The following is a 106,636-nucleotide window of genomic DNA, read 5'->3' as shown; positions in this document are numbered from 1 at the left end:
TCGCACTGCTCGGCGAGGATCTCGTACGCGCGCACCATGACCACCGGGTCGTTGTGCTTCACGGAGATCTTGACGTCGTAGAAGTCGTGCTCGGCGAACAGCGACGCCTCCCACAGCGCGGACTCGGCCAGCGCCTCCGGGGTCGCCTTGCCGTACTTGTCCATGATCCGCTTGTCCAGCGAACCCGCGTTGACGCCGATCCGGATCGGGGTGCCGTGGTCCTTCGCGGCCTTCGCGATCTCCTTGACCTGGTCGTCGAACTTGCGGATGTTGCCCGGGTTCACCCGGACCGCCGCGCAGCCCGCCTCGATCGCGGCGAAGACGTACTTCGGCTGGAAATGGATGTCGGCGATCACCGGGATCTGCGACTTCCTCGCGATCGCGGGCAGGGCCTCGGCGTCGTCCGCCGACGGGCACGCGACGCGCACGATGTCACAGCCCGCAGCGGTCAGCTCGGCGATCTGCTGCAGGGTCGCGTTGACGTCCGAGGTGAGCGTGGTGGTCATCGACTGCACCGAGATCGGGTGCTCGCTGCCGACGCCGACCGGCCCGACCTGCAGCTGTCGGGTCTTGCGACGCTCGGAGAGGACGGGAGGAGGAAGCGCTGGCATACCTAGAGCGACAGTCACGCCGTCAAGCGTACCTACCCCGATCGGCGGACATCCACGACGTCAGCCGTCACGGTGAGCAGCATTACCTGGGCAGCCCAACAGCGCTGACAGTGCGCTCCGTAACCGCGCTTCCCCGTCACTGGAACAGCTTGACCGGATTCACGATGTCGGCGGTGACGGTGAGGAGAGTGACCGCGCCACCGATGAAGACGAGCACCATGGTGACCGCGGACAGCTTCGTGTAGTCGACCGGACCACCCGCCGCCTTGCCCCGCAGCTTCCGGAACCAGTCCCGGACCCGCTCGTACCAGACGACCGCGATGTGCCCGCCGTCGAGCGGGAGCAGCGGCAGCAGGTTGAACACGCCGATGAAGAAGTTCAGGCTCGCCAGCAGGAGGACGAAGATCTCCCACAGCCCGCGCTCGGCGGCCTCGCCACCGATCCGGCTGGCGCCGACGACGCTGACCGGGGTGTTCGGGTCGCGCTCGCCGCCGAAGATGGACTCCACCACCGCGGGGATCCGCGACGGGAACTCGATCAGCCGCTTGGCGGTCTCCGAGAACATCGTGCCGGTGAAGCTGAGCGTCCCGCCGATCGCGTCGACCGGACCGTAGGTCAGCAGCGGCGGCGCGGTGTTCTGGACCGGCGAGGCGCCGATCATGCCGACGTCCTTGACCGTGGTGTTGTTGGACCCGTCGGCGACCAGCCGCTGCACGCGCGGCACGTCGACGGTCAGGTTCACCTGCTGTCCGTTCCGTTCGACCACGAAGGGCGTCGGCCCGCTGGCGACCTGGACGGCCGCGAGCATCTCGCGCCAGGTCTTGATCGGCTTGCCCGCGACGGACACGACCTTGTCGCCCGCCTGGAGGCCGGCGGTCTTCGCGGGCGTCGGGGCGCCGGGCGGGCAGGCCGTGTCGTTCAGCTGCTCCACGGTGGTGGCCGCGCGGGCACAAGACGTGGCGCTGATCACGGCTTCGGTGGGGGCCGCCTGCGCGGCCGGGTTCGGCAGGCCCATGGTGACGGCCATCAGGTAGAGGATGACGAAACCGAGGATGAAGTGCATGGCCGAGCCCGCCGACATGACGACGGTGCGCTTCCAGGTCTTGAAGCGCCACATCGCGCGCTTCGACTCCTCCGGGGTGACCTCGTCGAGCGCGGTCATGCCGGCGATGTCACAGAACCCGCCGAGCGGAATCCACTTGAGGCCGTACTCGGTCTCGCCGCGACGGAAGGAGAAGATCGTCGGCCCGAAGCCGACGAAGTAGCGCCGGACCTTCATGCCGAAGGCCTTCGCCGCCCACATGTGACCGGCTTCGTGCAGCGCGACGGACAGACAGATGCCCAGCGCGAACAGCACGATCCCGAGAATGAAGACCACGCGCTACTTCCCCTTACCGATCAGCGCACCGGCACGCGCGCGAGCCCAGCGCTCGGCAGCTAGTACGTCGTCCACGTCGCGAGGTTCACGACGCCATTCGTCGGCGGCTTCCACCACCTGGGCAATAGTGTCCACAATCGAGGTGAAGCCGGTGTTCTGTGCCAGGAAGGCGGCCACCAGCTCCTCGTTCGCGGCGTTGTAGACCGCCGGGATGCAACCGCCGACGGTTCCGGCGTGCCTCGCCAGCTCGACGGCGGGGAACGCCTCGTTGTCCAGCGGCTCGAAGGTCCAGCTCGCGGGCTTGTCCCAGACGCACGCGGCCGCGGCGCCGGGCACGCGGTCCGGCCAGTGCAGGGCCAGCGCGATCGGCAGCCGCATGTCCGGTGGGCTGGCCTGGGCGATCGTCGAGCCGTCCACAAAGGTCACCATCGAGTGGATGATCGACTGCGGGTGGACGACCACGTCGATGCGCTCGGTCTCGATGTCGAACAGGAGCTTCGCCTCGATCAGCTCCAGTCCCTTGTTGACCAGGGTGGACGAATTGATCGTGATGAGCGGGCCCATCGACCAGGTCGGATGTGCCATCGCCTGCTCGACGGTGACGTCGGCCAGTTCCTCGCGCTTGCGGCCGCGGAACGGGCCGCCCGAGGCGGTGAGCACGAGCCTGGCGACCTCGGACTCGCGTCCGGCGCGCAGGGCCTGGGCGATCGCGGAGTGCTCGGAGTCGACCGGGACCAGCTGGCCCGGTTTGGCCGCGGCCAGCACGAGCGGCCCGCCCGCGATCAGCGACTCCTTGTTGGCCAGCGCGAGCGTGGCGCCGGTGGCGAGCGCGCGCAGGGTCGGCGGGAGTCCCTGGGAGCCGGGGAGCGCGTTGAGCACGACGTCGACCGGGGTGGCGTCGATCATCTCGACGACCGCGTCGGCCCCGGCGAAGATCCGCGGGAGCTTGAAGTCGCCGCTGGAGTAGCCGCGCTTCTGCGCCTCGGCGTACAGCGCGAGCTGCAGGTCTTCCACGGCCGTCGGCCTGCTGATGGCGACGGCGTCGACCTGGTGCGCCAGGGCCTGCGCGGCCAGCGCGGCGGGGTCGGAGCCGCCCGCGGCGATGCCGGCGACCCGGAACAGGTCCGGGTTACGGGCCGCGACGTCGAGGGCCTGGGCGCCGACCGATCCGGTCGAACCGAGCACGAGCACACTTCGCGAGGTAGTCATCGGGGCTCATTGTCGCGCGGGGCCCGTCGGGCGCGTGCAGCCAGGTGTGGGATCATTCGCGAGCAAGCGGACCATCGGGTTTTGAGGAGTTGATCGTGGCGAGCAAAGCGGTCGAAAAGCGCGGCCGGGTGGGCGTCGACACCGTCGACCCCCGCGACGAGCCGTCGGCCGAGTGGGGCTGGCACGGTTCCTTCCCGAAGGCGACGCGGATCGCGGGCTGGGTGTGCGCGATCATCCTGCTGGTGATGCTGTACGGCAACCACCACGGCTGGACCGAGAACCTGTGGCTGATCGGGCTGTCCCTGCTGATGATGTTCGGGCTGGTGCTCGACATGCGCAAGCAGCGCACGGCCTGGCGCAAGTAGTCCCGTCACGGCTCAATGGCCCCTGTCCACTTCGGTGGGCAGGGGCCATTCGTCGTTCCGGGCCCAGAGTTCGCCGACGATCTTGACCGCGTCGTCCGCCTCGATCCCGTAGCGGTGCCGGTACTTCGCCGCCGGCCGCTGGATCGCCGCGGCGACGTCTCCGATCGCGATCTCGTTCCAGGTGCCGTTGGGGAAGAACTGCCGCATCACCGCGAGGAACCGGCCGGTCGCCCAGACCGGGTCGGTCCGCTGCTCGAAGCTCCCCCAGCTCGCGCGCTGCTGGAAGAGCCCCACCGAGTCGCCGAGGCCGCCGTCGAGGTTGGCGATACTCGACTCGACGATCACCGTCGCGATCGCGATGGCGGCCGCGCGCTCGTTGTACCCCGATCTCCGGACGGTCTCGACGACCGCTCTGGCGCACGAGGTGTTGTACGAGTTCATGTAGCCGCGCATCTTCGTGGCGAGCTGCTGGTTGAGGTCTTGGGCGACGTCGGTGTCGTCGGCGGACGCCCCCGTTTGGGCGCAGGGCAGGGCGATGTGCTCGACCTGGTCGGGCCGTATCTCGTTCGGGGGCAGCGGGGTCAGGCTGACGGTGGCGGCGAGGTACAGGGCGGCGAGCGAGCTCAGCATGTGCGGTGGCCGTTCGGTGCGGGTGGTCGTGAGTGGCGATTCGTGTTCTAACCCGAATCGCCACTCACGACCACCTGGACCGATGCCTCACCGCCGCCCTCACCCGGCCGATGTACATGAAGGCCCCCTTCCTTGCGCCTATCGCAAGGAAGGGGGCCTTCATGTATTCGGGCGCACCGCCCGCGTGAAGCGCTACCCGACGACCACCCTTTTGGGTTAGGTTCCCCCTCATGAAGCTGCGCTGGGGTGTCACCGCCGTCGTCTCCGCTCTCGCCGCCGTCCTGCTGCCCGGGGTAGCCGCGACCGCACCCGCCGCCTCCGCGGGTTCGCTGCCGATCGTGCGCTGCGAGTTCACGCCGACGCCCGAGAACCCCGCGGCCCGCCCGGTCCTGCGGCCGCTGCCCTTCGCACTGATCCGCGGCACCATCGACGTCACGTTCCGCTTCAACTACGGCCCCGTCACCGTGCGCCTGAACCGCGCGGGTGCCGCTCCGTGCGCCGCGCACAACCTGGCGAGCCTCGCGCTGCAGCGCTTCTACGACCACAGCCAGTGCTGGCGTCTGACGAACTCGTCCCGCCTCGGCGTCCTGCAGTGCGGCGACATCTACGAAGCCGAGAAGGGCGGCCCGGGCTACAAGTTCCCGGACGAGGTCGACGGCACCGAGACCTACGAACGCGGCACCATCGCCATGGGCAACCAGGGCCCCGGCACCAACGGCAGCGAGTTCTTCATCGTGCACTCGTTCGCGAACATCCCGAAGAACTACTCGGTGATGGGCAAGGTCGTGCGGGGTATGGACGTGCTGGACAAGATCGTGGCCGCCGGGATCATCCCGACGGACCCGAACGGGCCGCAGGACGGGCTGCCCGCGAAGCCGGTGAAGATCCAGAAGGCGACCGTCGGCTTCTGAATCTTCACCCGCATCACCTACTTGTGATCCGCCGAACTGTCGTCACATGACGACCCGTTACGAACTACCTGAAGTAGCTCTTTACCACTCGTTGCCCCAGACCGCGCAAGGTCGAGCAGCACCCCAAAAGGATCATTCTTTCTTTCAGGCAGCCTCTTGGACTCGTCGATAACGACTCCACCATGCACGACAGCCGCAGCAGCGACTATCACGAGCGACAGAAGCTCACACAGTTCCATTCCACGTGCGCCGCCTTCTGCGGAAAGAATCCAATTATCTCCAGGAATGTCCGCGAATTCCGGTGTCATCACAATAACAACGGCCGACGCTTCATTCCCCCATCGAAAGTTCCACAGCCTTCCAGAGTCATACTCGACAACAACTTCAAGATCAGACGGAATAATAGTGCGCATCATCAACTTGACAACTCGCGCTATTGACGCCACATTAGGCTTTTCAAGGCACCATGCCTCATATTCGTATGACATCAATCACCCCGGCAGCACCAGCCAGCCATTAGCCGTCTCGATATAGATTGACTTGATCGTACCCTGACGCGGCATATCGCGCAAAGGGCCACCCTTTGCGAAGTCAATCATTCTCGACAGATCAACATTTTTCGCTTCAACATAGAGGTCAACGTCGCGATAGCCCGCTTTGCGCGCAGACTCCTCTGCCTTTGAAGCGTGCCGGAGGACACCGGCCGGCTTGTCTCCGGTGTACTGCTTCAGGCTCACCGGCGCGCCATCCAACCAGCCGTCGATACCAGGGAACTTCTTTGTTGTATTTCCAACCAAGTTCCCACCCCTGAAGCCGGTGATTGCTTGCGCTTGCGCAAACTCATGCGGCTCCAGAGCATTCCTCGTAACGCTGGGGGGTACACCCGCCGTGAGTTCGCCGATATTTTTCAGCCCAGTCTTTCCGGCTTTGGCCGCCGCCGCACCCCACCCGAGAAATGGAATCGCCGCGGCCATCGATATTCCGGCATTCAACGCATCCCCGTCATCGGCGTACCACGCCGCGTTCCAGAGATCCGCGACCTCACCGAGCACAGGGATATTACCCAGAATGTCGAGCACTCCATGCCCGAATTCGGAAGGGCTGTCCGACTTGCCCAACTGCCAGAGCATGCCGGCCAGGCTCCCAGGCGGAAGGATCGTATCCAGTACGTCGGAGATGGACGGGAAGCCGCCACTGTTGTTCGACTTGCTGGCTCCGCCCAGTTCCGACGGCGGCAACTGGTTGACGCTCTGGACGATCGGGCCGTCCCCGGTCACAGCGTTCGTGATCTTGTTGACGTTGTTGTCCGCGGCCGCGCTTCCACCGACAGCGATCGCCGGGAGATGCGGGCTCGGTGACACCGGCGCGATGGCACCGCCGCCACCGTAGACCGGCTGTGCCACTGCCTTCGGTACCGGCAGCGGGTTGTTCTTCGCTGCCTGCTGAGCAGCAGCCCTGTGGTCGATCACCGGAACGGGCGTGCCGCCACGACCTGGAGTACCGGTGGCTTTTCCAGGACCGCGACCGATGCCTGATCCCTTCTTGCCAGTGCCCTTGCCGGGGCCGAGACCGGATGGCTCGCCAGGAGCGTTGGGCGCCCAGTTGCCGCCCGACACGTCGTCCAGATAACTCCCGTTGACCCGGATCCCCCCGCTGGACAGCCCCAGCTGGGCCGGCGGGGCAGGCGGGCCGAACCAATCGCGAAGCTTCGGCGCCACCACTCCGCAGAAGAACGGGGAAACCAAGCATTCAAACCAGGAATGCCCGTCCGGGTCGATTCCGTTCATCGACGCCGCGTTGCCGTAGGTGTACCGGTTCGAAGCGACCGACGGGTTGCTCGGCAGCGCGATATCGTCCCGCGCGGTGAACGTGCCCGTCCCCGGCGAGTACCACCGAGCACCCATGTCCACGTTCCCGCTGTCGGGATCCGTGTAGTCGGATTGATACCCGAGGGTCGAGGTCGACCCGGTCGAGCCGAGCTTCTTCCCGAACGGGTCGAACGTGGTCGATCCGCTCAAGCCACCGGCCGGATCGAGACCAGCGACGACATCTCCGTGCTGGTCGGTCACCGCGACCTGCGACACCCCGGCCGACGAACGCTGGCCGAGCAGCTGACCGCCGGTGCCGCGGGCGAACTTCGCCGTGCCATCGGTTATCAGGTCCAGGCTGGTTCCGTCGTAGCCGAACGTCTGTCCATTGCGGACAGACATCCGGTCGAGGCCGTCATATCCGAAGGTGTTGGTACCTTCCTTGACCGCCCGGTCGAAGGCATCGAACCCGGACTGCACGGAACCACTCGCGTCGGTCCTCGACGTGAGCGTGCCCCGGGGGCTCCACGCGAAGGTGGTCGCCCCGTCGGTCAGCTGCCTGTTCCGCTCGTCGAACGTGGCGGTCTTGTCGCCGGACTTGGTCCGGTTGCCGGACTTGTCCCACGAGTACTCGGTCTTCTCACCGCTCGCCGTCCACGACGTCATCCGGCCGGCGAAGTCGTAGCCGTAGACGTTGCTGCGTGAACCTTCCGGACCCGACGTGTTCTTCGTCGTCAGGCGATCGTCGAGGTCGTAGCCGTAGGCCACGCCTGCCAGCGTCGAGTTGTCGGCGGCCTTCAGCGTGTCGGAGGACATGCGGCCGAAGTCGTCGTAACCCAGTGTCCGGACCCGCCCCGCGCCGTAGTCGATCGTCCCGACACGGCCACCCGCGTCGTAACCGATCGCCTGGCGCACGCCGGTCAGCCCGTCGGTCTGGGTCGCGAGCCTCCCCTTGTCGTAGGTGAAGGACGACGTTCCAGCGGTGTCGACACGCTTGGCCAGACGCCCTGAGTCGTCGTATTCGTAGGTCGACACCCCGGTCGTCGGGCCGGTGCTGGTGAGTAGCCCTCCCCTGTCGTTGTAGGTGAAGACCTTGGCCCCGCCGGGCGAATCGACACTGGTCAGCCGGCTCGCGAGGTCGAAACTGCGCTTCCGTTCCGTCGTCGGTTCCGAAGCACCGCCACCGGTCTCACCGGTCAACCGGCCCAGAGCGTCGAACTCGCGTACCCGGGTCACCCCACCCGGTGCCAGCAAGTTCGTGGCCTGGCCATTGAGGTCGTACCCGGTGGTCCACGTCCGGTCCTTGGGCTCGGGGTGAGCCGCGGTCACGGGTTCGATGGCGGATTCGGGCAGTCCCAGCGAGTTGTAGGTCTGGATCGTCGCGTTGGCCCGGCCGTCGGTGATCCGGGTCCGCTGTCCGGCGGCGTCGTAACCGAAGCCGGTGACGATCGAGTCGGTCGCCGAGACCTGTTCTTCCTGCCGGGTCATCCTTCCCTGCGCGTCATAACCGAATTTGACGGTGTGACCGTAGGGATCCGTGGTCGACAGGCGGTTCCCCGCCGCGTCGTAGCTCGCCGACGACTTCCGCAGGATGCGCTCGCCCGGGTCGAGATCGAAGCTGCCGGTCGGGCGGCCCGCCCCGTCGAGGCTCGTGTACCGCGTGTTCCCGGTGCCATCGCTGGTGCGAACGCGGTTACCGGCCAGGTCGTACCCGAACTGCGTCACGACGTTCGCCGGGTCGGTGGCGTTGATGCGCTGGCCGAGCGCGTCATAGCCGAACCGGGTGATCTCGCCGGACGGCGAGGTCGTCGACTTCAGGTTTCCGGCGGCGTCATAGCGAAGCTTCGTCGTATACGCCGCGGGCTGCGGGTACCGCTCCAGCTGGGTCGCGGTGATCGGACGTCCGAGATCGTCGTAGGTCGTCTCCTGACGCGAACCGTTCGGGTCCGTGACGGAGAGCCGATCGCCGGCGTTCGTGTAGGAGTACTTCCAGACACCGCCGTCCTGATCGCCCGCGTCAGCCCGAGGGTCGACCCGCTCCAGCAGCCTGCCGAGCTGGTCGTACCGGAACCGGGTGACGGCGCCCTTCGGGTCGGTGGAAGCGATGACCTTGCCGGCGGCGTCGTACTGCGTCCTGGACACCGCCTTCGCCGTCGTCGTTTCCCCGGGTTTGCGGTAGTCCGCTGACGACGAGTCGGTGGCCCGGCCGAGACGGTCGTAGGTCACCGTGCTGACGTGACCGTTGGCGTCCCGCTTCGCCGTCGGCTCGCCGAAGGTGTTGAACCCGGTCAGCGTCTGCGGCCGCGAGCGCGTGGCCGGAGCGCCTCCGCTTTCGACGTCCACCGCGGGACCGGTCACGGTCGTCGCGAGCCCTGCGCTGTTGTACCCGAGGTTCGTGGTGAACGCCGCCGGGTCCGCGCCGCTGACGTTCCCTCGCGGGTCGGTGACCGAGGTGATCAGTCCCCGCTGATCGAACTTCCGGGTGGTCGTGAGCTTCTGCGACCCTCCATTGAGGACGGACTCGCTGATCTTCCGGCCGGCCGTGTCGTAGCCGTACTCGGTGCCCTCCACCCGTCCGGCGTCGATGCGCGAACTGTTCGAGCTGCGCCCGGTGTGGGTCACCGCGGTCAGGTCACCGGCGAGCGAGTAGCGGAACTCGCTCCGGTTGGCCAGCCCTTCCGGATCGTGGGTCTGCGCCGTCCGTCGCCCCGTGGAGTCGTATTCGTACGTGGTCGTCCCGCCGCCCTGCCGGACCTCCTGGACCACGTTCCCGGCGGCGTCGTAGGTGAGTTCGCTGAGCGTCACGTTCGTCTTGGGGCCCGAAGGGTTGTCCGGGTCCGCCACGTCGGTCGCGATCTTCTTCCGCAGCTTGTCGTCGGTGTAGTACTGATAGCGGGTGGTGCGTCCCACCGCGTCCGTTTCGCGGATCAGCCGCCCGGCGAAGTCGTAGGCGAACGACTTGAGGGTGAGCGAGGCCGTGGGGGAACCATCGCCTTCGCCGTCCCCTTCGCCGGTTCCGGCCTCGATCGTCCCGCCGTGCCAGCCGCGGAGGCGGACCTCCGCGATCGCGTTCCGGGCGGTGTAGGCGTACTCGTACTTGTTCCCGATCGGGTCGACCATCCAGGTGCGGTTGCCGAACCCGTCGTACCCGAAGAACTGCTTGCCGCCCTCGGCGTCCGTGACCTCGCTCGGCCTGCCGAAGCCGTCGTACGCCGTGCTGGTGACGCGGCTCGGGTCGCCACCCGTCAGGTCGAGGACCTCGTCGCGGGTCGTGTTCCCGTCCGCGTCGTAGTCGGTCTTCCGCTGCGCGGTGTGGGTGACCCCGGTGACCGGGTCGTTCGAACCCGGGCTCGTGGCGGTCGCCTGCCGGGACAGCAGGTCGTAGGTGAAGGTGGTCGTGACCCCGTTCGGGTTCGCTTCACTGACCTGAGTCTCGGTCTTCTTCCGCCCGAGCATGTCGTAGGTGTACTTCGTGGTCAGGCCCGCGGCGTTGACCAGCTCGGCCAGGTCACCGTTCTTGTAGTAGGAGTAGGTGATCTCGCCGCCGCGAGGGTCGGTCGTCTTCTCGATCAGTCCACTCGGGACGTTCCCGCCGCCGACGGCCGCTTCCGTCCCGTCGGTGTACACGTGCCGGACCACGGCGCCATCGGGCGTCGTCTGGGTCGCGAGCAGGCCGCGGCTCCACCCTTCGGTGTAGGTGTACGTCGTGGCGAACCTGGAGTCGTTCGCGTCCGCTGAACGGGCGTCGCGAGACGACAGGATCTTGTCGTTCCGCGCGTCCGTGACGTCATTCGGGTTGTAGTAGTAGCTGTAGTAACTCGTCTGGCAGTCACCAGGAGCGACCCGGCAGCTCTTGCGGGCGGTGACATTTCCTCGCGCGTCGTTGGTCAGGACGACCTGGTCACCCAGTTCGTCGCTGATGGTGGTCTGGAAACCCTTCTCGTCGTAGTCGTAGGTCCGCACGCCCAGACCCACCACCGGCCCGCCGACCCAGGTGCTGCCCCCGTTCACCGGACCACCGCAGAAGCCGCCCGTCGGTGGGCAGCCGGGCGTGGGTTCCGGTACCGGCTTGCCCACGTTGTCCAGCCTGTCCTCGGCTCGGATTCCCTGGCCGAGCGGCGCGACGGAGCGCAGGATGCGCCCTCGGGCAGGGTCGTAGTCGTAGAAGTGAAGCCGGTTCCCGGGGTCGGTGACCTGAGTCGTCCGCACCAGGTTCGTCGCCGTCCCGGTGACCACGGGTGAGACGAGCTTCCAGTTCCCGCCGTTCCGGTCGGTGAACTCGCTGAGCCGGTCCGCGCCGACGTCGTAGGAGAGCTTCGCGGCGACCCGCCCGCTCGGCAGCGTGATCTTCGAGAGGTAGTCCGCGCCCGCCTTCGCCTGGAAATGCGAGAGAGCGGCGGTCTGCCCGAGGGGGTACTCGTAGAAGGCGACCTCGTCGATCAAGCCGGAGAAGAACCGGCGCGGCTGGGTGCCCCAGCCGGGCCACGAAGAGGGCGGCACCGTGTAGGCGGCACCGATCTGGTTGAAGGTGATGTCGTCATGCTGGATCTCGCCGGCGGCGGTACCGACCTTTTGCCCGTCCAGGTACAGCGTCTGGGTGGCGAGCGAGCCGGAAAGCACCACGTGGTGCCATTGATCGTCGTTCACCGGCGCCGAAGTGGTGATCGGACCGGCGGCACCGTTCCAGAACTGACCCCGCAGCTTGCCGTCCGTTCCCACGTAAAGCACGGGAACGGCGCCTTGCGGCGTTTCGTCGATCCGGGCCTTCTGATATCCGAAGAGCGGACCGCCCTGAGTGGTCTTGAACCAGAGCTCGATCGCGAGGTCGCGGTTCTTCTTCACCGTGCCGTCCGGCAGGGTGATCACCGAGGACGTCCCGTTGAAGGACGCCGCGGTGTCGCCCGCGTTCGCCAAGGGACCCGGCTGGCCGAGCCCCACGTCCTTGTAGGTCCCCTTGTCCTTGCCGAGCTTGGTCTGCACCTGGCTGTTCGCGTCGGCCCCGGCGGTCTCCCCGAGCCGCCAATACGACGCGGGCCGCGAATCGACGACCGAGCTGCGGTAGTGCGAACCCGAGGTCTGTTCGTAGCCGGTGCACCCGCCGTACGGGTCGCAGACCTTGGTCAGCTTGTCGCCGTCGTAGGTGTAGTTCCAGGTGAGCTGTTTGCCGTCGATCGGGTCGGTGCTCACCGAGGTGACGTGATTCCCGGTCCACTTGAAATAGAGGATCCGGTCACTCGTCCTGCTGATGACGCGTTTCAGGTGGTCGACCGTGCCGTAGTCGAGCTCGATGTACCGGCCGTTCTGATCGTGAACGGTGATCAGCCTGCCGTCGGGGCGGAATCGGTAGACCGTCGCCGACCTGTCGACCAGCATCCACCCGCCGCCCGCGGCTTCGACCTCGGCATGGAAGTCCATCTGGCGTCCCTCGGGCGCCGCGTACGTGCCGTCGGCGTTCCGCCCGAACCGGATCTGCTGGCCGTCGGAATAGGTGACGACGACATTGCCCGAGCCGTCGTCATCCGGGACGACGCGCATGTCGTAGCGCGTGGACCAGCCCGCGCCGAACATCAGGTCACGCCGCGGGTCGAGGCTGTTGTAGGTGCGGGCGACGCTGAGCTCGGGCCCGGTGACCCGGACGGTCGCGTCCACGGCGCTCGAGTAGTAGTTACCGGTCTGCGGATCGAAGTCCGTCGGGCCGCCGCTGTAGGGCGCGTTGGCCAGGTGCGACGTGATCTCGGGCTGCGGCACCGCGGTCAGCAGGTGGCTGGGCGGCAGCTTCTGGCTCTCGGAATTCCCGTCGAAGGCGAACGCACGCCATTGGTAGTCCTTGCTCCACCGCAAGGCGTTCTTCGGAACCGTCCACGTGCGCTTGTCGACGTATCCGGAGTCCGTGCACGAAACCCCGGTCAGCGATCCGTCGGGATTCTGGCGGTAGTTCTCGCAGATTTCGAACCGGTACTTCAGGCCGTTGGTGTTCGGCGCGTCCACGTCGACGGCGTCGACCCACAGCTGCGGGGTCAGAGTCGGTGCGGAATAACCGTTCGGCGGATACTGCGCTTTGACCACCGGGGGTACGTCGATGACCCGCATCATCAACCTGATCGGCGGGATCTGTTCGTCGGTGAACCAGGCGCCACCGCGTCGCAGCATGCTGAAGTCGAGGATGTAGTCCCCTGGATCGATGGCCTTGATCTTCGCTTCGAGCGTCACGGACGCGCCACGGGGAACGTCCCCGGCCAGGGTCGCGGCCTCGACGGACGCCACCGGCTGCCCGTTCGTCTTGAAGGCCCGGTAGCCCAGTGCGTACGTCGGCCCGGTCCAGGTCTCGGCACCGCGGTTGGTCACCGTGATCTTGATCTTGCCGTCTTGGATCTTGGTGACCGGCGGATCGATCACACCGGAGTCCACGCGATATTCGGCGTCGTAGATCGAGTGCGTCACATAGAGGACCGGCGGGTTCACCGTGCGGTGACCGGCGAACTTCTTCCAGCCGAAGGGATCCGTCTCGGACGCGCGGACGCTGAGGCCGTAGTTCGCTTGCGCACCGGTGACCCAGCGCTGCACCAGGTCACGCCCGGGAACGCCGAGATTGATCAGCTCGTAGGCCGCCGGGCAGCTGGAGCGGGACTGTCCGCGGCCGACGTAGCCGTGTGCGAACGACGAGTCCGTCAAAGCCGGGCCGACAGCGGGACCGGGGAATCCGCCGCTGCTGCCCCATGGCGCGACGACGGGATGCACCGACAACGGACGCGGCTGGCAGGACCACGACCAGGAGTTGGCGAGGCTGAGATAAGCGCCGAAGATCTTGTGGTTGCGCAAGCGATCCTGCACGCCATCGAAGGCGAGGTAGCTGGCGGCCTTGATGCTTCCGGTCGTGCCCGCCTTCAGCTCGGAACCTCCGTCGCCGCGGCTCCCGTTCTGGACGACCATGCTGTTGTTGGCCTTGCCGGTGTCCACACTGGGGTCGACCTCGACCGGGTACTGCCGGGCCGGATCACGGAGCCAGGCCGAGTCGAGATCCACCTGGAGCGCGGGGCGTCCCTTGTGCTCGATGAGCCGGTAAGTGACACCGTTCGAGGTCGCGAAGTCGCCGCTGGCCGGATCCTGGTTGGCATCGTTCATCACACCGGGCGGAATCTGCGCCACTTCGTGACCGTTGTCGTCGGACAACGAAACCCTGCCGTCGACGATGGCGGGCTTCAGGCCGGTCAGTTTCAGCGGGAAGATCCAGCTGTGCGGCGCGTCCGGCGACTTGAGGACCAGGGTTTCCTTCACCCCGCCGGGGAAGACGTCCAGGCGGAGATCGGATTCCGGCCGGACCGACGGATAGGTGATGGTGCTCCCCGAAACCGAGCCCGCGGAGTCCGCGACGCCGTCCACCGCGTAGCCGAACTGGCGATGCTGATCGACGATCACGTTGACGACCGGATCCTTCGCCGCCGAGGGCGCGAATTCGACCCCGACGTTGTCCCCGGCGTTACGCCATCCCGGCTTGCGGCCGTTCGGCACGATCGTGGTGTCGATGGGCTGGAACTTGCCGTCGGCGGTCCGGTAGTTGACGTCTTCGCGGCTGAACTCGGTGGTCTGAGTGCCGTCGGTGTTCGCGTACGTGCGTTCCTTGGCCGTGCGTTTCTCGGGCAGTTCACGGCTGGTGGCCTTGTCGAAGCCCTTGACCTCGCTCGGGCCCTTCTCGACCCGGACCTGGTTGCCAAGCACCGTCTCGGTGCCCCCGCCCACCTCGGGGAACTTCGACTGCAAGGACTTGGGTCCGACCGCGTTCGGCGTGCCCTGATCGTCGTCGTGGCCCGAGGCGGAACCTGTCTTCTGTTTGGGCGACAAGGCCATCGCCTGTGCCAGCCGTTCCGCCGCGTCGGCCGAGCCTGGTGTCTCGTTGCGCGCGGCGGGGCCGATCACCCCGGCCAGCAGCGCGAGGACCGTCACGACCAGTAAGGATCGCGACGGCAAGGACTTTTTGCGCGCGCTCGAACCGCGACGAGAGAACATGGGGGAACCACCTAAGTCGGGGAAAGGAAGTCCGGCTGGGACGAAGATCTGTCCAGGCGTGATCGTGCGAACCCGCCGAAGCGGTTTCGCACGATCACGCCGAGGTGTCTGTCAGATGTTCGGTTTCGGCGCCGGCCCGCCGGTGAAGACGGATCGGGGCGTCTCGGCCGACCGTGCGACCGCACCCGGTGTCGTGGACCTGTAGATGTACGAGATGCCATCCAGGTCACGGAAAGTGGCGATGACTCCGCCCGCACCACGGGTCACCATGGCCGGGTCCGTCGCCGTTTGGTACGACGCGCCGGTACGCGAATCGGCGAGCCGTGCCCAGGCTCGATACGCGCCGCTGCCCGGGGCCTGCTGCTCGGTCTGGTAGACGAAACCGTCGTTGGCCCGCACCGCGACATGGACGATGCCACCGGAATCCATGGCCACCGCGGGCGTTCCATTGGCCACCACGCCGGAAAGCACCTTCCAGGTGCCGGTGAAGCCGTCGGCCGTCTCCCGCTGGGTCACGACACTTCCGTCGGACTGGATGGCGAAGGCCTGGAGGTTGTTGTCCGGATTGGCCACCGCGGCCGCGGCGTTCGTCCAGCCGGTCCCGGGAACCGTGATCCACGGTCCCAGCACACCGTTCACATAGGACGATTTGGTGTACGCACCCGAGGCGGTCCGGACGAGGAGGTCGATGCCGTCGGTATGGGCGACGGCGGTGATGTCAGAGCTCAAGCCCGAGGACGGGAGGACGCGCCACGGAAGCAGCTGCTTCGATACCGGGTCCTGATCGCGGCCCCAGAGCTTGCCCTCGGCATCTGTCGCGAACAGCGAAAGAACGCCGTTGCGCTGGGCCGACACGGCCGGCCCCGGCATCCAGCCGCCGGCCCCGGCGGCCGAAGGCCAAGCGGTCGTGTTGGGCGCCTGAGCGCTCGTCCTGGTCTCGCTGTCCTTACCCAGCGCGGCGACCCGCAGCGTGTCGTCCCCGCCGCGAACCGCGCTCGGCGTACCGACGTACTGCTGGTACCCGGGGACCGTCGCGAACTCGACGATCTCGGTGTCGTCGGTGCGCTGACGGCCATGGATCAGGCGCCCGAAGTCGTCGGTGTAGAAGTACTGGAACCGTCCGGACGCGCCTTCGATGACATTGGTGGCGGCGTTGGGGCGGGCGGGGACGGTGGGCCTGCTGGGCTGCTTGTTGTCGATGAGCTTGCAGTCGTCCGTCGTGACGGCCAGCTGCCAGTCCGCCCCGACAGTGCCGAGGATCTTGGGGCCGGGCACCCAGTTGCCTCCGCCGAGGTACCGGTGCCATTTAATCTGGCCGTTGTTCTTGTCGATGGCGTAGATGATGTCCCCGCCCGCGGCGGCGACCTGGGAGTTGAGCTGCCAGCCCGCCGTACTGACGACGGTGCCGTACTCGATCCAACGCTGGCTCGCCGCGTCGTACTGGAACCGGTGGAGAGCGCCCGCGGGCGTCCGCGCGTAGAAGACCCCCGCGCCGGCGCCGACAATCAGGTCGTACCTGGCCGTCGTCCAGCCGGTGTCGAGCAGCCGGTCCGTCCAGACCTTGGTCGCCTCGTCATAGTGCACCCAGGCCAGGATGTTGTCGTGCGCCCAGTAGAAGTCACCGAGTGAATCGACCGTGACCCGGTTGCGGTTCTCGGGCTGGGTCACGCCGTACCAACCGTTGGCGATGACCTGGCCGACACCGCCGTTCTCCCAGCCCGTCGCCAGCCGTCGCTGGCGCCCGACGTTGCCGTTGTCCTCGATCAAGTACACGCGGCCGTCGGGACCGGCCAAGACCTTGCCGTTCCAGGTGTTGCCGATCGTCGTGTTGCCCACCCACGAATTGGCGCCGGTCTCGGGCTCGTTGTGCCGGTCCAGCTGCAGGACCGTGTCCGGTTTCGTGAAGAAGACACCCACATTCGCCCGGCAGGTGATCGTCTCGGCGGCCGCGATCTGCGTACCCGCCGTGGCGGCCACGCCGGTGAGCGCGAGGGTGAACGCGGAGCAAAGAATCGCAGATCTTCGAACAGACCGTTTCTGGCGCATCAGGATCCTTTTTCGTGATGGTGAAAGTGATTCGGGCAGCATTGATCAGCTCCACCACGAAAATGCGATGGAGCCGCGAAAAACCCTGAGTGATTCGTTAAGACACGGCGTCGACTGACACCGCCTGGACATAACCGAAGATGCCTTCCGGTCTCCAACGACCGGGCAGCGTCCCCTCCCCTGAGCGCCAACCTCCGACATCGGCCGGGCTCACCCTCCCGCGAGCCATCCGATGATCACATCGGCACACCCAGGCGGCTGTTACCGAATATTTTTCACTTGATCCGTATGGTCCACATCCAACGGATGTAATCCCAGCTTGTGGACACTTCGTCCCCGGCGAAAGTGGCCACCGTCACGCCAGACAACCGCCTGAGCAGGGCACTCGTGGCCGACCTCGCCGTACGGGCCTGGACGGCAACTTCGAGTAACGATCCAGGCAGCCGATCCGGTACTCTGGTCGCCAAGGTCGAGAGGCGCTGCAACGGACCGCGGGGTCCGCCACGCTCGGCCCCGGACCTCACCGCAAGGGCGCCTCCCACGACATGGGAGGAGCGCTGGATGGAAACGACCGCCCTGCGAAAGCTGCTGGATGAGCGCATAGTCGTGCTCGACGGCGCGTGGGGGTCGATGCTCCAGAACGCCGGTCTCAAGCCCGAGGACTACCGCACCGAGCGGTTCCAAGATCACCCTCGTGACATCACCGGCGACCCCGACCTGCTGAACATCACCAGACCGGACGTCGTCCTCGACATCCACCGTCAGTATCTGGACGCCGGCGCGGACATCACGACGACGAACACGTTCACCGCCACCACCATCGGCCAGGCGGACTACGGGCTCGAGCACCTCGCGTACGAGATGAACCTCCGCGGCGCCCAGATCGCGCGTGAAGCCGCCGACGCGGCGGGCGGGAAGTTCGTCGCCGGGTCGGTCGGGCCGCTGAACGTCACCTTGTCGCTGTCGCCCAAGGTCGAGGACCCGGCGTTCCGCGCGGTGACCTTCGACGAGGTCTATGCCTCGTATGCCGATCAGATCAAGGCGCTCGCCGAAGGCGGCGTGGATCTGCTGCTGATCGAGACGATCTTCGACACCCTCAACTGCAAGGCCGCGATCTCCGCCGCCCGCGACGTCGCGCCGCATCTGCCGCTGTGGATCTCGGTGACGATCGTCGACCTGAGCGGCCGGACGCTGTCCGGGCAGACGGTCGAGGCGTTCTGGAGCTCCATCGAGCACGCCGATCCGCTGCTGGTCGGCGTCAACTGTTCGCTGGGCGCCGAGGAGATGCGCCCGCACATCGCCGAACTGTCCCGCCTCGCGGGCACGTACACGGCCTGCCACCCCAACGCGGGCCTGCCGAACGCGTTCGGCGGGTACGACCAGACACCCGACGAGACCGGCGCGCTGCTCGGCGACTTCGCCACGGCCGGGATGGTCAACGTCGTGGGCGGCTGCTGCGGCACGACTCCCGCGCACATCAAGGGGATCGCCGACGCCGTCCGCGGGATGGCGCCGCGGGTCCTCCCGGAGGCCAAGCCGCACACCCGGTTCAGCGGGCTCGAACCGTTCGAGATCGGCAAGGACACCGGGTTCGTCATGATCGGCGAGCGGACCAACGTCACCGGGTCCGCCAAGTTCCGCAAGCTGATCGAGGCCGACGACCACCAGGCCGCCGTCGACGTCGCGCTGGAGCAGGTCCGCGGCGGGGCGAACCTGCTGGACGTCAACATGGACGCCGACCTGCTCGACAGCGAAAAGGCGATGACCACGTTCCTCAACCTCATCGCCACCGAGCCCGAGGTCGCCCGGCTGCCGATCATGATCGACAGCTCGCGCTGGACGGTCCTCGAAGCCGGGCTGAAATGCGTGCAGGGCAAGGGAGTCGTCAACTCCATCAGCCTCAAGGAAGGCGAGGAGCAGTTCCTCCAGCAGGCCCGGCGCATCCGCGACTACGGCGCGGGCGTGGTCGTGATGGCCTTCGACGAGCAGGGCCAGGCCGACACCGCCGACCGGAAGGTCGAGATCTGCGCCCGCGCCTTCGATCTCCTGACCCAGCAGGCCGGTTTCGTCGCCGAGGACATCATCTTCGACCCGAACGTGCTCGCGGTCGCGACCGGCATCTCCGAGCACAACGGCTACGCCAAGGCGTTCATCGACGCGCTGCCCCGGATCAAGGAACGCTGTCCGGGCGTGCACATCAGCGGCGGTATCTCGAACCTGTCGTTCTCCTTCCGCGGCAACAACGTCGTGCGTGAGGCCATGCACTCGGCCTTCCTGCTGCACGCGGTGCGCGCGGGACTGGACATGGGCATCGTCAACGCCGGGCAGCTCGCGGTCTACGAGGACATCCCCAAGGATCTGCTGGAACTGGTCGAGGACGTGCTCTTCGACCGGCGCGAGGACGCCACCGACAGGCTGGTCACGTTCGCGGAAACGGTCAGTGGCAAGGGAACCCAGCGCACCGTCGACCTTTCCTGGCGCGAGAACACGGTCGAGGCGCGCCTCAGCCACGCGCTGGTGCACGGCATCGTCGACTACATCGAAGAGGACACCGAGGAAGCGCGGCAGAAGCTGCCGAGGCCGCTCGAGGTCATCGAAGGTCCTTTGATGGACGGCATGAAGATCGTCGGCGACCTGTTCGGGTCCGGCAAGATGTTCCTGCCACAGGTGGTCAAGAGCGCGCGCGTGATGAAGCGGTCGGTGGCGTACCTCGAACCGTTCATGGAGGCCGAGAAGGAGAAGGCCCGTCTCGAAGGCCGTGTCGAAACCCGCCAGGGCAACGGAAAGGTCGTCCTGGCGACGGTCAAGGGCGACGTGCACGACATCGGCAAGAACATCGTCGGCGTCGTCCTCGGCTGCAACAACTACGAGGTGATCGACCTCGGCGTGATGGTCCCGGCCTCGGTCATCCTGGACACCGCGGTCTCCGAGGGCGCCGACGCCGTCGGGCTTTCCGGCCTGATCACGCCGTCGCTCGACGAAATGGTCAACGTCGCCACCGAAATGGAGCGGCGCGGGCTGAAACTGCCGCTGCTGATCGGCGGCGCGACCACGTCACGCCAGCACACCGCCGTCCGCATCGCGCCCGCGTACGAGAACACGACGGTGCACGTCCTCGACGCCTCCCGCGTCGTCGGCGTCGTCGGTGACCTGCTCGACCCGGACCGCGCCGAGATCCTCGACAAGAAGAACCGCGAGGACCAGGAAGAACTGCGCGTCCAGCACGCGAACAAGCAGCGGACCCCGTTGCTGACGGTCGAACAGGCCAGGGCCAACCCGGAGAAGGTCTCCTTCGACGAGGTCCCGACGCCCGCGTTCACCGGCGTCCGGTACGTCTCGCCGTCGCTCACCGAACTGCGCGAGATGATCGACTGGACCTTCCTGTTCCTGGCCTGGGAGCTGAAGGGTAAGTACCCGGCGATCCTGGACAACCCGGTGGCGCGGGAGCTGTTCGACGACGCGAACACCCTGATGGACCAGATCATCGCCGAGGAGCGGTTCCAGGCGAAGGGCGCGTACGCGTTCTGGCCGGCGCACTCCGAGGGTGACGACATCGTCCTCGAGTCGGGGCTGAAGTTCCCGATGCTGCGCCAGCAGACCAAGAAACCGCTGGAGCGGCCGAACCGCTGCCTGTCCGACTACATCGCGCCGGCGGGCGCGGGCGATCACCTCGGCGGGTTCGCGGTCACCATCCTGGGTGCCGAGGACTTCGCCGCCGAGTTCGAGGCCAAGCAGGACGACTACCGCGCCATCATGGTGAAGGCCCTCGCGGACAGGCTCGCCGAGGCGTTCGCCGAGCACCTGCACCTCCAGGCGCGGCGGGACTGGTTCGAACCGGACGCCGATCCGAAGCTGGAGGATCTGCACGCCGAACGGTTCCGCGGCATCCGTCCCGCGCTCGGGTACCCGGCGAGCCCGGACCACAGTGAGAAGCAGGAGCTGTTCGACCTGCTCGACGCGGGCAGTTTCGGCATGGCGCTGACGGAGTCCTACGCGATGACACCGGCGGCGAGCGTCAGCGGGCTGATCTTCGCCCACCCCGATTCGCGGTACTTCACCGTCGGACGGCTGGGCAAGGACCAGGTCGAGGACTACGCCACCCGCCGCGGTGTCGAACTGTCCACTGTGGAGCAGTGGCTGCGCCCGAACCTCGCCTACGATCCCGAATGACACAATGATCGGGTGACTGCCGAGGGCTCGGACTTCCTGCAGCTGGACATCGGGGACGCACCACCGGGGCGCCGGTCGGACTGGCTGGCGTCGCGGTTGCGGCACGCCATCTCCGACGGCCGCCTGCCCGTCGGCAGCAGGCTGCCCGCGACCAGGGCGCTGGCCGCGGACCTGCGGGTCTCCCGCGGCGTGGTCACCGAGGCCTACCAGCGGCTGGTCGAGGACGGCCACGTCGCCGGACGCGGGCGCGCGGGCACCGTGGTCGTCGCGGCGCCCGCGAGGACGAAGGAACAAACGACGCCGGGACCCCCGGCGGCGGGCACGATCTTCCGGCCCGCCCCGGGGATCGGCGTCTTCGACTCACTGCGGTCGACCCCGGCGAGGATCGACCTGTCACCCGGCGTGCCGGATCTGACGGCCTTCCCGAGGACGGCCTGGCTCCGGGCCGAACGCACCGTGCTCAACGACCTTTCGGCGGCGGCCTTCGGCTACGGCGACCCGCGGGGCGCGCCCGCGTTGCGGCTGGCCATCGCGCACTGGATCGCCCGCACCCGCGGCATCACCGCCGACGCCGACGACGTCCTGATCGTCGCCGGTGTCGCGCAGGGTCTCGGCCTGCTGGCCCAGGTGCTGTGCGACAACGGGATCTCCGAGATCGCCGTCGAAGACCCGAGTTCGCTGGGCGCGCGGCAGCATCTGCACGACCGCAGGCTGGCGACGCCGCCGATCCGGGTCGACGAGGACGGGATCGACGTCGGCGAGCTCGTCCGCAGCGGCGCGCCCGCCGTGCTGCTCACGCCCGCACACCAGTTCCCGACCGGCGTCGTGCTCGGCGGGGAACGCCGTCGCGAGCTCATGCGCTGGGCCGCGGACGGCGGGCTGATCATCGAGGACGACTACGACGCCGAACACCGCTACGACCGTCCGCCGGTCCCCGCGCTGCGCTCGATGCTCGCCGAACAGGTCTGTTACGCGGGCAGCGTGTCGAAGTGGCTCGCGCCCGCGCTCCGGGTGGGCTGGATGCTGGTGCCGCCGCGCTACCGGGACGAGGTCGTCGCGGCCAAACGGTTCGCCGACCTGGGCAACGCCGTCCTCCCGCAGCTGGTGCTCGCGCATCTCATGGAGTCCGGTGAGATGGAGCGGCAACTGCGGTTCGTGCGCAAACGTCATCGGCGGCGGCGGGACGCGATGATCGAGGCGCTCCGGACGCATCTCCCGGACGCCGTCGTGCACGGCGCGGCCGCCGGGCTGCACCTGACGATCACCTTCGACGCCGGCTTCTCCGATCTCGACTTCGCCGCGTCCGCGCTGGAACAGGGCGTGAAGGTGCAGCCGCTGTCCTGGCACTGTCAGCGGCCGATGAACCCGGGTCTGGTCCTCGGCTACGGGGCGAGCCCGGCGAGCGACATCGCCGAGGGCATCGCCACCCTGGCCGAGATCAGGCGCTAGCCGGCGAGCACCGCGTTTCGTCCTCTGAATGCGGTGGTTCGACGTCGAACTACCGCATTCAGAGGACGAATTGCGCGAGGAAGGCCAGGAGTACCGCCGGGTCTTCGACGTGGGCGTTGTGCCCCAGTCCGGGGAGTTCGGCGGACGCCGGGCTGAGGGCGCGAAGCTGGTCGACGCGGCTCATCGGGTCGTGCTCTCCGGCGGCGAGGGCGACGGGGCAGCGCGCCGCGCCGAGCAGGCCGGACATGTCGGGCGCGCCGACGGCGAACGCGCGCGGGTCCAGGGCCAGCCGCCAGCCGCCTTCGGTTTCGACGATGCCGTCGGGGTCCGCTTCGGTCAGTCCGGTCAGGCCGGCGATCTTGAGGAACGCCCGTTCGGCGTCTTCCCTGGTCAGGAACACCCTGGGCGGTTTCGCCGCCATGTCGGCGGCCTTGGCCAGATCGGACTCGCTCCATTCGACCTTGACGCCGACCGCGAGCAGCCCGTCGACGTGGAGCCCGAACCACCCGCTGGCCAGGGCCAGCCCGACCACCCCGCCCAGGGAATGGCCGATCACCAGCAGCGGACCGCGTTCCGGGAGCGCGTCGGCGACCGCCCCGGCGAGGCTTCCGAAGGAGTAGTGCGCCAGGTGCGGCGACGCCCCGTGCCCGGGGAGGTCGGGTGCCAGCCAGCGGTAGCCGGGCTGCAGCATCAGGCCGTCCCACACCGCGCCCGTCGCGCCGAGGCCGTGCAGCAGGAGCACGGCGGGTCCGTCGGTTCCGGCGGTGCGCATCTTCAGTGGTTCCACCGGACGGATCTTTCCGCAGTCCCCCGTCCGCGGGCTAGTGTTCGGAGCCGTGATCACCGATCCGGACACCTACACCCGGGGCGTGCCGTACGAGCGTCTCGCGGCGCTGCGCCGGGAGTCGCCGGTCGTGCGGGTGGACGATTTCTGGGCCGTGCTGCGGCATTCGGACGTCAAGCACGTGCTGAAGAACCCGAAGACCTTCTCGTCGAGCCTGGGCGGGACGCAGATCCGGGACCCGGCGACCGAACAGGACCTCGGGTACGTCCGGCGGATGATGCTCAACATGGACCCGCCCGAGCACGCCCGGCTGCGGGGCCTGCTCACCAAGGCTTTCACGCCGCGTGCGGTCGGCAGGCTGACCGAACGGATCCACGGCTGGGCGCGGTCGCTGATCACCGGCGTCGAAGCGGACGGCCGGTGCGATTTCGCCGCCGTCGCCGCCGATCTCCCGCTGCTGACGCTGGCGGAGGTCTTCGGGATCCCCGAACAGGACCGGCGGCTGATGTACGACTGGAGCAATCGCGTGATCGGCTACCAGGACGCCGATTACGCGGTGAGCGCGACCGTCGAGACGGGCGAGGTCACCGATCTCGCGCGGGCGGCGCTGGCCGTGCGGCCGGTCCCGGGGCCGGACGGCGCGATGCCCGATCCGCGCACCCGCGCCGGGATGCCGGATCTCTACGCGTACGCCACCGCGCTCGGCGAGTACAAACGCCGGAATCCCGGCGACGACGTGATGAGCAACCTGATGAGTCACGTGGAAGACGGCGGGCGGGTGTCGATCGCCGAGTTCGAGAACCTGTTCTGGCTGTTTTCCGTGGCGGGCAACGAAACGCTGCGCAACGGGATCCCCGGCGGGATGCTGGCGCTGCTGTCGCATCCGGAGCAGTACCGGCGGCTGCTGGCCGACCGTTCCCTGCTTCCCGGTGCGGTGGAAGAGATGCTGCGCTGGTGGTGTCCGGTCATGCACTTCCGCCGCACGGCGACCGAAGACGTCGTTCTGTCCGATGTGGACATCCGGGCGGGCGACAAGGTCGTCGTCTGGTTCTCCGCCGCGAATCGTGACGAGTCCGTTTTCGAGGACCCGGACCGCTTCGACATCGGCCGCACTCCCAACGATCACCTGACCTTCGGGCACGGCCCGCATTTCTGTCTCGGCGCCCAGCTCGCCAGGGTGCAGCTGCGCGCGATCTTCGAAGCGGTCCTGGACCTGCTCGGCGAGGTCGAACTCGCCGGTGATCCGGTGCGGCTGCGGTCGAACTTCCAGAACGGGCTGAAGTCCCTGCCGATCCGCTGGTGATCGAAAGGGCCCTTCCCGCCCCCGAGCGCGGGAAGGGCCCTTTCACCCCCTTGTCACTGCGTCCGTGTCATTCGGCCGCGGCGAACTCCGGTTCGGCGACGGCGGTGCGGGCCTCGGCCCGGCGCAGGCCGACGACTCCGGACAGCGCCACCAGGACACTGATCACGGCGATGCCGGTGACGACGGTCAGCGCGGGCGCCAGGCCGTTCAGCAGCGCGGCCGGGCCGGTGGCGCCACCCGAGTTGCCGGTCAGGACCGCGGTCACCACGGCGAGGCCGATCGCGCCGCCGACCTGGATCGACGTGTTCAGCAGACCGCCGGCGAGACCCTGCTCGTCGTCGGAGATCCCGTTGGTCGCCTGGATGTTGAGCGAGGAGAACGCCAGCATGAAGCCGATGCCCAGCAGGATCATGCTCGGCAGCACCGAACCGGCGTAGCTGGAACTCTCGTCGATCCGCAGGAACAGCGCGTACCCGATGACATGGGCGACGACACCGGCGAGGATCGTGCGCGGCGTGCCCACCCGGTCGATCAGCGGCTCGATCCTGGGCGAGCCGAAGGCCACGATCAGTGCGGCGGGCAGGAAACCGAGCGCGGTCTGCAGCGCGGACCAGCCCAGCACGGTCTGCAGGTACAGCATGACCACGAACTGGAACCCGATGTAGGCGCCGAAGAACGTCGCACCACCGAGGTTGGCGCGGGCGAGCGGGCCGGAGCGCAGGATGCCGAGCCGGAGCAGCGGGTGCTTGCTGCGCTTCTCGATGAACACGAAGGTGCCGAGCAGGGCGAGCGCGAGGACGAACGTGATCAGTGTCCGCGGCGCGGCCCAGCCGATCTCCGGCGCCTCGACCACGGCGAAGACCAGCAGGAGCGAACCGGCGGCACCGGTGATCGCGCCCGGGAAGTCGTAGCCGCCACCTTCCTGCGGGCGGTAGGACGGGATCAGCTTGATCGCGGCGGCCAGCGCGGCGAGCGCGATCGGCACCGGCAGCAGGAACGTCCAGCGCCAGCCCACCTCGGTGAGCAGGCCGGAGAACACGAGGCCCGCGGAGTACCCGCTGGCACCGAAGACGGCGAAGATGCTGATCGCCCGGTTGCGGGCGGGGCCTTCGTGGAAGGTCGTGGTGATGATGGACAACGCGGCCGGCGCGGTGAACGCGGCGGCGAGCCCCTTGATGAACCGGGTGGCGATCAGCAGCGCACCGTCGTCGACGAGGCCGCCGAGCAGGGAAGCGAGTGCGAAGACCGCGACGGCGACGAGGAAGACCCGGCGCCTGCCGAGCAGGTCGGCGGTGCGCCCGCCGAGGAGCAGGAGGCCGCCGTAGCCGAGCACATAGGCGCTGATGACCCATTGCAGGGCACCGGTGGAGAGGCCGAGTTCGGCCTGGATGGACGGGAGGGCGACGGCGACCATCGACACGTCGAGCGCGTCGAGGCCCACGACGACGGACACGGTGAGCAGGACACCCCAGAGGCGCGCGTCCCACCTGGTCGAGCTGGTGGACAGCTGCACGGAAGAACTCATGATCCGTACAGTACATGCACACGCATCTAATGCAAGTGCATTAAATGACTTTGCATAAAATTCACGTGCATGCTATCTTGGGCCCCGTGAGCGACGTCGCCGAAGAAGACCTGCTGCGGGAATGGCGTGACCTGTCCGCCCGGCACGCGGCGGTCTTCGGCCGCCTCGAGTGCCGGCTCCAGGAGCGCCACGGACTCGGTGTCACCGAGTTCGAAGCCCTCGAACGCCTGGTCAACTGCGTTGTCGGCAAATGCCGGGCGGCCGATCTCACCGAGGTCGTCCACCTCAGCCAGAGCGCCACCTCACGGCTCGTCGCCCGCCTGGAGCGCGAAGGACTCGTCGAGCGCGCGCTCTGCGAGTCGGACCGGCGCGGGATCTTCGTCGTCGTGACCGACGAGGGCCGCCGACGCTACGAAGAGGCGAAGCCGACGCACCGGGCGACCCTCGAAGAGACCCTGACCGTCAAGGCCTGATCCCGGACGGCCCACCGAAGTACATGAAGGCCCCCTTCTTTGCGTCTAGCGCAAGGAAGGGGGCCTTCATGTACTTCCGGCTCAAGCCCGGCCGAGTGCCTCCCGCACCGCCGGGACGACTTCGTGCCCCCAGCGGCCGAGCGCGCTATCGGTGGAGGTGCCGTCCTCGACCGGGAAGTAGATGAACCCCGCCGCGCCGTGCTCGCGCACCGCCGTCACCAGTTCCTCGACCCACTGCGCGACCGAGCCGCCTGCCCACCGGCCGTCGTCGTCACGCGGTGAGGACAGCGGGTTTTCCGTTATGCGGCCAGGGAAGTTGTAGATGGTGGCGATCTCGCCGGGATCCCGGCCCGCCTCGGCAGCCGCCTGGTCGATCACCGGACGGGACTCGGCGAAGCGTGGGCTGAGCCAGTCGGCGGCGTGTCCCGGGATCCAGCCGTCGGCCAGTTTTCCGGTCACCGCGAGGGATTTGGGCCCGACCGCGCCCGTCCAGACCGGCGGCGCGGCGGCGGCCGCCGGCGCCAACCGGTCGACGGAGTAGAACTCCCCTTCGAAGGTCACCGGCGCCCCGCCGCCGGAAAGCGCCTTGACCAGGGTGATCGCCTCGCCCATCGCCCGGACCGCCTCGGCGGGCGTGCGGTGCTCGACGCCGAGCTTGGTGATCTCCCGCCAGAGCCCGCCCGCACCGATCCCGAGCACGACACGGCCACCCGAGAGCGCCGAGAGTGACGTGATCGTCCTCGCCAGCATCGGCGCGGGACGGCTCGGCAGGTTGGTGACGTTGACCGCGGCCGTGACTTTCGACGTCCTGCCGAGGATCACGCCCAGTGCCGCGTAGGCGTCCAGCCGGTCGGCGAAGTACGGGTGGTCGGACAGGCTGACCAGGTCGAGCCCCGCGCGGTCGGCCTGTTCGGCGTGCCGCAGGAGCTCGTCCACCTCGCCGACGCCGGTCTCGAGCCCGAATCCGAACAGTGCCATCGCCACTCCCTTAAGTTCGTAGTACGAACTATTGATATCACGAACGATCTTCGCTGGCCAAGTAAAGAATCTTTGACACGAAGTCCGGAATTCTTTACCTTGGACCTCGTGGCACTGGAAGAGAAACGCGCGTGGATCATGGCCGTGGTCACGGTCTTCGCCTACGCGGTGTACCTGATCGTCGTCCTCGGCCGGGCAGGCTCCGGCCCGCTCGTCGATGTCCCTTACGTGGCGACGTTGCTGTGGACGGTCGGCGCGGCCATCGCGGCCTCGATCGTGCTGCACATCGCGGCGTCGATCGCCTCGCCTCACGACGCGGGCCGGAAAGACCAGCGGGACCGGGAGATCGGCCGGTTCGGCGAGCACATCGGGCAGTCGTTCGTGGTGATCGGCGGCGTCGCGGCGCTCGTCATGGCGATGGCCGAGCTCGATCACTTCTGGATCGCCAACACCGTGTACCTCGCTTTCGTCCTGTCGTCCCTCCTCGGCTCGATCGCGAAGATCGCCGCGTACCGCTGGGGATTCCAGGCATGGTGAAACCGACCAAGGTCACGAACTCCATCCGCGCCCTGCGGTTCGCCCGGGGCGAGATGACCCAGGCGGAACTCGCGGACCGGGTCGGCGTCACGCGCCAGACGGTCATCGCGATCGAGCAGGGCCGCTACTCACCGTCCCTGGAGGTGGCCTTCCAGATCGCCAGGGTGTTCGGCGTCGGGCTCGACGACGTCTTCCACTATCCGGACTAGGAAACGAGGCCGCCATGAAGGCGATCGTCCAGAACGAGTACGGCACCACCGACGTCCTGACCCTGACCGAGCTGCCCGAACCCGAAGCAGGACCGGACGGCGTGGTCGTGAGGATCCGGGCTGCGGGCGTCGATCCCGGCGTCTGGCACCTCATGGAAGGCACGCCGTACCTGGTGCGGTTGATGGGCTTCGGGGTACGGAGACCGAAGGCCCGCGTCCGCGGCCTGGACTTCGCCGGTGTCGTGCACGCGGTCGGCGAAAACGTCACGCGGTTCAGCGTCGGCGACGAGGTTTTCGGTACCTGTCAGGGTTCCTTCGCCGAGTACGCACTGACCACAGTGGACAAACTCGCGCGGAAACCTGGGAAGCTCGGCTTCGAGGAAGCGGCGGCCGTCCCCATCTCCGCGTTCACCGCGCTCCAGGCGCTTCGCGACCGCGGACGGGTCGCGCCCCGGCAGAAGGTCCTGATCATCGGCGCGGGCGGTGGCGTGGGCACGTTCGCGGTGCAGATAGCCAAGGCCTTCGGCGCCACCGTGGACGGCGTATGCGGTCCCGGCAAGGTGGACCTCGTCCGGTCGCTCGGCGCGGACACCGTCTTCGACTACACGCGCGAAGAGTTCAGCGGCGGCTACGACCTCATCCTCGACACCGCGGGCAGCCGATCGCTGACCTCGCTGCGGAAATCCCTTACCCCGCGGGGAACTCTCGTGATCGTCGGCGGCGAAGGCGGCGGAAAGTGGCTCGGCCCGGTCGCCCGCAACCTGCGGGCGCTGCTCCTCGGGCCGTTCGTGAAGCAGAAGCTCCGCGGCCTGTTCTCCACGGAGAACCAGGACGATCTCCAGACGCTGCGCGCGCTCGTCGAGGCGGGGAAGGTGCGGCCGGTGATCGGCCGTACGTTCTCACTGGCCGAAGTTCCCGAGGCCATCCGCTTCGTGCGCGAAGGGCACGCGCGCGGCAAGGTCGTCATCACCGTCTGATGTTCGTCCTCGCGTTGGCCTCCGGCCATCTCGGCGGTGTTCGGTGTCGGAGAGCGATCCGCCGAACCGAGGAGACCACCGATGTCCGTCAACCGCCGGGACATGTTACGAGGCGCCGCCACCGCCGGTGCGCTGGGGCTGGCCTGGCCGTTGAGCTCGCGGATGACGGTCGCGCAGGCGGAGGAGGCCGCGGCGGCGCTGGGCGCGACCTGGGACGAGGCGCCGTTCACGCTCGGCGTCGCGTCCGGCGACCCGGTGCCGTACGGCGTCGCCCTCTGGACCAGGCTCGCGCCGAAGCCGATGGAGTTCGAGCAGCCGCTGGACGACACGGTCGAGGTCGCCTGGGAGGTCGCCACCGACCGCGGGTTCCGCCGCCGGGTGGCCCGCGGGACGACGGCGGCCACCGCCGGGCTCGGGCACAGCGTCCATGTCCCGGTGTCCGGGCTGGAGCCGGGCTCACAGTACTACTACCGCTTCCAGGCGCTTGGCAAGGTCAGCCGGATCGGGCGCACCCGCACGGCACCGGTCGGGCCGGTCCGGCGGGTGCGGTTCGCCTCGGCGAACTGCCAGGCGTTCCACGACGGGTTCTACGCGGCGCACGCCGGGATCGCGCGCGAGGACCTCGATTTCGTCGTCCACCTCGGCGACTACGTCTACGAACACGGTCAGGTGGGCGGGAATCCGCTGCGCGACCACGAAGGTCCCGAGGTGCTGACGCTGCCGGCGTACCGGCGGCGGCACGCGCTCTACAAGTCCGACCCCTCGCTCCGGGACGCCCACGCGGCCCACCCCTGGTTCATCACCTGGGACGATCACGAGGTCGTCAACGACTACAGCGGGACCACCCCTTCACTGCAGGCCCGGCGTTCGGCCGCGTATCAAGCCTGGTTCGAGCACATGCCGGTGCGGCCCGACCACCCCTCGACGCCGAGGATCCACCGGCAGCGCCGCTGGGGCGACTTGCTGGAGGTGTCCATTTTGGATCTTCGGCAGTACCGGTCGGCGCAGAACCTGCCCGACGGGACGATCCTCGGCGCGGACCAGAAGGGGTGGCTCAAGGATCAGGTGACCGGCGCGGGCGAGGCGTGGCACTGCTGGGTGAACTCGATCATGTTGAGCCAGCTCGCGAAGCCGGGTGGCGGCGGCTACATGTTCACGGACCAGTGGGACGGCTTCCTCGCCGAGCGCAAGGAGGTGCTGACCCACGTGGCCCAGAGCGGCCTCGAAGACCTCGTGGTGATCACCGGCGACTGGCACTCCGCGTTCGTCGACGACATCCGCCCCGACTTCGCGGATCCGTCCACCCCGGTGATCGGCACGGAGTTCACCGCGCATTCGGTCACCTCCGGCGCCTACTCCCCCGAATGGAACGCCACCAACGGGCCGAAGATGGGCGCGGCGAACCCGCACCTCAAGTACTTCGAAGGCGACCGGTACGGCTACGACGTCTACGAGGTCACTCCCCGGCGCTGGAGCACCCACATGCGGGTGATCGGCGACCGGCGAGACCCGCGTTCGCCGGTGAGCACCCTGACGACCTTCCACGTCGACCGCGGGAAGCCGGGATCCTACGAGGACCGGGCCACGATCACGTCTCCCGCGCAGTACCGGCGACGCTAGGCCGAAAGGGGAGCCAGGAGACTCAGAAGAGGGTCGGGGGACGCTCTTTCGGAGCAGCGTGGCTCACCGCACGCGTTCTCCTTTCACCTGCCCGATGAATTCACGACAATTCTTCCGTGCGGCTAATCTGAGCTTTCCATTGGGAACTAACCGCGGGAGAAAGCAATGAAGAAGAAAATCGCCGCTTTAGTCATGGCCGCCTTTTCGGCGGCCGGATTCCTGGCGGCCACACCGGCCTCCGCGGCGACCGAAGGCCAGTTCCCGCCCTACGGATGCGACAGCAACCGTTACGGAATCGTCTTCGGTGAGGCGATTTCCCTGACCTGCTTCTCTCTGCCGAGACACTCGGAAACCTATCGGGTGGTCGCCCATTGCGCTTCGGGATCATCCTTGTGGTTCACCGTCGGGCATTGGGTTCCGGTCGGCTTCGGCACGTCGACCGCCGAATGTCGCGGCGGGCTGCTCGCGAACGCCTACGTCGCGGGATATCACGTAGACGACTTCTAATATCCGAATGAAACGATGTTGATCTTCCCGGGGCGTTTCAGCGTCCGCTCCCGCCGGGTCCCCACCGGTCCACTTCCGCGGTGAGCCACCGATGCAGGGAAAAGGCCAGTTCGACGGGCGCGTCGAACTGGATCAGATGCCCGGCGTCCGGAATGACGTCGAGAAGGGCGCCGGGAATCGCGTTCGCGAGCTGTTCCGCCCTGTCCACCGGGATCCAGGTGTCGTCGGCACCCCAGATCACCTTCACCGGCAACGTGAGTTCCGGATAGCGGTCCTGGATCTCGTCGGTGTACCGGACGTCCGCTTCGGCGATCTGCCGGTAGAAGGCGCGTTGCCCCTCCGCGTCCAGCCAGGGGCCGGTCAGCGTGTCCAGTTGCGCGCCGGTGAGACCACGATGGGAGGCAGTCCCGATGTAGGCCTCCAGGGCACCTCTGTGCACTGTCGGAGGCTGCGCCTGGAAGACCTCGGCGTTCTCCGCGACGAGCCGGAAGAATTCCGACCCCCACGGCCGCAACGCGACGACGTCCACCAACGCGAGCGAGGCGTACTCGGCGCCGTGCAGCAGCTTCGCGCGCAGGGAAACGGCCCCGCCGTAGTCGTGGGCGATCACATGCGGAGCCGTCAGCCCCCAATGCCCGAGGAGGTCCGCGAAGAGTTCGGCCTGCGTCCCGAGATCGACGGCGTGGCCGGGCTCCTTCGACGAGCGGCCGTAGCCCGGCATGTCCCAGACGTGGACGGCGAACTCCTCGCTGAGCGCTCGCGCGAAAGGCGCCCACAGCTGCGCCGACCACGGTGTCCCGTGGCACAGCACCACCGGGGCGCCTTCGCCGAGGCGTTCCCACGCCACCGAACGGCCTCGCCACTCGTACGTCCGCGACAATTCCAGGTCACCGAAAGCCATGATCACGATCGTAGTGGCGCCCGCCCGGTCAGTCGGGCAGTTGCAGTTCCGTATGCCGCTTGGACAACATCTCCGCCAGTTCCCGGAGTTTGATGTTCATGTTCTGCGACGTGTGCCGCAGCACCTCGAACGCCTCCGCCGCGTCGATCCCGCGCCTCGCCATCAGGATGCCCTTGGCCTGCCCGATCGCGTCCCTGCTGTCCAGCGCCTGCTGGAGCTGTTCCTCCTGGAGCTGACCGCGCGTGACCGCGTGCGTGGTCGCCAACGCCAGCGACGCGTGCGTCGCCAGCAACAGCAACACGTCCCGGTCGGGCCTGGCGATGCCGAACGGACGCCGTGAGTAGACGTTCAGCGCGCCGGAGAGATCCGAACTCGACGCTTCCGGCAGCAAAGCCGTCGAAACCAGCGAGTGGAAACCGAGCGCCGCGGCGGCCGGTCCGAAGCGCGGCCAGCGGGCGTCTTCGGCCAGGTTGTCGCTGAAGGCCGCCGCCGGCCCCGAAACCCGCGCCGCTTCGACACAGGCGCCCTCGCCGTACTGGTACTGCAACTGATCCAGTTCCCCGGCGATCTCGTCGGTCCGCACGGGCGTGTGGAACCCGCCGTCCGGATCGAGGAGGGTGACACTCACCAGATCCGCGCCGGGTACCAGGTCCCGCGTCGCGAAGACCACTCGTTCGAGTACCGCGGCGACCGAGCCGGAATCCAGCAACGCCCTGGTCAGGGCGACGAACTGGTTGACAAGTGGCCCGGCGATGAGCCGGGCGCCGTTTTCGGAGATCACCGGCAGGTCGCCGTCGCCGACACCCTCGACGAATCGGTTCTTGTCCTGCTGCCAGTCGATTTCATCGGCCAAAGCCCGCCTCTCCCACTTCTGTACATCGGCGTGATGCACCACGGGAGTCACCGGCGGGAACCGGCGCCGAGCGCGCACCATCAACCGCCGCAACCAACCCGGTTACCGGCGGATCGGCGCTAACTTCTCAACGCTCAGAACCGCTTTCGGAAGCCGACCTTAGCCGAGTGCGATCACCCCGCCTACCGCGACCCACGTTCGGCCCGTCCCGGATCGCCTCTTCCGGTCACGCCGTCGATGAACCGTTCCGCCACCTGGCGTAACTTGACGTTCTCCCGCTGGGACTGGACCACCAGCAACGAGAAGGCCTCGTCCTCGTCGACCCGGCGCACGGCCATGAGCACCCCTTTGGCCTGGTCGATGACGGCCCGGGAGGTCAGCGCGGTCCGCAGTTGCCCGATCGTCGTCCTGGCGTCGAGGTAACGCGCGTAGATCCGCAAGATCGCCTCGACCGCGGTCGTGTAGATCTCCAGCAGCCGCGCGTCGAGTTCGGCGTAGCCGTCGTCCTGGATCCCGTAGCAGTTCACCGCGCCCGCGAGATGCTCACTCACCGACAGCGGCGCGGCCAGGAAGCTGGCGAAACCGGCCCGCCTGGCGGCGAAAACGAACTCCGGCCAGCGTTCGGCCGATTCGCCGACGGCGACGCGCACGAGTTCCCCGCTATTGCCCGCTTCCAGGCAAGGACCGTTCCCCAGCCGGTACTGGTCGTGATCGAGTTCGATGGCGCGTTGGTCGGTCGACACGGCGGTGTGCGGGTGACCGTCACGGAGCAGGGTGATGGACACCTCGTCCACGCCCGGCACGGCGCGGGCCACCTGACTGCAGACCTGCCGCAGAAGCAGCTCGAGATCGTCCTCGCCGTCGAAAATGTCGTTCAGCGCGTGGAGAGCGCTGTTCACCTCGTCGTGCGGCAGCACACCGGCCACCGGCTCCTCTCGGTTCATGGCGCGCCTCCTGTCCTCTCCCGGACGAGGTACCCACTCGGGTGCTTCCTCATGTTTCACATCGGGCGCCGGTTGGTATCCGGGTCTCACGTTGCCGAGAACCCGGGGGTGATCACCGTGGCCTCGCTCCAGGCAGAGGAGCAACGCCGGATCGTCGCGGCCTGCTTCGCGCAGACCGGGCTCACCCTGGAACAGCTGTGGCTGAGGTATTTCGCGCTGGGCGGAGACGTCAGCGAGCTCGAATTGGAGGCGTTCCTGCAGGGTCTGGTCCCGCTGCCCAGGATCCAACGGGACATGGTGGCCCACGCGGTCAACGAGCGCCTCGAAGAGGTCTCCGGCGTACGCCAAGCGCCGTACAGCCGCGAGACCGGCGAGAACACCCGCCCTCACGGTCCCTTGGCCGCGCTGGTGGACCTCCTCGGCAGCGCCCACCGGGCCCCACCCGAGCGCCTGCCCGGGATCATCGCCGGGGCGGGCCGCGCACTGGACCTGGAGATCGCCGTCTACCTGGTCGACCAGGAGCAGCGGCAGCTCATCCCGCTTCCCGGCGGGTCGGCACCCGATCGGGTGCCGCTGGCCATCGAGGCCACCACCGCCGGCCGGGCGTTTCGGCACGCCGACACCATGATCGCCGAGGAGCCGGGAGCACCGCGGTTGTGGACCGTCCTGCTGGACGGCGACGAACGCCTGGGCGTGCTCGAAGTCGAAGCCGACGCGGACATCGACCTGAACGACCCCGCCGTGCGAACCCAGTGCCGATGGCTGGCTTCGCTGTCCGGCCACCTCCTCGCCGGCGCGAGGAGGTACGGCGAGGGCTTCGACGCGCTGCTGCGGCATCAACGGCTCGGCCCGACCGCGGAGCTGCTCCGGCGGAATCTGCCCCCGTCGACCGCTTCGACGCACGACATCGCGGTGGCGGGCGGAATCGAACCCGTCTACGACGTTCGCGGCGTCACTTTCGACTACGCCCTGTCAGAGAAGACGGCGTGGCTGGCGATCTTCGACGCCGGACGTGAAGCCGCCCGCGCGGGACTCGCGGTCTCCGCGGCACTCGCGGCCAGTCGATCCGCTCGCGGCGAAGGTCTCGGGCTCCGCGGACAGGAGACCGCTGTCAGCGAAGAACTGTCGGCGCGGTTCGGCCACGGCACCCTGGTACGCGGCACGCTGGCCGAGCTGAACCTGGCCGCCGGCACGCTGCGTTACCTCGACGCGGGCGGGGAACCGCCGCTCATCCTCGGCGCCGACCACGAACAGACCACAGTGGACAGTGCGCAGCACCCGCCGTTCGGTACCGGGCTGCCACGCCGGATCGTGACCACCCGGCTGAGGCCCGGGGATCTCCTGGCCCTGTACACCGAAGGCCTCTCGGCCGTGTGTTCCGCCGATGGCGAACGGTTCCCGCTCGCCGGATGCCTGGAAGCCCACGCCGGGCATGTGCCACCCGAAACCGTCCGGCGCGTGCTTCAGGCGGCGAAAACCCACTGCCGCAACGGTTTCACCGGCGACGCCGGTCTGCTGATCGCTCGCTGGCCGAGCCTCCCGTGAGTCGGTTCAGCCGCTGAATTCGACGTCTTCGGTCTTGACCGTCCCTCCCTTCCGGCCCGGCGCCGCCTGGTAACGCCAGTACAGGTTCGTGTGCGCGATGACCTGCTCCGGCGTCGGCGCTCCCCATTCCGTCTTGTCCACCGTCGTGTGCGCGTCGCCGACCAGCGTCGCGTCGTACCCGCGGACCAGGGCGCCGTGCAACGTCGAGCGGATGCAGGCGTCGGTCTCCGCCCCGACGACCACGAGACGCCCGACGCCGCGTTCGGCCAGCACCTTCTCCAGATCGGTGTCCTCGAAGGAGTCTCCGTAGGACTTGTCGACGCGGGGCTCGGCGTCCCCGGGAACCAGTTCGGCGACGATGCGCCATTCCTCGCTCCCGTGCACGAGCCCCTCGTCGGAATGCTGCACCCAGACGACCGGGACCTCTTCCTTTCGCGCCTTGCCGACGAGAACGCCGATGTTCGCGACCACGGCGTCGCGTTCGTGGCCCTCGTCGACGACGGCGTTCTGGACGTCGACGACCAGGAGCGCGGTGTTCGGCCGGTTGTCGAGAGTGGTCATGACGGGTATCCCTCCAGGTCAGGCTGCTGGGGCAGACCTTAACCCGGACCACCGACAAAATCGCCGATCAAGCTCCGGGAACGGCCGAGGCCTTGGCGTTGCGCTGGACGTCGGACCACGCCCCGTCGCGGCACAAGCCGCAGGAAGGGCCGAAGAACTCCGCCCGGGCCCGCTCATCCCCGGAAAGCCAGAACCGGAACCAGGCGGTGATCGCGCCGCGGAACCCGCCACCGTCACCGACGGGCGTGAAGTGGGTCGCCCCGGCGAGTTCGCCGTAGATCGCGGGCACCTGGTCCGCGAGGCGGTAGCGCGGGACGACCAGCAGCGCGGGAACGACGATGGTGTCGAACTGGCCCCCGAGGAAGAACGCGGGCCCCTTCAGTGCCGTGCTGGACCCCTGCGGCCCCGGCTCGATCGGGATCGTGGCGGTGACGCGGGGATCCGCACCGGCGGCGATCGCCCCGCCACCGCCCTGGGAGTGGCCGGTGGCACCGATGTGCGCGGTGTCGATCTTCCCCTGGTAGCGGCTGCCGGGGCGGGAGTTCTCGGCGATCAACGTCGTCGCCCCGGCCAGCATCTCCTTGCCGGAGCCCGCGTTCGGAGTGTCCGCGGCCGCGACCACGAAACCGTGGGAGGCCAGATGGCGCAACAGGCCGTCGTAGATCTTCGGGTTCGCGCCGGTTCCGTTGCCCCACAGGATCACCGGGTGCTTCTCCAGCCGTGTCGGCCGGTACACGGTGTGCGTGCTGTCGAGGGTTTCGACGGTCACCGCGAAGGGGCCCGGTTCGCTCCACCGGTCCGCGATCCCGGTCGCGGCCGTCGCCGCGGGCGTGATGCCCACGGCCGCGAGCGCGACCATCCCGGCGATCAGTGTCCGTGCGCGCAGTCTCCCCATGTTCGTCACCGTCCCGTTCCGCCCGGGCCCCGTTGCCCGCGACGTTCCCTTCCCAGGGTGTCGGTCCGGTCACCGTGGGTCCATGGGACCGATCACAAGATCAGGCGGGCGAGTCTTGTAACCGGTCCCAAACCGGGTCAGCCGACGAGCTGCCAGAGGTAGCTCGGGCTCTTCACCGGCGCGACGGCCTTCTTCTTCCAGAGGTACTTCACCTTGCAGGGCGGGACTATCCGGTACTTCTGCACGGTGAACGAGCGGCCCTCCTTGTACTGCTGCAACCGCAACGTCTTCCCGGCGGGCACCGTCGCGGCGTATGACCAGGAATCGGACTTCGAATAGCTCGCGCCCACGCTCACCGCCAGCGAGACACTCGCCTTGGCGAAGATGACGCCCGCCTCGGCGCTGGTCGTACCGGTGATGGAGGCGTTGACCGAGGACGTCGTGGTCTTGTTGTAGGTGATCGTGCCCGGCCCTTTCAGGTAGTCGCTGCGCAGGTTCGTCTTCATCCAGGCCTTGGCGCCGTTGGAGATCGTGTAGTCGGGCGGATCGTTGACCTCGGGACAGGGCTGGATCGCGAGCGACTGGGCGCCCGCGCCGAGTGCCGCCGGCGCCACGCACAGCGCGCAACCGAGCAGGACAGAAGCGGCCACCGACCGGACACGCATCGCGAACCTCCCGTTGTCGATCATGAACGCACGGTAATACGACCATGGACGACGAGACGGAAAACCAACCTGTTCGAGTTACGCCCGACTGTCCACTGTGGTCACCCGAAAGCCGACAACCCGTCCAGCAACCTGTCGACGTCCTCCGCGCTGGTGTACGGTGCGAGCCCGACCCGGAGCGCCGGATCCTCCAGCTTCAAGGCCGCGAAGACTTCGCGGGCGTAGAAAGACCCCGCCGGGGCGACGATCTTCCGTTCGGCGAGATGCCGTTGCGCCTCGCGCTCGCGTCCGCCGAGGCCCATCAGGAGGGTCGGGGTCCGGTCAGCCGCCTTGCAGTGGACGGTGATCGCGTCCCCCAGCCCCTTTTCCAGCTTGGCGCGCAGCGTGATTTCGTGATCGTGCAAGGAATCCAGCGAGTTCGCCAGCCGTTCCCGCCGCGCTCCGCCCGTTCCCGGGTCGATGGCGGCGAGGAAGTCCACCGCGGCCGTCGCGCCCGCGAGGATTTCGTAGGGCAGGGTGCCGAATTCGAAGCGTTCGGGCACGGTGTCCGGCGACGGCATGAGCTTGTCGGGCTCGACGGTTTCGAGCAGGGACGGCGACGCGCCGAGCACCCCGCAGTGCGGGCCGAGGAACTTGTACGGCGAGCAGACGAAGAAATCCGCTCCCAGCGCGGGAACGTCCACCAGTTCGTGGGCGGCGTAGTGCACGCCGTCCACGAACACCAACGCCCCGGCGTCGTGCGCGAGATCGGCGATCCGGCGGATCGGCGGTTTGGTGCCGAGGACGTTCGACGCCGCCGTGACCGCGACCAGTCTGGTCCGCTCGGTGAGGACGAGGGAGCCGAGGTCGAGTTCGGTGGTCTCGGGGTCGATGTCCAGCCAGCGGACGGTCATCCCGGCTCGTTCGGCGGCCTGGACCCAGGGCCGGACATTGGCGTCGTGATCGAGACGGCTGACGACGATCTCGTCGCCCTCGCGCCAGTTCTTGGCCAGGTGCCGGGAAAAGTCGTACGTCAGCTGCGTGGCGCTGCGGCCGTGGACGACGCCCTCGGCAGGCAAGTTGAAGAAGTCGGCGTACGCGGCGCGGAAGCCGGTGATGGCGTTCTCCGCGTTGAGCTCGGACGGGCTGACCGTGCCCCGGTTCGACAGTGGAGCGGTCAGTGTCCCGATGATGGCGTCGGCGACGGGCCGGGGTGTCTGGGTACCCGCGGGTCCGTCGAAGAAGGCGGTTCCGTCGGCGAGGGCAGGGAAATGGAGCCGGAGGGCGGCGACGTCGATGGCCATGACCTCGACTCTGACACCCGAGGAGGGGTTGGGTAAACGCTTCGTGGCCGGAAGTTTCCCCGGCCACGAAGCGCTCGGACTCAGTACAGCGTCAGCCGGTACGCGCCGGACTGCGCGGTGCCCGCGAACAGGTACCGGCCATCGGCACTGATCGCCAGCGAGAGCACCCTGGCGTCGGGGAGCGCGCCGGGCATCGGCGACCAGGTGCGGCCGAAGTCCGTGCTGCGCAGCACGCCTCCCCCCGTCGAGCTGCTGGCGAACCGCACCCGGAAGTCGAACGGATGCGGCAGGATCCGGCTGATCTCGCGGGAGTCGCCGCCGTCGAGGACCCGCCGGAACGTCCGGCCGTTGTCCTCACTGAGCAGGATGCCCGCGCCACCGGCGAGGACGCGTCCGCCACCCCATCGGCTGACCGAGATCGAACTGACCGGTTCGTCGGAGACGTGGGTCCAGGTCCTGCCGCCGTCGTCCGACCGGGACAGGCCGCCGGAGTCCCCGCCCCAGACCCGGTTCGCGTTCCACGGGTCGCCGGCGAAGGCGATGAACCCGATGTCCGTGGTGAGCTTTTCCCAGGTCTTCCCGGCATTGTCGCTGCGGTAGAGCACGTAGCCGCTGGGCGCGAAGGCCGAGACGAGGAGCCTGTCCGGGTCCGCCGGGTGCGCGAAGATCGTCCTGGGGAGGCCTTCCTTCGCCTTCGCCGCGAACTGCCAGCTGCGGCCGCCGTCACCGCTGCGGAGCACGTCGAGCGCGAATCCGTTCCGGGTGACCTGCCAGACGACGTCCGGCCGGCCCGGCGAGACGGACAGGCGCGCGTCCTCGTGCAGCCGGTCGGTGGGGTGCGACTGCCAGGCCCGGTCCGCCGCGGCGATCTTGCCGCGCGGGAGCGGGGTGTTGTAGATCTCCTGCACACCGGCCGCGACGACACTCTCCCGCAGGATGTTCCCGCTGGTCACGAGGTCGCGAATGGATTCGCCGGGGACGCCGATCTGCCGGTAGCCGCTCTTGCCGCCGTCCTCGTACACCCCGCGGTACAGCGCGGAGATCAGCGTGGTGGCGGGTTTGCCCGGTGCCGCGGGGAGCTCGATCATGTCGCTGACGCCTTCGCCCGCGGCGGGCACCGGTTTGCGGGTCCAGGTGCGGCCGAAGTCCGTGCTGACGTCTATGTCGTTATACGTCGAGACGTACAGACGCCCGCCGACGAAGCGCGGCTCACGCAGGGTCTGCCCTCCCGGTTCGCGTCGCAGCACCGTCCAGGTCTTGCCGCCGTCGGTGGAACCGTGCAGCTCGGGGCCGACCGTGACCACGAACCGCTTGCCGTCCGAAGCGACCTGGTTGACCTCGCCGTTGGTCCGGTAGACGAGTTCGGCCTTCGGCTCCTTGGTGCTGACCCCGCGGACCACCCACAATGCGTACTCCGGGTAGACCGTCGTGAAGTAGGCGTCGTCGCCGACCATGGTGAGCTTGAGCGCGCCGACCGGCGCGGCGATTCCCTCGCGCGGCCAGGTCCTCGGGACGTCGTTCCAGTTCACGCCGCCGTCGGTGCTGACGCTCAGCGAGTCGAGGTTCTGCACCACGACAACCCGGCCGGTGGGGTCCGTGGCCATGCCGAACGCGCCGTCGGGGTACCACTCGCGCAGCGTTTCCCAGGTCTGCCCACGGTCTGTGGTGCGCAGCAGCAGGCCCTGCCACTCGCCGATCTGGTACCCCGGCTTGTTGCCCACCGCGAGCATGCGGTCGGGATTCACCGGATCGGCGAAGAATCCCTGGATGGAGGTGTCCACCGGCAGACCCCGGCGCGCACTCCAGGAGGCGCCGCGATCGCTGGAGAGCCACAACGCGGGCGGGCCGGGCTGCATCATCGCGAGCCCGGCGGGCGACACGGCCAGCAACCCGCCGATGCTGTTCGGGCCGACCGGCTCCCAGCCGCCGCGCGGCAGCCCGGTCGCGTTGACGTCCGCGGGCGGCTGCTGGGGTTCGGCGGTGGCCACCGACGTCGCCCCGGTGGTCCCGAGAACCGTCAGCAGCCCGAGAACGAACATGCGTTTGGTGATCGATCTCAGTTTCATGCGGGAGATCTTGGCGCAAGATCCACCAAAGGTATAGAGATTCATCGGATCTTTACCGGACAGCCCGCTTTGTCATCCCGGTCACGCCACTTGTCAAGACTTGACATCGGGCAGACTCATCGGATCACTGACGGACGACGACCGCGATCAGCGCGGCGGCGAGCAGGGCGAGGTACGCGATCGCGTGGGCACGGTCCGGGATCCGGCCGACCACCCGGCGCGTCACCGCGATGGTCGGCAGTGACCCGCACAGCAGCGCGCCCGCGGCCACCAGGTCGATGTAACCGAGATGAGCCGTGCCCGAAGACGTCCCTGTCGCCGCGAAGGCGTAGACGGCGGTCCCGATCACCGCCACCGGCAGGCTCAAGGGGTTCGCCAGCGCGGTCGCGTCGGCCATCGGCAGGCCTTTGCGCCGCATGAGCGGGACGGTCAGCACGCTGCCGCCGACCCCGAGAAAGCTCGCGACGGCACCGATCCCGGTGCCGCCCGCCGTGGTCGTGAACCCGCCGAGGGTGCGAGGCTCGGCGTCTTCTCTCCTGCTCACGAATCCCTTCCGGGCCACGCTGTCGACGATGGTCAGCGCGAGGTAGGCGACGAAGAGCCAGCGCAGGACACTTTCGTCGGCCGCGGTGGCGGCGAAGGAACCGAGCACGGCGCCGAGGCCGATGAAGGCGATGAGCGGCCACAGGTATTCGCGGCGCAGCCGTCCGGCCCGCAGCTGGGCGGAGGTCGCGATCCCGGCGTTGACCACCATCACCGCGGTCGACGTGGCCACCGCCACGTGCATCGCGCCGAGCGCGTTTCCCGGCTCGGCGAGCGCGAAGGCGTAGACGACGGGCACGGTGACGAACCCGCCGCCGAATCCGAAAAGGACAGTGGTGACACCGCTCAGGCAGCCGAACGCGAGGAGCACCGGGATCTCGATCAACACTCCCTCGACGGTAGGTGTTCCCGGCGCGGCGGGCATTCGAAAGGACGCCACTTTCTTTCGCTGATCGGACAGGCGGCGTAACGTGGGTGACGTGCGCGACATCCCGATCGACGAGGTCGACCACCTCGACCGCGCGGTAGTGGCGATCCGCACCGATTACCCGCCGGGGCACCGGATTCCCCCGCACCGGCACCGGCGGGCGCAGTTCCTGTACAGCGCGACGGGATCGATGCGGGTCGAGACGGCCGACGGCGCGTGGACCATCCCGACCCGGCGCGCGGTGCTCGTCCCGCCGGAGACCGGTCACCAGGTCTTCACGACGACCGTGAGCACCAGGAGCCTGTACATCGAACCGAAAGCGGTGCCGTGGTTCCCGCGGCGCTGCCAGGTCGTCGAGGTGTCCGCGCTGCTCCGGGAGCTGCTGAACGAGGCCGTCGACGTGCCTGAGCTGTACTCGCCGCGCGGACGGGACGCCGCGGTCATCGGCCTGATCCTGCACGAGATCCGCCGCTCCGCTCCCGTCCGGCTCGATCTCCCCCTGCCGAGGCATGACCGGCTGCGCGCGTTGTGCGAGTCCTTTTTGGACGGCCCGGACATCCACGATCCCTTGAGCGCCTGGGCGTCCCGGCTGCACGTGAGCGAGCGGACGGTGAACCGGATCTTCACCGCCGAGACCGGGATGGGTTTCGCGCGCTGGCGGCAACGCGCCTGCGTCCTGCATTCCCTTTCACTGCTTTCGGACGGCCGCCCGATCGCCGGGATCGCCGCCTCGCTCGGCTACGAGAGCCCGGCCGCTTTCTCCACGATGTTCACCCGGCTTCTCGGCATGTCGCCGCGGGACTATCGCGCGGCGTCCGCGCTCTGAACGCCGATGTCTCACCGTGAGACAAGGACGACGGCCGTCAGCGCGTACTGCCGGGTATCGTCGGGACCGCCATACAGGAGAAGGAAAGCAGGACGTTCATGATCTTCATCACGGCGAAGTTCCGGGTCCGTCCCGAACACGCGGACCGGTGGCCGGAAATCGCGCGCGATTTCACCGAAGCGACCCGCGCCGAGCCCGGTTGCCTTTGGTACGACTGGTCCCGCAGCCTGGACGACCCGAACGAATACGTTCTCGTCGAAGCGTTCCAGGACGACGACGCCGGTGCGGCCCACGTCGGGTCGGAGCATTTTCGCGCGGCACAACGCGATCTGCCGCAGTACCTGGCCGAGACGCCGCGGATCGTCAACGCGAAGATCGACCAGGACGGCTGGTCGGAACTGGGCGAACTCGCCGTCGAGTAGCTTCCGCTCCCCGCCTCGGTCCGCACCGGGCCGGGGCGGGTGCTCAGCCGCGCTGTGCGCGTGCCGCCCCGACGCAGTACGCGCCGAACGCGGCGACCCCGGCGGCCACCGCGATGAGCAGCACCGTGCCGAACGGCTGGGCGGCCAAGGTGCGCAGGGCGGCGTCGAGTCCGCCGGAGCGGGACGGGTCGTGTTCCAGCGCGGCGAATCCGAGGAGCACGGCGACCACGCCGAACACCACACCCCTTGCCGCGTAACCGATCCTCCCTAGCCGCTCGACCCACCGCTTGGTCCCCGAAGGCAGCTTCGCGAGGTCGAGATCCCGCACGAAGTTCCGGCGCACACCGTTCACCACCGAGGCGACGGCGACGCCGAACACGATGACGGCCACCACGATCACCAGGAACGGACCGGCGGGCAACCCGAGCAGCATCGCGGTGTACTCCTGCTGTTTCTGGTCGCCGCTGCCCTGTCCACCCGCGCCCGCGGCGAGCTGCGCCGCGTAGACACCCAGCGAGATCCCCACCAGGCAGCGCACTCCGGACGTCACCCGCTTGACGGCGCGCTTTCTCTCCTTGTCGATCCAGGTGTAGCCGACCGCGGCGAGCAGTGCCTGCCACAGGCCGTACGCCACGAGTCCCGCCGCCAGTACCCACAACAGCACACCTCCGACCGGGGTCGAGCCGACCTCGGCGACCGCGCCGCGCCCGTCGGCTTCCTGGCCGCCACCGCCGATCGCGATCCGCACGGCGAGGTACCCGATGAGCAGGTACACCAGCCCGTAGCAGCCCATCCCGATCCGGCCGAGCGTCTGGACGGCCTTGTTGTGGCGTGCCTGTCTCGCCTTTGTCGCGGGCATCCGGTTCACCTTTCTTCGCGGCTTTTCCCGAGTTTCGCCGCCGGCGCCCAAGACCGCCGCGTGACTGGTCCATCCGGCCCAACGGCGTGATCGACAAGGCGCGAGCGTCCGGCTACAAGGCGAAGGGGGCTCATTCAGTCGACCACCCGGACCCATCGCTCTCCGCCGCCTCCCCGCCTGACGACCTCCGAATCTTTTTCGCGGCGCTTGTCGGATGGCTCCAAGTCCGTTCGTAGAGGAGGTGAAAGCAAGACCGGACTCACCGAAGGAGCCACCATGACCGCGACCTACACCTTCGACGTCTTCTCCAGCCTCGACGGCTTCGGTTCCCACACCGGCGACTGGGGCGGCTACTGGGGCAAGCAGGGCCCCGAGTTCCTGGAGCGCCGCCTCGCCCTCTACGGCGAGGAGCAGCGGATGGTCTTCGGCGCCACGACATACCGGGAGAACGTGGAGATGCTTTCGGGCATCGTCGAGATCGAGGCTCTCGACCCGTGGATCACCCGGCTGAAGAACCTGCCCGCGACGGTGGTGTCGACGACGCTGCGGGAACCGCTCGACTGGCCGGACACGACGATCGCGCACGGCGACGCCGTCGACGTCGTCGCCAAGCTCAAGGAGGAGTCCACAGTGCCGTTGCGCTCGCACGGCAGCCTGGCGATGAACCGGGCGTTGATGGCCGCCGGGCTGGTCGATCGGGTCCAGGTGACGATCTTCCCGGTGCTCACCGGCCGGACCGGGGCGGCGAGGATCTTCCAGGGCGCGGCCGACTTCGACCTCGAACTGATCGAGAGCCGGACGCTCGACGGGCACACCCAGGAGCTCACCTACCGGCCGACGCCGCACCGCCCGAGCTGAGTCCACAAAGGACTTTCAGCGACCGGCGAGGAAGTCCGGCACCGCCTTGCCCGGCAAGGCGGTGGCTTCCTTGGCGAAGCCTTCCAGGATCTGCATGAAGTACGGGCCGGTGACGTCCGCCGCCAGGATGTTCGGCGTCACGCCGGTACAGTCGCGAAACTCGCCGCCGATGCAACATCTTCTTACTCGCCGGTCTCCCGCGTCATCTCGCCGAGCGCGTCGATGATCAAGGTGCGCAACCATCGGTGCGCGGCGTCCCGGTCGTGACGGGCGTGCCACGCGAGGACGGCCGGGATCGGCGGAGTGGGCCCGGGCATGGGATACGTGCGCAGCGAGGGCGGGAGCGCGTGCCGGGTGAGCAGCCGGGGAGCGACGGTCACCAGGTTGTGCGTGTCGACGATCCGGAGCGCCAGCGCCAAGGTCGGCACGGTGAAGGCGACTTTCCGGCGCAGTTCGCGAGCCTTGAGGAACTCGTCGACGCGGTTGCGCCGGCCGCCTTGGCGGGAGATCACCACATGCGGGAGCGCGGCGAGCGCGTCCCACGTCGACGGCGGCTGCGGCAGGTCGCCGCGGCCGATCACGGCGAGTTCGTCGGTGAGCACCGTGGCCGAACGGGCTTCGGTGCCGGTCGGGACCTGATTGGTGATCTGCAGATCGGCGCGGCCCCGCCGCAGGTCGTCGGCGGCGATGTCCGCGGAATCGCTGAGGACTCGCAGGCAGACCCCGGGCGCCATCCGGGTGAGGTCGGCGGCGAGGTGCGTGACGAGCGCGTCGATGACGACGTCGTTGCACTGCACGGTGAAGGTTCGTTCCAGGGTGGCCGGATCCACGTCGGCCGCCGGGGTCAGCACCGCCTGGGCGCGGGTGACCAGCTGGTGCACCTCGTCGCGGATCTGCTCGGCGTAGGGCGTGGGCAGCATCGTCCTGCCGGACCGGACGAGGATCTGGTCGCCGGTGGCCCGCCGGATCCGGGCGAGCGCGCGGCTCATGGCCGGCTGCGTGAGATACAGCCTGTCGGCGGCCGCGGTGACGCTGCGCTCGTCGAGCAGCGCGTCCAGGGTGACCAGCAGGTTCAGATCAAGATGCACTCAGGTAATGCTAGCCATACCCATCCATGCATTTGAAGTCATGCGGGTTCTCCCCTTGGCTGGTCCTATGCGCATTGTGATCGTGGGAGCGGGGCTGGTCGGGCTCACCACAGCGGCGTCGTTGCGCCTGATCGGGCACGACGTCACCGTGCTGGAGCACGCCCCGGAGGTGCGGGCCGTGGGCGCCGGGATCGGCCTGTGGCCCAACGCGTTACGGGAATTCGACGAACTCGGCATCGGCGACGACGTCCGGAGCATGGGCGACATCGTCGACGCCTGGTTCTTCGACGCCGCCGGGAAGCCGAAACGCGCGGACGGCTACGACCCGTCCCGCTACCGATTCCTGATGGTGCCGAGGCCGGCCCTGAACACCCTGCTGGCCGAGACCGTCGGCTTGGACCGCATTCGCGTGAACACCCATGTCACCGGCTTCACCGAGCAGGACGCGGAAGTGGCGGTGCACGTCGACGGCGGTCCGTCCCTGCGCGCGGATCTCCTGATCGGCGCGGACGGGGTGTACTCCGACGTCCGCGCCGCCCTGCTGCCGGGCAGCCAGGCCGTCGAACACGAAGGCAACCGCGTCTGGCGGGCACTGGTGCCCTCCGGCGACGAGCGTCCCGAGGGCACGGCTCTCACCATCGGCTCGAACCGGACCCGGGGCGGGTACACGCGGGTCGCGGGAGGGCGGACGATGTGGTGGGTCAACCGGTTCGACGCCGGGGAACCGGCCGGCGGCAAAAGGGACCGAGCGCTGCGACAGGCCCGGAACCTGGCGAAGGACGGCTGGCACGACGAGCTGCTGGCGATGATCGCCGCGACGCCGGAGGAAGACATCCTGGAGAACCAGATCATGCTCGTCCCCGAGCTGCCGTACTGGACCACCGCCAGGGTCGCGCTGATCGGGGACGCCGCGCATGGCCTGTCCCCGCACCTCGCGGTGGGCGGCACCCTGGGCATCGAAGACGCCGGGGTCCTGCGCGCCGAATTGACGAAGGAATCAGACCTGGCCAAGGCGCTCGTCCGCTACGAAAGCGCCCGCCGTGCTCGCCTGCACAAGGTGCGCGAGCATTCCGACGCGATCGAGTACGCCGTCGGAGCCGCCGAAAACGCCGAGCGTTTCGCCGCCTTCAGTGACTGGATGCTCAGGACCGCGCCGTCGACCTGAGTCAGCGGGTGAGCCAGGGCGCCAGCAGCGCTTCCAGGTCGGCGTCCGACAACGCGTACGGCCCGCCGTGGAACTCGTGCCACCGCGAAGCGTCCCGCGCCGCCGTGTACTCCACCTCGAACGCCCGCATCAGGACGTACATGAAGGTCACCGAGCTGAACCGCTCACCCAGCAGCGTCCGGGCCTCGCGCGCGACCCCCGTCGCGCCATGGCCGATCACGTCCGCGAGCTTCAGCTCCTCCGCAGCCGGATCCAACAGGCTGGGGGCATACATCACGACAAAATCTCCATCACTGAAAGGAAAACTCAGTTCTCGGCGGCGAGCTGACCGCAAGCCGCCGCGATCTCCTGACCACGCGTGTCACGCACCGTGCACGCTACCCCGCCCGCGTTCACCAGCCGGACGAACTCCCGCTCCACCGGCTTCGGCGACGCGTCCCACTTGCTGCCCGGAGTCGGGTTCAGCGGGATCACGTTCACGTGCACCAGCTGGCCCAGGTGCTGGCGAAGACGCTTCGCCAGCAGTTCGGCCCGCCAAGGCTGATCGTTGACGTCCCGGATCAGCGCGTACTCGATCGACACCCGCCGTCCCGACGTGTCCGCGTAGTACCGGGCCGCGGACAGGACCTCGTCCACCGACCAGCGCTCGTTCACCGGCACCAGCGTGTCGCGCAGCTCGTCGTCCGGCGTGTGCAGCGAAACCGCCAGCCGCACCTGCATCTTCTCGTCCGCGAGTTTGCGGATCGCCGGGGCAAGGCCCACCGTCGACACCGTCACCGAACGCTGGCCGATCCCCAGCCCCGCCGGGGAGGGATCCGTGATCCGCCGGACCGCCGCCACCACCCGCTTGTAGTTCGCGAGCGGCTCGCCCATCCCCATGAAGACGATGTTCGACAGACGGCCGGGGCCGCCGGGCATCGCGCCGTCGCGCATCACGGCGGCGGCGGAGCGGACCTGGTCGACGATCTCCGCCGTCGAGAGGTTCCGGTCGAGGCCGCCCTGTCCGGTCGCGCAGAACGGGCACGCCATCCCGCAGCCCGCCTGGCTCGAAATGCACAGGGTCGCGCGGTCCGGGTAGCGCATGAGCACGCTCTCCAGCAGGGTCCCGTCGTGCGCGCGCCACAGGGTCTTGCGGGTGGTGCCGTCGTCGCAGGCGAGCGCCTTGATCTCGGTGAGCAGCGTCGGCATCAGATCGCCGACGAGCTTCTCCCGCGACGCCGCCGGGATGTCGGTCATCTCCTCCGGGTCCACCGTGAGCCGGGAGAAGTAGTGGTTCGACAGCTGCTTCGCGCGGAACGGCTTCTCCCCCAGCTCGGCGACGGCCTCGGCCCGCTCGGCGGTGGTGAGGTCGGCGAGGTGGCGCGGCGGGAGGCCGCGCTTGGGCGCGTCGAAGACGAGAGGGAGGGCAGTCATAGCTCACTCAGTGTCCCATGTCCACCTTCGGCGCGCCCGAGCCGCCCCGGATCACTGTTCCCCAGGTCACGTGACGTGTTCCGGTCCACGCCGTGCGGATCGCATACGAGGAGACGCGCGTACGTCACGCGCCGTCCGAGACTCGGTCAGCGGAGGTGGTGCGCCATCATTCACGAAACCACGGTTCTCCTCACCGGATCACGGGAACTCACCGTGCCGCTCGCGGAACTGCTCACCGTCAGCGGGTACGCGAGCGTGGGCCCCCTGCGCGATCTGTCCGAAGTGGACACGAAGACCACCGTCGTGGTCGCGGCTTTCGATCACCCCGCCCACGACGAGCTGACCACACTGGACTCCTTGTGCGCCGAGAGCGGAGTGCGATGGCTGCCGCTGCGCCGTGAACGCGGGCGGGTGATCGCCGGACCCGCGATCACCCCCGGCGGGATCGACTTCGGCGACGTCGCCGCCCGCCGGCGCGCGGCCGCGCCGGATCCCCCCGTGCTCGACATCGTCCCGCCCGCGCTGGGCCCCGGAGACGTCCGCTGGGTGTCGGCGATGCTCGCCGCCCACCTGGAACGCTGGCTCTCCGGCGGGCGGACCGCGCTCACCGCCGGCGAGATCGACCTGGACCCGGCGGACCTGACCGAGGTCCGCCGCCCGATCCTTCCCGTCCCGGATCGCGCCCGGCCGGTCCCGGGCACCTTGGACACCGCGTCACTGATCGACGACCGGACCGGGATCGTGACCGGGATCCGCGAGATCCCGCCGTCGCCGGGAATGCCCGCCAGGTTGCGCGTGTGCGCTGTCGACGTCGCGGACATGCGCCGCGTCTCGAACTGGCCCAACGACCGCCAGGCCCTCGGCGCGGCGTGGCACGACTTCGACCTCGCCAAGCAAGCAGCCGTCGGCGAAGCGGTGAAACGCTACTGCGGGAGCTGGCTCGCTCCGGACCGCGAAGTGCGCTTCGGCAGTTACGAGCGCCTCGCTCGCTATGGCGTCCCAGCCCTCGACCCTCGCCGCCTGAACCTCTATTCGGCCGAGCAGTACCGGTCCCCAGACTTCCCGTTCACACCGCTGACGACGGACTCGGACTGCTCGTGGGTGGAGGGCTTTTCCCACACCACCGGCGAATCCGTCTGGGTACCCGCGTTCCTGGTCTCCCGGGAGCGGCAAGCGGGAGAGCCACGCTTCGCCGATCCTCTGCCTGCGGGTCTCGCCGACGGGGACTCGGCCGAACAGGCCGTCACGTCCGGGCTCGAAGAGGTCCTCGAAGGCGACACCACCATGCTCTGGTGGGCGGACACACCCCGACTCGCTCGGCTCCCGATCCCGGACGGGCTCCGGTCGATCATCGCCGACGCCACGGAAGGCCACGAGGTCACACTCATCCCGCTCGACAACGAATTCGACGTCCCGGTGATCGCGGCCGCGGTGCTCGACCGCGTGACGCGACGGCTGTCCTTCGGCTTCGCCACCCGGCCGGACGCGCTCGAAGCCGCCAAGACCGCGCTCGCCGCGGGGTTCGCCTCGCAGCACACCTACCGGACCCTCGACAGCGAACGCGGCTTGTCCGGCCTGCGCCGGGAGCACGGCGATCTCAAGCCGTACCGGGCGGACCGGCGCTACCTCGACTCCTACCGCGACGACTTCGCCGACGTCACCGATCTCCTTTGCCAGCACCAGATCTATCTCGACCCGCGGGCAGGCGGACGGGTCGCGCCGCGGCTGCGCAACCTGCCGGAGCGGTCCTGGGACGAGTTGCCCGCGCTCGGGGAACGGCGACTCAAGGCGTATCGGGACCGCGTCGAAGCCCGCGGCTTCGAAGTGATCAGCGTCGACCTCACGACCTGTGACGTCGCGGCCGCCGGGCATCACGTCGGGCACACCCTGGTGCCGGGTCTCGTGCCACCGTTCCCCGCCGGTTTTCCCTTGCGGGGCAACGGAAGGATCACCAGCGTGACGGCGAGGCGGAGGCGTCGGACCCGGCGGGACCTCAACGTCTTCCCGCTCCCACGCGCCTGACGAACACAAGCCCCTGAGACCCAACTCACAGGAAAGGGGTTGTCGTGCGACCGTTTCCGATATATCGTGAACGAGTCGGAACAGTACGTAGAGAGGATTCACATCATGCGACGACGACCTTTCCCTCCAGAACACGGCCGTCCCGCCTTCGGGCCCTGGGCTCGCGGCGGCTTCGGCGACTTTCCCCCGGGTCCGGGCGGGCCCGGCCACCGGCATCGGCACGGCCGTCGCGGTGGCCCCGGCGGACGGCGCGGCAAGCGCGGTGACGTCCGCGCCGCGATCCTCGCGCTGCTTTCCGAGCAGCCGAGGCACGGTTACGAGATCATCCGCGAGATCGGCGAGCGCAGCGGCGGCTTCTGGAAGCCGAGCCCCGGCTCGGTCTACCCGACCCTGCAGCTGCTGGCCGACGAAGGCCTGGTGATCAGCAAGGACGAGAACGGCAAGAAGCTGTTCGAACTCACCGAATCCGGCCGCGCGGCGGCCGAACAGCAGGACGCCGTCCCGCCGTGGGAGCAGATCGCCCACGACGTCGACCCGGTCGAGGTGAACCTGCGCAAGGCGGGGGCGACCCTGGCCGCGGCGGTCGCGCAGGTCATGCACGCCGGCAGCGAAGGCCAGCAGGCCCGTACCGTCGACGTCCTCAACGAGGCGCGCCGGACGATCTACGGCATCCTCGGCGAGGCCGAGGAACCCACTCCGGACGAGGCGTCCGCCGAGGACACGGAGTGACCTGGCACGACGAGGCCGGTGGGCTTGGTGCGCGTATGCACGCGATAGCCCACCGGCAGCGTCACCTGCCTCGCACCGGCGCCTGACGAAACCTCGTTCAGGCGCCGGACCTCCGCGATCGCCTTGGCCGCGACCGGAGCGCTGAACTCGATCTTCAGCACCGCTTCCATCGCGGCGGCGTCCTCGAACAGCCACCGCGTCATCACCTTGCGGCAGTCGAATCCCTGACGGGCGAAGAACTTCTCGACTCCCGGCGGGTCGTAGTCCGGCAGATCCAGCCGCATCCAGCGCCCGTAGGGCTCGCTGGCCACATCGAGATCCACGATCAGCAGCGTCCCGCCCGGACGCAGCACCCGCTCCGCCTCGCGGAGACCGGGTTCGCAGCCGGGCCCGAAGAAGTACGCGGTCCGCGCGTGGACGACGTCGAAAGCCGCGTCCGGCACCGGAAGCCGCTGCGCCCGGCCCTGCCGCACCTCGACGTTCGGCAGTTCCCCGACGCGGCGCTTCGCGTCACGGACGAGCGGTTCATGGGGCTCGATCCCGAGCACCGACCGCGCGGTCGCGGCGAACCGGGGCAGGTGGAAACCGTCACCGCAGCCGATGTCGAGCACGTCGGCACCGGACCAGTCACGAGCGCCGGCGAGCACCTTCCAGATGTCGTCGCCGACGTCCTGCGCGCGGTTCTCGACCTCGTAGGCCTGCTGGTAGTACCAGATGTTCGGGCTCGGCAGTACCTCGTCACCGCCGCGGCGGAACGAGGAGACAGCTCGGGGAAACCAGCGCACGGAAGCTCCAACGATGGGACACCGGGCCGGGTTCCGGGCCATCCAGGTCGAAATCTTTGACGGAAACAATGCGGATAGCGACTAGACTTTACTCCCACCGGTAAGGGAGAACCGCATGTCGCTTGGCTCGGCCGCCCACACTTCCGTCATCCCTTCAGGAATCCCGTGCTGGATCGAACTCGCATGCAGAGACGAAGCGGCCGTACAAGCCTTCTACAGCGGACTTTTCGACTGGGAATTCACGGTTCAGCGTGACCCCGCGACGCCGACGGGCCGCTACTCGATCGCGACGCTGAACGGCGTCCCGACCGGCGGCCTGTACCGGGCGGGCGCGGAAGGGCCGTACGGCTGGAGCGTCCACATCTCGGTGCCCCAGGCGGCCGCGGCCGCCGAATGGGTGGACAGCCTCGGTGGCCGGGTCACCCTCGGGCCGATGGCGATTCCCCATCGCGGCAACATCGTCCACGCCATCGACGCGTGCGGCGCGCACGTCGTCTTCTGGGAACCACCCGCCACCTGGGAGTTCGCGACCGGCGTGCCCAACACCTTCAGCGGCGCGGACCTCAACACCCACGACGGCGCGGCGGCGGATCACTTCTACTGCCGCCTCTTCGACTACACCAGCCACCAGATCGGCGACGGCATGTCGCTCGACTACGCCGAATGGCTCATCGAGCACGAACCGGTGCTGTACCGGTACGTGATGGGCTCGGAGTACCGGCAGGACACTCCCCCGCATTGGATGGTCTACCTCGAACTCGACCCGGCCCGCGGGGCGGACGCCACCGCGGGGCAGGCCCTGATGCTCGGCGGCGCCGTCGTGGTCCAGCCCTACGACACCCCGTACGGCCGGATGGCGATCCTCGCCGATCCGGACGGTTCGGTGTTCGCCGTGATCGACCACTCCCGGGCCGTCGAGGGCTGGGGCAGCGCCGAGGTGGACGATCCTTACGACGACTGAGCCTTACCGACGACTGAGCGGAGAGCCGGGGTGACCAGGTCACCCCGGCTCTTTCGTCAGATGCCCGCCCAGAACGCGCAATCGTGCACGGCCGCGAGGTCGACCGGGCGGATCTCGCCCGGCGCCAGCGATTGCGTCCGCGGCGAAGGACGCCACTTCGGCAGGTCTTCGCCGTTCGGATCACCGGTCCTCGCGAACCCGGTCCAGTACCGAATCATTTGTGCCGCGAGTTCCTGCTGCGCGGGAGTCAATTTCACCGGAATCCCGGTTAGATCAGACAAATAAGGCAATTCGGATCCATGGGAGGCGCCCATGTGCATTCCCGGCGGAGGCGGAAGAAGCGGCGGGGCGTCCCGATCGGCGAACTCGTAGCCGAAGGTCCGGGTGCGTTCGCGCAGCGACCGCTCGGTGCCCACCTGAGGACAGCCCCAGATCCGGTCGGTCATCGCGTCCGCGAACGCCATCGCCGGGCTGCCGTGCTTCGCCGACGGATACCGGGCGGCGACGAGCGGCGCCTTCTCCCCGAAGGCGGTCCGCAGCAGCTCTTGGTAGTGCTCTTCGGTGAACGGCTGTTCCGGGTACAGCGCGACGAAGAGTCTCGCTTCGTCCCTGGTGACCCCGGTCAGCACCGGGACGCGGGCGAAGTGCCCCGCCTTCAGCGCGGCGGCCGGATGTTCGGGCAGCAGGGCGGTGTCGAACGCGGGGGTCGCCAGCGGCTGGTTCACGAGGTCCTTCACCGGGAGCCGTCGAAGGCAGGCGACGTCCGCGCAGCCGAGCTTCTTGGCCGCGTCGGCGCCCATCGCCTCGACGGTGGCACGCGGCAGGTACGGCGTGCCCGCGGGCACGCCGGGGAAGAACCCGCCATCGGGCCAGCTCAAGGTGCACGGACCGCTCTGGATGATCGCGCGGTGGAACAGTCCCGCGGCCGACGGGGAGGCCAGCTGGGCGCAGGTGCTCATCGCACCGGCGGATTCACCGAACAGCGTGACGTTCCGGGGATCCCCGCCGAAGGCTCGGGCGTTGCGCTGCACCCAGCGAAGAGCGGCCTGCTGGTCCTGGAGGCCGAAGACGCCGGAGTCGCGTCCGAGTTCCGGGTGACCGAAGAAGCCGAAAACGCCCAGCCGGTAGTTCACGGTCACCACGACGACGTCCCCGCCGAGGGCCATGCGCTTGAAGTCGTAGTCGCTGCCGGCACCGGACGTGAACCCGCCACCGTGCACCCAGACCAGCACCGGCCGCGGCTTGTGTGTCGCCTTGGCCGGGCTGATCACGTTGAGATACAGGCAATCCTCGTCGTCACTCGGTGCCGAACCGAGCCCCGGCCCCTGCGCGCAGCGAGGCCCGGGCTTGCTCGCGTCCCGCACGGCGGTCCACGGTTCGGGTCTCTTCGGTGGCGCCCAGCGCAGGTCGCCGACCGGTGGCGCGGCGAACGGGATGCCTTGGAAACTCCGGTATTCGCTGGTGTTCACGCCACGAACGGGACCGGAATCCGTACGGACGACCGGGCTTTCGCCCGCCTCCGCCACGGCTGTCGTCAGGGCGCCGAACGTCACCACGCTCAGTGCCAGGGCCAGAAGTCGCTTACTCATCGGTTGAGTTCGCATACCCCGACCTTGGCGCAGGGCACCGGGCTTGTCACCCGGGTTTCGCCTACAAGGGGACGGGGACGAACGCGGAAAGCAGCAGCCAGGAGACGACGGCCGAAGGGAGCAACGAGTCGAGCCGGTCCATCAGCCCGCCGTGCCCCGGCAGCATGTTCCCCATGTCCTTCACGCCGAGGTCGCGTTTGATCAGCGACTCGACGAGGTCGCCCAGCGTCGCCGTGCAGACGATCGCCGCACCGAACAGCACACCCTGCCAGGCGTGGCCCTCGAGCAGGAGGCTCAGGGTCAGCGCGCCGGCGACCACACCGGCCACGAGCGAACCGGCGAAACCTTCCCAGGTCTTCTTCGGGCTGATGCTGGGCGCCATCGGATGCTTGCCGCCCAGCACGCCGGCGATGTAGCCACCGGTGTCCGAGGCGACGACGCCGATCATGAACGCCAGGACCCGGCCGACACCGTCCTCCGGCGGGACGAGCATCGCGGCGAAAGCCCCGAAAAGCGGGATGTACGCGGCGGCGAAGACCGAGGCGCTGATGTCGCGCAGGTAGCCGTCCGCCCCGCCGGGCAACCGCCACAGCAGGCAGACGAGCACTGTCAGCACGAACGCCGTCAGCGCGCCCTCGCGGCCGTACGGCCAGGCGAGCCAGATCATCGCCTGACCGCCGACGAGCACCGGGACCAGCGCGATCCGGATGCCCGCCGCGCGCTTCAGTGCCCCGGCTAGCTCGATCGTGCCGACCGCTATCGCGATCGCGATGATGCCGATGAACAGGAAGCGCACGGTGAGCAAGGACGTGACGATCGCCGCCCCCAGCAGCAACCCGACCCCGATCGCGGCGGGCAGGTTGCGGCCGGCACGGGAAACCTTCCGTGCCGGTTCCGGCACGGTTTCGGGCTCCGGCACCGATGCCGGAACCGGTTCCGGGGCGTCCACCCGGTCCTCGCGTTCCTCGCTCACCTGGCTCATCAGACCTCGAGTAGCTCGGCTTCCTTGTGTTTCACCAGCTCGTCGACCTTGTGCGTGTACGAGTCGGTGAGGTTCTGCAGTTCCTTCTCGGCGTGGACGACCTCGTCCTCGCCCGCCTCGCCGTCCTTCTTGATCCGGTCCAGCTCTTCCTTGGCCTTGCGGCGCACGCTGCGGATCGAGACGCGGGCGTCCTCACCCTTGGACTTGGCGACCTTCACCATCTCCTTGCGGCGCTCTTCGGTGAGCTGCGGGATGACGATGCGGATCACGTTGCCGTCGTTGCTCGGGTTGACCCCGAGGTCCGACTCGCGGATCGCCTTCTCGATGGCGTTCAGCGAGGTCTGGTCGTAAGGCTTGATCAACGCCATCCGGGCTTCGGGGATGTTGACGCCCGCCAGCTGGTTCAGCGGGGTCGGCGCGCCGTAGTAGTCGACGACAACGCGCGAGAACATCCCCGGGTGGGCCCGGCCGGTGCGTACCGACGACAGGTCCTCCTTGGCGACGGACACCGCTTTTTCCATCTTCTCCTCGGCGTCGAGGAGGGTCTCGTCGATCACGGCTACTCCCGTTGTTGTGTATGCGTACCGATTACGGAGATCAGAGCAGGACTACGCGGGCACCCCGTCGGCGGGGGTGTCGACCAGGGTGCCGATCCTCTCACCGCTGACCGCACGGGCGATGTTCCCCTCGGTGAGCAGATTGAACACGATGATCGGCATGTTGTTGTCCATGCACAGGCTGAACGCGGTGGCGTCGGCGACCTTGAGGTCCCGTTCCAGCACCTCGCGGTGGCTGATCTCGTGGAACATCTCGGCGGTCGGGTCGCTCTTCGGGTCCGCGGTGTAGACGCCGTCGACGGCCTTCGCCATCAAGACGGCTTCGCAGCCGAGTTCGAGCGCGCGCTGCGCGGCGGCGGTGTCGGTCGAGAAGTACGGCATGCCGACCCCGGCGCCGAAGATGACGACGCGACCCTTCTCCAGGTGACGCTCGGCGCGGCGCGGGATGTACGGCTCGGCGACCTGCCCCATGGTGATGGCGGTCTGCACCCGGGTGGGCAGGCCCTCCTTCTCCAGGAAGTCCTGCAGCGCCAGGCAGTTCATGACGGTGCCGAGCATCGCCATGTAGTCGGCGCGGTCACGGTCCATGCCGCGCTGCGACAGTTCCGCGCCGCGGAAGTAGTTGCCGCCGCCGATCACGACGGCGATCTGCACGCCCGTGCGTGCGACGTCGGCGATCTGCTGGGCGACCGAGTGCACCACATCCGGATCAACCCCGATGGAACCGCCGCCGAACATCTCGCCGCCCAGTTTCAGCAGCACCCGCCGGTATCCGCCTTCGACCCGGACACCCATGTCGCCCTCCCTAATGCTCTGAAACCCGACTGTGCCCCGTCCCCGATGGACGGAGACGGGGCACAGTGGTGATTCTTTGTGTTCCGCGCCTGGATCAGGCCTGGCCGACCTCGAACCGGGCGAACCGGCTCACGGCCACGCCGGCCTCGTCGAGCAGGGCCTTGACGGTCTTCTTGTTGTCCTTGACCGACGGCTGCTCGAGCAGGACGTTGTCCTTGTAGTAGGCGTTGACCTTGCCCTCGATGATCTTGGGCATGGCCTGCTCCGGCTTGCCCTCTTCGCGGGCGGTCGCCTCGGCGACGCGACGCTCGTTCTCGACGATGTCGGCCGGGACCTCTTCACGAGTGAGGTACTTCGCCTTGAGCGCGGCGACCTGCATGGCGGCGCCACGAGCGGCCTCGGCGGCGGCCTCGCCCTCACCGGTGTACTCGATGAGCACGCCGACGGCGGGGGGAAGGTCCGCACCGCGACGGTGCAGGTACGTGGTGGTCGTGCCCTCGTAAGCGGCGACACGGCGCAGCTCGAGCTTCTCGCCGATACGGGCGGCCAGCTCCTGGACCTGCTCGTCGACGGTCTTGCCGTCGAGCGAGGCGGCCTTCAGCTTCTCGACATCGCTGGTCTTCTCGGCCTTCGCGACCTCGACGATCTTCGCGGCGAGGGCCTGGAAGTCCTCGTTCTTCGCGACGAAGTCGGTCTCGGAGTCGAGCTCGATCAGCACGCCGCCGTCACCGGCGACGAGGCCCTCGGCGGTGGCGCGCTCGGCGCGCTTGCCGACGTCCTTGGCGCCCTTGATGCGCAGGAACTCGACGGCCTTGTCGAAGTCGCCGTCGTTCTCCTCCAGCGCCTTCTTGCAGTTCATCATGCCGGAGCCGGTCAGCTCCCGGAGACGCTTCACGTCTGCGGCGGTGTAGTTCGCCATCGTGGGTGTGTCCGTCCTTTTTCAGGTACGAGAAGTCTTTTGGGGAAGTCACCCGTGGGGCCGCCCGGAGGCGGCCCCACGGGCAGGTGGATCAGGAGGAGGCGGTGGCCTGCTCGGCCGGGGCCTCGGCGCCGGTCGCGGCGGCGGCTTCCTTGGCGTCCGCGGCGGCGGTCTCGGAGCCGGCGAGCAGCTCCTTCTCCCACTCGGCCAGCGGCTCGTCCGTGGCGACGCCCGCCTCGGGCTTGGCGTCGGCGGAGGAACCGTTGCGGCTGGAGCGGGCCATCAGACCGGCGGCGGCGGCCTCGGCCACGACCTTGGTCAGCAGCGCGGCCGAACGGATCGCGTCGTCGTTACCCGGGATCGGGTAGTCGACCTCGTCCGGATCGCAGTTGGTGTCCAGGATCGCGACGACCGGGATGTTCAGCTTGCGAGCCTCGCCGACGGCGATGTGCTCCTTCTTCGTGTCGACGATCCACACGATGCTCGGCACCTTGGCCATGTCGCGGATACCGCCGAGGGTCTTCTCGAGCTTGTCCTTCTCACGGGTGAGCGTGAGGATTTCGCGCTTGGTCAGACCCGCGAAGCCGCCGGTCTGCTCCTGCGACTCGAGCTCCTTCAGGCGGAGAAGACGCTTGTGCACCGTCTGGAAGTTGGTCAGCATGCCGCCGAGCCAGCGCTGGTTCACGTAGGGCATGCCCACGCGCGAGGCCTCGGAGGCGATGGCTTCCTGAGCCTGCTTCTTCGTGCCGACGAACATGATGGTGCCGCCGTGCGCGACGGTTTCCTTGATGAACTCGAACGCACGGTCGATGTACGTCAGCGTCTGCTGCAGGTCGATGATGTAGATGCCGTTGCGCTCGGTGAAGATGTAGCGCTTCATCTTCGGGTTCCACCGACGGGTCTGGTGCCCGAAGTGCACGCCGCTGTCGAGCAGCTGCTTCATGGTGACGACGGCCATTGCCGGAATCAACCTCTTCTGTGTCGTGCGCGCCCGGCCGGGCCGGAACGCGCTTGCTCGGTTCGTCGCTCTCGGCCGGGTGGCCGATCGCCCTGGTGCAGATGCTCGGGCCCGGACCCGGGAGTGAAGTGACCCCAGGGACCGCCGGACCGTGTACCCCCGGCTGTCCTGACCCTCCGTGAGGAGATCGGCCATCGGGAGCGCGCACGTGCACGCGAAGTCAGCCCGCTGCCGCGGACCGCGCAAAAGAGTCTACTCCCTGTCGCCACCGGGTACCGCACCGGCAGCCCCTGATGAGAGGGGTTGTCCACAACCGGCTCGGTTATCCACAGATTCTTTCGGCGCGCCCCGCACGCCACGCCGTGCCCCCAGGCTGGAACACATGACGATGACGTCCTGTTCCCGCCCTGTCACCAGGCATTCCTTCGCGATCGACCGCACCGGCGGCAGGCACCGCCGCCCGGGGCGTCCCCGGCGCCTCGCCCGCCTCACGATCCTCGCGACCGTGCTCGCGCTCCTGACCGCTTCGGCGATGCCGGGAACGGCCAGAGGCGCGCCCTCCCCGCAAGGCCGCCTCTCCTGGCCGCTCTCGCCGGCACCCAGCGTCACCAGGTACTTCGAGCCGCCGTCGACGCCTTACGGTCCCGGTCACCGGGGCGTCGACCTCGCCGCCGCGCCGGGCGCGAACGTGCTCGCGGCCGCCGAGGGCGTGGTGATGTTCGCCGGGCAGGTGGCGGGCCGCGGCGTGGTTTCGATCGATCACGAAGGAGGCCTGCGCACCACGTACCTGCCACTCGCCCCGACGGTGACGGTGGGTGATCAGGTTTACCGCGGCCAGGTGCTCGGAACGCTCGTCGCCGGCCATCCGGGCTGCCCCGGACCGGCGTGCCTGCATTTCGGTGTCCGGCGGGGCGAGGAGTACGTCGATCCGCTCGCGCTGATCGGCGAACCGTCCGAAATCCGCCTCAAACCGTGGGAAGGAGACCCGTGAGCGGTAAAGCCGGTTAGAACCGTCCTCACCCCTCACGACCGGGCGCGCCTAGGTCTGTTCGACCAGTTTCGCGCGCAGCCGCATGACGGCGCGGGTGTGCAGCTGGCTGACCCGGGACTCGGTGACGCCGAGGACCTTGCCGATCTCGGCGAGTGTCAGGCTCTCGAAGTAGTAGAGCCCGACCACGATCCGGTCGCGTTCGGTGAGCTGGGCGATCGCCTGCGCCAGCTGGCGGCGGTTGTCCTGGTCGACCAGGACGGCCACCGGGTCGACGGCCCCGTCGTCGGGCAGGGTGTCGACCAGCGAGCCGCTGTCCTTGCCGGCGGCGACGAGGTCTTCCAGTGCGATGACGCTGGTCAGCTGCAGCTGGCCGTAGAACTCGCGCAGGTCGTCGACGCTGATTTCGAGCTCGGCCGCCAGTTCGGCGTCGGTCGGCGTGCGGTTCAGCCGGGCGCCGAGGCGTTCCAGCGCGCGCTCGGCCTCGCGGGCCTTGCTGCGCACCGCCCTGGGCACCCAGTCCTGGGAACGGAGATCGTCGAGGATCGCGCCCCGGATGCGCTGCATGGCGTAGGTCTCGAACCGCAGGCCCCTGGCGGGTTCGAACTTCTCGATCGCGTCGACCAGGCCGAAGATCCCGGATTGGATCAGGTCACCGACGTCGACGTGGGTCGGCAGGCCGGTGCCGACCCGGCCCGCGACGTATTTGACGAGCGGGGCGTAGTGCAGGACGAGCCTGTCGCGCACGATCTGGTCCGGCGATTCGGTGAACTCCCGCCACAACGCCTGGATCCCGGCGTCCACCTCGTAGGCCGTCCGCGCTCCGGGCGCGACGGCAGGACCGCTTCCGCCGGGACTGTGTTTCCCGGCGGCTTCGGTGACATGTGGGTCGGCGGTCATCGGACCGCCGTTCTCAGCATGCGACTCAGCGTGTTCTCCGTGCTCGTGCGGATGCGCGTGCGCCGCCGGTCCGGGCCGCCGGGTCACCTGCCGAGTCCTCCCCGGCATCATCGGGCCCGGGGGTGCGCGCGGTCGTGGATCGCCTTCAGCCGATCGACGGTCACATGAGTGTAGAGCTGCGTTGTGGCCAGCGTAGCGTGACCAAGCAGTTCCTGAACGCTCCGAAGATCGGCACCGCCTTCGAGCAGATGAGTGGCCGCCGAATGCCTCAGGCCATGCGGCCCCATGTCGTTCGCGCCCGGAACCGAGCCGACGGCGTCGTGCACGACCCGGCGGGCCGCCCGCGGGTCGAGCCTGCCTCCCCTCGCCCCCAGGAAGAGCGCGGCTTCGGCCGCTCCCTTCGGTTCGGCGGCGAGTTTGCCCCTGCCTTCGTCCAGCCACGCCCGTAAAGCCGTTTCGGCGGGGACACCGAACGGCACGACGCGTTCCTTGCCGCCCTTGCCCAGCACAAGCACGACCCGGCGGGAGAAGTCGACGTCGCCGACGTCCAGCCCGCACAGCTCAGAGACCCGCACGCCGGTGGCGTAGAGCAGTTCCACGATGGCACTGTCCCTCAAGGCCACCGGGTCGCGCTGTTCGGCACCGGCGGCTGAGGAGCGCATGACCTCGCTCGCCTGTTCCGCGCGGAGGACCCCGGGAAGCTTGCGGTGCGCGCGCGGCGCCACCAGCCGCCCGCCCGGATCGGACGCGAGCGCGCCGCCCCGGTGGGCCCACGCGGTGAAGGTGCGGGCCGCCGCCGCCCGCCTGGCCAGGGTCGTCCGGCTGGCCCCCTCTTCGCGTTGCCTGGCCAGCCAGCCACGCAGCGTCCCGATGTCGAGATCCTCGAACCGGCCGCCGTTCCCGTCCACGAACCCCATCAGCGACACGACATCGCCGAGATAGGCACGCACCGTGTGCGCGGAGAGCCCGCGCTCCAGGGAAAGGTGCCGCTCGTAGTCGTCGATCAGCTTCCGGGCAGGCTGCGGAAGCGCCGCACGGGCGGCGCGCAGATCGGGTCTGCGGGCGCGTTTTCCCGTGCCGTGGGGACCTTCGGTCGACGGCATGCCGATCACGCTGCGCGATGTACGGCGGATGGTCAAGCATCGCCGCGCCCTGTTGCGGTGTCCGTGGTCGGATCGTGCCGGGATGGCGTCTCGGGTGTAGGCCAGTCAGGTCTTGGCAGGCCGTCTTCGCCACCCTGTGTCACTTCTTTCCGCGAAGCCATCTAGTTCCAGTTCGGGAAGCAGCGAGCGGACGCGCTCGACCGGGACGCCGGATTCGGCGGCGATCCGTTCCTCGGGCCTCGCCGACCGTTCGGACAGCGCGTCGTGCACTCGCAGTGCCTCCGGACCGAGCCGATCGGTGTGGCGGCGCGGTTTCGGCGGATCCGTGCCCGCTTGTCCCAGCCGTCCCGCGGTCTCGAGGATCTCGTCGACCGAGGTCACCAGCGTGGCCTCGCCTTCACGGATCAGCGCGTGGCAGCCGGCGGACATCCCCGACGAGACCGGTCCCGGCATCGCCATCACGACCTTGCCGAGGGCCACTGCCGTACCGGCGGTGTTCCGCGCACCGCTGCGCCTGCCCGCCTCGACCACGACGGTCCCTTCCGTGAGCGCGGCGATGAGCCTGTTCCGGACGAGGAAGCGATGCCTCGCGGGCGAGGTGCCCGGCGGGTACTCGCTCACCACCGCGCCGGTTTTCCCGATGGTGCGCAACAGGGTCGAGTGCTGCGCCGGGTACCCGGCGTCGATCCCGCAGCCGAGCAGGGCGACCGTGGTGCCGTCCGCGCTCAGCGCGCCCCGGTGGGCCGCACCGTCGATGCCGTACGCCGCCCCCGAGAACACCGGGATCCCGCGGCTCGCCAGGTGATACCCCAGCTCGGCCGCGTTGTGCTCGCCGTACTCGGTCGCCGCACGGGCGCCGACGATCGCGATCGCCTGGTCGACCGCCTCGTCGAGCCTGGCCGGACCGCGCACCCAGAGCGCCAGCGGCGGTGCCGCGCCGGAGACGCCCCTGCTCTGCGCGACGGCCAGCGAGAGCAGCGGCCAGGCCGGCCATTCGTCGTCTTCCGGGATGACGAGCCTGGTCTCGCCCGCGGCCGCCCGCTCCAGATCTCGCTCGGCGTAGTCGTGCGCTCGCCTCGCGGCCGTCTCGTCGCGCACCTTCGGCGGGCAATCCGCGCGCGACACCCGTTCCGCGGCGGCGATCGGGCCGTGTTCGCCGACGAAACCGACCAGGGCGGGCGCCGGGGGCTCGGCCACGCGCAGGAGATACGACCGCGCGATCCGATCGGCGTCGAGTTCACTCATCCGGATGACCTCTCTCGAAAGTTCAACGCCGCCGCGACCTCGTCCGCCTCCGGCCTTTCGGCCCCCTTCAGATCGGCGAGCGTCCAAGCGATGCGGAGGCAGCGGTCCGCGCCGCGCGCGGTGATCGCGCCCCGCTCCAGCGCGCGGTCCAGCAACGCCGTGACCTGCGGCGGCAGGGCGAACTCGCGGCGCAACGCCGGGCCGGGCACCTCCGCGTTCGCCGTCCAGCCATGGTCCGCCCAGCGTTTCCCGGCTCGTTCGCGCGCCTCCAGCACCCGCTCGCGGACGGTCTCGGACGCTTCGGGCGGGTCGCTCAGGTGCGCGCTGAGCGCGGAAAGCGGCCGCAGCCGGACCCGCAGATCCACCCGATCGAGTAGTGGTCCGGACAGCCGGCCCAAGTACCGCCTTCGCGCGGACGCCGAACAGATGCAGTCAGCGTCCTTCGCCGGGGCGCAAGGACAGGGGTTGGTCGCCAGCACCAGTTGAAAGCGCGCCGGGTACCGCACGGCACCCTTGACCCTCGCGATCCGGACCTCGCCTTCTTCGAGGACGGTGCGCAGCGAATCCAGCCGTTCCGGGCCGAATTCGCAGACCTCGTCGAGGAACAGGATGCCCCGGTGCGCCCGGCTGATGGCCCCGGGAACGGCCAGGCCGCTGCCACCGCCGATCAGGGCGGGCACGCTGATCGAATGGTGCGGCGCGACGAACGGCGGCACGGTGACCAGCGGCCGGGACCGCGAAAGCGAACCGTCGATCGAATGAACGGCGGTGACCTGCAACGACTCTTCGGCGGTCAAGCGCGGCAGAAGGCCGGGGAGGCGTTTCGCGAGCATCGTCTTGCCCACCCCGGGCGGGCCCGTCATGAGCAGGTGATGCCCGCCCGCCGCGGCCACCTCCAGCGCCCAGCGCGCCTCCGGCTGCCCCACGACGTCGGCCAGGTCGGGTACCCGCGGCGGCTCCTGGACCGCGAACGGCTCGGGCCGGACGAGTTCGCCTTCCCCCTTGAGCCAGCCCACGAAGTCGGCCAGCCGGGCAACGCCGCCGACCTCCAGCCCGTCGACGAGAGCGGCTTCGAACAACGACTCGGCGGGCACGACCGCTCGCCGGTACCCGGCGTTGCGCGCCGCCAGCAGTCCCGGCAGGACCCCGCGGACCGCTCGCACCCGGCCGTCGAGGGCGAGTTCGCCGAGCAGCACGGTGTGGATCAGCTTCGTGGCCGGAACCGATCCCGTCGCGGCCAGGACCGCCGCCGCGATGCCCAGGTCGTAGCCGGAACCCACCTTCGGCAGGTTCGCCGGGGACAGGCCGAGGATCACTCTCTCGTCCGGCCACTTCTGACTCGAGTTGCGGACGGCTGAGCGGACCCTGTCCTTGGCTTCTTTCAGCCCGGTGTCGGGCAGCCCGACCATCGTCACCTTCGGCGAACCGCCGCCGATGTCGGCCTCGATCTCGATCATCCTGCCCTCGACGCCCAGCAGCGCGACGGACCAGGCTTTCGCCAGTGCCATTCAGAACGCCGCCTTGATGTGCCGCACCCGCGGCCGGGTGTCGGGCGGGGCGACGATCGCGATGATGTCGTAGCGGACCGGGCACCAGCGGAGCATGAACGCGTGCTGCCATTGGTACGCGAGACGGCGGATGCGGTCCGCCTTGAGCGGGGTCACCGCCTCGGCGGGAGTGCCGAAGGCGAGCCCCGTCCTCGTCTTGACCTCGCAGAAGACGAGGCGTTTCCGATCCGTCGCGACCAGGTCCAGTTCGCCGTCACGACAACGCCAGTTGCGGCTCAGGACGACGTAGCCGGTCTTCTCCAGATGCCGGACCGCGAGGTCTTCGCCCCACCGGCCCAGCTCGATGGGCGAGGCCCCGGCGGACGGTTGTCCGGTCGTACTCGTCATCTCGATCCCCCTCAGCGATCGTCACGGTGCGTGTGCGATCAACGCTGCCAGGGTGACCGGGGTGCGGACCAGACTCGATTCGCCGGCCTGTGGACAACCGGGGTGTTGTGGATAACTCGGGCGCCGCGGCCGGTCGCGGGCCGGAAATCGTCGGTGCCCGTGCTAGCGAAACGTGAAGGCCCCCTTCACCGCGTATAGCGCGGCGAAGGGGGCCTTCACGTGCTTCTGAAGATCAGCCGGAGAACGGACCGTCCTCCGGCAGGCGAAGGTCGGGTTTGTCGAGTTCCTCGACGTTGACGTCCTTGAACGTGATGACCCGGACGTGCTTGACGAACCTGGCGGGCCGGTACATGTCCCAGACCCACGCGTCGGACATCCGGACCTCGAAGTACACCTCGCCGCCGCCGTCGCGCACCTGCACGTCGACGGCGTTGGCCAGATAGAACCGCCGCTCGGTCTCCACCACGTACGAGAACTGGCCGACTATGTCGCGATACTCGCGGTAAAGCGAGAGCTCCATCTCGGTCTCGTACTTCTCGAGATCCTCTGCGCTCATGAAATCCGCGCCCCTCCTCGCGATTCTGCTGCTACTCCAGCGGCGGAGCGTTCATTGTTACCCACGTACGGGCCGAGGGCACGTATCGGCACGCTCGGGTTTTCCAGTGCCGCGACGGTCAGCACGACCGGGTGAGGCGGCCGCACCCGGTGCGCGGCGGCCGCGGTGGCCACGTTGGCGTACGACCAGCGATGGACCGGACTCGGACCGTGAGCGTTCAGCGCCGCGCTGTGCTCGGTGGTGCTGTACCCCTTGTGCACGTCGAAGCCGTAGTGCGGGTGGACGTCGTGCAGGTCGCCCATGATGCGGTCCCGTGTGACCTTGGCCAGCACGGACGCCGCCGCCACGCACGCGACGGCCTTGTCGCCCTTGATCACCGGGACGCTCGGCGCGGGCAGCCCGGACACGCGGAAGCCGTCGGTCAGGACGTAGCCCGGCGTTTTCCGCAGCGCGGAAACGGCACGGCGCATGCCTTCGAGGTTCATGACGTGGATGCCGAACAGGTCGACCTCGGACGCCGGGATGACGATGACCGCGTAGTCGACGGCACGCTGGACGACCCGGTCGTAGACCCGGTCCCGGGCCTTGGCCGTGAGCACCTTCGAGTCGGTGAGCTCGGGCAGCCGGGCGGCGTCACCGGGACGCAGGACGCAAGCGGCCACGACGAGCGGGCCGGCGCAAGCACCGCGCCCTGCCTCGTCGACCCCGGCGACTGGCCCGAGGCCCCGCCGGTCCAGCGCTCCCTGCAACCCCCAGAAGAGGTCGCCGCGCACCACTGCCCGCGGCGGCCGAAGCGGTTCGGCCGGTGTGAGCGGTACAGGAACTCTCAAGGCCTTACCGCCTCCGGTCGACCGCCTTGCGGACTCCGGACGACATCCGCCTGCCGAGGAACACCACGGGCCACGCCGCGGCGATGCCTACGCCCAGGGGAAGCCCCTGCTGCCAAGCCGGCGCACCGAGCGCCAGCGGCTGAGCGTTCGCCTGCGGGTTGTGGTCGGAAACGCCACCCCAGCGGCCGGGCGGGAGCACGATGACGCGCGCCTTGCCGATGATGTTGTCGACCGGGACGGCGCCGTTGACGCCACCGCCGCCCTGGAATCGGGAGTCGCTCGAGTTGTTGCGGTTGTCGCCCATCACCCAGACGTATCCGGCGGGCACCTTGACCGGCTCGAACGTCTTCTCGGTGGGCGCCATGCCCTCTTCCCAGTGGACGTACGGCTCGTCGAGCGCCTTGCCGTCCACGACCACCCGGTTGTTGTCGCAGCACTGCACCGTCTGGCCGCCGACCGCGATGATCCGCTTGACGAAGTCGCGCTCGTCCGGCGGCGCGAACCCGATCAGCGAACCGAGCGCGCGGAAGCCGGTGACGAAGATGTTGCTGGACTCCGGCGTCTCGATCTCGCCTGCCCAGGCGGGCGGTCCCTTGAAGACCACCACGTCACCCGGGCCGGGATCGGTGAAGTCGTACGTGATCCGGTCGACCAGGATCCGGTCGCCCGTGCACCCGGCACAGCCGTGCAAGGTGGTCTCCATCGACCCCGAGGGGATCATGTAGACCTTGGCGAGGAACTGCTGGATCAGGATCGTCAGCACGAGGGCGACGACGATCAGGATCGGCAGTTCCTTCCAGAACGACCGCTTCTTGTTGACCTTGCCGAATTTCTTGGAACCGGATCGGCCCCGGCGGGAGGCCCTGGTCGGGCGCTCCTCATCGGGGCGATCGGGCTCGTCTTCGGAGGTGTTCTGGGACACGGGTTCGACCACGACGCCAGGTTACCTGTAACCGAGTGGCTACCTACTTGGCGGAGGTCGTCTCGCGGTTTTCGCGGCGTTCCTTGATCTTGGCGGCCTTGCCGCGCAGCTCGCGGAGGTAGTACAGCTTCGCCCGGCGGACGTCGCCGCGCTTGAAGACCTCGACCTCGGCGATGTTCGGCGAGTGCACCGGGAAGGTGCGCTCCACGCCGATGCCGAACGACACCTTGCGGACCGTGAAGGTCTCGCGGACGCCGCCGCCCTGGCGACGCAGCACGACGCCCTGGAAGATCTGGTTACGCTCGCGGTTGCCCTCGATGACGCGGACGTGAACCTTGAGCGTGTCGCCCGGTCGGAAGTCCGGGATGTCGGAACGCAGTGACTGCGCGTCCAGCGCGTCCAGGGTGTTCATCGGTGGTCCGTCCTCGTCTTCGTATGGCTTACGTACAGCTTGGGCGCGCAGTGTCGGGCACTGCGACCTACCCGGGGGCTATGGCGTTCCGGCCGACCTCGCGACTTGTATATCCGGCAACGCCGGGATTCAAGTTTCGCGCGTCTGCTCACGCCAACCTGTCAAGTATTGCAGACCAGGACTCAGGTGGTTGACCCGGCCTCGTCGCCGCCCTCGTCCAACCGGTCGAGGACCTTGAGATCGTGCTTGTCGAGACTACCTTCCGGCAGCAGGCCGATCAGTTCGGGCCTGCGCCGCACGGTGCGTTCCAGTGCCTGGTCGCGGCGCCAGCGGTCGATCAGCGCGTGGTTGCCCGACCGCAGGACGTCCGGCACGGCCAGGTCCCGCCAGACCTCCGGCCGCGTGTAGCTGGGGCCTTCGAGCAGGCCGTCGGAGAACGAGTCCTCCTCGGCGGAGCGGGCGTTGCCGAGGACGCCCGGCAGCAGCCGGACGACGGCTTCGACCATCACCAGGACCGCGGCCTCGCCGCCGACGAGCACATAGTCGCCGATGGAGACCTCGTCGACGGGCATCCGCCGCGCGGCGTCATCGATCACCCGCTGGTCGATGCCCTCGTAGCGGCCGCACGCGAACACCAGGTGTTCCTCGGCGGCGTACTGGTGGGCCATGGCCTGGGTGAACGGGCGACCGGCCGGCGTGGGGACCACGAGGCGGGTGTTCTCGCCGCAGACGTCGTCCAGGGCGGGGCCCCAGATCTGCGGTTTCATCACCATGCCGGGTCCGCCGCCGTACGGCGCGTCGTCGACCGCGCGGTGGACGTCGTGCGTCCAGTCCCGCAGGTCGTGCACGCCGACCTCGATGAGGCCGCGATCGATCGCGCGGCCGAGCAGCGCGGCGCGGAGCGGGTCGAGGTATTCGGGGAAGATCGTGACGACGTCGAGGCGCATCAGGCGTCCAGCAGGCCTTCCGGCGGGTCGAGGACCACGCGGCCGCCCGCGACGTCGACGGCCGGGACGATCGCCTTCACGAACGGCACCAGCACCTCGCGTCCGTCGTGCTCGATCGACAGCAGTTCACCGGCGGGCGAATGCACGATTTCGAGCACCCTGCCGACGACCGTGCCGTCGGCGAGTTCGGCCCGCAGGCCTTCGAGTTCGTGGTCGTAGAACTCGTCGGGGTCTTCGGTCGGCGGCAGCGTCGAGGTGTCGGCGATCAGCAGCGCGCCGCGGAGGGTCTCCGCGACGTCCCTGGTCAGCACCTCTTCGAAACGCACCAGCAGCCGCCCGCTGTGTTCGCGGGCGGCTGCGATGGTGAGGTCTCTGCTGCTGCCGTCACGCAGCTTCGTCGTGACGGCCGAACCGACCGCGAACCGCTGTTCCGGCGAGTCCGTGCGCACGTCCACCGCGAGTTCCCCGCGGATTCCGTGCGCCTTGGCGATCCGGCCGACTACGACGTCCATCCCGATGAGTCTCTGTGTCCTTGGTCAGCGATCGGTGTCGACGACGTCCACGCGGACGCCTCGGCCACCGATGCCGCCCATGACGGTGCGCAGGGCGGTCGCGGTACGACCGCCCCGGCCGATCACCTTGCCGAGATCGTCGGGGTGCACGTGCACCTCGAGCGTGCGGCCACGACGCGTGGTCAGCAGCTCGACCCGGACCTCGTCCGGGTTGTCGACGATCCCGCGCACCAGGTGCTCGAGGGAGTCAGCGAGGAAGCTCACGCCTCGGCCTTGTCACCCTCGGCGGCCTCGGCCTTGTCGGCTTCGGCCTTCTTCGGGGCGGACTTCTTCTTCGGCGTGGTGGCCTCGGCGCCGGCCGAGTCACCGGCGGCGGCGAGCGCGGCGTTGAACAGGTCCTGCTTCGACGGCTTCGGCTCGGCGACCTTCAGGGTGCCCTCGGCGCCCGGCAGGCCCTTGAACTTCTGCCAGTCACCGGTGATCTCGAGGATGCGCTGGACCGGCTCGGTCGGCTGGGCGCCGACGGACAGCCAGTGCTGGGCCCGCTCGGTGTCGACCTCGATGAAGCTCGGCTCTTCCTTCGGGTGGTACTTGCCGATCGTCTCGATGGCCTTGCCATCACGGCGGGTGCGCGCGTCGGCGACGATGATGCGGTAGTACGGCGCACGGATCTTGCCGAGACGCTGCAGCTTGATCTTGACGGCCACGGGTGTGGGTACTCCTCAGTTCTCTCTGATGCATGTGGAAGGCGCACGCCTGCCGCGTGGGGACACGGCTGCGCACACCCGAAGGGTGAGCTCGGGCGCGGTGAGAGGGTCCGGCCAAAGCAGGCAAGCGAACATTCTGCCAGATGCGCTTTTTCCGGCGCTAACTGGCTGTCAGAACGCGGCTATCCCGAGCGAGGCGAGCAGGATCGTCACGGCCGGGAGGAAGTTGTTCACCTGATGGGCGACCACGCTGCCGAGCAGCCGTCCGGTGAACACCCTGGCCAGGCCGATCGGGATCGCGATCACCAGCAGCAACGTGGTGCGCAGCGGTTCGAGGTGGCTCGCCGCGAAAACGGCCGTGGAGACCAGGAACGCCGCGATCCTCCCCCAGCGTTCGGTGCGCCACGTCAGCCGTTCGACCGCTCCCCACAGCAGGCCGCGGTAGATGATCTCCTCGCAGATCGGTCCGACCAGCCACAGGTAGATGAACATCACGACGGCCGCCGAGACCGACATCCGCCGGTCCTCCACGAGCGCGCTGATCGCCGACGTCGCGTTCTCGTTGCCCACGACCTGCGTCCAGGCCCAGGCGGCGAGCGAGGTGAACCCGAGCCCGAGCACCCCGAGTTTGAGGCCGACCTTGACGTCGGCCCAGCTCCAGCCGATCCGCAGGTCAGTGAACGGGCCATTGCCCCGCAGCCGGGTGATGAGCAGCGCCACGCCCGCCGCGATCATCGTCGGCAGCATGGTGCCGAGCAGCACCATGCGCATCGGCAGGGGCTGGCCGGGCTGGACGTCGCCGAGCAGGACGCTGATGAACGCCGCCGACGCCAGCAGGACGGCCTCCACCAGGAGGAAGGCCCCGAATCCCCAGCGATGCGGCGGTGGCGTGCCGGGTGCGGCCACCTCACCTCCGGCAGCGAGTTCGTCCGGCGGCGCGGCCTCGGGGATCGGCTCCCTGGGCTGAGATACGGTCACGCCGATCCTCCGGTGATCGTTCGGTTACTCACAGACTCTAACCGCCTCGAGCGGCGATCACCTCGCCGCGAAGAGCAATACAGCCGGAGGGAGGTTGTTGGCGGCATGGGCGATGACCGCCGCGCTCACCCGGCCGGAAAGATAGCGGGCGAGGCCGATGGCGATGCCCTGGCCGAACAGCGCGATCGTGCGCGCGGCCTCCCCGTGCAGCTGGGCGAACACCAGCGCGGTGACCAGCAGGATCACCCACGAGGGCAGCCGGTGGTAGCCCATCGCGTTCCAGAGCGAGCCGCGGAAGAGCAGTTCTTCGGTGACGGGAGCGGCGAGGACGACGATGACCGCGGCGAGCACCAGCCAGACGGTGTCGCCTTCGGCGGTCCCGGACAGTTCGGTGATCGGGCTCGGTGAAACGTCCGAGAAGGTCCTGTCGTCGCCGTCGGTCCCGTAGACGGCGAGCAGCAGCAGGTTGAGGAGGTAGCCGGCGGCGAGCGCGGCGGCCCCGCAGGCGAGCCCGATCCGGACGTCGCGCCAGGTGGGTCTGAGCCCGAAGTCCGTGCGGAGTCCTTGCCCCCAGACGCGAGAGCCGATCGCAGGGCCGAGGCCGAGCACGAGGGTCGGCAGGAACGCGAGGATCAGCAGCGGGCCGACGTCACGGAGTTCGAGCGGGTCGTAGCCGCCGAAGCGGCCTGACAGCACGAAGCTCATGACGAGCGTGACGAGGTGATACCCGGCGATGCCCGCGAAGAACGCTACGAACCCCCAATGCGCTCCGAGCACCAGACGCTCGCGAGCCTGCCCGTCGTCCACCACGCCTCCACGCTAGGTACCGCTCCCGTCACGGATGGAGTCGGGTCAGGCGTAGATCTTGCCACGCAGCACGATGTGACTCGGATGGCGCAGCACCGCGAGGTCTTCACGCGGATCCTCGGGGTAGACGAGGAGATCAGCCGAAGCGCCGTCGACGATCCCGGGCACGCCGAGCCACTCGCGCGCCGCCCACGAAGCCGACGCCAGCGCCTGCTCCGCGGACATGCCCGCCTTGTGCAGCGCCTCGATCTCGTCGACGAGCCTGCCGTGCTCGACCATGCCGCCCGCGTCGCTTCCGGCGTACACCTGGACACCGGCCTCGATCGCCGTCGAGACCATGTCGCCGACGCCCGCGTGCAACGCGCGCATGTGGTCGGCGTACACCGGGTATTTGCCCGCCTTGTCGGCGATGCCGGGGAAGTTCTCGATGTTGATCAGGGTCGGCACGAGCGCGATCCCGCGTTCGGCGAGGACGCCCAGCTGGTCCGAAGAGAGTTCCGTGCCGTGTTCGAGGCAGTCGATCCCCGCGGCGATCAGGCCCGGCAAGGCGGCCTGGCCGAACACGTGCGCCGTCACCTTGGCGCCCTCGGCGTGCGCGGCGGCGATGGCCTCGGCGAGGACGTCGTCGGGCCACAGGGGCGCGAGATCGCCGACGCCGCGGTCGATCCAGTCGCCGACGAGCTTGACCCAGCCGTCGCCGTCGCGGGCCTGCTCGGCGGCCGCCTTCGGCAGTTCGGAAGGGTCTTCGAGTTCGATGCCAAGGCCGGGGATGTAGCGCTTGCGCAGGGCGAGGTGCTGACCGGCGCGGATGATCCGCGGCAGGTCGGCACGCTCTTGCAACGGCCGGACGTCGATCGGCAGCCCGCAGTCGCGGATCAGCAGCGTCCCGGCGTCGCGATCGGTGATCGCCTGTTCGGTGGCTTCTTCAAGCGTGGTGGGGCCGCCGACCCCGATTCCGGGATGACAATGCGCGTCGACCAGTCCGGGGACGAGAAAGCCTTCCCGGACAACGGTTTCCGCTCCAGCGACCGGTTCGGTGGTGATCCGGCCGCCGGTGACCCACAACTCGCGTTGCTCGCCGTCCGGCAGGACGACCCCCGCCAGGTGCAGCGCCTCCACGGGCTACTTGTCCTTCGGCAGCTTGAACTTCTTCGGGTCGAACCCGGGTACGTCGTTCATGCCGCCGAGCTGGGAGAGGTCGGGCATCCCACCGGGCATGCCAGGTCCCCCAGGCATCCCTCCCGGGGGCAGCATCGGCATGCCGCCGGGGAAGCCGCCGCGGACCTTGGGCTGCGTCGGGCCGCGCCCCTTGCCCTTCTTCCCCTTCTTGCCCTTGCGGTTCTTGCTACCGCCGCCTCCGCCGCCGAAGCCGAAGCGCCCGGCCATCTGCGCCATCATCTTGCGCGCCTCGAAGAACCGGTTGACCAGGTCGTTGACCTCGCGGATGGAGACGCCCGAGCCCTTCGAGATCCGGATCCGGCGGGAGGCGTTGATGATCTTCGGGTCGTCGCGCTCGGCGGGGGTCATGCCGCGGATGATCGCCTGCAGCTTGTCGAGCTGCTTGTCGTCGACCTGAGCGAGCTGGTCCTTCATCTGCCCGGCGCCGGGCAGCATGCCGAGCAGGTTGCCGATCGGGCCCATCTTGCGGACCGCGAGCATCTGCTCGAGGAAGTCTTCGAGGGTGAGCTGGCCGCTGCCGAGCTTGGCCGCGGTCTGCTCGGCCTTCTCCTGGTCGAAGTGCTGCTCGGCCTGCTCGATGAGGCTGAGCACGTCACCCATGCCGAGGATCCGGCTGGCCATCCGGTCCGGGTGGAAGAGGTCGAAGTCCTCGAGCTTCTCACCGTTCGACGCGAACAGGATCGGCTGGCCGGTGACCTGGCGGACGGACAGCGCGGCACCACCGCGGGCGTCGCCGTCGAGCTTGGTGAGCACGACGCCGGTGAAGCCGACGCCGTCGCGGAACGCCTCGGCCGTGGTGACCGCGTCCTGACCGATCATCGCGTCGACGACGAACAGCGTCTCGTCCGGCGAAACGGCGTCGCGGATGTCCGCGGCCTGCTTCATCAGCTCTTCGTCGACACCGAGACGGCCGGCGGTGTCGACGAGGACGATGTCGTGCTGGGCGCGCTTGGCCTCGTCGATGGCGCGGCGGGCGACGTCGACCGGGTCGCCGACACCGTTGCCGGGCTCGGGCGCGAAGACCGCGACCCCGGCCCGCTCGCCGACGACCTGCAGCTGCGTGACCGCGTTGGGACGCTGGAGGTCACAGGCGACCAGCATCGGCGCGTGGCCCTGCTTCTTCAGCCACATCGCGAGCTTGCCGGCGAGCGTGGTCTTACCGGCACCCTGGAGACCCGCGAGCATGATGACCGTCGGCGGGTTCTTCGCGAACGTGAGCCGCCTGGTCTCGCCGCCGAGGATGGTGACGAGTTCCTCGTTGACGATCTTGATGACCTGCTGCGCCGGGTTCAGCGCGCCGTGCACCTCGGCGCCCTTGGCGCGCTCCTTGATGCGGGCGATGAAGTCCTTGACCACGGAGAGCGCGACATCCGCCTCGAGCAGCGCGATACGGATCTCGCGCGCGGTGGCGTCGATGTCGGCGTCGGAGAGCCTGCCCTTGCGAGACAGCGTCTGCAGGGCGGACGTGAGCCGATCGGAGAGGGTGTCGAACACGGGTGTGCACGCTCCAGCTGGGTCGTTGTGGCTCGCCGGTACGGACCGGCGGCTTCCCAGGGTAGTCGGTGTCCGAGGTCAGCGTTTGACGCGGTTGCGGACGGCCAGGAGCGTCAGGCCGAGCAGCAGCGGCCCCAGAACGCGCATGACCAGCCGCATCACCTCGCCGAACGGCGTCAGATCCTTCGGCAGGGACGACAGTTTCGTTTCCAGCGAAACGGTGCTCTGGGCGACGTAGATCAAGGTGTCACCGAAGGCAGGCGTCGTCTTGAAGCCGCCTAGCCAGATGCTCACGCTTACGACGGCTATGAGGACGGCGAGGGTCGCGAGGGCCCTTAGCGCGCGAAGGCCGTAGCCGGAGACGAGCCAGTAGAGGTGGAGGATGACGCGCTCGGACCACGGGGTCGCGGGGCTGTGGCGGCGCATCTCCATCTCGCCGTAGTAGAAGTCGGCGGCGCCGGGTTCGTTCTTGCTGTCTTCCTGCGCCTTGCGGAGCTGGCGGTAGAGATCGGCCATCCTTTGCGGCCCGACCTGGGAGCCTGTGCCGGGGCCGAATCGTGGATCCTCGGCCAGCACCTGACGCCTTCGCCGGACAAGGAAGCGGCATTCACCTTCGAGGCGCAGCTTGTCCAGGTGATGCGCTCCGGCGAACGTACAGCTGGAGAGATCCAGATCGGTGAGGACGAGGTCGACCGCATCGACCTCGCGTATCGACCTCAAAGACGAGAGCCCCCGGCCGGCGATCGTCGACGGCTTACCGAACGCCGCCCGCGTCAGATCGACGTTCGCCTTCATCGTCCGCAGATCGACCCCCGCTTCGAAATTCGCCTCACCGCAGTAAACCTCGGCCGCCACGACATCGATGACCATTCGCTTACGGAAGGTCGCGTGGGCGAAGGTCATCATGATTCCCTCCGCGGGGCCGAGCAGTTCCGCGGCCACGAAGTCGGCCGACTCGAACGAGACGGGGGCATGGAACCGCGCGCCCTTGAAAACGGCGAAGCCACCGAATCGGCCGCGTTCGAACGTGACGGACTCATGGAATCGGGCGGACTGAAACCGTGCGGCTCCGGAGAAACCCGCCCCCTCGAAGCTCACTTTTCCGTGAAATTCCAGTTCGGCGAACGAGGCCTCGCCCCCGAACCGAGCCTCGCGAAAGAGAGCCTCGCCGCGAAATCCTGAAACCAGCGAGAACTGCACCTTGCCTTCGAACTCGACCTGCGCGAACGACGCGTCGCCGCCGAAATCGACTTCCCGAAAATTCGTGTCATCGACGAAAACCGACTCGTCGAACGCGACCAATCCGTTGAACTGCGTGAACTGAAAGCCGCCGCCCGCGAACTTCGCCCTGCTGAATCGCGCACCGCCGGCGAACTCCGCGCTTTCGAAGGTCGCGGACCCGAAAGTGACGTCCGCGAACAGTGCCGACCGGGCGAACCTCGTGGCACGGAACGAAGCTTCGTCATGGAACAGGGTTTCGCTGAACGCCGCCTCACCGCCGAATCTCGCGTCCTTGAAAGACGTGCGGGCGAAGGTCACTTTTTCGAACCTCACCGGGTCGCGGAACCTGGCGTCGGTGAAGTCGGCTCGTCCGAACTCGGCCCGGCCGTCCTCGGTTCGGATGCTCTCGACCAGCCGCTTGACCAGATCCCCCGACAGCTCGGTTCCGCGCAGGTCCACCTCCGCGCCGGGGCGGAGGCCCTCGAAATACTGGTCCTGCCGTGAAGGATCGAGGTGAGCGAGGCAACGGTCCCCCCGTACCCGGACACCGGCGCAGAGAGTACGGCCACAGGTCCGCCACGGCTCGTGCATGGCGACATTCATAGCGCAGAAACAGGGCTCCGGGACCGGTCGCCCCTCGCGGACCGGTACCGGAGCCCCTACGGAAGGCTCGCCTCCCCGCGAGCCGACCGTAAGCACACTTGGCGATTTCGCGGGATTCGGTATCGCCGGACCCCCAGTACCAGGCGATTTCGCTCCCCGCGCTCTCTCCGCGCGATGGCATAACAATGCCCGGTCACCGCGGGGTCACGGCAGCGTGAAGACCCCCAACTACCCCTGGGTAGAACTACTCAAGTGGTCTTGGCCGACGACGAGGCCTTCCTCGCCCGCGTCCGCGCCTGACGGGCCTTGTCCGCCGCGTCCTTGGCCTTCGCGACCGGAGCACGGTCGGCTTCGACCGCGCTCCGCTGCAGGGCCGCCAGCAGCCGCGTCACGCCCTCGGCCTGCTCGGCGGCGGTCGGCTGGAGGACGTCGTCGCCGTCCAGTTTGGCCTGAATGAGCGCTTCCAGCGCTTCCCGGTAGCGATCGGTGTACCGCGCGGGGTCGAAGTCCTGGGTGAGGTCTTCTATCAGCGAGACCGCGTTCCGCAGCTCACCGCGGCGCAGGTCGACGTCCTCGTGCAGGAACGGGAAGTCGGGCCGCCGGACCTCGTCGGGCCACAGCATCGTCTCGAGCAGGATCACCTGGTCCCGCACGCGCAGCGCGCCGAGTGTCTCGCGCTGCCGCAGCGTCACCTTCACGATCGCGATCCGCCCGGACTGCTGCAGCGCCTCGCTCAACAGCACGTACGGCTTGGTCCCCGACGGCTCCGGTTCGAGGTAGTAACTGCGCGCGAAGTACGTCGAGTCGACCTGCTCGGCGGGGGTGAAGCCGACGACGTCCATCGACTGGGTGGTCGGCCCGAGCAGCGACGCGAAGTCCTGGCCGGTCAGCAGCACGACGTCACCGTTGGGAACGGGGTGTCCCTTGGCGATCTCGGCCGGGGGCACCTCGGCGCCGTCGACCTCGCAGACCCATTTCACCCGCACCCTGCCGCCGTCCGGCTCGTGCACCTGGTGGAGGGGGACGCTGTGCTCTTCGGTCGCGCTGTACGCCTTCACCGGAATGGCGTAGGTCCCGAATCCGATCGTGCCTTTCCACACCGCTCGCATGGCCCACCTCCGCCTGGTCAGCGTATCCACGCGCCGAAGCGGCGGGACAGCTACAAACGGGTGTCAGGGGCCACTGATTCGCTCACACATTCGAATGACGGGCGGGATTCGGCCAGCGCGTCGGCCGAACAGCCGACAGCGGTGGCGGCCGCCCGGAGTACTTCCGCGACGACTTCGACGTCGACCAGTGGAGCGGTGGACAACGCGCCTTCGCTCCCCACCTCGACCCGGCCCGCCATGCCTTCGAGCGCGATGGCCAGTGCCTGCTGGCCCGCGACGAGGTGCCGGACCACCTTGAGCAGTTCGGGGACGGTCGCGGCGGTGCCGGACGCGGTCAGGGAGACGGCGAGGTCGTCCGCGCAGGCCCGGAAGTGCGAGGCGACGACGGTCGGCGGCAGCGAGGTCCGGTGTGGCCCGGGCGGGTTCTGCTCGTGACCGCGCACGCGCTCACCGCCCTCCGGAGCCTTCGGGTTTCGACCGCGCACATCCTGCCACCGTCACCCTCCGCCACTCGCGCGACACCCCGGGGGCGAGAGCAAAGGTCCCTTGCTCCCGCCCCCGGGGCCGTCAAGAAGCGGCCGCCAGCAAAGCGGCTTCGATCTTCGACCGCCACGCCTGGTCGACCCGGCCGGTCCTCGGCGCGACGGCGAACGAATCGACGACGGCGCCGCCGAGCGTGGCCACCTTCGCCCAGCGCACCTCGGCTTCGCACCGCCGCAGCGCGCCCGCGACCCGGTACAGCAGGCCGATCCGGTTCGCGGCCCGCAGTTCGACCACGACCGTGTCCTGCCCGCTGGTCTCGTCGTCGAACCAGATCACCTTCACGCCCGCCGACGGCGTCTCGCCACCGCCGTAGTCCCGTTCCTTCGCCGCCAGCCGCTGGGTGAGCGGCAGCGTCCCGGCCACCGCCCGCGCGAACTGCTCGCGCAGCAACGTGACGTCGGGCAGCGAACCGAACTTCGGAGACGCCGTGAACACGCCCGCCCGTCCCCCCTCGTGCCCGCGCAGCACCGCCGCGTGGACTTCGAGGGAGTTCAGCGCGAGCACCCCGGCGGCGGGCGCCAGCAGTTCGGCGCGGGCCGGGACCGCGAGCACCACGGTCACGACCTTGCCGGCGGCGGTGATCCGCACCTCCCCGCGACCGGACGCGACGGCTTCGGCGACGAGCTCCCGTTGTTCGGCACCCATCGGCTCCGGCGGTACGAAACCCTTGCCGTGCAAGGCTTCCTCGCAACCGGACACGAGTTCGGCGAGCAGCCTGGCCTTCCAGTCGGTCCACACGCCCGGACCGGTCGCCAGCGAATCGGCCGTCGTCAGCGCGTGCAGCAGTTCCAGCAGGACCAGGTTCTCGTCGAGCGTCTTCGTCACCCGCTGGATCGTGGCCGGATCGCTGATGTCCCGCCGGGTCGCGGTGTGCGGCAGCAGCAGGTGATGCCGGACCATCGCCGCCACCAGCGCCGAATCGGCCCGCGACAGCCCGAGCCGGGCCGCCACCTGGGCACTGATCTTCGCGCCGAGTTCGGAATGGTCCGCGTCGCGGCCCTTTCCGATGTCGTGCAGCAGCGCGCCGATCAGCAGCAGGTCCGGCCGCGAGACGGTGGTCGTCAGTTTCGACGCCTCGACGGCGGCGCGCACGAGATGCCTGTCGACGGTCCACGAATGCACCGGCGACCTCGGCGGGAGGTCCCGCACCGCACCCCATTCGGGGAACAGCCGCGCCCACAGGCCCGTGCGGTCGAGCGCCTCGACGGCGTCGACCAGGCCCTCGCCCGCGCCGAGCAGTTCCACCAGCGCCTTGAGAGCGTCGGCGGGCCACGGCGCACGCAGTTCCGGCGCGGTGTCGGCGAGTGCCCGTAAGGTCCCGTGCGCGATCGGCTTCCGGATCCGCGCCGACGCCGCCGCGACCCGCAGCAGCAACGCCGGATCCTTGGCGGGCAGCGCGTCCCGCGCCAGCGCGACCTCGTTCCCGTGCAGCACGACACCTTCGTCGAGCGGCGTCCGCACCGGCCGCCGCCCGAACCGCGCCTTGGGCGGCTCCACAGTGGACCGGAGTGCCACATCGACGGCGTACGCGATCGTCCGCCCGACGCCGGAAAGCTTGCGCGCCAAGGTGAACCTGTCGCCGAACCCCAGTTCGCCCGCGACCGTCTCGGCCTCCGGCGCGCTGAGGATGTCCCGCTCGCGGCGCAGTTCCCGGCGCAACTCCGTCCGGACGTCGAGCAGCAGGCTCTTGGCCGCCAGGAGTTCCTCGCCGGGTCTGGCTGTCAGCTGTGCCGCTGCCAAAGCCTCCAGGACGGCGAAGTCGCGAAGCCCGCCTCGGCCGTGCTTGAGGTCCGGCTCGGCGGACTGCGCGATCTCGCCACTGCGAGCCCAGCGCTGACGCACCGCGTCCGACAGTTCGCCCACCCGTTTCCGGGCGGTCCGCCGCCACTGGTCCCGTGCCGCGGCCGCGAGCCTGGCGGTGATCTCGGCGTCCCCGGCGATGTGCCGGATCTCGAGCAGTCCCATCGCGGTCCGCAGGTCCTCGGACGCCACCTTCAGCGCCTCACCCGGTGTGCGGACCGAGTGGTCGAGGCCGATCTTGGCGTCCCACAACGGGTACCAGATCGCGTCGGCGATCTCGCCGACGCCGCCGTTGCCGTTGTGCAGCAACAACAGGTCGAGGTCGGAGAAGGGCACCAGTTCGCGGCGCCCGAGGCCACCGACGGCGGCCAGCGCGACACCGGGTTCAGCGGTGTCGACACCGGCCGCCGCGGCGCCCTTGCCCAACCAGAATTCGTAGAGGTCGACCAGGGCCGCCCGCAACGCGGCCGCCCCCAGCCTCCCGTGCCTGCCCTCGAGCAGTCGCTCGGTGGCTTTAACCAGCTCACCCCCGTCGGCCATCCCTGACGCCTATAGAGCGTCCGAGCCGCGCTCGCCGGTGCGTACCCGGATGACCGTCTCGACCGGCGTCACCCAGATCTTGCCGTCGCCGATCTTGCCGGTGTGCGCGGCGGTGGTGATCGCGTCGAGGACCTTCTCGACGTTGGAATCGTCGGTGACGACCTCGACCCTCAGCTTCGCCACGAAGTCGACGGAGTACTCCGCGCCCCGGTAGACCTCGGTGTGGCCCTTCTGCCTGCCGTAGCCCTGCACCTCGCTGACCGTCATGCCGAGCACGCCCAGCTGTTCCAGCGCGGAGCGGACGTCGTCGAGCGTGAACGGCTTGACGATCGCGGTGATCAGCTTCATGCCTTGCTCTCCTCGAGTTTCGTGGCCGCGTTTCCGGTGGGCGCCTTGACCGGGATGGTGGTCGGCTGGCCGAGGCCGCCGCCCGAACCGGTGAAGTCGTACGCGCTCTCCGCGTGCTGGGCCTCATCGATACCACTGACCTCGTCCTCCGCGCTGACGCGGAACCCGCCGAGCTTCTTGATCACCCAGCCGATGACGAAGGTGAGCACGAACGAGTAGCCGAGGACCACGGCGGCCGCGAGCGCCTGCTTGCCCAGCTGGCCGAGGCCGCCGCCGTAGAACAGGCCGTCGACGCCGAGCGAGTTGACGCTGGTGGTGCCGAAGAGGCCGATGAGCAGCGTACCGACGAGGCCGCCCACGAGGTGGACGCCGACGACGTCGAGGGAGTCGTCGAAACCGAAGCGGAACTTGAGGCTGATCGCCAGGGCGCACAGGGCACCGGCGACGAGGCCGATGGCGATGGCACCCAGCGGGCTGACGAATCCGGCCGCCGGGGTGATCGCGACGAGACCCGCGACGGCACCGGAGGCGGCGCCGAGGGTGGTCGGCTTGCCGATCTTGATCTGCTCGATGATCAGCCAGCCGAGGATCGCGGCCGCGGTGGCGACGGTGGTGTTGGTGAACGCGACGGCGGCGAGGTCGTTGGCGGCCAGCGACGAACCGGCGTTGAAGCCGTACCAGCCGAACCACAGCAACGCGGCGCCGAGCAGCACGAACGGGACGTTGTGCGGGCGTCCGGTGCCCTTCGGCCAGCCCTTGCGCTTGCCGAGCACGATCGCGAGCGCCAGGCCCGCCGCGCCGGCGTTGATGTGGACCGCGGTACCACCGGCGAAGTCGAGCGCCTTGAGCTGGTTGGCGATCCAGCCGCCGACCGAATCGGCGCCGATGAAGCCGTTGAACGAGAACACCCAGTGCGCGACCGGGAAGTACACGATGGTCACCCACACCGCGACGAACAGCGTCCAGCCCCAGAACTTGGCGCGGTCGGCGATGGCACCGGAGATCAGCGCAGGCGTGATGATCGCGAACATCAGCTGGAACATCACGAAGGCGAACAGCGGCAGCGCGTCCGCGCCGGGCCAGGCGACCTCGGGCGTGCTGCTCGTCGCGGCGGTCGCGAACCCGGCGAGCTTGCCGGAGATGTTCGAGAGACCGGCGAAGTCGAAGTTACCGAGCAACCCGCCGCCGATATCGTTGCCGAAAGCCATCGTGAAGCCGTAGAGCGTCCAGAGGACGCCGACCACGGCCAGCGCGATGAAGTTCATCATCAACATGTTCAGAACGCTCTTCGCGCGGACCATGCCGCCGTAGAAGAACGCCAATCCCGGTGTCATGAGCATGACCAGCGCGGCGCTGATCAACACCCATGCGGTGTCTCCTGCGTTCAGCACAATCTTCCTCCCGTGCCTGGGGTGTACTGCGCAGGAATCTTTGGACCGGGGTGTTTCCTCGGGCCGCGATTCAGGTTTCACCCGCGTGAACTGTCGGTACGGCGTTGTTACGTGCAGGTTTCCGGAGACCAGGTGCGTTCTGTCCGGTTGCGAAACCTCGTGGTCGAATAGCCCCATGAACGCGCGTGCATCCGGCAATCACCCACTGCCACCGGAGATCGTCCGGTCATTGCGATGTTCAGTCTGCAGTGACCCGGTCGGGTCAAGCGAGCGCACGGTGCGTTGTGAACGGGGCCACTCGTTCGACGTAGCGAAGCAGGGTTACGTGAACCTTCTGCACGCACGCGTCCCGGCCGGCACGGCGGACACCGCGCCGATGGTCGCGGCTCGTGTCGACCTCCTCTCCTCGGGTGCTTATCGCCCTCTCGCCGACGCCCTCGCGAAGGTGGCCTCGGAACATGTCCAGGACGGGCTGATCATCGACGCGGGCGCGGGCACGGGGTACTACCTCGCGCACGTGCTCGACGCCGTCCCCGCCGCGTACGGACTGGCGCTCGACGTCTCCGCCGTCGCCCTGCGCCGGGCCGCTCGCGCGCACGCGCGCGCGGGCGCGGCCGTGTGGAATCTGTGGGAACCCTGGCCGGTGGCGGGCTCGAGCGCGTCGCTGATCCTCAACGTCTTCGCGCCCCGCAACGCCGCGCAGTTCCACCGCGTCCTGACCGCGGACGGGCTGCTGGTCGTCGCGACGCCGAACCCCGGGCATCTCCGGGAACTGGGCGACCTGGTGATCTCCGTCGACGGCGCCAAGGACGCGCGACTGGAGGAGACCCTCGGTGAGCGTTTCGCCCGGGTGGACCGGCTCGAGGTCACCCAGCGGGTGACGCTGTCGGCCGCTCAGATCCGCCAGGTCGTCGAGATGGGCCCGAGCGCGCACCACCTTCACCGTGACGGACGCCGGGAACGCCTCGACGCGATCACCGGTCCGGCCGACGTCACCACCTCGTTCGGCGTCGCGCTGTACCGGCCGGTGCCCTGATGGAGTCATCCGCGACCCTGCTCGCCGACGCCGTCTGGGTCCGCGCCCGCATCGGCGGCGCCGCGAAGCTCTACGGCTGCTCCCGGCCCGAGGTGCTCGGCACGATCTGGTGGTACTCGCTGTCCTCGGTCCTCGTCGCCCCCTCGGTGGAATCCCTCGTGCGCGACGGCACGCCCCTGGACCCGTCGCTCGACGCCGTCACGATCGACCTCGTCCCGGACGGCCGCTTCACCGGCGCACGATCGTCACGGGTCCTCTCCGGCGGCCTTGCCGAACTCGGCGAGGCGTTCGCCGCGACGCTGGGCACCGCGATCGGGACGATCTCGGACGTCACAGGCGCGAATCCGCGCGCGCTGGGCGCGATCGCGACGGATTCGATCGGCAACCGCCTCCTGTGGACCGGCGACACCGAACGGGCGGTCGCGCTGGCGGCGCCGCTGGTGACCGCGATCGGGCTCGGGATGCCGGAGCCGCGGTTCGCCCGGATCGGGCGGAACACCGTGGTGCGCCGCGCTTCCTGTTGCCTGATCTACGAAGCGGGCAATCCGAAGTGCACCAGTTGTCCGCGACAGACACCGGAGGAACGGGACCGCCGGCTTCGCGCGGCCCTCGGTTAGTACGAATTCCCCTCTCACTGCCGCATTGGGGTCGAGGAGTCCTTCACGGACTTGGCACCCAACATGACACCTTTGCCTTTCACCTCAATAACCCTCTTTGCCGCTCACGACCCCTCGACCCAATGCGGCCTGACGGAAGGCGGCGTTGCGAAAGCCACTTTCGCAACGTTGAAGGTTATGAAAGCCACTTTCGCAACATCTGAAGCCGGCACGCCGACGAGCGAACATGTCCCATCCACCACACCAGTCACACCGGCCACAGGAACGCGGGTCACCACGGCCGGTTGTTTTCCCCACGGCGCCGCGAACCAGCAGGCGTGCGACGAAGGGGACTTTCCGCGCGTGCCATGCGATGAAAGCCCCCTTCACCGCACACGGCACGCTGCTTTCGCCGTCCCTCTCGATAACCCGCCGCCACGAACAAGACTTCCCCAAGGCCGCTCACACGGCGGCGAGATTCTCACCGTTCAACGCGGCCACCATCGCCGCACGGCTGCCGACCCCCAGTTTGGTGAAGATCCGGCGCATATGGGCGGAAACCGTGTTCAGACTGATTTCCAGCACGCCGGCGATCTGCTTGTTCGTATAGCCCCGGCCGACCATGCGCGCCACTTCGTGCTCGCGTGGACTGAGCAGGTCGTGCGGTTCCGGGGTCACCGGCACGAGCAGGCATCTGACCCCGTGCTCGGTGACGTCGAGCAACGATTTCCGCTGCACCGCGGCACCGTCGCTCAGTTCCATGACGCGCCGTACCAGCGATCTCGCCAGATTTCGTACGACTTCGTCCTCCGAAACGATCTTCGCTCGCTGCCGCGCGAAGTCGTGTATGGACGACGCAGGAAATCCCACTGCCGGGCTGGACATAGACCGGCCTCCCCCCTCTAGGCTCCCTCCCTCTCTAGCAAACCCCACCGACAGGAAAACCGCATCGTCGGTTTGTGTGACAAGTACGAACTAGTCGATTCATGTCACACAGGAACGTGTGACTACCGGTGTCCCCCGGTAAGCGGGCAGTGTCGGTCGCGTGCTCACCGACGCACCGCGCCGGCGATCGCGGATTTTCACCGGAGCAGAGGAGAACGGTTATGAGCCGTGGCTATGCGGCAGTGGACGGCGAGCTGGAAGACGAGCTGAGCCGTGAACTCGAAGCCGAGTTCGAAAACGAGCTCGAAGACGAACTGGAAGGCGAATTCGAGGACGAGGACGAGTTCGAAGACGAGTTCGGCGGGCTGGCCCGGGAGCTCGAAGACGAGCTGGAGGACGAGGTCTACGGCGAGTACGAGGACGAAGACGAATTCGAGTCGGAGTTCGAGGCCGTCGTCCGCGAACTCGAGGACGAGTTCGAACTGGAATCCGAGGACGAGGACTTCGCGCATCCGGGGCGACGGGTCTATTCCGACGCGGAGATGATGGCGCAACTGGCCTTCCAGGCCGAGAACGCGGAGACCGAGGACGAGGCGGAGGCCTTCCTCGGCGCGCTCGCGCCCCTGGCGTTCCAGGCGGCGAAATGGGCGGCACCGAAGATCATCAAGCACGGTCCGAAGCTGATCCGCGGCGCGGTCAACCTCGGGCGCAAGCTGTGGCGGAACCCGGCGACCCGCCGCGCCGTCCGGCACATCCCGAAGATCATCGGGCGCACCGCGCGCGATGTCGGGCGCCGGTACGCCGACGGCCGCCCGGTCGACGCCCGCTACATCTCGCGCAGGCTGGTCGGGCACACCGTGAACAGCGCGCAGAACGCGCCCGCGAACCGCCGGAACCAGCAGCGGCGTCGCGGCCGTCCGCAGCAGCGCCGTCACCGTCCCGCCGCCCGTGGCGGGCGCAAGACGCAGTCGCGGGCTCGCACGGGCGGCGCCCGTCGCGGCAAGGCGCGCGGCCGTGCGCGCCGCCGTTGAGGCGTTGCCCGCGGCATCCGGTGAATCGGCCTCGTCCACCGGATCCCGGCGGGCGAGGCCGTCCGGAAACGACGAACTGACCGCTTGGGTCCTGTCCCAGGCCACCAATGTGGAACGGCATCTGGACGCTTTGCGGCCGTTCCGCTGGTCGGAGTTCGGTGACCCGGCCACCGGGCCGAGCCGGGCCCACCTGGTGGCGGTCAACCGGACGATGGCGACCTTGCGAAAGCCGTTGTTCTCCGCCACCCGCGCGGTGCGCCGGACCGCGGAAGAGGCGGTGGCACGGCCGGAGCGGGCCGAACTCGCCCGGCTGCTGCGGGCGAAATCCCGGGCACAGCGCTGGGTCAAGACCACCGAAGGGGTCTGGGACTTCTACCTCGACCTGTTCAACCAGCGGCAGGGCGCGTTCGCCCCCTGGCTCGTGGCCTGCGACCGGGTGGCGCTCGACTGCTATCAGTACGCGTACCTCGGCATCGGGCACTGGCGGTCGATCCCGACCCCGCCGCCGTTCTGCTACCTGCGCACCGGGTCCGGACCGGCCACCTCACGTCGCGGGATCCCGTTGCGGCGCTTGGGAAACCGGCTCAACCCGTTCCCGCTGATCCAGCTTCCGTACCACCGGCTGGTGAACCCGTGGACACTCGGCGCGGTCCTGCACGAGGTGAGTCACAACCTGCAGAACGATCTCGGCCTCGCCAGGGCGATCCCGCTGCGGGTAGCTGCGCGGCTCGTCGAAGCGGGCGTGCCGCGGGCGATCGCCGGCGTCTGGGTCAGGTGGAACCGGGAGACGTTCGCCGACCTGTCCGCTCTGCTGCTGGGCGGCCCAGCGGTCGTCGGTTCCCTGTTCGACGTCATCGGGCGCACCGAACTGGAAACGACGGCGTTCAACCCGCGCGGCGTGCACCCGGTGCCGTATCTCCGCGCGAAGATCTCGGTGGAGTTGTTGCGTCGCATGGGTTTCGACCGGCACGCGGAGGCGTACGCGTCGATGTGGCACAGGTTGTACCCGAGGGCGAAGCTGATAAACGCGCCGCCGGCGTTGCTCAAGACGGCGGACAAGGCGATCCCCGTGGTGGTGGAGGCGATGTGCTTCACCTCGTTCCCCTCGCTGGGCAGGCGCTCGCTGGCCCAGGCGCTGCGGTTCGAAGCCAAGGAACAGGCGATGATCGAAGAAGCGGCGGAAAGACTGGCGGACGGTGTGTCCCCCGGCGTGGTGCCGGAACGGTTCCTGATCGGCGCGGTGCGGTTCGCGCTCGAAGAACGGATGGCTCCGCCGAAAAGGCTCTTCGGCTTCTTCATGGAAGAACTCGGCAGGAGGGCGAGATGACCCTCCACACCGAATTCTCCCGGCTGGGCAAGGAAGTGAACCAGGTGGCCGCTTGCTGGCGGGCACTGGAGATCAGCGTCGCCGAGGACCGGCCCACCGGTGTCGGGCTCGCCGCGGCGGATCACCTCGCCGAGGTCGTCCTGGACGGCACCGGCGAAGTCGAGGCGGCGACACGTGCGACACAGAGTCCGGTGAGCGCCGAGTCGCTGCACACCACGGCGTCGTCGCTGCTGGAACTGCGGCGCCGGGTGGACGGTCACTGCCGTTCGCATCACGCGGTTTCCGGGCTGCTGCGGGCGGTGCACGGACGGGAACAGGAATGGCGGGGCTGGGCGAAGAGCTTCCACTCCGGGGTGGACCAATGCGCCGCCGCCTTGTCCTCGGCGGAGGATGCGATGGTGCGGTGCTGGCGTGAAGCAGTGGAACTGGCCGAATTCAAGGGATGTGGGGCGACCCGATGACGATCGAAGACGACCGCGGCGCGACGCTGCCGCGAGCACAGGACATCGACAGCGCGTATCCGCTGTCGACCGGGCAGTACCCACCGCGACCGGCGGCACCCGGCGCACTCGCCGACCAGACGATCAGCGACATGCTCGGCTGGAAGTGGCGCGAGGGCGACACCAAGGGGTTCGTGGCCGCGCTGACCGGCAGTTTCGAGCTGAACGAAGTCCAAGGACGCACCGAGGCGAAGTGGACCCCGCGCGGGTACGCGATCCAGGCCGACCTCGGCGCGGTCACCGGCGGCCAGGCCTCGCTCGCGGCCAGGGCCCGGAGCGCGGTCAAGGACTCGCTCGCGTTGCTCGACTCGCTCCGTCCACTGAGGACGGACGCGGACCCCGAGAACAGCGAGGGCTTCCGCGCGCTCGTCCGGCACGATCTCGAACAGATCCGGCAGGAGCTGGAGAACCCGCTGATCCGCGTGGCCCGGGTCGATCAGCTCTTCCTGCTGCTGCTCGGGAACGGCGGCACCCCGGTGCAAGGACACCTCGGCAGGCTGCGGGACGAGTTCGGCCTGATCTCGGGCAAGGTCAACACGATCGAGGAGGAACGGATCCAGACCTCCTTCATCACGCTGACGGATTGGGTGGTCTCGTTGTTCCGGGGCTGGCAGGACGCGCGCGACAAGATCGACCCGTTCTCGCAGCCGCCGGGCGGCCAGCCGTTCTTCGGCCCCGCCGTGGTCGCTCTTTCCCGGCTGCTGTCCGCGACGGCGTCCCAGGTCGACGAAGTCGTCGCGATGCTGCGGTCGGTGTTCATCCAGCAGGAGGACCTCGAAGTGCTCCGCGTCCCCGATCCGCAGGGCGGGACCATGTCGCTCGGCGGACTGCTGCGCTGGATCCGCGAGTTCGCCACCTTCGAGGGCGGCAAGCTGATCGAGTCGGCGGGCAAGGAGGGCGTCAGCACGTCGTTCATCCAGATCGCGAAGCGGCTGCAGCGCATCGTGGCGAACCTTCCCCGGCAGAGCACCGGCGGTTCCAACGGGGACGTGCCGGGCAACTTCCGCGCGTCGCTGCCGCCGGGCTTCTTCAGCTCCCGGGTGCAACGGGCCATCGACGAACTCGACGACCACCTCCAGGAGGTCGTCCGGATCGCCGAGCCGATCGGGCGGGACGGTGCGCCGCCCGCCGATCCGAATCCGCCGGCGCCGCCCACCCCGCAGCTCATCCCGCCGTCCGGCCGGACACCGTCGGTGCCGTCGGTCGCGGAGCTCCGTGAAGGGCACGTCCCTCAGGCGGAGCAGACACCACCCGAGGCGGAGGAACCGCCGAAACCCCGGACCACGCGCAAGCGGACCGGGCAGTAGCCGGACCCGTACGGGAGGAAGACGATGGGCACGGAAAAGGAATACCGGGAACTCTTCGACCGGGTCGCGGCGTTGCGCGGCCAGGTCGCCGGGAAGCTCGCCAACGAACTGGGCAGTGACCCGAAGATCGGCGACGCGGTCCTCAAGCAGCTGGACGACATGCTCGCCGCGGTCGAAACCGAACAGCGGAGCAGACCGGGCCCCGCGGACGGCGGGATCGCCCAGCTCGTCGGTCTCGGCGAAGGTTCGGCCGCGGACCTCGGGGCGACGTCGATGCCGCCGGGTATCGACGCCTACGACGAGACGGTCGCCTCGGAACGGGTGATCGCGGTCGGCGACCTGTACTACCTGTACCAGCACGAACGGATCGGCGTGTTCCGCGTGGTGCAGAAACTGCAGGAGCTGTTCCAGGGCGGCGCCATCCGGCTTTCGGACGGCCCCGGCGCGTTCGGCCTGTACCGGTTCGACCGGCGGGACGTCCTGCGCTACACCCGGCGGGACCGCGTCAGCGCGTACCGGCGCGTGCTCGGCTACGGCAAGGGGCTCGGCTCCGCGAACTCGCGGCCGAACACCGACTTCCACCAGCTGTTCACGCAGTTCAGCAACCAGGTCGCGTTGTTCTGGCGGGACAAGCGGATCTCCGACGTCGTCCGCGAACGCGCGTACGACCCGAGCTTCGGCAGTGTCGCGGTCGTCCGGCGCAGCGGGCTGGACCTGCGGAACAACCTGAAGTTCACCTCGTACGGCCACCTGAACGTGCTGCGGGTCGAGGTCATGCAGCTGCTGACCGAGGCGTTCAAGATCCTCGGTTCGGAGGACGTCCTGGACCTGTTCGGCGCCGCCAACGCCTGGGACACCGTGGACGAGGTGCTGATCCGCTACTTCGACCAGCGGCTGGTGTCCTCGCCGCGCCAGCGGATGGCGGTCACCGGACGTCAGGTGCTGCGCTGGCTCGCGGCGCCGCACATCCTCGAAACCACCAGGTCGGAGTTCGAGGCGCTGCTGCTCGAAATCGCGGAGCCCGCCGAAGAGTGGCTGACCTCGGCCCAGTCCCTGCGACTGGCCGATCGGACGAACTCCCGGGAGGTGCTGCCGGTCGACAGGCACCGGCCGGCCGGGGTCGCGGTGGCCCGGAGCGAATCACGTCCGGTCACCCCGCGCCGGAACGGCCACCGTCCCGGCACGGTGATCACCCTGGACCGCCAGTAGTCACTTACTGGGAACGATGGTCACGGAGTGGGACGCGAGGTAGCGTCGGGCGCGATGAGTGAACGCACCTGGGGCTTCCGTACCCGTGCCCTGCACGCGGGCGGGACGCCCGACCCGGCGACCGGCGCCCGCGCCGTGCCCATCTACCAGACCACGAGCTTCGTCTTCGAGGACGCGGCCGACGCGGCGAACCTGTTCGCGCTGCAGAAGTACGGCAACATCTACAGCCGCATCGGCAACCCGACGGTCGCGGCCTTCGAGGAACGCCTGGCCAGCCTCGAAGGCGCGATCGGCGGGGTCGCCACGAGCAGCGGCCAGGCGGCCGAGTTCCTCACCTTCTCCGCGCTCGCCGAGGCAGGCGACCACATCGTCTCTGCCGGCGGGCTCTACGGCGGGACGGTCACCCAGCTCACCGGGACGTTGCGCCGCTTCGGCATCGAGACCACCTTCGTCAGCGGCGACGGCATCGAGGATTACGCGGCCGCGATCACCGACCGGACGAAGCTGATCTTCACCGAGATCATCGGCAATCCGGGCGGCGGGATCGCCGATCTCTCCGGACTGGCCGAACTCGCGCATTCCCACGACATCCCGCTGGTCGTCGACGCCACGCTGGCGACGCCGTACCTGTGCCGCCCGATCGAGCACGGCGCGGACATCGTGCTGCACTCCGCCACGAAGTTCCTCGGCGGGCACGGCACCACCCTGGGCGGGGTGGTCGTCGAATCCGGGAAGTTCGACTGGGGCAACGGGAAGTTCCCCCGGATGACCGAAACCGTCGAGAGCTACGGCGGCCTCAAGTACTGGGAGAACTTCGGCGAGTACGCCTTCTGCACCCGGCTCCGGGCCGAGCAGCTGCGCGACATCGGCGCCGTCCTCTCCCCGCATTCGGCCTTCCTCCTGCTGCAAGGGGTCGAGACCTTGCCGCAGCGCATGGACGCCCACGTCGCGAACGCGCGAGCCGTGGCGGAATACCTCTCGAACGACAGCCGGGTGGCCTGGGTGAACTACGCGGGCCTGCCGGATCACCCGCACCACGACCGTGCGAAGAAGTACCTGCCCGCCGGGCCGGGCGCCGTGTTCTCCTTCGGTGTCGACGGCGGCCGCGCGGCCGGGGAGACCTTCGTGAACTCCGTCGAACTGCTGTCGCATCTGGCGAACGTCGGGGACGCGCGGACGCTGGTCATCCACCCGGCGTCCACCACCCACCAGCAGCTTTCCGAAGACCAGCTGCGCGCGGCGGGCGTCGGCGCGGACCTGATCCGCCTGTCGGTCGGGCTGGAGGACGTCGACGACATCCTGTGGGACCTCGACCAGGCACTCGGCAAGGCGGTGGCCGGATGAGCCACGACGTCGGCGCGGTCGAACGCCGCCGCATCCTTGCGCGCACGAGGTCGGTGACCATCGTCGGCGCTTCGAACAACCCGGCGCGGCCGAGCTACTTCGTCGCGACGTACCTGCTCTCGTCCAGCAAGTACCAGGTCAACTTCGTGAACCTGCGGCTGGACGAACTCCTCGGGCAGCCGGTGTACCCGTCACTGGCCGACGTGCCCGGCGAGGTCGACCTGGTCAGCGTGTTCCGCAAGCACGACGACCTCCCCGGCGTCGCCGAGGAGGTCGTCAAAGCGGGCGCGCGCACGCTTTGGCTCCAGCTGGGCCTGTGGCACGAGCCCGTCGCCGACCGGGCCGGGACCGCCGGACTGGACGTGGTGATGAACCGCTGCGTCAAGATCGAGCACGCCCGGTTCGCCGGCGGGCTCCACCTCGCCGGGTTCAACACCGGCGTGATCAGCTCCCGCCGCCAGTCCGCCCCCTGACCAGCGCCGGGGCGGGCACGTGAGAGGGTGGCGGCATGGCCAAACCGACGCCGCTGCAGCTCAGGAACATCGTCATGGCACTGCTCATGGCGGGCGCCCTGGTGTGGAACCTGTCCATCAGCGGCGCCTGGTGGCTCACCGCGATCTTCTCGATCGGTATCGTCCTGTCGCTGTTCTCCGCGTACCTGAACCGGCCCGGCGCTCAGCCCTGACCCCGCATTTCGTCCTCTAAACGCGGTAGTTCTCGATGCCAACTACCGCATTCAGAGGACGAAACGCGTCAGGAGCGGGCGCCCTCGAAGCGCGCGGCGACCTCGGCCCGGCCGCGCTCGGAAAGCGCCCCGAAAAGGCGTAGGCGCGCCATCCCGCCATCGGGATAGATGTCGAGACGGACTTCGGTCACCTCAGGTCCCGAAGCGAGCGCGAACCGGTGCCGCGTATCCGGCTGAAGCCTCGTCTTCGGCAGCAGCTCGACCCACTCGCCGTCGCCGTCGCGACCGCTCAAAGCCGCCCAGCCGGGCGCGTTGCCCTTGAGGTTGCTGTTGTCGAATTCGGCGAACCGGACGACGCCCGCGCCGGCCAGCCGCACGGTGACCCAGTCGTTCCCGTCGTCGCGGCGCCGCGCCGTCTCCCAGCCCTCGGCCTGATGCGCCGCGAGCCCGGGCGAGAAGAGGTTGTTGGGCGAGGAGTAGAACATATTGCTGCACCCGGTGACCACCGCGCCGTTCTCCAGCGCCGCGAGGTCGAGCGCGCCGAGGTCGAGCAGGCGCGGATCCGGGATCGGCGTGCCGTGCACCCGCAGCCGGGCCACCCCGCCGTCCGGATGCATGGTCAGCCGGACGTGCGTGTACCGCTTGCTCCCGCCGATCTCGAAGAAGTTCTCCTGGTGTCCCTCGGCCGCGCCGCGTTTCACCAGCACGTCCCAGTCCACTGTGGACAGCTCTGCGGCGTTGGGGTAGCCCTCGACGGCGCACGCCTCGACCGAGACGAACGGCGGGTAGTTCCCCTTGAAGAACGCGGTGTCCACGACGACACCGGTGATCGCGCCCGCCAGGCCGAGCCGGACGACGGCCTGGTCGTCGCCGGGCTCGCGGTGCCGCCGGGTCTCCCAGCCGTCGTAGACCTGTCCCTTGGGCCCGAACGTCTCCGTCTGGTGCGCGGGTACCCACGGATTGACCAGGTTCTCCTTCTCGGCGAACAACTCGTCCGTCGCCCACATCACGGTCCCGCCGAATTTCCGCGAGGCCAGGTCGGGCAGGGCTGTCCACTCAGGACGGTCGTTCACGGTCTCCTCCATCTCAGCAGTCACCCCGGGTCAGCAGAACGCCTGCCGGGTCGTCACCGGTGATCTCCTCGCCCCGCAACCAGGTGCTCCGGACGACGCCCGCGAGCGGACGTCCGTGATAGGCGCTGACCGGGTTGCGGTGCTTCAATTTCGCGACGTCGACGACGAAAGCCTCGTCGGGCGCGAACACGCTGAAGTCGGCGTCGTAGCCCGGCGCGAGGTGTCCCTTGCGCCGCATCCCCGCCTGCGCGGCCGGGTGTTCGGCCATCCAGCGGACGACGTCGGTGAGCGCGAACCCGCGCTGCCGCGCCTGGGTCCAGACCGCGGGCAGGCCGAGCTGCAGGCCTGCGATCCCGCCCCAGGCGAGGCCGAAATCGCCGCTGTCGAAGCGTTTCAGCTCCGGCGTGCACGGCGAATGGTCGGTCACCACGCAATCGATGACACCGTCCGCGAGACCTTGCCACAGCAGTTCGCGGTTCCCGGCCTCGCGGATCGGCGGGCAGCACTTGAACTGCGTCGCGCCGTCGCCGATCTCCTCCGCGGTGAAACTCAGGTAGTGCGGACAGGTCTCGGCGGTCAGCCGGACACCGTCGCGCCGCGCGCTCTCGACCATCGGCAGCGCGTCCGAAGAAGACAGGTGCAGGATGTGCGCGCGGACGCCGGTCTTCCTGGCGAGCTCGATGACCTGCGCGATCGCCACGTTCTCCGCGCCGCGCGGACGCGAATGCAGGAAGTCCTCGTACTTCTCGCCGTGCGGATCGGGCGCGTGCTCGATCGCGTCGGAGTCCTCCGCGTGCACGATGATCATGCCGTCGAAGGTCCGCAATTCGGTCATCGCCTCTTCGAGCCCGCGCGCGTCCAGCGGCGGGAACTCGTCGACCCCGGAATGCAGCAGGAACGACTTGAAGCCGAACACCCCGGCTTCGTGCAGGCCGCGCAGGTCCGCGAGGTTGCCGGGGATCGCGCCGCCCCAGAACCCGACGTCGACGTGCACCCGGCCCTCGGCTGTCTTGCGCTTCACCTCCAGCGCCGCGACGTCGACCGTCGGCGGCAGGCTGTTCAGCGGCATGTCCACGATCGTGGTGACCCCGCCCGCCGCGGCCGCGCGGGTCGCCGAGGCGAAACCCTCCCATTCGGTGCGGCCGGGGTCGTTGACGTGCACGTGCGTGTCCACGAGACCCGGCAGCACCACGACGTCCTCGCCGAATTCGAGCACCCGCTCGCCGTCCAGGGCGGCTCCGGCGGGTTCCACCGCGACGATGCGGCCCTCGTCGACGCCGATCGTCGCGGGCACCTCTCCGGTGGCCGTAACAGCTCGGGCGGCCTTGATCACCAGGTCCATCTCAAGCCTCCAACTTCCACTGGGTGGAATCGAGGTTTCGCACTCCGACATTAACTCTGGCCACCCTGCTCGTCAACGAGCCCAGGCGGCGCTACCTTCGCTTGGTGCAGCTAGAAGCCGAGTTCACCAGCGAACCGTTCCACGGCGAGGGTCCGCCACCCGAGCACGCCGTCAAAGCCCGCGACACCGCGGAGGACGCGGGCCTGTCCGCCGACTTCGGCCCGCTCGGCACCCTCGTCCGCGGCGACGCCGACACCCTGCTCGACGCGCTCCCTGCCATCGCCAGAGCGGCACTGGACGGCGGCGCGACCCGTGTGACCCTCCAGCTCCGGCAGGTCGGCGACGATTCGGGCGAGCCGGCCGTCGAACTGCACAGCGCCCTTGCCCGGCTCATCGGCGACGTCGAACGCGAACTGGGCGGCAAGCTCGACACCCTCGACCGCGCCGCCAAGCAGCGCGCGGTGCGGCTGCTCAAGGAACGCGGCGCGTTCGGCCTCCGCAAGTCGGTGTCGACCGTCGCGGAGGCACTGGGGGTCACGAGGTTCACGGTCTACAACTACCTCAACCGCGACCAAGACTGAAGAGTGCGTTTCAACAAAATGTTGACGGCGGCGGAATCGTCGCCGTACCGTCAGATTCCGTGCCGCTCACCATTCGAGAGTTCGACCAGGCTCCCGCACAGGACGTCCGGCCGGCGCTGACAGCCTGCCTCGACGTCCCGCGCTGGGTGGAAACCCTGCTGGCCAGGCGCCCGTACGGCGACGTCGCCGCCCTGCTCGCCGCGTCCGAGGCGCTCACCCCGTTGCGCCCCGAAGAGATCCGGCGCGCCATGGCCGCCCATCCCCGGATCGGGGAGAAAGCGGGCGGCGAAAGCACCGAAGCGGGCTGGTCACGCACCGAGCAGTCCGGTGTGGACGGTGACGCCGCGCGCGAGTTCGCCGCGGCCAACACCGAGTACGAAGCGACGTTCGGCCATGTGTTCCTGGTCTGCGCGAGCGGCCGGAGCGGTGCCGAACTGCTGGAGAACCTGCGTTCGAGGCTTTCGAACGATCCGGAGAAGGAACTCGAAGTGGCCGGTCAAGAACTGGCCAAGATCGCCGCGCTGCGGCTGGAGAAGGCGGTGACGGCATGAGCCTCGTGACCACGCACATCCTCGACACCGCCGCGGGACGGCCGGCGGCGGGCGTCGGAGTCCGGCTCGAAACCGGCGCGGGCGAACCCGTCGCCGACGGGCGGACCGACGCCGACGGCCGGATCCGCGACCTCGGCCCCGACACCCTGGAACCCGGGGTGTACCGGCTGGTCTTCGACACCGGCGCCCACCTCGGCCCGGACTCCTTCTTCCCCGAAGTCACCCTGACCTTCCGCATCGCCGACGGGACCGAGCACCACCACGTGCCGTTGCTGCTGAGCCCGTTCGCCTATTCCACCTATCGAGGGAGCTGATCGCCCGTGGCCATCACCCTGGGCCCCAACCAGTACGGCAAGGCCGAAGTCCGGCTCGTCACCGTGCGGCGCGAGGGCAGCGTGCACCACCTCAAGGACCTCACCGTTTCGACGTCGCTGCGCGGCGACCTCGCGGCCACGCACCTCACCGGCGACAACGCCGACGTCGTCGCGACCGACACCCAGAAGAACACCGTCTACGCCTTCGCGAAGGAGGCCCCGGTCGGCGAGATCGAGGACTTCGCGCTGCGTCTCGGACGGCATTTCGTCGACTCGTTCGAGCACATCTCCGGTGCCCGGGTCCTGATCGACGAACACGGCTGGAACCGCATCTCCGGCCACGACCACGCGTTCTCCCAGGCGGGCAGCGAAAAGCGGACGACCGCGGTGACCATTCAGGACGGTCAGGCCTGGGTGGTGTCCGGTCTGGACGATCTCGTCGTGCTGAAGTCGACCGGTTCGGAGTTCCACGGCTTCCCCCGTGACGGCTACACGACGCTCGCCGAGACGAACGACCGGATCCTCGCGACCGCCGTGACAGCGCGCTGGCGCTACCAGGGCGACGGGATCGACTGGGCCACGAGCCACGCGGAGGTCCGGCGGATCCTGCTGGAGACCTTCGCGGACAAGCACAGCCTCTCCCTGCAGCAAACGCTGTACGCGATGGGAGAGGCTGTGCTCAAGGAACGCGAAGAGGTCGCCGAAGTCCGGCTCTCACTGCCGAACAAGCACCACTTCCTGGTGGATCTTTCGCCGTTCGGGTTGAAGAACGACAACGAGGTGTTCTACGCCGCCGACCGCCCGTACGGCCTGATCGAGGGTGTGGTCCTCCGCGATGACGCGGAGGACCCGGGCCTGGCCTGGCACACCCTCGCCGCCTTCTAAGGAACAGGCAGCGGCATTCCGGTGACGCTCTGGTCGGCGGGGACGACCCCGTCGACCAGGTACGCGTCCACGATCTTGTCCACGGCCGCGTTGCCGGTCGCGTAGAGCCCGTGGTCGCCTTCACCGGTCACGGTCAGCATCCGGGAGTTCGCGAACCCGGCGTGCGCCTTCCTTGCTCCCTCGATCGGCGTCGCCGGGTCGTGCTCGGACTGGACGATCAGCACCGGGGGGACACCCTTCCCGTCCAGCTTCGGCAGCGGACGCGGCTGCTTGTCCCAGAACAGGCAGACCGAGGCGTTCAGCACGCCGCCGCCCGCCATGAGCAGTCCGCGGTCGAGGTTCCGCTGCGAGTCGCGGATCAGCGACTCGCGGGTGCCGGTGAACCGGCCCTCCCCGCAGAGGGTGTTCCAGAACGTGGCGTCCTGCGCGTCGGGGAAGTCCCCCGCGTCCTTGACCGCGGCGACGGCGTCGGCCTTCGCCTGGCCACCGTTCTCCAACCCCGCCCGGACCTTGACCAGCAGGTCGGCCAGCGCCGGGAAGGACGCCTTCTTGTAGAGCATGTAGACCATCGCGTACTCGAGCTCCATCGGCCCGTTGCCGTTGATCGGGTTACGGGACAAGGTGTACCGCAGCCGCTCGTAGGCCTGCCGGACCTCTTCGCCGCTGGTGCCGAAGTGGTACTTGGCGTCGTAGCGCGCCATCCACGGCAGGAAGTCCTGCCGCCAGCGGCGTTCGAACCCGACGGCCTGGCGGTTGAACGAGTTCTGCCAGGTCGTGGTGAACTCCGTCGAGGAGTCCAGCACGAACCGGCCCGTCCGCTGCGGGAACTGCTGCGCGTAGTGCGCGCCCAGCCAGGTGCCGCCCGAGTAGCCGACCCAGTTGATCTTCTCCCGGCCGAGCAGCACGCGCAGCAGGTCGAAGTCCTTGATCGTCTGGTAGGTGGTGATCAGCGGCCCGAGTTCACCACTGGCGGCCTGGCAGGACTTGGCCACGTGTTCCGCGTTGGCGAGGATCTGGTCGAGGTTGCGCGGATCGCGGTCACGCGGGTCCAGCTGCCGGACGAGGTCCGCGGCACCACGGCAGGTGACGTTGGTGCTCTTGCCGGTCCCGCGGACGTCGATGCCGATGACGTCCTGGTGTTCGCGCAGCTTTTCCTGCCCGCGGAACGTGACCGGGAACCAGCGACCGGCCCCGCCCGGACCGCCCGGGTTGGTGAGTACCGACGCCGTCGACGGTCCGGTCGACTTCAGCCTGCTGACCGCGATGGTCAGATCTTGCCGCTCCGCCGCCCGGTCCCAGTCGCGGGGCGTGCGGTAGGTCGCGCATTCGAGTCCGCCGATGTCGGTGCCCGGCGGCAACGTGATCAGTTCCTCCGCCGCGCAGGGATGCCAATCGAGTGTCTGGCCGGTGTAGCGGTCCGGGATGTTCGTCGTGTTCAGCGTGCTCGCCGAAGCCGGCATGGCTCCGGCGAGCAGTCCGCCCACGACCACCGGGATCACCCCGGCGGTCAGTAGCCGCTTCATCTGCTGCCCCCTTCTTTCCTTGATTCCCAACGGCTCCCGACGCTAGGGCCGGGCGCACCCGGCGAACATCGACCGCAGGTAGCGCCGGGAGGTGAACCAAGGATTGAGAGGGGGCTAGGACCGGGGCACAAGCCCGGCCGCGGTGGCCTTGCGCTGGAGTTCGGCCGTGGTGCTCGCGTTCCGCGCGTCCGGCGCCTTCTCCGACGCCGCGGCGGTCCCGCCCAGCGCCTTGAAGATCAGGTCGGCTTCGGCCTTCATCCCGGCGGCGTACGGGTGGTAGGCCACCGCCCGGAACAGGTTGGTGTCCTTGCCGCTCACCCAGGCCGCGTCACCCGAGCAGGCGTCGTGGCCGCGGCTCGGCCCATAGGTGTCGACGTAGCGGGCGCCCTGCTTCCGGGCCGCGGTCGAGACGGCCTTGTTGAGCGCGCGCTCGACCTCGTCGGCCCAGGCGTAGTCGCCGTCGGCGAACGGGACGACGCTGGGGCAGTAGCCCTTCGACGGCACGATCCGCGGGTACCCGACCAGCACGATGGTGGCCGCGGGCGAACGCTCCCGGACACCCTTGACCACGCGTTCGAGGTTCCGCTCGGTGTTCTTGAGCGCGGCGAGCAGGGTGTCCGTGCCGTTGAGCGTGAAGTGGTCCTTGCACGGCGAACCGGTCGGATCGTCGTCGCGCAGGCCGGGGCAGGTGCCGATCAGGCTGCCGAAGACGCCGTAGTCGTTGCCGCCGATGCCGATGGTCACCAGGTCGGTGTCGAGGGTCAGCGCGTCGAACTGCGGCGCCGCCGAGCCGAGCGCGAGGCTCGGCGAAGGGACCGTCTGCGGGTTGAGCATGTTCGTGGTGTCCGCCGACGAGCAGCTGACATCGGTGAAGGCGCCCGACTTGGAGTAGAGCCCGAGCTTGGTGGCCAGCCAGGCCGGGTAGTTGTTGTTCGACCGGAAGCACCAGCTCGCCTGCTGCCACGGGATCAGCGGACCCGCGGTGTAGGAGTCACCGAGCGCGACGTATTTGCGGAACGACGGGGTCTCGGCGGCACTCGCCGGTGTCCCCAAACTCGCTAGGGAGAAGATCGCCAGCAGCATGGCGAGGACAAGTCGGGTGGTACGGCGCATGGCGACCTCGTGATCCGTCGTTGGACTATCGGTCGATCCTGACAAGTTCCCACCTCCGTCCACAATAGAAGTGAGCATCTTTCACGTTTCAGGGAGTTTGATAGAACGCTCTATCATGGGGGCGTGACTGGAACGCGGGACCGCATCGTGAACGCCGGCGCCGAACTGCTCCGGCGGAACGGGTACACCGGCACCGGGGTGAAGCAGATCGTCGAGGCCGCGAACGCGCCCTTCGGCTCGCTCTACCACTTCTTCCCTGGCGGCAAGGAGCAACTCGGCGAGGAGGTCATCCGCACCTCGGGGATGATGTACCTCGCGCTGTTCGAGATCTTCTTCGCCGACGAGCCGGACCTGATCCACGGGATCGAAGCGGCCTTCGCCGGTGCCGCGGACACGCTCGTGGCGACCGAGTACGCCGACGCGTGCCCCATCGCGACGGTCGCGCTGGAGGTCGCCAGCACCAACGAGAAGCTGCGGATCGCGACGGCCGACGTGTTCACGGCGTGGATCGAGACCGGCACCGAGAAGCTGGGCAAGTACGGCCTCGGACCCGCCGACGCCCGGCGGCTCACGATCGCTCTGGTGAACAGTCTCGAAGGGGCGTTCGTGCTGAGCAGATCACTACGGGACACCGAAGCGCTCGAAGTCGCGGGGGCGTCGACGGTCGCCTTGGCGCGCACGCTGCTCCCCGACGCGTGAAGCACCGACGGCCGGTTGCTGAACACCGGGATTTCCCCGCAACGGGCAACGACTTCCGGCCGACCTAGCGGTCGTCAACTCCGGAATGCCTTTGGGGAGCACATGATCATCAGGAAGCTCGTGATCGGCACCATCGCCGCCGCCGCTCTGCTCACCGCGGGCGCGGTGCCCGCGACCGCCGCCGAGGTCCAGCCGTCCACCCTCACCACGTCCACCAGCAGCACCAAGATCGACGCGGGCAAGACCGTCACGATCTCCGGGAAGCTCACGAAGGCCGACGCCACCCCGATCGCGGGGGCCGAGGTGGGCATCTCCTTCTGCTTCAACGGCTTCTGCGGCGAGGCCCAGGCGAAGCCGGTCACCGACGCCGCCGGCGTCTACACCGCGACGCTCTCCCCGATCCGCACCGGCAACTACCACGCCGACTTCTTCTCCGCCGACCCGGCGATCGCGGACTCGCGCGCCGACACCCCGAAGATCGTCGTCCTCCACCCGGCGAAGATCACGTCGTTCGCGGCGGGCCGGAACGCGGCCAAGGCCGTGACCGGCTCCGGCACGATCGACTTCCCCGGCCTGTACACCGCGAACCCGATCCCGGTCGAACTCCAGTACTTCTCGTTCAGCACCTACCGCTGGACCACGGCGGCGACGGTCGACGCCACCTGGAACGGCACCACCTGGGCCTTCTCGGCCTCGGCCGAGCACCGCAAACCCGGCGTCTGGCGGGCCTTCTACGCGGGCGCGCCCGAGATGTTCCACGCGGCGGCGAGCGACGTCGTCTTCGTGGTCTGACGTTCCGTGAAGGCCTCCTTGAGGGACCCTGGGTCCCTCAAGGAGGCCTTCACGGACGGCTAGCGGGAGGCCAGGTAGGCCCGCCAGTCACCCACGGAGGTGATGTCGGTCAGAGCAGGCGAGTCCACAAAGGACGAACGCAGGACGGTGGCGAGGCAGGCCGCGCCGTCCTCCAGTTCGACGACACCCAGCTCCAGTTCCGGCGGTTCCGCGGGGACGAGGTGATCCCGCAACACCGCCAGCGGCAGGTCGTAGACCTCGCCCACGACGGATCCGGAACCGCCCTCGTACATCGCCGGGAACCGGTCGCCCACGGAGAAATAGTGGTACTTCGGCGCCGAACGGGCCACGCAGCACAGTGGCGCGCCCTGCAGCTGTTCGTGCAGCGGACCGCCGCGCATCCCGCCGCCGTTGAGGAACATCAGAACCACGACATGATCCCTTCGATCCCGAAGTACACCGCGAACACCGCGGCCAGGATCCCGAGGATCCAGCCGATCTCGCGGAGTTTGCCCTTGCAGATCTTGATCAGTACGTAGGCGACCAGCCCGGCGCCGATCCCGTTCGTGATCGAGTAGGTGAACGGGATCAACGCGATGGTCAGGAACACCGGGATGGCGAAATCCATGTCCCGCCAAGGGATCCGCGCGCACTGGGCCATCATCATCCCGCCGATGACGACCAGCGCGGGCGCCGCGGCCTGCGCCGGGACGACGGCCGCGATCGGCGTCAGGAACAGTGTCGCGGTGAACAGCCCGCCGGTGACGATGCTCGCCAGCCCGGTCCGCGCGCCTTCGCCGACGCCGGCCGCCGATTCGAGGAACACGGTGTTCGGGGCCGAACCGGTCACGCCGCCCGCGAGCGCGCCGGCGCCGTCGACCAGCAGGATGCGGCCCATCCCCTCGACCTTGCCGTCCTTGGTGAGTCCCGCCTCCTCGGAGACGCTGGTGATCGTGCCCATCGCGTCGAAGAACCCGGACAGCACCAGCGTGAACAGGAAGACCGCCGCCGTCACCGCGCCCGCCGACCCGAAGCCGCCGAAGAGATCGATGTCGCCCAGCAGGCTGAAGTCGGGATGCGCGACGACCTGATCGGGCACCTTGGGTTCGACGAGCCCCCAGCCTTCGACGTGGAACACGCTGTTGACCAGCACCGCGAGCCCGGTCGCGACGGCGATGCTGATCAGCACCGCGCCCGGCACGCCGCGGCTCACGAGCACGATCATCAGCAGCAGGCCGAGGCAGAAGATCGCGATCGGCCAGCCTTCCAGGTGACCGCCGATCCCCATCCGCACCGGCACCGTGGACTGGGCGGAGTCCGGTGTCCGCGTGACGAATCCGGCGCTGACGAGCCCGACCAGCGCGATGTAGAGCCCGATGCCGACGGTGATCGCGACCTTGAGCGGCATCGGGATCGCGTTGATGATCCGTTCCCGGACACCGGAAACGGCCATGAACACGATGCAGACGCCTTCGAGGACGACGAGCCCGAAGGCCTGCGCCCACGTCATGGTCGGTGCCATCTGGAAGGCGACGACACCGTTCACGCCGAGACCGGCCGCGAGCGCCAGCGGCGCGTTCCCGACGAGGCCCATCAGGATCGTGGTGACGCCCGCCGCCAGCGCGGTCGCCGTCGTGATCGCCTCGGTGCTCAGCCGGGCGCCGGTGATGTCCGCCGACGCGCCGAGGATGAGCGGGTTGAGCAACACGATGTAACACATCGCGACGAACGTGGTGATCCCGCCGCGCACCTCGCGGCCGATCGTGCTGCCGCGGTGGGAGATCTTGAACCAGCGGTCGAGCCCGGACAGCCGCCTCGGCTCGGACGAGGGCAGGTGGGGACGCTCAGTACCTAATTGGGTCATGCCTACTCCACAACGTTGTGGGGCGGGAAGAATCTCAGTAAGCCTTCTTGTCGGGTTTCGACAGCCAGGCCTGGAAAGGCGCGAAAGAGTCCGGAAGGGACAGTTGGCCGACGGGTAGCGACCAGGTCTCACGCGGGCGGGAAAAGAGCTCGTAGAACTCGCGGTCGTCGAACCCCGCCTCGGCCGCGTCGTGGCGGTCCGCGGCGTAGACGACCTTGCCGACACGCGCCCAGAGCGCGGCGGAAAGGCAGAGCGGGCAAGGTTCACAGGAGGTGACGAGGACGCAACCGTCGAGTTTGTAGTCGCCGATCGCCTGGCAGGCCGCGCGGATCGCGACGACCTCGGCGTGCGCCGTCGGGTCCAGCGTCGGCGTCACCTGGTTGGTGCCGGTGGCCAGCACCGAACCGTCGCGGACGATCATCGCGCCGAACGGGCCGCCGCCGCGTTCGACGTTCGTGGTGGCCAGCTGGACGGCTTCGGCCAGCCATTTCTGCTCGTCGGACTCCGAAATGGACAGACGGGTACCCACGGATGTGCTCCTAGCTCGAAAAAGTACGGATATCAGGTGCCGGTGAGGTGTTCGGGACGCACCGGGACCCGGGGCAGCGCCAGCCCGGTGGCGGCGCGGATGGCCGCGACGATCGCCGGGGTGGAGGAGATCGTCGGCGGCTCGCCGACCCCACGCAGACCGTACGGCGCGTTGGGGTCGGGCCGCTCCAGGACGTCGATGTCCATCGGCGGCATGTCCAGCACGGTCGGGATCAGGTAGTCGGTGAACGACGGGTTGCGGATCTTCCCGTCCACGGTCTGGATCTCCTCCATCACCGCGAGCCCGAGGCCCTGCGCGGAACCGCCCTGGATCTGGCCGAGCACGGCCTGCGGGTTGAGCGCCTTGCCGACGTCCTGCGCGCAGTCGAGCGCGACGACCTTGATCAGCCCGAGTTCGGTGTCCACGTCCACGACCGCGCGGTGCGCCGCGAAACCGTACTGGACGTGCGCGTTCCCTTGCCCGGTCTCGGGATCGATCGGCGCTGTCGGGCGGTGACGCCATTCCACGGTCTCGTCGAAGATCTCGTCGCCGAGGACGTCGGAGAGGTCCGCCAGCACGCTGCCGTCGGCCGAGACGACCTTGTTCGCGACGACCTTCAGCTTGCCGTCCGCGGCGAGCTTGCCCGCCAGATGCTTGTGCAGCCCGGAGCGGACCGCGACACAGGCGGCCTGGACTGCGCCACCGGTGACATAGCTCTGCCGGGAGGCCGACGTCGAACCGCCGTTGCCGATGTTGGTGTCCATCGGCAGGATCGTCACCTGCTCGATGCCGAGTTCGGTCCGGACGATCTGCTGCATGATCGTCACCAGGCCCTGGCCGACCTCGCAGGCGGCGGTGTGCACGGTCGCCGCGGGTTCGCCGCCGACGAGTTGCAGCCGCACGCGGGCCGTCGAGTAGTCGTCGAAGCCCTCGGAGAAGCAGATGTTCTTGATCCCGACCGCGTAGCCGACCCCGCGGACGACGCCTTCGCCGTGCGTGGTGTTGGAGACGCCACCGGGCATGCGGCGCAGGTCCAGCTCCTCGTGCGCGACCGGCAACGGCTTGGCGCGCAGGCGTTCCAGCAGTTCCGCCACCGGGGCGGCCGAGTCGACCACCTGGCCGGTCGGCATGAGACTGCCTTCCTCCATGGCGTTCAGGATCCGGATGTCGACCGGATCGATGCCGCACGCTTCGGCGAGTTTGTCCATTTGGGACTCGTAGGCGAAGCCCGCCTGCACCGCACCGAAACCGCGCATCGCACCGCAGGGCGGATTGTTGGTGTACACGCCCCAGCAGTCGACCGAAGCACTGTCCACATTGTATGGACCGACACCGAGCGTGGCAGCGTTCGCGACCACCGCGCCGGTGGACGAGGCGTACGCGCCGCCGTCCAGGTACAACTTCGCCTTGACATAAACGAGCCGGCCGTCCTTGTCCGCGCCGTGCTCGTAGTACATCTTCGCCGGGTGGCGGTGCACGTGGCCGTAGAAGGATTCCTCGCGGTTGTAGACCATCTTGACCGGCTTGCCGGTGTGCAGCGCCAGCAGGCACGCGTGGACCTGGATCGAGAGGTCCTCACGGCCCCCGAACGCGCCGCCGACCCCGCCGAGCGTCAGCCGCACCTTGTCCTTGGGCAGGCCCAGCGCGGCGACGATCTGCTGCTGGTCGACGTGAAGCCATTGCGTGGCCACGTAAAGGTCGACACCGCCTTCGGTGTCCGGGATCGCCATACCGGACTCGGGCCCGAGGAAGGCCTGGTCCTGCATGCCGACCTCGTAGACGCCGGACACCACGACGTCGGCCTTCACCGACTGGTCGCCATGGCGGATCTTGGCGTACCGCACGACATTGCCACCGGGATGCAGTTCGGCGCCCTCGCCGGCGGCGGCCCTCTCGGAATCCGTCACCGGTTCGAGGACGTCGTAAGAGACTTTGATCCGCTTCATGGCGCGGCGCGCGGTCTCGGGATGATCCGCGGCGACGAGCGCGACAGGCTCGCCCTGGTAACGCACGACGTCGACGGCGAGCACCGGCTGGTCGGCGTGCTCCAGGCCGTACTTGTTCACGCCGGGCACGTCTTCGTGGGTCAGCACCGCGTAGACCCCTTGCACGGCAAGGGCGTCGGTGATGTCGATGCCGGTGATCCGCGCGTACGGATGCGGGCTGCGCAACGTCGCGCCCCACAGCATGTCCTCGTGCCACAGGTCCGAGGAGTAGGCGAATTCGCCGCGGACCTTGACCGTTCCGTCCGGCCGCCGCGGGCTCGTGCCCACTCCGTTGTCAGTGGTCTGTGTGGAGACTTCAGTGGTGGTCATACCGTCTCCCTCAGCCGCGCACTGGCCACGGCCAGCTCACGGGCGATCTCGTCTTCGGATTCCTCGCGCAGGGTCCCGCCGGTCACCACGGTCGTGCCGCCCACGAAGAGCCGCTCGACCGGCGGGGTCGCGCCGAGCACCAGGGCGGCGACCGGGTCGGTGATCCCGGCGTAGTTCAGGCCGTTCAAGTTCCAGACCGCGAGGTCGGCGAGCTTCCCCGCCTCGATCGAACCCAGGTCCTTTTCGCGGCCGAGGCAGCGCGCGCCGCCCATCGTGCCCATCCACAGCGCCTCGCGTGTGGTCAGCGCGCGCGGTCCGCCGCGCTGCCGCGCCTGCAGCAGCGACTGGTGCAGTTCCTCGCCGAGGCCGCCGGATTCGTTGGAGGCGGCGCCGTCGACGCCGAGCCCGACCGCGACCCCGGCGTCGAGCAGGTGCCGGACCGGCGCGATCCCGGCGCCGATCCGCCCGTTGGACGTCGGGCAGTGCGCCGCTCCGGTGCCCGTGGCGCCCAGCCGCCGGATCGCCTCCGGGGCGAGGTGGATCGAATGCGCGAGCCAAACGTCTTCGGCGAGCCAGCCGAGCTTGTCGGCGTACTCGGCCGGGGTGCAACCGACTTCGGCGAGGCACTGCTTCTCCTCGTCGATCGTCTCGGCGAGGTGCGTGTGGAGACGGATTCCCTTGCGCCGCGCCAATTCCGCGGCACCGGTCATCAGCCGCTCGCTCACCGAGAACGGCGAGCACGGACCGGCCGCGATCTGCAGATGCGCCTCCGCCGAGGCGTCGTGGAACCGGTCGATCGCGGCCTCGGTGCCGAGCAGCGCGGCCTCGGTCTCCTCGACGAGGTTGTCCGGCGGCAGCCCGCCCTGCGACTCGCCGCGGTCCATCGAGCCGCGGACGACGTGCAGCCGCACCCCCACCCGGATCCTCGCCGCGGCGAGGGCTTCGACCTGGTCCCCGCCATCGCGAGGGAAGACGTAGTGGTGGTCGGCGACGGTCGTGC

99 protein-coding genes and 1 pseudogene (1 of these 100 only partly in view) are annotated in these 106,636 nt (G+C 68.8%); 36 read left to right on the top strand and 64 right to left on the bottom strand.

Translation table 11 applies throughout. The features are described from left to right. From IE302_RS42890 to dxr, 3 genes and pseudogenes are all read right to left on the bottom strand, one after another. Window positions 1–629 (bottom strand): annotated as a pseudogene (locus IE302_RS42890) (flavodoxin-dependent (E)-4-hydroxy-3-methylbut-2-enyl-diphosphate synthase); the annotation flags it as partial. Between the two features lie 118 nt (window positions 630–747). Then, window positions 748–1,989, bottom strand: coding sequence for a M50 family metallopeptidase (locus tag IE302_RS33740; protein WP_191258497.1), 1,242 nt, complete (start codon window positions 1,987–1,989; stop codon window positions 748–750). Window positions 1,990–1,992: 3 nt separating this feature from the next. Continuing rightward, the gene (dxr, locus tag IE302_RS33735) at window positions 1,993–3,198 is read right to left on the bottom strand and encodes a 1-deoxy-D-xylulose-5-phosphate reductoisomerase (protein ID WP_191258496.1); all 1,206 of its coding nucleotides are present in this window, start codon (window positions 3,196–3,198) and stop codon (window positions 1,993–1,995) included. A gap of 95 nt (window positions 3,199–3,293) precedes the next feature. Between dxr and IE302_RS33730 the strand changes: the two genes are divergently transcribed. Then, entirely contained in the window at window positions 3,294–3,563 is a 270-nt protein-coding gene (locus tag IE302_RS33730; RefSeq protein WP_191258495.1) for a DUF2631 domain-containing protein, read from the top strand. Window positions 3,564–3,575: 12 nt separating this feature from the next. Here IE302_RS33730 and IE302_RS33725 read toward each other — a convergent pair whose 3' ends face one another. Beyond that, a complete protein-coding gene (locus IE302_RS33725; protein WP_191258494.1) occupies window positions 3,576–4,193 on the bottom strand; it encodes a hypothetical protein in 618 nt (205 codons plus the stop codon). Window positions 4,194–4,423: 230 nt separating this feature from the next. Between IE302_RS33725 and IE302_RS33720 the strand changes: the two genes are divergently transcribed. Beyond that, complete coding sequence (locus IE302_RS33720) at window positions 4,424–5,104, top strand: peptidylprolyl isomerase (protein WP_191258493.1); 681 nt, start codon at window positions 4,424–4,426, stop codon at window positions 5,102–5,104. A 17-nt stretch (window positions 5,105–5,121) separates the two neighbouring features. On the opposite strand, the gene IE302_RS33715 is transcribed toward IE302_RS33720, so the two are convergent. From IE302_RS33715 to IE302_RS33705, 3 genes are all read right to left on the bottom strand, one after another. After that, window positions 5,122–5,592: a hypothetical protein gene (locus IE302_RS33715; protein ID WP_191258492.1), complete on the bottom strand. Its 471-nt coding sequence runs from the start codon at window positions 5,590–5,592 to the stop codon at window positions 5,122–5,124. A gap of 3 nt (window positions 5,593–5,595) precedes the next feature. Beyond that, window positions 5,596–14,853, bottom strand: coding sequence for a LamG-like jellyroll fold domain-containing protein (locus tag IE302_RS33710; protein WP_191258491.1), 9,258 nt, complete (start codon window positions 14,851–14,853; stop codon window positions 5,596–5,598). A gap of 174 nt (window positions 14,854–15,027) precedes the next feature. Continuing rightward, the gene (locus tag IE302_RS33705; RefSeq protein WP_191258490.1) at window positions 15,028–16,962 is read right to left on the bottom strand and encodes a tachylectin-related carbohydrate-binding protein; all 1,935 of its coding nucleotides are present in this window, start codon (window positions 16,960–16,962) and stop codon (window positions 15,028–15,030) included. A 561-nt stretch (window positions 16,963–17,523) separates the two neighbouring features. Here IE302_RS33705 and metH point away from each other — a divergent pair. Then, window positions 17,524–21,132, top strand: a complete 3,609-nt coding sequence (gene metH / locus IE302_RS33700; protein ID WP_191258489.1) for a methionine synthase — start codon at window positions 17,524–17,526, stop codon at window positions 21,130–21,132. Window positions 21,133–21,144: 12 nt separating this feature from the next. Next, window positions 21,145–22,581 carry a MocR-like pyridoxine biosynthesis transcription factor PdxR gene (gene pdxR / locus IE302_RS33695; protein ID WP_191258488.1) on the top strand — a complete coding sequence of 479 codons (1,437 nt, stop codon included), beginning with the start codon at window positions 21,145–21,147 and terminating at the stop codon, window positions 22,579–22,581. Window positions 22,582–22,639: 58 nt separating this feature from the next. On the opposite strand, the gene IE302_RS33690 is transcribed toward pdxR, so the two are convergent. Next, window positions 22,640–23,368: an alpha/beta fold hydrolase gene (locus tag IE302_RS33690; RefSeq protein WP_191258487.1), complete on the bottom strand. Its 729-nt coding sequence runs from the start codon at window positions 23,366–23,368 to the stop codon at window positions 22,640–22,642. Window positions 23,369–23,417: 49 nt separating this feature from the next. Between IE302_RS33690 and IE302_RS33685 the strand changes: the two genes are divergently transcribed. Then, entirely contained in the window at window positions 23,418–24,668 is a 1,251-nt protein-coding gene (locus IE302_RS33685) for a cytochrome P450 (RefSeq protein ID WP_229908085.1), read from the top strand. Between the two features lie 67 nt (window positions 24,669–24,735). Here the strand turns inward: IE302_RS33685 and IE302_RS33680 are convergent, their stop codons facing one another. Next, window positions 24,736–26,193: an MFS transporter gene (locus tag IE302_RS33680; protein WP_191258486.1), complete on the bottom strand. Its 1,458-nt coding sequence runs from the start codon at window positions 26,191–26,193 to the stop codon at window positions 24,736–24,738. Between the two features lie 86 nt (window positions 26,194–26,279). Between IE302_RS33680 and IE302_RS33675 the strand changes: the two genes are divergently transcribed. Then, window positions 26,280–26,666 carry a MarR family winged helix-turn-helix transcriptional regulator gene (locus tag IE302_RS33675; RefSeq protein WP_191258485.1) on the top strand — a complete coding sequence of 129 codons (387 nt, stop codon included), beginning with the start codon at window positions 26,280–26,282 and terminating at the stop codon, window positions 26,664–26,666. A gap of 81 nt (window positions 26,667–26,747) precedes the next feature. Here the strand turns inward: IE302_RS33675 and IE302_RS33670 are convergent, their stop codons facing one another. Next, window positions 26,748–27,644 carry an LLM class flavin-dependent oxidoreductase gene (locus IE302_RS33670; RefSeq protein ID WP_191258484.1) on the bottom strand — a complete coding sequence of 299 codons (897 nt, stop codon included), beginning with the start codon at window positions 27,642–27,644 and terminating at the stop codon, window positions 26,748–26,750. A gap of 108 nt (window positions 27,645–27,752) precedes the next feature. Here IE302_RS33670 and IE302_RS33665 point away from each other — a divergent pair, with 108 nt between their 5' ends. From IE302_RS33665 to IE302_RS33645, 5 genes are all read left to right on the top strand, one after another. Further along, window positions 27,753–28,181, top strand: coding sequence for a hypothetical protein (locus IE302_RS33665; protein WP_191258483.1), 429 nt, complete (start codon window positions 27,753–27,755; stop codon window positions 28,179–28,181). Further along, window positions 28,175–28,390, top strand: coding sequence for a helix-turn-helix transcriptional regulator (locus IE302_RS33660; protein WP_191258482.1), 216 nt, complete (start codon window positions 28,175–28,177; stop codon window positions 28,388–28,390). The genes IE302_RS33665 and IE302_RS33660 overlap by 7 nt, the downstream gene beginning before the upstream one ends. Before the next feature lie 14 nt (window positions 28,391–28,404). Next, the gene (locus IE302_RS33655; RefSeq protein ID WP_191258481.1) at window positions 28,405–29,367 is read left to right on the top strand and encodes an NAD(P)-dependent alcohol dehydrogenase; all 963 of its coding nucleotides are present in this window, start codon (window positions 28,405–28,407) and stop codon (window positions 29,365–29,367) included. Between the two features lie 81 nt (window positions 29,368–29,448). Next, window positions 29,449–30,987 carry an alkaline phosphatase D family protein gene (locus IE302_RS33650; protein WP_191258480.1) on the top strand — a complete coding sequence of 513 codons (1,539 nt, stop codon included), beginning with the start codon at window positions 29,449–29,451 and terminating at the stop codon, window positions 30,985–30,987. A gap of 165 nt (window positions 30,988–31,152) precedes the next feature. After that, window positions 31,153–31,494, top strand: coding sequence for a hypothetical protein (locus tag IE302_RS33645; protein ID WP_191258479.1), 342 nt, complete (start codon window positions 31,153–31,155; stop codon window positions 31,492–31,494). Between the two features lie 37 nt (window positions 31,495–31,531). Here IE302_RS33645 and IE302_RS33640 read toward each other — a convergent pair whose 3' ends face one another. The 3 genes from IE302_RS33640 to IE302_RS33630 form a co-directional block, all read right to left on the bottom strand. Further along, window positions 31,532–32,395, bottom strand: a complete 864-nt coding sequence (locus IE302_RS33640; RefSeq protein WP_191258478.1) for an alpha/beta fold hydrolase — start codon at window positions 32,393–32,395, stop codon at window positions 31,532–31,534. A 28-nt stretch (window positions 32,396–32,423) separates the two neighbouring features. Then, a complete protein-coding gene (locus tag IE302_RS33635) occupies window positions 32,424–33,248 on the bottom strand; it encodes a GAF and ANTAR domain-containing protein (protein WP_373308058.1) in 825 nt (274 codons plus the stop codon). A 182-nt stretch (window positions 33,249–33,430) separates the two neighbouring features. Next, entirely contained in the window at window positions 33,431–34,192 is a 762-nt protein-coding gene (locus IE302_RS33630) for a GAF and ANTAR domain-containing protein (protein ID WP_191258476.1), read from the bottom strand. A gap of 117 nt (window positions 34,193–34,309) precedes the next feature. Here IE302_RS33630 and IE302_RS33625 point away from each other — a divergent pair, with 117 nt between their 5' ends. Continuing rightward, the gene (locus IE302_RS33625) at window positions 34,310–35,737 is read left to right on the top strand and encodes a PP2C family protein-serine/threonine phosphatase (protein ID WP_229908084.1); all 1,428 of its coding nucleotides are present in this window, start codon (window positions 34,310–34,312) and stop codon (window positions 35,735–35,737) included. 6 nt (window positions 35,738–35,743) lie between these two features. Here IE302_RS33625 and IE302_RS33620 read toward each other — a convergent pair whose 3' ends face one another. From IE302_RS33620 to IE302_RS33595, 6 genes are all read right to left on the bottom strand, one after another. Beyond that, window positions 35,744–36,298, bottom strand: a complete 555-nt coding sequence (locus IE302_RS33620; RefSeq protein WP_191258474.1) for an isochorismatase family protein — start codon at window positions 36,296–36,298, stop codon at window positions 35,744–35,746. A 67-nt stretch (window positions 36,299–36,365) separates the two neighbouring features. Next, on the bottom strand, window positions 36,366–37,193 hold the full coding sequence (locus tag IE302_RS33615; RefSeq protein ID WP_229908083.1) for a poly(ethylene terephthalate) hydrolase family protein: 828 nt from the start codon (window positions 37,191–37,193) through the stop codon (window positions 36,366–36,368). A gap of 137 nt (window positions 37,194–37,330) precedes the next feature. Next, on the bottom strand, window positions 37,331–37,882 hold the full coding sequence (locus IE302_RS33610) for a hypothetical protein (RefSeq protein ID WP_191258472.1): 552 nt from the start codon (window positions 37,880–37,882) through the stop codon (window positions 37,331–37,333). A 77-nt stretch (window positions 37,883–37,959) separates the two neighbouring features. Next, window positions 37,960–39,141 (bottom strand): cysteine desulfurase-like protein, encoded by a 1,182-nt coding sequence (locus IE302_RS33605; protein ID WP_191258471.1) that lies wholly within the window; start codon window positions 39,139–39,141, stop codon window positions 37,960–37,962. An 80-nt stretch (window positions 39,142–39,221) separates the two neighbouring features. Then, complete coding sequence (locus IE302_RS33600) at window positions 39,222–41,207, bottom strand: WD40/YVTN/BNR-like repeat-containing protein (protein WP_191258470.1); 1,986 nt, start codon at window positions 41,205–41,207, stop codon at window positions 39,222–39,224. A gap of 124 nt (window positions 41,208–41,331) precedes the next feature. Next, on the bottom strand, window positions 41,332–42,138 hold the full coding sequence (locus IE302_RS33595) for a sulfite exporter TauE/SafE family protein (protein ID WP_191258469.1): 807 nt from the start codon (window positions 42,136–42,138) through the stop codon (window positions 41,332–41,334). 91 nt (window positions 42,139–42,229) lie between these two features. On the opposite strand from IE302_RS33595, the gene IE302_RS33590 reads away from it, so the two are divergent. Beyond that, the gene (locus tag IE302_RS33590) at window positions 42,230–43,003 is read left to right on the top strand and encodes an AraC family transcriptional regulator (RefSeq protein ID WP_191258468.1); all 774 of its coding nucleotides are present in this window, start codon (window positions 42,230–42,232) and stop codon (window positions 43,001–43,003) included. Between the two features lie 98 nt (window positions 43,004–43,101). Further along, on the top strand, window positions 43,102–43,425 hold the full coding sequence (locus IE302_RS33585) for a putative quinol monooxygenase (protein ID WP_191258467.1): 324 nt from the start codon (window positions 43,102–43,104) through the stop codon (window positions 43,423–43,425). Window positions 43,426–43,468: 43 nt separating this feature from the next. Here the strand turns inward: IE302_RS33585 and IE302_RS33580 are convergent, their stop codons facing one another. Beyond that, window positions 43,469–44,284, bottom strand: a complete 816-nt coding sequence (locus tag IE302_RS33580; protein WP_191258466.1) for a DUF1206 domain-containing protein — start codon at window positions 44,282–44,284, stop codon at window positions 43,469–43,471. A 276-nt stretch (window positions 44,285–44,560) separates the two neighbouring features. Here IE302_RS33580 and IE302_RS33575 point away from each other — a divergent pair, with 276 nt between their 5' ends. Next, window positions 44,561–45,142 (top strand): dihydrofolate reductase family protein, encoded by a 582-nt coding sequence (locus tag IE302_RS33575; protein WP_191258465.1) that lies wholly within the window; start codon window positions 44,561–44,563, stop codon window positions 45,140–45,142. Window positions 45,143–45,157: 15 nt separating this feature from the next. Here the strand turns inward: IE302_RS33575 and IE302_RS43110 are convergent, their stop codons facing one another. Then, a complete protein-coding gene (locus IE302_RS43110; RefSeq protein WP_268246787.1) occupies window positions 45,158–45,283 on the bottom strand; it encodes a hypothetical protein in 126 nt (41 codons plus the stop codon). Window positions 45,284–45,324: 41 nt separating this feature from the next. After that, a complete protein-coding gene (locus tag IE302_RS33570) occupies window positions 45,325–46,230 on the bottom strand; it encodes a LysR family transcriptional regulator (RefSeq protein WP_191258464.1) in 906 nt (301 codons plus the stop codon). A 67-nt stretch (window positions 46,231–46,297) separates the two neighbouring features. Between IE302_RS33570 and IE302_RS33565 the strand changes: the two genes are divergently transcribed. Continuing rightward, on the top strand, window positions 46,298–47,395 hold the full coding sequence (locus IE302_RS33565) for an FAD-dependent monooxygenase (RefSeq protein ID WP_191258463.1): 1,098 nt from the start codon (window positions 46,298–46,300) through the stop codon (window positions 47,393–47,395). Between the two features lies 1 nt (window position 47,396). Here the strand turns inward: IE302_RS33565 and IE302_RS33560 are convergent, their stop codons facing one another. Together IE302_RS33560 and rlmN are read right to left on the bottom strand one after the other, a co-directional pair. Beyond that, entirely contained in the window at window positions 47,397–47,669 is a 273-nt protein-coding gene (locus tag IE302_RS33560) for a hypothetical protein (protein WP_052014376.1), read from the bottom strand. 32 nt (window positions 47,670–47,701) lie between these two features. After that, window positions 47,702–48,808, bottom strand: a complete 1,107-nt coding sequence (gene rlmN / locus IE302_RS33555) for a dual-specificity RNA methyltransferase RlmN (RefSeq protein ID WP_191258462.1) — start codon at window positions 48,806–48,808, stop codon at window positions 47,702–47,704. Between the two features lie 213 nt (window positions 48,809–49,021). On the opposite strand from rlmN, the gene IE302_RS33550 reads away from it, so the two are divergent. After that, entirely contained in the window at window positions 49,022–50,830 is a 1,809-nt protein-coding gene (locus tag IE302_RS33550) for a YcaO-like family protein (protein ID WP_229908082.1), read from the top strand. A gap of 105 nt (window positions 50,831–50,935) precedes the next feature. Continuing rightward, the gene (locus tag IE302_RS33545) at window positions 50,936–51,559 is read left to right on the top strand and encodes a PadR family transcriptional regulator (protein WP_191258460.1); all 624 of its coding nucleotides are present in this window, start codon (window positions 50,936–50,938) and stop codon (window positions 51,557–51,559) included. Here the strand turns inward: IE302_RS33545 and IE302_RS33540 are convergent. Further along, entirely contained in the window at window positions 51,493–52,344 is an 852-nt protein-coding gene (locus IE302_RS33540; protein ID WP_191258459.1) for a class I SAM-dependent methyltransferase, read from the bottom strand. The genes IE302_RS33545 and IE302_RS33540 overlap by 67 nt on opposite strands. Before the next feature lie 115 nt (window positions 52,345–52,459). On the opposite strand from IE302_RS33540, the gene IE302_RS33535 reads away from it, so the two are divergent. Beyond that, complete coding sequence (locus tag IE302_RS33535) at window positions 52,460–53,305, top strand: VOC family protein (protein ID WP_191258458.1); 846 nt, start codon at window positions 52,460–52,462, stop codon at window positions 53,303–53,305. 56 nt (window positions 53,306–53,361) lie between these two features. Here IE302_RS33535 and IE302_RS33530 read toward each other — a convergent pair whose 3' ends face one another. The 6 genes from IE302_RS33530 to rpsB all read right to left on the bottom strand — a co-directional run bounded on the left by IE302_RS33530 (window position 53,362) and on the right by rpsB (window position 59,105). Continuing rightward, window positions 53,362–54,894 (bottom strand): carboxylesterase/lipase family protein, encoded by a 1,533-nt coding sequence (locus tag IE302_RS33530; RefSeq protein ID WP_229908081.1) that lies wholly within the window; start codon window positions 54,892–54,894, stop codon window positions 53,362–53,364. 61 nt (window positions 54,895–54,955) lie between these two features. Further along, the gene (locus IE302_RS33525; RefSeq protein WP_191258457.1) at window positions 54,956–55,876 is read right to left on the bottom strand and encodes a phosphatidate cytidylyltransferase; all 921 of its coding nucleotides are present in this window, start codon (window positions 55,874–55,876) and stop codon (window positions 54,956–54,958) included. After that, window positions 55,876–56,433, bottom strand: a complete 558-nt coding sequence (gene frr, locus IE302_RS33520; RefSeq protein ID WP_005154668.1) for a ribosome recycling factor — start codon at window positions 56,431–56,433, stop codon at window positions 55,876–55,878. Before frr ends, IE302_RS33525 begins: the two co-directional genes overlap by 1 nt. A gap of 51 nt (window positions 56,434–56,484) precedes the next feature. Then, a complete protein-coding gene (pyrH, locus tag IE302_RS33515; protein ID WP_005154669.1) occupies window positions 56,485–57,228 on the bottom strand; it encodes a UMP kinase in 744 nt (247 codons plus the stop codon). Window positions 57,229–57,322: 94 nt separating this feature from the next. Then, window positions 57,323–58,147 carry a translation elongation factor Ts gene (gene tsf, locus IE302_RS33510; protein ID WP_191258456.1) on the bottom strand — a complete coding sequence of 275 codons (825 nt, stop codon included), beginning with the start codon at window positions 58,145–58,147 and terminating at the stop codon, window positions 57,323–57,325. A gap of 91 nt (window positions 58,148–58,238) precedes the next feature. Continuing rightward, window positions 58,239–59,105 carry a 30S ribosomal protein S2 gene (gene rpsB / locus IE302_RS33505; protein ID WP_191258455.1) on the bottom strand — a complete coding sequence of 289 codons (867 nt, stop codon included), beginning with the start codon at window positions 59,103–59,105 and terminating at the stop codon, window positions 58,239–58,241. 382 nt (window positions 59,106–59,487) lie between these two features. On the opposite strand from rpsB, the gene IE302_RS33500 reads away from it, so the two are divergent. Beyond that, complete coding sequence (locus IE302_RS33500; protein ID WP_191258454.1) at window positions 59,488–60,096, top strand: murein hydrolase activator EnvC family protein; 609 nt, start codon at window positions 59,488–59,490, stop codon at window positions 60,094–60,096. Window positions 60,097–60,144: 48 nt separating this feature from the next. On the opposite strand, the gene IE302_RS33495 is transcribed toward IE302_RS33500, so the two are convergent. The 23 genes from IE302_RS33495 to IE302_RS33385 all read right to left on the bottom strand — a co-directional run bounded on the left by IE302_RS33495 (window position 60,145) and on the right by IE302_RS33385 (window position 82,135). Next, window positions 60,145–61,080, bottom strand: coding sequence for a FliA/WhiG family RNA polymerase sigma factor (locus IE302_RS33495; protein ID WP_191258453.1), 936 nt, complete (start codon window positions 61,078–61,080; stop codon window positions 60,145–60,147). Between the two features lie 20 nt (window positions 61,081–61,100). Continuing rightward, on the bottom strand, window positions 61,101–62,096 hold the full coding sequence (locus IE302_RS33490) for a tyrosine recombinase XerC (RefSeq protein WP_191258452.1): 996 nt from the start codon (window positions 62,094–62,096) through the stop codon (window positions 61,101–61,103). A 105-nt stretch (window positions 62,097–62,201) separates the two neighbouring features. Next, window positions 62,202–63,341 (bottom strand): DNA-processing protein DprA, encoded by a 1,140-nt coding sequence (dprA, locus tag IE302_RS33485; RefSeq protein ID WP_191258451.1) that lies wholly within the window; start codon window positions 63,339–63,341, stop codon window positions 62,202–62,204. Continuing rightward, window positions 63,338–64,849, bottom strand: a complete 1,512-nt coding sequence (locus IE302_RS33480) for a YifB family Mg chelatase-like AAA ATPase (protein ID WP_191258450.1) — start codon at window positions 64,847–64,849, stop codon at window positions 63,338–63,340. Before IE302_RS33480 ends, dprA begins: the two co-directional genes overlap by 4 nt. After that, entirely contained in the window at window positions 64,850–65,236 is a 387-nt protein-coding gene (locus IE302_RS33475) for a YraN family protein (protein WP_191258449.1), read from the bottom strand. A gap of 232 nt (window positions 65,237–65,468) precedes the next feature. Then, complete coding sequence (locus tag IE302_RS33470; protein ID WP_003096226.1) at window positions 65,469–65,792, bottom strand: DUF2469 domain-containing protein; 324 nt, start codon at window positions 65,790–65,792, stop codon at window positions 65,469–65,471. Next, complete coding sequence (locus IE302_RS33465; protein ID WP_191258582.1) at window positions 65,789–66,568, bottom strand: ribonuclease HII; 780 nt, start codon at window positions 66,566–66,568, stop codon at window positions 65,789–65,791. The genes IE302_RS33470 and IE302_RS33465 overlap by 4 nt, the downstream gene beginning before the upstream one ends. A gap of 58 nt (window positions 66,569–66,626) precedes the next feature. Next, window positions 66,627–67,556, bottom strand: a complete 930-nt coding sequence (lepB, locus tag IE302_RS33460; RefSeq protein WP_191258448.1) for a signal peptidase I — start codon at window positions 67,554–67,556, stop codon at window positions 66,627–66,629. Window positions 67,557–67,587: 31 nt separating this feature from the next. Then, complete coding sequence (rplS, locus tag IE302_RS33455; RefSeq protein ID WP_191258447.1) at window positions 67,588–67,956, bottom strand: 50S ribosomal protein L19; 369 nt, start codon at window positions 67,954–67,956, stop codon at window positions 67,588–67,590. Window positions 67,957–68,138: 182 nt separating this feature from the next. Continuing rightward, window positions 68,139–68,903 carry a tRNA (guanosine(37)-N1)-methyltransferase TrmD gene (gene trmD, locus IE302_RS33450; RefSeq protein ID WP_191258446.1) on the bottom strand — a complete coding sequence of 255 codons (765 nt, stop codon included), beginning with the start codon at window positions 68,901–68,903 and terminating at the stop codon, window positions 68,139–68,141. Beyond that, on the bottom strand, window positions 68,903–69,415 hold the full coding sequence (gene rimM, locus IE302_RS33445) for a ribosome maturation factor RimM (protein WP_191258445.1): 513 nt from the start codon (window positions 69,413–69,415) through the stop codon (window positions 68,903–68,905). The genes trmD and rimM overlap by 1 nt, the downstream gene beginning before the upstream one ends. A gap of 24 nt (window positions 69,416–69,439) precedes the next feature. Next, window positions 69,440–69,679 carry an RNA-binding protein gene (locus IE302_RS33440; protein ID WP_003103110.1) on the bottom strand — a complete coding sequence of 80 codons (240 nt, stop codon included), beginning with the start codon at window positions 69,677–69,679 and terminating at the stop codon, window positions 69,440–69,442. Continuing rightward, entirely contained in the window at window positions 69,676–70,122 is a 447-nt protein-coding gene (gene rpsP, locus IE302_RS33435; protein ID WP_191258444.1) for a 30S ribosomal protein S16, read from the bottom strand. The genes IE302_RS33440 and rpsP overlap by 4 nt, the downstream gene beginning before the upstream one ends. A 171-nt stretch (window positions 70,123–70,293) precedes the next feature. Next, window positions 70,294–71,100, bottom strand: a complete 807-nt coding sequence (locus tag IE302_RS33430) for a CPBP family intramembrane glutamic endopeptidase (RefSeq protein ID WP_191258443.1) — start codon at window positions 71,098–71,100, stop codon at window positions 70,294–70,296. A 57-nt stretch (window positions 71,101–71,157) separates the two neighbouring features. Continuing rightward, a complete protein-coding gene (locus IE302_RS33425; protein WP_191258581.1) occupies window positions 71,158–71,907 on the bottom strand; it encodes a CPBP family intramembrane glutamic endopeptidase in 750 nt (249 codons plus the stop codon). A 45-nt stretch (window positions 71,908–71,952) separates the two neighbouring features. Continuing rightward, a complete protein-coding gene (locus tag IE302_RS33420; RefSeq protein WP_191258442.1) occupies window positions 71,953–73,026 on the bottom strand; it encodes an amidohydrolase family protein in 1,074 nt (357 codons plus the stop codon). A gap of 3 nt (window positions 73,027–73,029) precedes the next feature. Beyond that, window positions 73,030–74,580, bottom strand: a complete 1,551-nt coding sequence (gene ffh, locus IE302_RS33415; protein WP_191258441.1) for a signal recognition particle protein — start codon at window positions 74,578–74,580, stop codon at window positions 73,030–73,032. 78 nt (window positions 74,581–74,658) lie between these two features. Further along, complete coding sequence (locus IE302_RS33410) at window positions 74,659–76,392, bottom strand: pentapeptide repeat-containing protein (protein WP_191258440.1); 1,734 nt, start codon at window positions 76,390–76,392, stop codon at window positions 74,659–74,661. 260 nt (window positions 76,393–76,652) lie between these two features. After that, entirely contained in the window at window positions 76,653–77,513 is an 861-nt protein-coding gene (gene ku / locus IE302_RS33405; RefSeq protein WP_191258439.1) for a non-homologous end joining protein Ku, read from the bottom strand. Window positions 77,514–77,563: 50 nt separating this feature from the next. Continuing rightward, entirely contained in the window at window positions 77,564–77,998 is a 435-nt protein-coding gene (locus IE302_RS33400; protein WP_229908080.1) for a hypothetical protein, read from the bottom strand. An 82-nt stretch (window positions 77,999–78,080) separates the two neighbouring features. Continuing rightward, the gene (locus IE302_RS33395; RefSeq protein WP_191258438.1) at window positions 78,081–80,396 is read right to left on the bottom strand and encodes a [protein-PII] uridylyltransferase; all 2,316 of its coding nucleotides are present in this window, start codon (window positions 80,394–80,396) and stop codon (window positions 78,081–78,083) included. 9 nt (window positions 80,397–80,405) lie between these two features. Next, window positions 80,406–80,744, bottom strand: a complete 339-nt coding sequence (locus IE302_RS33390; protein ID WP_020630602.1) for a P-II family nitrogen regulator — start codon at window positions 80,742–80,744, stop codon at window positions 80,406–80,408. Next, the gene (locus IE302_RS33385; protein ID WP_191258437.1) at window positions 80,741–82,135 is read right to left on the bottom strand and encodes an ammonium transporter; all 1,395 of its coding nucleotides are present in this window, start codon (window positions 82,133–82,135) and stop codon (window positions 80,741–80,743) included. The genes IE302_RS33390 and IE302_RS33385 overlap by 4 nt, the downstream gene beginning before the upstream one ends. Window positions 82,136–82,310: 175 nt before the next feature. Here IE302_RS33385 and IE302_RS33380 point away from each other — a divergent pair, with 175 nt between their 5' ends. After that, on the top strand, window positions 82,311–83,171 hold the full coding sequence (locus IE302_RS33380; protein WP_191258436.1) for a putative RNA methyltransferase: 861 nt from the start codon (window positions 82,311–82,313) through the stop codon (window positions 83,169–83,171). Beyond that, window positions 83,171–83,788 carry a (2Fe-2S)-binding protein gene (locus IE302_RS33375; protein ID WP_191258435.1) on the top strand — a complete coding sequence of 206 codons (618 nt, stop codon included), beginning with the start codon at window positions 83,171–83,173 and terminating at the stop codon, window positions 83,786–83,788. The genes IE302_RS33380 and IE302_RS33375 overlap by 1 nt, the downstream gene beginning before the upstream one ends. A 441-nt stretch (window positions 83,789–84,229) precedes the next feature. Here the strand turns inward: IE302_RS33375 and IE302_RS33370 are convergent, their stop codons facing one another. Continuing rightward, complete coding sequence (locus IE302_RS33370; RefSeq protein WP_191258434.1) at window positions 84,230–84,529, bottom strand: helix-turn-helix domain-containing protein; 300 nt, start codon at window positions 84,527–84,529, stop codon at window positions 84,230–84,232. Between the two features lie 344 nt (window positions 84,530–84,873). On the opposite strand from IE302_RS33370, the gene IE302_RS33365 reads away from it, so the two are divergent. Genes IE302_RS33365 through IE302_RS33330 form a run of 8 tightly spaced genes read left to right on the top strand, consistent with a single transcriptional unit; the run spans window position 84,874 to window position 92,055 of the window. Further along, window positions 84,874–85,683, top strand: coding sequence for a hypothetical protein (locus IE302_RS33365; RefSeq protein WP_191258433.1), 810 nt, complete (start codon window positions 84,874–84,876; stop codon window positions 85,681–85,683). Further along, a complete protein-coding gene (locus IE302_RS33360; RefSeq protein ID WP_191258432.1) occupies window positions 85,667–87,010 on the top strand; it encodes a hypothetical protein in 1,344 nt (447 codons plus the stop codon). The genes IE302_RS33365 and IE302_RS33360 overlap by 17 nt, the downstream gene beginning before the upstream one ends. After that, on the top strand, window positions 87,007–87,471 hold the full coding sequence (locus tag IE302_RS33355; protein WP_191258431.1) for a hypothetical protein: 465 nt from the start codon (window positions 87,007–87,009) through the stop codon (window positions 87,469–87,471). The genes IE302_RS33360 and IE302_RS33355 overlap by 4 nt, the downstream gene beginning before the upstream one ends. After that, window positions 87,468–88,817, top strand: coding sequence for a hypothetical protein (locus IE302_RS33350; RefSeq protein ID WP_191258430.1), 1,350 nt, complete (start codon window positions 87,468–87,470; stop codon window positions 88,815–88,817). The genes IE302_RS33355 and IE302_RS33350 overlap by 4 nt, the downstream gene beginning before the upstream one ends. 24 nt (window positions 88,818–88,841) lie before the next feature. Next, on the top strand, window positions 88,842–90,026 hold the full coding sequence (locus IE302_RS33345) for a hypothetical protein (protein WP_191258429.1): 1,185 nt from the start codon (window positions 88,842–88,844) through the stop codon (window positions 90,024–90,026). Window positions 90,027–90,080: 54 nt separating this feature from the next. Continuing rightward, entirely contained in the window at window positions 90,081–91,370 is a 1,290-nt protein-coding gene (locus IE302_RS33340; RefSeq protein WP_191258428.1) for an O-acetylhomoserine aminocarboxypropyltransferase/cysteine synthase family protein, read from the top strand. Next, window positions 91,367–91,843 (top strand): CoA-binding protein, encoded by a 477-nt coding sequence (locus tag IE302_RS33335; protein ID WP_191258427.1) that lies wholly within the window; start codon window positions 91,367–91,369, stop codon window positions 91,841–91,843. The genes IE302_RS33340 and IE302_RS33335 overlap by 4 nt, the downstream gene beginning before the upstream one ends. 35 nt (window positions 91,844–91,878) lie before the next feature. Continuing rightward, a complete protein-coding gene (locus IE302_RS33330) occupies window positions 91,879–92,055 on the top strand; it encodes a hypothetical protein (RefSeq protein ID WP_191258426.1) in 177 nt (58 codons plus the stop codon). A 68-nt stretch (window positions 92,056–92,123) separates the two neighbouring features. Here the strand turns inward: IE302_RS33330 and alc are convergent, their stop codons facing one another. Together alc and allB are read right to left on the bottom strand one after the other, a co-directional pair. Then, window positions 92,124–93,140 (bottom strand): allantoicase, encoded by a 1,017-nt coding sequence (alc, locus tag IE302_RS33325; RefSeq protein WP_191258425.1) that lies wholly within the window; start codon window positions 93,138–93,140, stop codon window positions 92,124–92,126. 1 nt (window position 93,141) lies between these two features. Then, window positions 93,142–94,470, bottom strand: a complete 1,329-nt coding sequence (allB, locus tag IE302_RS33320) for an allantoinase AllB (RefSeq protein WP_191258424.1) — start codon at window positions 94,468–94,470, stop codon at window positions 93,142–93,144. Between the two features lie 104 nt (window positions 94,471–94,574). Between allB and IE302_RS33315 the strand changes: the two genes are divergently transcribed. From IE302_RS33315 to pucL, 4 genes are read left to right on the top strand one after another with little or no spacing between them, the layout of a single operon-like run. Continuing rightward, the gene (locus IE302_RS33315) at window positions 94,575–95,051 is read left to right on the top strand and encodes a helix-turn-helix domain-containing protein (protein ID WP_191258423.1); all 477 of its coding nucleotides are present in this window, start codon (window positions 94,575–94,577) and stop codon (window positions 95,049–95,051) included. A 59-nt stretch (window positions 95,052–95,110) separates the two neighbouring features. After that, window positions 95,111–95,602, top strand: a complete 492-nt coding sequence (uraD, locus tag IE302_RS33310; RefSeq protein WP_191258422.1) for a 2-oxo-4-hydroxy-4-carboxy-5-ureidoimidazoline decarboxylase — start codon at window positions 95,111–95,113, stop codon at window positions 95,600–95,602. Then, window positions 95,599–95,916: a hydroxyisourate hydrolase gene (gene uraH / locus IE302_RS33305; protein WP_191258421.1), complete on the top strand. Its 318-nt coding sequence runs from the start codon at window positions 95,599–95,601 to the stop codon at window positions 95,914–95,916. Before uraD ends, uraH begins: the two co-directional genes overlap by 4 nt. 6 nt (window positions 95,917–95,922) lie before the next feature. Beyond that, window positions 95,923–96,801 (top strand): factor-independent urate hydroxylase, encoded by an 879-nt coding sequence (pucL, locus tag IE302_RS33300; RefSeq protein ID WP_191258420.1) that lies wholly within the window; start codon window positions 95,923–95,925, stop codon window positions 96,799–96,801. Here the strand turns inward: pucL and IE302_RS33295 are convergent. Together IE302_RS33295 and IE302_RS33290 are read right to left on the bottom strand one after the other, a co-directional pair. Further along, on the bottom strand, window positions 96,798–98,324 hold the full coding sequence (locus IE302_RS33295) for an alpha/beta hydrolase (protein WP_191258419.1): 1,527 nt from the start codon (window positions 98,322–98,324) through the stop codon (window positions 96,798–96,800). The genes pucL and IE302_RS33295 overlap by 4 nt on opposite strands. Window positions 98,325–98,438: 114 nt before the next feature. Then, the gene (locus tag IE302_RS33290; protein ID WP_191258418.1) at window positions 98,439–99,437 is read right to left on the bottom strand and encodes an SGNH/GDSL hydrolase family protein; all 999 of its coding nucleotides are present in this window, start codon (window positions 99,435–99,437) and stop codon (window positions 98,439–98,441) included. Window positions 99,438–99,560: 123 nt separating this feature from the next. Between IE302_RS33290 and IE302_RS33285 the strand changes: the two genes are divergently transcribed. Together IE302_RS33285 and IE302_RS33280 are read left to right on the top strand one after the other, a co-directional pair. After that, entirely contained in the window at window positions 99,561–100,136 is a 576-nt protein-coding gene (locus IE302_RS33285) for a TetR/AcrR family transcriptional regulator (protein ID WP_444541949.1), read from the top strand. Window positions 100,137–100,238: 102 nt separating this feature from the next. After that, entirely contained in the window at window positions 100,239–100,928 is a 690-nt protein-coding gene (locus IE302_RS33280) for a hypothetical protein (RefSeq protein ID WP_191258417.1), read from the top strand. Between the two features lie 59 nt (window positions 100,929–100,987). Here IE302_RS33280 and IE302_RS33275 read toward each other — a convergent pair whose 3' ends face one another. The 5 genes in view from IE302_RS33275 to IE302_RS33255 are tightly spaced (at most 34 nt apart) and all read right to left on the bottom strand, a layout consistent with a single transcriptional unit that may run on beyond the window. After that, window positions 100,988–101,359 (bottom strand): allophanate hydrolase-related protein, encoded by a 372-nt coding sequence (locus IE302_RS33275; protein ID WP_191258416.1) that lies wholly within the window; start codon window positions 101,357–101,359, stop codon window positions 100,988–100,990. Continuing rightward, window positions 101,350–102,792 (bottom strand): NCS2 family permease, encoded by a 1,443-nt coding sequence (locus IE302_RS33270; RefSeq protein WP_191258415.1) that lies wholly within the window; start codon window positions 102,790–102,792, stop codon window positions 101,350–101,352. Before IE302_RS33270 ends, IE302_RS33275 begins: the two co-directional genes overlap by 10 nt. Before the next feature lie 34 nt (window positions 102,793–102,826). Continuing rightward, window positions 102,827–103,321, bottom strand: a complete 495-nt coding sequence (locus IE302_RS33265; protein ID WP_005154793.1) for a nucleoside deaminase — start codon at window positions 103,319–103,321, stop codon at window positions 102,827–102,829. Window positions 103,322–103,353: 32 nt separating this feature from the next. After that, entirely contained in the window at window positions 103,354–105,636 is a 2,283-nt protein-coding gene (pucD, locus tag IE302_RS33260) for a xanthine dehydrogenase subunit D (RefSeq protein WP_191258414.1), read from the bottom strand. Beyond that, on the bottom strand, window positions 105,633–106,636 hold the 3' portion of the coding sequence (locus IE302_RS33255) for an 8-oxoguanine deaminase (protein WP_191258413.1). 346 nt of this gene lie beyond the right edge of the window; only the last 1,004 of its 1,350 coding nucleotides appear in the window; its start codon lies beyond the right edge, outside the window; the stop codon is at window positions 105,633–105,635. The genes pucD and IE302_RS33255 overlap by 4 nt, the downstream gene beginning before the upstream one ends.

The organism is Amycolatopsis oliviviridis, assembly GCF_014654365.1.
GTDB classification, from domain to species: domain Bacteria; phylum Actinomycetota; class Actinomycetes; order Mycobacteriales; family Pseudonocardiaceae; genus Amycolatopsis; species Amycolatopsis oliviviridis.
This window is presented reverse-complemented; position numbering and strand designations above follow the sequence as displayed.

Bases quoted from the DNA above. Each gene is read 5' to 3' on its own strand.
- IE302_RS33705 (WP_191258490.1), bottom strand. From the start codon at position 16,962: ATGCGCCAGAAACGGTCTGTTCGAAGATCTGCGATTCTTTGCTCCGCG.
- IE302_RS33290 (WP_191258418.1), bottom strand. From the start codon at position 99,437: ATGCGCCGTACCACCCGACTTGTCCTCGCCATGCTGCTGGCGATCTTC.
- IE302_RS33370 (WP_191258434.1), bottom strand. From the start codon at position 84,529: ATGGAACTGAGCGACGGTGCCGCGGTGCAGCGGAAATCGTTGCTCGAC.
- rplS (WP_191258447.1), bottom strand. From the start codon at position 67,956: ATGAACACCCTGGACGCGCTGGACGCGCAGTCACTGCGTTCCGACATC.
- tsf (WP_191258456.1), bottom strand. From the start codon at position 58,147: ATGGCGAACTACACCGCCGCAGACGTGAAGCGTCTCCGGGAGCTGACC.
- IE302_RS33500 (WP_191258454.1), top strand. From the start codon at position 59,488: ATGACGATGACGTCCTGTTCCCGCCCTGTCACCAGGCATTCCTTCGCG.
- IE302_RS33680 (WP_191258486.1), bottom strand. From the start codon at position 26,193: ATGAGTTCTTCCGTGCAGCTGTCCACCAGCTCGACCAGGTGGGACGCG.
- IE302_RS33650 (WP_191258480.1), top strand. From the start codon at position 29,449: ATGTCCGTCAACCGCCGGGACATGTTACGAGGCGCCGCCACCGCCGGT.
- IE302_RS33560 (WP_052014376.1), bottom strand. From the start codon at position 47,669: ATGTATGCCCCCAGCCTGTTGGATCCGGCTGCGGAGGAGCTGAAGCTC.
- IE302_RS33280 (WP_191258417.1), top strand. From the start codon at position 100,239: ATGATCATCAGGAAGCTCGTGATCGGCACCATCGCCGCCGCCGCTCTG.
- IE302_RS33640 (WP_191258478.1), bottom strand. From the start codon at position 32,395: ATGGCTTTCGGTGACCTGGAATTGTCGCGGACGTACGAGTGGCGAGGC.
- allB (WP_191258424.1), bottom strand. From the start codon at position 94,470: ATGGACCTGGTGATCAAGGCCGCCCGAGCTGTTACGGCCACCGGAGAG.
- IE302_RS33395 (WP_191258438.1), bottom strand. From the start codon at position 80,396: ATGGCCGACGGGGGTGAGCTGGTTAAAGCCACCGAGCGACTGCTCGAG.
- IE302_RS33355 (WP_191258431.1), top strand. From the start codon at position 87,007: ATGACCCTCCACACCGAATTCTCCCGGCTGGGCAAGGAAGTGAACCAG.
- IE302_RS33545 (WP_191258460.1), top strand. From the start codon at position 50,936: ATGCGACGACGACCTTTCCCTCCAGAACACGGCCGTCCCGCCTTCGGG.
- IE302_RS33335 (WP_191258427.1), top strand. From the start codon at position 91,367: ATGAGCCACGACGTCGGCGCGGTCGAACGCCGCCGCATCCTTGCGCGC.
- IE302_RS33375 (WP_191258435.1), top strand. From the start codon at position 83,171: ATGGAGTCATCCGCGACCCTGCTCGCCGACGCCGTCTGGGTCCGCGCC.
- IE302_RS33380 (WP_191258436.1), top strand. From the start codon at position 82,311: ATGAACGCGCGTGCATCCGGCAATCACCCACTGCCACCGGAGATCGTC.
- IE302_RS33350 (WP_191258430.1), top strand. From the start codon at position 87,468: ATGACGATCGAAGACGACCGCGGCGCGACGCTGCCGCGAGCACAGGAC.
- IE302_RS33295 (WP_191258419.1), bottom strand. From the start codon at position 98,324: ATGAAGCGGCTACTGACCGCCGGGGTGATCCCGGTGGTCGTGGGCGGA.
- IE302_RS33330 (WP_191258426.1), top strand. From the start codon at position 91,879: ATGGCCAAACCGACGCCGCTGCAGCTCAGGAACATCGTCATGGCACTG.
- rpsB (WP_191258455.1), bottom strand. From the start codon at position 59,105: ATGGCCGTCGTCACCATGAAGCAGCTGCTCGACAGCGGCGTGCACTTC.
- IE302_RS33340 (WP_191258428.1), top strand. From the start codon at position 90,081: ATGAGTGAACGCACCTGGGGCTTCCGTACCCGTGCCCTGCACGCGGGC.
- IE302_RS33660 (WP_191258482.1), top strand. From the start codon at position 28,175: ATGGTGAAACCGACCAAGGTCACGAACTCCATCCGCGCCCTGCGGTTC.
- IE302_RS33490 (WP_191258452.1), bottom strand. From the start codon at position 62,096: ATGCCGTCGACCGAAGGTCCCCACGGCACGGGAAAACGCGCCCGCAGA.
- IE302_RS33725 (WP_191258494.1), bottom strand. From the start codon at position 4,193: ATGCTGAGCTCGCTCGCCGCCCTGTACCTCGCCGCCACCGTCAGCCTG.
- rlmN (WP_191258462.1), bottom strand. From the start codon at position 48,808: ATGACTGCCCTCCCTCTCGTCTTCGACGCGCCCAAGCGCGGCCTCCCG.
- IE302_RS33470 (WP_003096226.1), bottom strand. From the start codon at position 65,792: ATGAGCGCAGAGGATCTCGAGAAGTACGAGACCGAGATGGAGCTCTCG.
- dxr (WP_191258496.1), bottom strand. From the start codon at position 3,198: ATGACTACCTCGCGAAGTGTGCTCGTGCTCGGTTCGACCGGATCGGTC.
- IE302_RS33620 (WP_191258474.1), bottom strand. From the start codon at position 36,298: ATGACCACTCTCGACAACCGGCCGAACACCGCGCTCCTGGTCGTCGAC.
- IE302_RS33390 (WP_020630602.1), bottom strand. From the start codon at position 80,744: ATGAAGCTGATCACCGCGATCGTCAAGCCGTTCACGCTCGACGACGTC.
- IE302_RS33610 (WP_191258472.1), bottom strand. From the start codon at position 37,882: ATGATCGACAACGGGAGGTTCGCGATGCGTGTCCGGTCGGTGGCCGCT.
- IE302_RS33600 (WP_191258470.1), bottom strand. From the start codon at position 41,207: ATGAAACTGAGATCGATCACCAAACGCATGTTCGTTCTCGGGCTGCTG.
- pucD (WP_191258414.1), bottom strand. From the start codon at position 105,636: ATGACCACCACTGAAGTCTCCACACAGACCACTGACAACGGAGTGGGC.
- pyrH (WP_005154669.1), bottom strand. From the start codon at position 57,228: ATGGGTGTCCGGGTCGAAGGCGGATACCGGCGGGTGCTGCTGAAACTG.
- IE302_RS33580 (WP_191258466.1), bottom strand. From the start codon at position 44,284: ATGCCCGCGACAAAGGCGAGACAGGCACGCCACAACAAGGCCGTCCAG.
- IE302_RS33365 (WP_191258433.1), top strand. From the start codon at position 84,874: ATGAGCCGTGGCTATGCGGCAGTGGACGGCGAGCTGGAAGACGAGCTG.
- IE302_RS33345 (WP_191258429.1), top strand. From the start codon at position 88,842: ATGGGCACGGAAAAGGAATACCGGGAACTCTTCGACCGGGTCGCGGCG.
- IE302_RS33270 (WP_191258415.1), bottom strand. From the start codon at position 102,792: ATGACCCAATTAGGTACTGAGCGTCCCCACCTGCCCTCGTCCGAGCCG.
- IE302_RS33535 (WP_191258458.1), top strand. From the start codon at position 52,460: ATGTCGCTTGGCTCGGCCGCCCACACTTCCGTCATCCCTTCAGGAATC.
- IE302_RS33480 (WP_191258450.1), bottom strand. From the start codon at position 64,849: ATGGCACTGGCGAAAGCCTGGTCCGTCGCGCTGCTGGGCGTCGAGGGC.
- IE302_RS33715 (WP_191258492.1), bottom strand. From the start codon at position 5,592: ATGTCATACGAATATGAGGCATGGTGCCTTGAAAAGCCTAATGTGGCG.
- uraH (WP_191258421.1), top strand. From the start codon at position 95,599: ATGAGCCTCGTGACCACGCACATCCTCGACACCGCCGCGGGACGGCCG.
- IE302_RS33585 (WP_191258467.1), top strand. From the start codon at position 43,102: ATGATCTTCATCACGGCGAAGTTCCGGGTCCGTCCCGAACACGCGGAC.
- IE302_RS33575 (WP_191258465.1), top strand. From the start codon at position 44,561: ATGACCGCGACCTACACCTTCGACGTCTTCTCCAGCCTCGACGGCTTC.
- IE302_RS33670 (WP_191258484.1), bottom strand. From the start codon at position 27,644: ATGGCACTGTTCGGATTCGGGCTCGAGACCGGCGTCGGCGAGGTGGAC.
- IE302_RS33475 (WP_191258449.1), bottom strand. From the start codon at position 65,236: ATGACGAGTACGACCGGACAACCGTCCGCCGGGGCCTCGCCCATCGAG.
- trmD (WP_191258446.1), bottom strand. From the start codon at position 68,903: ATGCGCCTCGACGTCGTCACGATCTTCCCCGAATACCTCGACCCGCTC.
- IE302_RS33720 (WP_191258493.1), top strand. From the start codon at position 4,424: ATGAAGCTGCGCTGGGGTGTCACCGCCGTCGTCTCCGCTCTCGCCGCC.
- ku (WP_191258439.1), bottom strand. From the start codon at position 77,513: ATGCGAGCGGTGTGGAAAGGCACGATCGGATTCGGGACCTACGCCATT.
- IE302_RS33565 (WP_191258463.1), top strand. From the start codon at position 46,298: ATGCGCATTGTGATCGTGGGAGCGGGGCTGGTCGGGCTCACCACAGCG.
- IE302_RS33615 (WP_229908083.1), bottom strand. From the start codon at position 37,193: ATGGGGAGACTGCGCGCACGGACACTGATCGCCGGGATGGTCGCGCTC.
- IE302_RS33410 (WP_191258440.1), bottom strand. From the start codon at position 76,392: ATGCACGAGCCGTGGCGGACCTGTGGCCGTACTCTCTGCGCCGGTGTC.
- IE302_RS33605 (WP_191258471.1), bottom strand. From the start codon at position 39,141: ATGGCCATCGACGTCGCCGCCCTCCGGCTCCATTTCCCTGCCCTCGCC.
- IE302_RS33530 (WP_229908081.1), bottom strand. From the start codon at position 54,894: ATGAGTAAGCGACTTCTGGCCCTGGCACTGAGCGTGGTGACGTTCGGC.
- dprA (WP_191258451.1), bottom strand. From the start codon at position 63,341: ATGAGTGAACTCGACGCCGATCGGATCGCGCGGTCGTATCTCCTGCGC.
- IE302_RS33630 (WP_191258476.1), bottom strand. From the start codon at position 34,192: ATGAACCGAGAGGAGCCGGTGGCCGGTGTGCTGCCGCACGACGAGGTG.
- IE302_RS33645 (WP_191258479.1), top strand. From the start codon at position 31,153: ATGAAGAAGAAAATCGCCGCTTTAGTCATGGCCGCCTTTTCGGCGGCC.
- IE302_RS33525 (WP_191258457.1), bottom strand. From the start codon at position 55,876: ATGAGCCAGGTGAGCGAGGAACGCGAGGACCGGGTGGACGCCCCGGAA.
- IE302_RS33655 (WP_191258481.1), top strand. From the start codon at position 28,405: ATGAAGGCGATCGTCCAGAACGAGTACGGCACCACCGACGTCCTGACC.
- metH (WP_191258489.1), top strand. From the start codon at position 17,524: ATGGAAACGACCGCCCTGCGAAAGCTGCTGGATGAGCGCATAGTCGTG.
- rimM (WP_191258445.1), bottom strand. From the start codon at position 69,415: ATGGACGTCGTAGTCGGCCGGATCGCCAAGGCGCACGGAATCCGCGGG.
- alc (WP_191258425.1), bottom strand. From the start codon at position 93,140: ATGGAGGAGACCGTGAACGACCGTCCTGAGTGGACAGCCCTGCCCGAC.